Below are 113385 nucleotides of genomic sequence, written 5' to 3'. Positions count from 1 at the left end.
CCTTCAGTCGGTCGACATGGCGAACGGGGCTGGCCCCGGTCTTGCTGCCGTCGTCTCCACCGCCATCCGTGTCGATCGCGGCAATCAGTGTCTTTGCCCAATATTCATGCTGTCGGACGAACAGGCCCTCATCCTCGCTGCGATCGCCGCTGAGGATCGGTTCGAGGCCCATCGCGCGCGCATTGTCGTCTGGACCCATGACCCAGTGGGTCGCACCGCGGCTGAGGTCGTTCCACAGGTCGCCGGCACCTTCATAGGCGGTCTGGCAGGCACGAAACTCCTCGAGATCGTCGGGTGTACCCATACCGCTGACGTTGAAGAAATCCTCATATTGTCGGATGCGCAGTGCCCGCTCGGCATCGGCCTCGCCCTTGGGTGCGAAGCAGTAGATCGTGACTTCGGTGCGATCGACGCTGATCGGGCGGATGACCCGGATCTGGGTCGAGAACTGGTCCATCAGATACACGTTGGGGTAGACGCACAGATTACGCGTTTGATCGACAATGAGCTTGGCGCGGTCTTCGCCAAGACGCTCAGCGAGTTCTTCGCGGTGCGCATAGACGGGGCGCACCTCGGGGTTCAGCAGACGGGTCCACAACAGGATGTGGCCGTTGTCAAAACCGTAGACGCCGCCGACGCTCTTCGACCATCCGTTGGGATCGACCGCTTTGGTAGCCTCTTCCTTACGCCGGCCGGTGGTCGCCGAATAATTCCAGTGGACTGCGCTGACGTGATACCCGTCGGCGCCGTTCTCCATCTGCAGCTTCCAGTTGCCGTCGTAGATGTAAGAGGAATTGCCGCGCAGTACCTCGAGCCCTTCGGGTGCCTGATCGACCATCTGGTCGATGATGACACGCGTCGTGCCGAGGTGTTCCTCGAGCGAGACGACGTCGGGATTGATGCTGCCAAACAGGAAACCGCGATAGTTTTCGAAGCGTGCGACCTTGGCGAGGTCGTGCGAACCCTCGGTGTTGAACGTAGCCGGATAGTCGCCAGTTTTGCCGTCCTTGACCTTCAGCAGCTTGCCCGCATTGCTGAACGTCCAGCCGTGGAACTGGCAGGTAAAGCTGCTCTTGTTGCCATGCTTGCGGCGGCACAACATTGCACCGCGGTGGGCGCACGCATTGATCACTGCGTTCAACTCGCCGGCCTTGTCGCGGGTGATGATGATCGGCTGGCGACCGATGAAGGTGGTGAAGTAATCGTTGTTGTCGGGGATCTGGCTCTCGTGTGCCAGATACACCCAATTCCCCTCGAAGATGTGCGTCATCTCCAAGTCGAACATGTCCGGGTCGGTGAATACGTCGCGGCGGCAGCGGAAGATCCCGGCATCGACATCATCGACAACGGATGTCTCGAGGCGCTCGCGTAGCGTGGCGGTGGACTGGGTCATCACAGGTCTCCCTTGAAGAATTCAGGCGATTGCCAGGCGGGTCCGGTGGGAAAAGGCTTCGTCATCCCTTTCGTTGGCGCGCTGCAGCTGGAAATCGAAGGCGATATGGGCCGTGTCGCCCTGACGGTTCGGTACCGGGAGCAGACCCTCTCGCGTACCGAACGCGAAATCGTCGGCGGCGAACGGATCATCGCCGAAGTTGATCTGCGTCGTCAGCTGGCGGTAGCCCGGCGCCTCGATGAAGAAGTGGACGTGCGCAGGTCGATTGCCGTGCCGTCCGAGCACCGTCATCAGCTGATCGGACGCGCCGCCTGGGGGTACGCTGTAGCCGCTCGGCATCTTCGACTGAAACGCATAGCGTCCGTCCGAGCCGAGCCGAATGCGACGGCGATTGTTGAACGGGGTCTGCTCGCCGGTCGGATCGAAGTGCGAGTAGAAGCCTTTTGAGTTGGCGTGCCATACATGCAGGATCACGTTCTCGACGGGCTCGCCATCAGGTCCGGTAACTCTGCCCGCCATGTAGAGTGTTTCGGTATCGTCGGGATCGGACGTCAAGTTTGCGTCATTGTCGACTAGTGGCGCGCCCTCGACATAGAGCGGTCCCTCGATCGTGCGCGGCGTACCACCGGCTTTTCCAGCTTCCGAGTCCTTGGCGTCCAGGTACAAGTCCATGAAATGCTCGAGACCCGAGCCGGGCATCAGCAGCCCGAATTCGCCCGCGCTATTCTGCAAGAAATTGACCGCGCCCCAAGCCTCGTTCTCGGTGATATCGTGACGCACAATCAGCGTCATCAGCGATTCGATCAGGTCGCGGACGATCGCTTTGATCCGCGGATTGCCGGCCGAAGACTCGATGCCCGCAACGCGGTCGAGCAGCGACTGGATCTGCGGGGTCTTAACAAAGCTAACGTCCATCTTACTCTCCTTTGTCTACAATACGCCGCCTTTGGGCGGTCATTGTTGGATCGCCGCTCAGCGATCGTCGTCATGCAAAGACGAGGGGTGGCGGCACAGTGCCGTGATCCGCATCGTCATGAAGGGGTAGAGCGGCAAGCTCATCAGGATGTCGTGCAACTCGGCATTCGACTCCACGTCGAAGATGCTGAGATTGGCGTACTGGCCGACAACCCGCCAGATGTGGCGCCACGTGCCGGCGGCCTGCAATTCCTGAAACCGCGCCTTCTCGGCAGACTTGAGACGCATCGCCTCGTCGGCGTCGAACCCCAGTGGAATCTGTACGTCCATCTCGACTTGAAACAACATGGCGGTCAGGCCCTTTCAACAACGGCGTGGATACGCGGCGCAACGCGGTCTCGGCGATGAAAGGCGACGCGGTCTTCGTCGAGCAGTATGCCGAGGCCGGGCCCTGAAGGCACTTCAAGCTCGAAGTCGGAGTAGCATAGCGGTTCGGCGAGGATATCCTCGGTCAGCAGCAATGGTCCGAACAGCTCGGTACCCCATGCCAGCGACGGCAGCGTTGCGCACAGGTGTGCAGAGGCGGCCGTGCCGACACCGGCTTCAAGCATCGTACCGCCGTACAGGCCAACGCCGCCCGCCTGCGCGATCGTCGCGACCGCATGCGCCGGGAGCAAGCCACCCGACTGAGCGATCTTTACGGCAAATACGCGTGCACCGGCGCAAGCCGCGATAACGAAGGCGTCGTTCGGACCACGCAACGCTTCGTCCGCCATCAGCGGAATGACATGCTTGGCGGACAACCGGGCCATCGCGGCACGATCATGGCGCGCAACAGGCTGTTCAACTAGGTCAACGTCGGCGTCGTGAAGCAGGCGCATGCCGAGATCGGCCTGCGCCTCGTCCCAATTCTGGTTAACGTCAACGCGTACGCTACCCCGGTCGCCGATCGCCCGCTTGATCGCAGCGACATGCGCGACGTCGTCCCGAACCGCGCGCTTGCCGATCTTGAGCTTGAAGATGTTGTGGCGCCGAAGACCAAGAACACGCTCAGCTTCCTCAATGTCGCGTGCAGTGTCGCCGCTCGCCAAGGTCCACGCGACCGGCAGGCGATCACGAACACGACCGCCACCGATCAGTTCGGAAACTGGCACGCCGAGACGCTTGCCCGCCATGTCAAGTAACGCCGTTTCGACCGCGCACTTGGCGATGTGATTGCCACAGATACTCTTGGCGATTGTCGCCATTGTCGCGCCTACGCGGGCGGCGTCACACGTTTTTAAAAGCGGGGTCAGGTAGGTGTCTATGGCGAGCTTGATTCCTTCCGGGCTTTCTTCGCCGTAGCTCAAACCACCAATGGTCGTGCCTTCACCAATACCTTCAATGCCGTCTTCGTCGCGCATCCGTACGACCACGATCGACTGGTGATGCATCGTTGCCATCGCCAGGACGTGCGGACGGATCGTCGGGATATCGACGATAAAGGTATCGATCTCTTTGATCCCAACCATGGCCTGCACAAATCCCCAAACTTTTCGTTTCTGAAGATAAGGTATGCTTTTTCGCCTAGACCGGCAAAGATCAATGTGGTCTTTAGCAGATACTCTAAAGGTATCTAGTCATGGATCTGCGTCAGCTTCGTTATTTCGTCACGGTGGCGAATGAGCGCAATTTCAACAAGGCGGCGGAACAGCTGCACATGGCTCAACCGCCGCTAAGCCGGTCGATCCAGCAGCTCGAGGCGGAACTCGGCGTGTCCCTCATCGACCGCGCCGCACGACCGCTGAGTCTCACGCCAATAGGTCAGCTCTTTTATAACCAGGCCGTGCAGGTACTTCGCCGGATGGAAGATATGCGGGCCATGATGAGCTCGGCGATCGCCACCGACCGAAGGCGATTTGCCATCGGCTTTGTGGCATCCACCATATACGCTCGGCTGCCGGAACTCATCCGGGAGTTCCGGGCGACGATGCCGGACGTCGATGTCACCTTGGTCGAGAGTACGACACTGGATCAGATCGCAGCGCTCAAAGAAGGGCGGATCGATATCGGCTTCGGGCGCATCAGGTTTGATGATCCGGCCGTTCGGCGGACGGTCCTTCGTCTTGAGTCACTAGTGGTGGTCGTTCCGCAGGGCAGTTCGTTAGGAGAGAATGGGACGGTGATATCGCTTGCAGCCCTGGCGGGCGAGAAGATCATTCTTTACCCGAGCGCCCCTCGCCCGAGTTACGCCGATCAGGTTCTGTCTCTTTTTCATGACAACGGCCTTGAGCCCGAATTCATCCATGAGGTTCGCGAATTGCAGATCGCGATTGGCCTCGTCGCTGCGGAGGAAGGCGTTGCCATCATACCTGAGTCGGTTCGGCGATCTAGAACCGACGATGTGCGGTACCTCGAACTGGTCGAACCAGCATATTCGCCCATTATCATGAGCCACCGCGTTGGTGATTTTTCGCCTGAGATCGTCACGTTCATGAGGATCATCGCCAAAAAATATGCAGATTGGGGCTATGCCGTTCCGGACGCGCTTCAGACGATCTGATCGCCATCTGAGGCCAGTTTACGTTGACGGCCAAATCCGCTTGCGCGGCCGCAATAGTGAAGAAACGCAGTACGGGAGAGCACTACACCACTCGTTTAATCTGCAGCGCTCAAGTTAGAATTCTCTCTGAAGCTACATTCTATGCATCGGGTGCAGATCGCTGATCACTCTCGCCGATCACACGCAGGCTGTGTGCATCAGGGTATCGATGCAATACCCCGATAGTCTTGGACCACCCCATCTCAGTTTGGCAGGTCGGCTTCCAGAACCGTCATCACTGTCTCTGCACGGCGATACCGCACCATTCTCCCGCCAACGGAACATGAGCGGCGGTCTTTATTCGGCATATCGCCCCAGGATGGGGGAGGGTGCTGATCATCGGGAGAGGAAGATCGTGGTTGCTGAAACCGATCGTTGGCGTGCCAACGCAGTGTCCCCTACATCAGGCCGAGATTTCAACGCGTCTGCTCCGAAGAATATCGAACTTGCTACACTGCTAGATACCGGCCGGTGGTCGGGGCAGCAGCGCTTGATGGTCCTACTAGCAGCGCTTGCGATCATCATGGATGGCTTTGACGGACAGCTGATTGGCTACGCGGCCCCCATTCTACTGAAGGAATGGGGCCTTGAGCGCAGCGCGTTTGCGCCGATCATTGCCTGCGGCCTTGTTGGCATGGCGATAGGATCGAGCGTTGCGGGCGCAATCGGCGACAGGTTTGGCCGCAAGGCAGCGACGGTCGGATCGCTTCTGCTGATCGGTTGCGCGACAATCGCCAACGGTTTTGCCATCGGGCCGCTTAGCTTGATGCTTCTGCGCTTCCTGACTGGCTTGGGTGTTGGCGGTTGCCTTCCCAGCGCGACGACCTTGGCCGCCGAGTTCGCGCCTGTCCGGCTGCGCACCTATGCGATCACCGCGACGATTATATGCGTTCCCGTCGGCGGCATGCTCGCGGGGCTGTTCTCGTCGGTCGTGCTGTCCACGTTGAACTGGCACGCATTGTTCTGGATCGGCGGACTGCTGCCAACCATCCTCGCGGTGATCCTAGCCTTCGCGATGGCGGAGTCACCTTATTGGCTGGCCTCTAGGCCGACGCATAGCGACCGGCTTCGTCGGGTTATGGCTCGTCTGGGGCGCCCGATCCCGGAGGATGCAGTGATCGTCGAGCCCGGGCACAAGGATGCGCCAAAGGAAAATGTCCGCTTCTTGGCAATTTTTCAGCAGGGCAGGCTTGTGAGTACGCTCTGCTTGTGGGCGGCAGTCTTCATGACCTTGTTGTCGGTTTACACCGCGTTCTCGTGGTTGCCCACGATGCTGACGGTCCAAGGCCTATCGCCAGCGGTCGCCGGAGCGGGGCTCACTGCATATAATATGGGCGGCGTGATCGGCGGTATGTTCTGTGCCTGGGCGGTTGCGTCATACGGCTCGCGCTACCCGCTCATTCTGTTCTGCATAGGCGGTGCGCTCAGCGCATTCTTGTTGCGGGACGCCACTTCGGGAACCGATACCAACTGGCTCATTGGCGGACTGGCAGTGCACGGTCTGTTCGTTACCTCCGTCCAGTGCCTGCTCTATTCGCTGACAGCGCATGTGTACCCGACCGCCATTCGCGCACGCGGTACGGCGACTGCGCTCGCGGTCGGACGGCTTGGCGCGATCTTGAGTGCCTTCCTAGGCGCGGCGATCATCTCCAAGGGTGGATCGTCGGCCTATTTCATGACGCTGACCGTCGCGATGACTGGCGCAATGACCGCGCTCGCTATCCTTCCGCGACATATACCTCCGGCTCGCGGTAAGGTTTTGCCCGCCGCCTGAACAGCCGAGTGACTGTCGAAATACAGAGCGGATGCTCGTGTCCGTTTAGGAGAGCTGCGTCATGAAGACTCTGATCGAAGCCGTATTGCTTGGCGCGGCGCTACAAGCTGTCCCAGTTGCGACGGCGCAGACCTTGGAAGTTCGTGATGGAAAAATACCGGCAAAGCCTGATCCTGCGCGGCGCCCTCTCAATGTACCCAACAGTGTTCTGCCGTCGAGCTTTGCGTTTCAGCCGCTGCCCTATGATGAGGACTATACACGGATGGCTGATCCAACGCTGCGAAACAACACTTGGGCGCGGCTGAAGAATATTCCGGTTATCGATGACGTGTACTTAACCGTCGGCGGAGAGTTGCGCGGGCGAATCGAGGCGCGACACAATCTCAACTTCGGGCGTGGTCCAGAGGACGAAGGGCTCTATCCGCAATACCGCGCGCGGGTCTGGACGGATGTTCATCTGTCCGACAGCGTGCGCGTCTTCAGCGAAATTCAGAGCTCCGGTACCACTGGCCGCCTTCATCAATATGGCGCGATCGATGACAACGGCACCGATCTGCATCAGGCGTTTGTCGAGTTTAAGCGTCCGCTTGGCGGCGGCTCGCTGACGGTGCGCGGTGGCCGGCAGGAAATATCGTTCGGCAAAGCGCGGATCTTTGATACGCGAAACGGTCCGAACACGCGTCGTGCTTACGACGCGGGACGGTTGATTTGGGCACAGGGAGCGTGGCGAGCAGGCGCCTTTGGCGGTGCCGTCGTCCAGGAGGTCCTCGGGTCGTGGAAGGACCGAACGAATGATGGCTTCACCTTCTTCGGCGGCAACGTTGCCCGCAAGCTGGATGGCTGGTTTGCAGGATCGGAGCTGGAGGCGCTGTTTGTCCATACCGACCGTGAGGCTGGCGCGCCGACCTATGTGGGCAAGCGCGACACGCTGTCGCTGCGTTTGGCTGGACGCAAGGGTAAGCTTGATTACGACGCGGAATTCGTCGGACAGCGCGGGCGGTCGCAGATTGGGCAGGTGAAGGCTTGGTACACCGGCCTCGACGCAGCTTACCAGCTGCCGGGGCGGCTCTCACCGCGCGTGGGTGTCCGCGCCGACGTCGGCTCGGGGGACTCTCATCCCGGCAACGGGACCGATGGCACCTACGACTATCTAGGGTCGCGCGGAATGACGCTAACGGCCGAGCTTGGATTTTCGAATTTGGTCGCTGTCGGCCCGACGTTTGGCCTAAAGCCGAGCCGGACTGTCACCGCGGAACTGACCTTCTCTGAACTGCGCCGGATGACACGAGCCGACGGGCTGTACAGCATGACCTCCGCGCTCATCCGTCGCGCCGACGAGGGAAGTTCGAAGCAGGTTGGAGTACGCGCCACTGGGCGGATTGATCATCAGTGGAACCGCTTTCTCCTATCCGGCCTCTATTTTGCCTATATCGACGCCGACCGCTTTTTGAAGGAGACTGGAGACGGCAAGGACCTAGCCTATGCTGCACTGTACACCGTGGTTCGGCTGTGACGGTCGGCGCTCGCGCCGCCCCGCAAGCCCGAGCCAGGGCGTCTGATCGTTTCAAGCGCGCGTCCAACTCATCGAGACGGCGTAGCGCTTACAAGGTTTTGCGCAGAGTGGCCCGCCCACGCTCGAGAACAGCGTCTCCCAGCGACCGTTGGGCTTCGGGCTGACATCAATCGCCCTTGAAGAAGTACAACCAAGAGGCTCACCCTTTATCAGACCTGCGAGTCAACACCGTGCTGGCGGTGGGCCGTTTGATCGGTCATCAATAGATTCCACCCTCTCGTTGCAGAAAATCGCTGTCGCGCGGCCCGTCCGCCCTCTTCGAGGCGGCGCTTGCAGCGGCCACCGGGGTGGGGCTGCTGCGTCGTGCTGCACGGCGTGGTTCGCTCTCGGGCTTAAACGCTTCCCAGATCACGCTGGCCTTGGGATCGCTGGTGTCGGGCCAGGCGCCATAGACCGGGCGGCCGCTGCCACGATCGATCCGGACCATGCGGATCCCGGCCGGCGCCTGGAACGGCAGCTTCTCCAGCCCATCATACGCCTTGACCGCGAACTGCTTGAAGATCGGTGCGGCGAGCGTGCCGCCCTGTGCGGCGCCACCTAGGTTCCGCGGCGTGTCATAGCCGATATACAGGCCACCGACGAACTGCGGGGTGCCACCGACGAACCACACGTCGGTCGGTCCGCTGTTAGTGCCGGTCTTGCCGAACATCGGCCGATCGAGATCGCGGAGCCTCACTGCGCTGCCGCGCTGAATCACGCCCTCGGTGATGTGGACCATCTGGTACGCGGTCATCGCGTCGAGCACTTGGCGTTGGCGAGGGACGGGACGCGGCATCGGCTTGCCGTCCCAGTCGGGCGCGTTGCAGCGATCGCAGGCGCGCCAGTTCTCGGGCCAGATCACCTTGCCGTGACGATCCTGGACGAAATCGATCAGCGACGGCGGCCCGCCTTTGCCGTTGTTGGCGAGGATCGAATAGGCGTTGACCATCCGCCCGACGGTCGTCTCGCCCGCACCCAGCGCGAACGAGAGGTAGGGGGAATAGTCGCCGACGCCCATTTTCTTGATGGTGGCCACAACCTTCGGCATGCCTATTTGCGCGGCGGTCCGCACCGTCATCAGGTTGCGCGACTGCTCAATGCCCCAGCGCATAGTACGTGGCCCGGCACCGCGAGAGTTACCAAAGTTGCGGAAACATTTCTGCCCCAGCCGCGCGCCCTGATACACGCAGAACGGTCCGTCGACGATGATCGAGGCGGGCGTCATGCCGTTGTCGAGCGCGGCGGAATAGACGATCGGCTTGATCGTCGAGCCTGGCTGACGCATCGCCCGGGTCGCGCGGTTGAACGCTTGCAACCGGTCGTCGAAGCCGCCCTGCATCGCCAGAACGCGGCCGCTTGCCGCCTCCTCGACGACGAACGCGCCCGACACCTTGGGGACGGCCCTGAGCGAAAACTCGCCACCTTCGGGCGCGACCGCGATGATGTCGCCCGTCTTGATAGCGCCGAACGCGCTGCCACCCTGGCCGCGGACCGGCATCTGCGCGGCATAGCGCGGCAGCGTGCCGGTCTTGCCGGTGTGGAAGCCAAGGCTCCAGGCATTGCCGTCCTTGCCCGTCACGATCGCCGCGACCCAATTATCGTAGTCGAGCGCGATATTGCTGTTGAGCAGCGGCTGAAGCCAGTTATCGCCCTCGATCTCGACATGGCGGATCGGCCCATTCCAGCCACGCCTGCGATCGAACCGGACCAAGCCATCGCGTAACGCCTGCTGCGCCAGTTCCTGCAACCGGTTGTCGAACGAGGTCCGCACCCAAAGACCGCCCGAATAGACGCTGTACGGCCCATCCTTCGCGTTCTCGCCGAACTTCGCCATCAGCTGACGGCGGACTTCCTCGACGAAATAGCCGCCGACGCTCTCGAACGTTGGCGTGCGGCGCAGCACCGCACCCAGCGGCTCCGCGTTCGCCTCATCACGTTGCGCGCGGGTAATGAAGCCGTTGTCGAGCATCCGGTTCAGCACGTAGTTGCGGCGAATCATCGCGCGCTCAGTGTTGCGCAACGGATCGTAGTTCGACGGACCCTTGGGCAGGATCGCGAGATACGCCATCTGCGCGAGATCGAGCTGGCCGAGTTCCTTGTCGAAATAGGCGTGAGACGCCGCCTCGACGCCGAACGCGTTACGCCCCAGCGCGATCTGGTTAAGGTACAGTTCCAGGATCTGCGGCTTGGTCAGCGTATCCTCGATCTTATACGCCAGCACCGCCTCGCGCAGTTTCCGCGACGGCGAATACGCGTTGCCGATCAACAGGTTCTTCGCCACCTGCTGCGTGATCGTCGAGCCGCCCTTGGCGCGCTTGCCGCTGCCGATCTTGGTTGCGTAGTCGAACACCGCGCCAGCGAGGCCGGGGTAATCCACACCGTGATGCTCGAAGAACGACTTGTCCTCGGCGGCGAGAAACGCCTTCACCAGCAGCGGCGGATATTCGGCGTAGCTCAGCTCCACCCGACGTTCGCGGGCATAGGAGTGGATCGGCACGCCATCGATCCCGCGCACGTTGGTCGGCAACGAGGGCTCATAGTTTTGTAGCGCGTCCACGGACGGCAGGTCGCGCAGCACCGTAAACCAGAAGGCGAAGGTGGCCGCTATCCCGAGCACCACCACCGCAAGTGTCACTTTGGTCCAGTCGATCGTCCACACCCGCGTCACCCCACCGCGCAGCCGGTGTTGCGGGACGGAGATGCTCTTCGAATGACGATACAGCCCCCGGGGGATAAGGTGCTTCAATCGGTCCTGAAGGCGTAGCCGCGAGCTCAGTGTTTCGTCGCGGTCGGCTGCGCGGCGTCGATTTCGGCGCCCCATGGATCCTTTTGTAAAACGGCGTGGCCTGTGCGGGAAAAGTCGATGATCTGATCTTTCGACGGATCGTACTGAGACCATTGGGGTAGGCCATCGCCGTTGGGGTTCCCCGAGCGTGCGAAGTTCATGACATAGGCGCTGATCGTCTGGCCCATCACGTTGTCGGTCTGGGTCGTGTGAGCACCGTATTTCGCAGCTTGCGTATCTAGAAAGAACGGAACGTCGGTAGCGTGACCGGCACCTGCTTTATCGAGAGACTCTGCGACGTAAGAGAACCGGTATGCGTATACGGGTACGCCTTGCGCGGCGATCCGAGCGGCCTCCCGTCTGGCTCCTGCGATCATGTACCCGGTTTTGCCCGCCATATCAGCGCTCGTTGCACCGATCATCACAGGCACTTTTCCGAAATTCCCGGACTGATAGGCCGCGTTGGTGTCGACCGCGATGACGCCGTCAACGAAGGGGCTTGAGAACGTGCGTGGTCCGTTGGCGAAGAGTGCGGCCATGTTAAGCTTTCCCGTGACCGCCTGCGCCGACAGAGCCCGCAACTCTTCCAAGCCGCGCGGGTCGTTCGCCTCGATGCCCTGCGACCGCGCAAATTCGGTCCCAACGACCTCCGCCTCTTTCAGTCCGCCCGAGCCGAGCAGGTTACCATCGCCACCTGACATAATGACTGCCTTGGCAAACAGACCCTTCGCTTGCGGTGACGTCAGCAGGGTATGCACCGACATGCCGCCGGCGCTCTCACCGATGAGAGTGACATTGGCCGGATCGCCGCCGAACTGGGCCGCATTGCGTTGCACCCAATGTAAGGCGGCGATCTGATCCATGAACCCGTAATTACCAAGAGCGCCGTGATCAGCGTCGACCTTGCTGAGCAGCGGGTGGGCAAAGGTGCCAAAGCGACCCACGCGATAATTGAAGCTGATGAAGACAGCTCCCTGCTTCGCGAGTTGCGCGCCGGAATAGGTGGAAGAGGAAGCGCCACCGTTTACGAAACCCCCGCCATAGATCCACAGGATCACCGGCAGTTTGGTGGTCGCGGTCGAAGGTTTCCAGACGTTGGCATACAGACAGTCCTCGCCGGGCGGGGTGCCAAGCGGGGCAGCGTCGCTGGGGAACGGGAATTGCATGCAGTCATGGGCATACGCAGTAGCTGACCGCGTACCACGCCATTTCGCGGCCGGTTGCGGTTTACGCCAGCGCAATTTGCCAATCGGCGCTGCTACGAACGGAATGCCTTTCCAACTGTCAACGCCTGCTTCGCTGTCGCCTACTAATTTCCCGGTTTCGATCGTGACGACCGGCTCAGACTTTGCCGAGGCCGGGCTATTGGTGGCCGAGGCAGCCATGACGGAAGCAACAATCAGGCGCGGCAGTGACATAGTCTTGAGTCCTATCGAACGGTGAATTGGTAAGAGCGGCGGCAAGAAGGCCGTTTCGACCCGAGAGGCCAGTACTGATCAAATCTTCGCGGTATACTTCGACACGTCATTTGTTTTGCCGCCGGGACATTGTGCGGATGCAGCGTCAGAACGGGCATCGCTCTAGACGTCGATGTGCCCGCCATGGTGGAGAAGCCGTCGCTTTGCTTGTCGTGATGACCGCGGCACCAAAAGACCTACTGACACTTCCGGGCGAGTGCCCGTTGAGCAGGATTCACGCGGTACCTTGGGCCGAACTGCTGTCGAATAGACGTGCGCGGTTAGCGATTAGAGGCTGCCCTGCACCAGGGTCAGCGATCTTAGACACTGTATTTAGCGATCGCATCCTCGCGCCATACGATGCCTGCACCCGGCTGTTCGGCGAGATGCGCGAAGCCGTCCTTGAAGGTGAGCAGGGGTTCGAGGATCGGACCGGCTATATCCAGGCGTTCGAGCCAGTGAGCGGTCGGCGTCGCAGCGAGCAGATGCGCGCTGAACTCCTGGAACAAATGGCTCGAGAGCGGCAGGCCCTTAAGCAGCGCGAGCGACGCCGCGCGTTGCCAGCCGGTGACGCCACCGATCTTCATAATGTCGAGCATCCCGAACGCACAGGCCTGCGCGTCAATCGCCCAGTTCATCTCGGTGACGCCGAGCCAGTTCTCGCCCATTTGGATCGGGGTGCGGATCGCGTGGCCAATCCGCGCATGACCAGCATAGTCACGCTCGATCGTCGGCTCCTCGAGCCAGATCAGGTTCTCGTCGTCGAGCACGCGGCCGCGGCGGATCGCCTCGGGCACGTCGAGGCTCTGATTGTAATCGGCCATGATTCCCATCGTATCGCCTGCTTCGGCACGGATCGCGCGGATTACCGCCACGTCCTCCTCGACATTGGCATAGCCGATCTTCGTCTTCAGCCCGGTAAAGCCGCGCTCGGCCGCCTGGGCCGCGCGCTTGGTGGCGAGCGCGATGCCGTCCATGCTATGGCTGTCATAGGTGCGGATAGGCCGCGCTTGGGCGCCGAGGAGAGCATAGAGTGGCTGCTTCTGCTGCTTGGCGAGGGCATCCCAGATTGCCATGTCGATGCCGGCCGACGCCATGCGAAACAAACCGGTGTGGCCCACCAGGCGCAGGCGCTGCTCGATCAGACGATCGATTTCAATCGGCGCCAGCGGCTGGCCGATGACAATCGGCGCTAGGGCGTCGACTGTCTCGGCCAGCGGCTTGAGGGCGGGCTTGATATAGGCGAACAAATAGGCAGAACCGATGACGCCGTCGGTTGTCTCGACGTCGATCAGAACGAGTGGCGACGAGGCGACCAGACCGACTGCTGTCTTGACCGGATATTCGAGCGGAACATCGACGGCGCGCGCGCGGATCGAACGGATCTTGATGGTCATCTCAAGGCCTCTTGGTGGTTCGTGTACAGGAAATCGGACGAGAGCTGGTTCACGCTCGGACACCCGATTAACGCTAGTGTCCGGTCGATCTCGGCGCGGATGATCGCTAGCACCTCGTCGACCCCGGCGGGGCCGCGTGCCGCCAGCCCGTAAAGGGTCGCGCGACCTAGCAGGACCATGTTCGCGCCCGAGCACAGCGCTTTGACGACGTGCTCGCCGCTGCGGTAGCCGCTGTCGATCAGCAGCGGGAGCGACGTTGTCGCGCGAGTCTGTGCGAGCGTCTCGATCGGCGCTGCGGCACCATCTAGCTGCCGACCGCCGTGATTGGACAGCACCACGCCATCGACGCCAAGTGCCGCACAACGTTGTACGTCGTCGGGACGGGCGAGCCCCTTCACGACCAACGTGCCTGGCCAGAGGTCGCGCAGTTCGGCAAGCGCATCCCAGTCGAACGTGGCATCCATCTTGCGGCTCAGCAATGCGGCCTGTGCGTCGACGCTGGTCGCCTTCGCCGACACAAAATTGGCCAGCTCGGGAACGCCGTTGCGCACCAATTGCAGCGACCAGCGCGGATGCAGGATACCGTCGAGCAGGGTACGCGGCGTATACCGAACCGGCACCCCGAAGGTGTTGCGCAAATCACGTTTGCGATTGCCATTGACCACGACATCGGTCGTCAGGACGAGCGTGGAATATCCATTATGCTTGGCCCGCTCGGTCAGGTCACGCGCAAGGTCGCGCTGGACGACGTAAAGCTGGAACCAGCGATCGCCATCGGATTTGCGGGCAACCTCTTCGATCGAGCAGTTCGACGCGGTCGAAAGCAGGAACGGGATTCCTGCCTTCGCCGCGGCCTGTGCCAGAACGATGTCGCCGCCAGGCCAGATGATGCCGTTCAAGCCCGTCGGCGCGATCGCCACAGGCATGCTGCTCGTGCGGCCGAACAGCGTCGTCGTCAGATCGCGCTGACCGACGTCGACGAGCCGGCGCGGCGCCATGCGGATACGGTCGATCGCCGCGCGATTATGGACCAGGCCGGTCTCATCGTCGGCGCCGCCTTCAAGATAGTCGAACACCATCTTGGGCAGGCGGCGACGCGCGAGTTGTCGATAGTCCTCGACGTCGTAGGCCCCTGTCATGCCGTTACCGGGGGACAGGTCGTGACTTCGATCAGCGCAGGCTTTCCGGCGGCGATCGCGGCAGTCAATGCAGCGCTGAACGCGCCATCGTCGGTCGCTCGGTAGGTCGTGAGCCCATAGCCCTGTGCGAGCGCTACGAAGTCGATGCCCGGCACGTCGAGCCCCGGCACGTCTTCGGCACCCAGCACGCCCGCGAACCAACGCAGCGCGCCATAGGTGCCGTTCTTCATGATCACGTAGATGACCGGGATATCGTATTGCGCGGCCGTCCACAGCGCGGTGATGCTGTAATTGGCCGAGCCGTCGCCGATCACCGCAATGACCTGCCGCTCCGGTTCGGCGAGCTGCACGCCAACTGCGGCCGGCATCGCGAAGCCGAGACCGCCGGCGGCTGCGAAATAATAGCTGCCCGGATTTTCTATGCGAAGCCGTTCCCACATCATCGCCGTGGTCGACGTCGATTCGTTCAGATAGATCGCATCGCGCGGTGCGATCTGGTCGATGAGATCGAACACGCGTTCCGGCATGAGCGCGCCGTCGCGGACCTTGCCTAGAGCAGGGGACAGGCGAGGCGCAGGCGCATCGCGATCCGACACGGCAACCTGGTCGGCGAGCGCTTTCAGGATCAATCCGACGTCGCCGACGATCGCATCGCCCATCGGCGCACGCACCGCCTCGTCAGGGTCGCAAGTGAATGCGATCAGTTCAGCGCCCTCCGGGAGAAACTGGCCTGGATCATACTGGTGATAGCGGAAAACGGGTGCGCCGAACACGAGGATCAGATCGTGGCCGGTTAACAATCGGGAGATCGCAGCGATACCCGCCGGTAGCAGCCCACGGAAGTTCGCGTGCGTGGTAGGGAAGGGGCAGCGCGGCGCGGACGGCGCGACCCATACCGGCGCCGCAAGCCGCTCCGCAAGTCGTACCGCGTCCGCGTTGCCCTTGGCCGCATCGACGTCGGGGCCGAGCACGATGACTGGGTTCTTCGCAGCCCCGATAGTCGCGAGCAATGCCTGCATAGCGTCCGGACCAGGCATGCCAGCCGAGGTCACTCTACGTTTGGTCAGCAGTTCGGATTGCTCATCGGCGGGTTTCCCCCAGTCGTCATAGGGGATCGAAACGTAGACTGGCCCCGGTGCAGGCAGGCTGGCGAGATGGATTGCGCGGCTCATTGCATGCGGCACTTCGGCTGCCGACGCCGGTTCATGCGACCATTTGACCAAAGGCTTAGGCAGGGTGGTCGCGTCGATATTGGTAAGTAACGGCTCGACGCCCATCATCGGCCGCGTCTGCTGTCCAGCCGTCACGATCAAGGGAGAATGCGAATTCCAGGCATTGGCAAGCCCACCCATCGCATTGCCGGTGCCAGCCGCTGAATGAAGGTTGACGAGCGCCGGCCGTCCGGTTGCCTGCGCGAAACCGTCCGCCATGCCTATGACTGCGCCTTCCTGCAGCCCGAGAATGTAGCGGAAATCTTTCGGGAACTGATCGAGGAACGGCAGTTCGTTCGATCCGGGGTTGCCGAACAGGGTGGTTATGCCTTGGGCACGCAGAATAGCGTAAATCATTTCGCGAACAGTGGTCACGCAAACGTCTCCATATGATGGCAGCAAGATGCGATCAGCATAGACATAAGCCAAATGTCGATTTTTGTGATCAACATATAAAACCTGTCTATATTCCGCGCATGGCCGATATCGATTTTAATCTAATTCGCGCGTTCGTGGCGGTGTATGAAACCGGCAGCGTCAGTGCAGCGGCGCTGCGTATGCATGTGACACAGCCGTCGGTCAGCCACTCGTTGGCGCGACTTCGTGACCTGCTCAAGCAACCCCTGTTCACCAGGACGCGGCAGGGTATGGCGCCCACTGCGCTGGCCGCGGAGATATATCCTGGGCTCCAGAGCGCGCTGACACTGGTCGAGTCCGCCTTTGCCAACGTCCTCGCATTCGATCCTCTTCGATCGCGCCGCGTGTTCAAGGTCGCGATGACCGAATTCGGCGAGCTCGTCTTCCTCCCGGCGATCATGCGCGCCCTCGCGACTCTGGCGCCGTCGGTCGCGCTGGACGTCGTGACTGTGCAGATCAACGCGGTTTCGGAATGGCTGCTCAGGGGGCAGGTTGACGTGGCATTCTGCCCCGCCTTGCCGCAAAGCAGCGCGATCCGCTCGGATCGGATCTTCGAAGAAAGCTATCAGTGCATCTACCGCGCTGCGCATCCGCGTCTGGATGGCCCCTTCTCGCTCGATGCGTACCTTGCTGAAACCCATATCGCAGTCGCGGAATCGGCCGGGCATCATGTGGTCGAGGCCTCGTGGCAGGCTTGCGGGATCGCACCGAAGGTGGCGCTGCGCCTTCCTAGTCTCGGCGTTCTCGAAGGAATTGTCGCAACGACGGACTCGCTCGCCGTTGTGCCGTCGCGGATCGCGGCGGTCTTTGCAAAGCAAGGTCGCGTTCGTGCTGCCGACCTGCCTTATCCGGTAGCGCCGTTCGATGTGCGGCTTCATTGGTGGGAACATGGCCAGGAAACGCAGGAGATGAGGTGGTTTCGCGGCGTATTGCGCGAGGCGCTGTCAACCTGAAGAAGACGAGGAGAAACTGCCGATATCATGGCTTCACCACTGCGCCGGATAGGCGCACGCGGGCCGCAACTGGCAGGTCTTCGGCGGATGCGCCCAGCCCGATCGCATACTCGCCGGCCGCCAAACGCCAAAGGTTCGCCGTCACATCAAAGTGCGCGAGCAGGCGGCGATCGGGTCGCAAAGTCACGATGCGGCTCTCGCCGGGCGCCAGGGTCAGCTTCTCCCAGCCCAGTAGGCGGCGGGCCGGGCCACCGGGCAGGGAGGTCAAATATAATTGTGGAACGGCCGCACCCGTTACGTCGCCCGTGTTCGCAACGCGGAAGGTGATGCTGGGTCGTGCGCCTCCTTTGACCCGAAGATTGTCGTAGGTAAATTGCGTATAACTTAACCCAAATCCGAAGGGGAAGAGCGGCTTCTCTCCTGACAGCGCGTAGCCGCGATATCCGACATCAGCCCCTTCTTTGTACGGGAGAGGAAAGGATGATCCAGCCTCGGTCGGGTACAACGCGGGATTGAGCGGGCCCTCGAGCTTGGGACGCGCCAATTGGCTTTCGTCGCGCGGGAAGGACACGGGCAGATGGCCCGAGGGGTTGACCTTGCCCATCAACACATCGACGATCGCTTCACCGCCGCGGCCGCCGGGATACCACGCCTCGAGCACGGCGCCGACCTTGTCGATCCATGGCATGCGTACGGGGCCACCGGTTTCGAGAACGACGATAGTGCGAGGGTTTGCCGCCGCTGCGGCTGCAATCGCGGCGTCCTGGCCATTGGGGAGGCTGAGGTCGGGCACGTCCTGTCCCTCGGTCATCCACTGCGTCGCGAACACGATCGCGACGTCTGCGGAGCGCGCGGCATCGGCTGCTTGGCTCGGATAGCCTGCCGGGACGATGATAAATTCCGCGTGGGGGAACTGGTTCTTTAGTGCCTTCAGAGGGGGCGACGGGTGATAGCCTTGCGTGCGAGGAGTTCCGCCGAGTGCGGTGCCCATTGCGGGAATCTGGACGCCCACACCATCGATCGAAGTGGTGTAGGAGGAGCCGCCTCCCGACAAAACGCCGAATTCAGCCATCCCGCCGACGATAGCGATGCGCTTGGCGTCCTTGAGCGGAAGCAGATTGCCTTCGTTCTTGAGCAGCACCATGCCCTGAGCAGCGACCGCGCGGATCGCAACAGCATGCGCGGCATAGTCGATCGTTCCAGGTTCAGGTGGACGGTCCATGGCGCCGACCGCGAAAAGCGAACGCAGGATGCGGTGGACGGCATCGTCGACCCGCGTACGGTAACGCGGGTCGCGTTCCGCGGCCTGGGTCAGCGGATCGCCGAAATAAACCTTGGCATCGATCTGTTCGCCGGACTCCTGGTCCAGACCGTGCAACAGGCTCTCGGTCGAATGTACCGCCCCCCAGTCGGACATCACCCAGCCGGGATAGCCCCAGTCACGCTTCAGGACATCATTGAGCAGCCATGCATTCTCGCAGACGTGGCGCCCGTGGACGAGGTTATAGGCGCACATGACAGAAGCCGGCTTGCCCTTCTCGATCCCGATTTGAAACGCCAGCAGATCGCTTTCCCGCGCAGCTGCCGGATCGATCAAAACATCTGCCTGGAAACGGCCGGTTTCCTGGTTGTTCAGCGCATAGTGTTTGATCGTCGATGCTACACCCGCGCTCTGGATGCCCCGGATCTGTCCGGCAACGATCTCACCCGTCAGCAACGGGTCTTCGCTCAGATATTCGAAATTGCGTCCGTTGCGCGGATCGCGGACCAGATTGGCGCCGCCGGCAAGGACAATGTTGAAGCCCTTGAGGAACGCCTCGTTGCCAAGGATCGCGCCGGTCCTTTCGGCGGCAGCGATGTCCCATGTCGACGCTAGCGTCATGCCCGATGGCAGTGCCGTCGCCGCGTCGCCTGGCCGCACGCCGCGAGGGTTGGTGATCCCGACGCCAGCATCGGTGAGTTGCAAAGCGGGAATGCCGAGACGGGAATTCGCCGGGATGAAGCCTGCCGACCCCAGCGCGCCTTCGGGTGCCGGGAAACCGAAGCGCGCCATCCCCATAGGTCCGTGGAGCAGTCGCAACTTCTCGCTGAGCGTCATCTCCTTTTCAAGCAGCCATGCGCGTTGGTCCGGCGACAATTTCCGGTCGGTCCAGGTGCGCGTCGGCGGTGGAGCAGTGGTCGGGACAGCGGCTGGAGCAGCAGTTGGCGCGGCAGCTGGTGCCGGGATGTCGCCTTGCGCGATTGCAGACGTCGCCGTGCCGTAAAAGGCGGCCAGAACGACGGCCGTTCCGAGCAGATAGTGATGCCGTATCATAGTCGATCTCCTGTTCGCGCCGCCGCTGCAGCTGAGGTCATGCGCCGAGGTGCGTCAGCGGGCGGCACTGCCGGGCCAAGGCCCTGGCAGTGCCGCGCGATCAGAACCTAAAGCCGACACGGCCGCCAAAGGTTCGTGGATCTGCCAGCGTGATCGACGGGAAAGTTCCGACCACAGCGTTGGTGAGAACCACGGCGTTCTCGAGGTTCTTGACGAAGCCCTGTACGTACCAGCTCGATCCCGCTGCCGAGTACGTGATTGACGCATCGGTGCGCGTGTAGCTCGGCTGGCGGATAAGCGTGAGGTTCGAAATGCCGCTGATGACATACCGGTCGCTTAGTTGGGTGCGAACATTGGCCTTCACTTCGGCGCCGTTCGTGAGTGGCAGGGTGTAGGTATAACCCATCGAAGTCGTCCAGCGCGGCGAGCGGTCGAGGGAGAACCCCGACCAGTCGACGCCGGGGCGTGGCGCGAAGCGGCTATACCGGGCGTCAAGATAGGTTGCTGAGAGATCGACCCGGTTTCGCGGGCTGAGCACAAGCACGCCTTCTGCCTCCACGCCGTCGATCTTCGCTTTGGCAGCATTGGTCGTGACGGTGCAGGGACCGCCGCAGATCGTCGAGGTCTGCGACAGTTGCAGGTTATTATAGTCGTAATGGAAGGCCGAAAGGTTCAGGCGCACGGCGTTGTCGAGAAACCGGGTCTTGAGGCCTATTTCGTACGAGGTCAGCGTTTCCGGTTCATAATAAAGAGCGGCTTCGGGAATTGGGGTTGCACAGCCAGCGGAGGCAGCCGTACAGCCGTCGTTGAATCCGCCTGCCTTGTAGCCGGTCGCGACCGACGCATAGAGCAAGCTGCGTGCGTTGAGATCCCAGTCCACGCCGCCACGCCAAGTGACCTTGCTGAAGCTGCGGCTGGCGTCGTTCAACGCGCGGACGTCGGTTGGAGCGTCGCAGGCAAGAGTGCCGCAGCGAACCTGCGCGCCGCTGCGTGCCTTGTGGTCATTGGAGTAACGGACACCGCCTGTGACGCGCAACGTATCTGTTACGCTCAGCGTACCCTGCGTGAACGCACCGAGCGTCCGCGAGGTGACCGGATCCTGGGGGAAACCATAGACGTAGCCGGGAGTCCCAGGGGTGGGTGAAAGGAACCCGTTCACATACGCGGCAAGGCGCGTCCATTCGCGAAAGAAATATCCGCCGCCCTGAAGCTTCAAGGGTCCGAGATTATCGTCCGAGACCCGGATTTCATGCGACGTCTGATTGTAGCGGCCATGAGACAGCTCCTGATACGTGCGTAGGTTCGCGGCGAACCTGGCGCCACCTTGATCGAGGTTCAGTTTGCGATAAGAACCGAGATACGTGACGTTCACGTCGCCGAAATGCTGGTTGATCTCTGCATCGACGCCGAACGTCTCGGTGTCGCGCCCCAGATCTTGGGTAAGGGCTGCGTTGATCCTGCGAGCCCGGTCGGAACTGTTGTTCAGATAAATTGGATTAACACCGGTGATGTTGATGCCACTATAGTTGTTAGACATTGGCACATAATCTAGAAACTGACCGCCGATGTGGGTATAGTCCCCGCGAATTAGGAAGTCGCCGCTGTTCCACTTATATAGAGCCTGCAGCCTGCCCGAAATGTTTTCCTTGTAAGGGTCGAGCTTGCTGGTCACTCCGGTCCCTGCCTTATAGTAGCTGTCGCGACGATCGAAGTTGACCCCGCCGCGCAGCGCCAGATTTTCGCTGACCGGCACATTCAGGACAGCGGTCGCCTGATAGGTTCCATAATTGCCGACGCCTGCATCGACCGAGCCCTCGAAGCGACTGGTCGGGCGATTGGTAAGAACGTTGATGAGACCGGCGGTCGTGTTGCGGCCGTACAGAGTGCCTTGCGGACCGCGCAGTACCTCGACCCGGGCAATGTCGAAGAAGCTGACCTCCTGTGCTTGCGGGCGGGCGATGTAAATGCCGTTGAGAAGGAAGGCCGCGGACGGATCGCCCTTTTCCGTCTGGTCGTTGCTGGTGACACCGCGAATGGTGAACTGCAAGCCGCCAGCGGCCCGGTTAACCGTTAGGTTGGGAACCTCCTGACCCAGATTTGTTGGATTGGATATCCCGGCGGTCAGGAGGTCTGAGCCGCTGATCGCGGTCAGCGCAACGGGTGTCTTGGAGGCCAGGCTCTGCGTTCGGTTGGCTGTGACGATGATGTCGCCAGTATCTGGCTCGGGGGTAGCGGTGGCTTGCGGCTGAGTGATCGCGGCTGCGTCATCGGAGCTAGGCGCCGTCTGTGCGACCGTCGGAGACGCATAAAGAGCAATGGAGAGTCCAGACGACAGGAGTAGTGCCTTCAGCTTCATGATATCCGTCCCCAACTGAATTTTTGTTTTTATTTTTTGGCTTAGTTTCGCTCGGTGTTTCGGGGATCGCCAAGTGAACCCACGCTACACGGGTGCTAGCTGCCAGAAACTTCGCCATACATGGCAAACCGGCACTGTTCCCGTTCTTAAGATTGCCGAAGGTCAGAAAATTTGGGAAATTGATATTTCGGAGAAGTTTATCTAAAATTTCGATAGTGTTGGCAACAGGCATGCGTGGGGTGCTGGTGCAACGGAAGGCATTATCGAGATGGCTGCACCCCTTGATCTGAATCTGATCCGTGCTTTCGTGGCGATATACGAAACCGGGAATGTGACGGCTGCGGGCGAGCGGCTGAATTTGTCACAGCCATCTGTGAGCTACGCGCTTTCCAAGCTGCGCCTATCGCTGCAGGATCCGCTGTTCTCGCGCAATCGCCAGGGGATGGCACCGACACCCCGTGCGCAGCGGCTGTATGACGAGTTTTTGACGGCGTTGAGGCGCATCGATCATGTTGTCGACGAGGTCCGGGCATTTGATCCCGCGCGGTCGAACCGCCGCTTCGTCATCGGCTTGTCGGATATCGGAGAGATGGTGTTCCTTCCGCCGATACTCGAGCGGCTGCGGGCAGTCGCGCCCGACATAGAGTTACAGGTGCGGCAAACGTCCACCGATGAGTTGCGGCGCGGCCTAACCACCGGAGTAATCGCTGCCGCAGTCGGCAATTTGCCCATGCTCACCGACATGCAAAGCGTATCTCTTTTTGAAGAAAATTACGTCTGCCTCCTTTCGCACGATGCGGCGATGGAGGTTCCACTGACGCTCGACGTTTTTCGTCAAGCGCGGCACGTGCACGTGGCTTCGGTTGCGACCGGACATCTGCAAATAGGCGGTTGGTTAAAAAAGGCGGGCATCGAGCGTCACATCATGCTCGAGATCCCCCACTTTGCGATCCTACCCAGCGTCATCGCGTCCAGCGATCTCGTTGCGCTCGTCCCCTCGCGAGTGGGATCGCTTTTCGAGCGCTATGCGGCTGTAAAAACGACCCCCGTTCCCGCCGCCATCCCGTCGTTCGAAGTCCGACTATATTGGCATGAGAACGACGAAACAAACGTTGCTCAAAATTGGCTGCGAAAACTGATGATCAATGCATTGTTGAAATCATAATATTTTGTCAAAATTTAGAAGTATTTGCTCAGCCCGACCTTAGGCGTTGCCCGAATTGTTCAGCATGTTTTACTAAGTGTCACGAGTGATATTCACTTCTATGAAACTGCCTCCATGAACCGCAGCAGTGTTGCGTTCGCGTTGCCTTTGCGTCAAATCGCTACGATTGGCAGTTCGGGAAACGGCTGTGGCTCGCCCTTGATCGCCGACAGCAGCGCCTGGAAATTCGTCTTTCCGCCGACGTCCACAACGACCACTTCGCCGTCAATGATGGCTGCGTTGGCAGGGAGACTGGCGGCGTCATGCACGACCGGAGTAAACTTGTCCGTCCAGTCGAGGCCCGACCTGGTGAACGCGTGCGCAGTCCCGCTGCCGATGCTGATCAGGCAGCGATAGCCATCGAACTTCAGTTCGTGGAGCCAGCGGGCTCCTTCGGCCACGTGATCGACAAGCGTGGCGAGTTGCGCTGGCTGAAAGGGAGGGGCTGCGGTTGTCTCACCTGTTGCAGCATCTTGCCTTCACTTAGTGACGATGCGGTTTTGCGCGCCACGTGTATTAAATCCCCCTTTTTCATAGTTGGGAGACTCTTGTGGAGCGGTACTCGATCCCTTGGAGGTGATTGGACGGGGCCTTTTGGAGCACCTTATTCTCTTTAAGGCGCAACATCGCAGACTCGCCAGATCCTCTGTTACGTGGTGATTGGACCTACACCGGCGCGCATGAGCTGCGATGGGTAGGGTGCAACGAGCTCCTTCAGATTGTCCCAGGGCGCTGAAAGCCAGCGATCATAATCGTCATCGTGGAGGATGACCGGCATAGCTTTGGGATGGATCGGCGCAACTAGCGCGTTCGGCTCGGTCGTCAAAAAGCCGTAAGCATTGCCGCGCTCGGTCGGACGCCAGATGCCCGCGAAAGCAAAGACTGGGCGACTGGGCACGTCAAACCAGTGCAGCGGCTTCCTGCCATCTTCGCCAGGCGCTAGGCCGTATTCCGAAAAAGCGGTGACTGGAACGAGACAGCGCCGCGCCGGTGTCATCAGCATCGATCGCCAGAAGCTGGAGTTCAGGTTGCGCACGTTCGTCACGTACTTTGTGAGCTTAATCGAGTGGTCGCGCGCGCTGGGCACCTGCGTCGGCACGCCCCATTCCATCCGCTCGAGCTTTCGCTCGGTGCCATCCTGCACGATTACCTTGCCGTAGAACGGGGTCTTTTTGCCGGTCGGGAAGATGTCACCGACGGGGTATTCCTCGTCCTTTTCATAAGGAGGCCGGATACCGAAGGTGACCGCGAGGTCGACCTCTTTTGCTGTCATACGATACCGGTTGCACACGAAGCCTGTCCCTCGGGTTGGCGCCGACGAGATGATCCCGTCGGCGCACGCGTCTTACAGCTTGTCTTTCAGACCCTTGGCGGCCGTGAACGCAACCTTCTTGGACGCCGCAATCGTGATCGCTTCGCCGGTGCCGGGGTTACGACCTTCGCGCTCCGGGCGGTCCTTGACGGTAAACTTGCCAAACCCTGGGATCGAGACTTCCTCGCCCTTCACGGCTGCGGCCGCGATCTGATCGAATACGGCCGTGATCGCCTTCTTCGCATCAGCTTCGTTCGAACCGGTCGCCTCAGCGACGCCCTTGGCCAGTTCACTTACGTTCATGCTATTCGTACTCCATTGGAAACACCGGCGGGACCTTAGCCATGGCGAACGACGAGACAAAGACCGTACTGGACGAGCCGATCGTTGCGGTGGTCCGCCTCATGCTGGGCAAGCTCGCGGATCATGACGTCGCCGAAGTCTACGAGGCGACCGTAGGGCGGGGGCCGATCGCCGGCCTGGCGGCCGAGGCGATGCGCGCTCGAAACATCGATCTCTAACGGCCAGCGATGCGCTCGCGCGTGACGCGAGGATCCTCGTAGAGATCGCGGATCGCGCGGAGCCGGAAGACATTCCACCAGCGCTGCCAGCGATGCTCGGCCGCATCGTGGATCATGTGGCAGCGCTGACATAACGCCTTTAGGTTTGAAGACGCGCTGTTGCCCGGATCATGATCGAGGTGCGCGCAGGCGAGGACGACATAGGTCACCCGGACCGACGCCAACACGAACCCGGCTTTCATCGAAATGCGCTTGCCCCGGTCTGACCGCCAGCACCGGACATCGGCATCCCACCAGCGTCCGTCGCCGAGATGGACCACACGGCGCAGATGTGGCCGGCCGCATCCCTCGCACTTGGCCCCGGCTCGATCGAACCGGACCGTCTGCGACAGCTGCCGCCAATCGATCGGGTAGAGCCAGCGGTTCTCGGGACGTATCGGCATGACGATTCTATGAGTCACCCACCGGGCAAACGAAAGCGAATAATTCGCCATTTGTTGCCGCTTCGTATTTTTTTCGTTCCCTCCGTGCGCTGAGGGGAAGAGCAGGTCATCAGCCCGGATCGGGACGATCAAAGCGCTTGCAATGTAGGACTTGGTAACGGAACATAAAGAGAACGAGTAGAGTCTTAGACCATGATGTCCCCCGCCCCCGAGTCCCTTGCAACCAGCCTTGCCCACCTGCGGACGATCGCCACGCCGGTCACCGACTACCGCGTGCTGCCGTTCGGCTTGGCTACGATCGACAGCAGACTTGGGGCTGGAGGCTTGCGTGCCGGCGCGCTTCACGAGGCGACGGCGCATAGCGGATCACTGGCGGATGACGCCGCAACCACGTTGTTCCTTGCCGGTATTGCGGCGCGCGAGGCCGCCAATGCCAGCGGCCCTGTTTTGTGGGCCACGTGCCGCACCGACCTCTACGCACCGGCTTTGGCTCAGGCAGGTCTCTCCTCGTCCGATGTAATCTATGCTCAACCCTATGATGACGCGGCATTGCTCGCCGTAATCGAGGACGCAGTTCGCGACGGGACGCCATCGGCGATCATCGCGGAAGCGAGCAAGGTGTCGATGGTTGCAACCCGTCGCTTGCAGCTGGTCGCGGCGGAGGCCGACATGCCGGTGCTGTTGTTGCGTCGTCGACGCGCCCGTGACCAGGATCCTTTCTCGGAACCATCCGCCGCGTGGACACGCTGGCGAATTGGCTCCGCGCCTTCGGCGCGGCTGGAGGTCGCGGGTGTAGGACGCGCGAGATGGATGGTCGAACTGGCGCGGCAACGCGGCGGGGAGGGTTTTTCCCTTATACTGGAGGGCAGCGATGAGACGGGTCGTCTCGCTGTTCCTGCCGAACTTGGCCATCGAGCGGCTGAGACGGTTGGAACGGCCCGCTACGCGGCCGCCTGAGCGGCCCGCCTTGCAACTGCCGATTGACGACGACCCGGGTGCCTGTTCGGTGCCGCGGGGCGGCGGTTGGCGGCCTGGTGCCAGGTGGGCGCGGACCAGCGCGCAGTCGCGCGAAGAGGCCGAAGCGCAGATCGCGTTGCTTCCTGTCCATGCGCAGCCGCCAATGCGAGAGCTCGGTAGGCGATCGGAAGCGGCGAGCCACCCGTACAAGGCGCACGCGCCTGCATTGCGGCTCGCCACGCCAGTTATGCCCCCGGTCCAGCACGCGCCGCTCGCTCTCGTTGGCAAGGTCGGCCGGCGCGAAGAGGTGGTCGCTGCCTGCACCGGTGCGCAGGCGCTCGGCATCCATCCCGGGATGGCCGCCACCCACGCCCGCGCGCTGGTGTCCGATCTCGACTTCCGTCCGGTCGAGCCGGAAGCCGATGCTGCGCTCCTTGATCGCCTTGCGCTGCTGGCGGTAAGGCGCTGGTCGCCGATCGCGGCTGTCACACCGGCTGATGGTCTCTGGATCGATCTAGCTGGCTGCGACCACCTCCACGGCGGGGAAGAGCGGTTCTGCCGTCGTCTGCTCGCCTTTTGCCGTCGTGCAGGCTTTACCGCGCGCGTGGCGGTCGCCGACACGCCGGGGGCCGCCCACGCGCTGGCCCGTTTTGGCAAAGCAGATCTTACTCGCGTCGAGCCGCACGGTACGGTCGAGGCGCTCAGCCCATTGCCGATCGCCGCGTTGCGCCTGACGCCCACGGCGTTGACCGCTGCACGCAAATTTGGCTTCGAGCGGATCGCGGATCTCCTCCCGGTCGCGCGCGGACCCCTCGCGCGCCGTCTCGGACTGCCGACCATCACACGCCTGGATCAAGCCCTGGGCGGTGTCGCAGAGCCAATCACCCCGCGAGAGGACATCGAGGTCCCGGCGGTCGAATGCCGGCTACTGGAGCCGATCAGCACTGCTGAGGCGATCGAACAGGTCATGGGTCACCTCTTGGGCGATCTTGTCGTGCTGCTGCGGGCGAAAGGCGTTGGAGCACGCTCGATCCGCCTGACGGGAATGCGCGTCGATGGCACGGAGCAAATCGTGGCTGTCGGCACATCCCGGCCGACACGGGAAGTCTCTCACCTCTTGCGGCTGCTGAAACTGCGGATCGAGCGGATCGATCCCGGCATGGGCCTCGAGCAGTTTCAAATGGTGGCGCCACACACGGAGCCGCTCGACGCGGTTGATCTGGGCGCCGTCCTCGCAGGCGAGACGCTGGTGCGCGACCCGGCGCGCCTGGTCGACCTGATCGCAGGCAGAATCGGGATGCACTCCGTCTTCCGCATCGCTCCCGTCGAAAGCCATGTCCCGGAGCGGGCCGTGGTCAAATCCGATCCCAACGAGCTGCCGGGAACATGGCCAGAGTGGAAGCGGCCGATCCGTCTCTTCGCGCATCCAGAGCCACTGCATCGCGTGATCGCCCTGATGCCCGACCAACCTCCGCGGCGCTTTGAGTGGCGCGGCACGACGTACAAGGTGGTTGGCGGCGACGGTCCCGAACGCGTTCATGGCGAATGGTGGCGGCGTGATGCGGAGGTGTGGGCGGTCCGCGACTATTACCGCGTCGAGGACGAGACTGGCGGTCGCTACTGGGTATTCCGTCGTGGCGACGGTTTTGAGGACGACACCGGCGACCTGTCCTGGTGGATGCACGGGGTCTTTGGATGACCCACTATGTCGAGCTTCAGGTGCTGACGCACTTCTCGCTCCTGCGCGGGGCGTCCAGTCCGGACGAGCTATTCGCGGCCGCTGCCGTGCTTGGCTACCCGGCGATCGGGGTCAGCGACATCGGCACGGTCGCCGGCGTTGTGCGCGCATGGGAGGCGCAGAAAGCCACTGGCGTCCGCTCGATTGCGGGCACGCGCATCGATTTTTCGTGTGGCCGTCGCCTGCTGCTTTACCCAACGGATCGTCCGGCCTGGTCGCGGATCACCCGATTGCTGACCGTCGGAAAGAAGCGGGCGGGCAAGGGCGGTTGCCTGCTGCACTGGCACGATCTGGAACCATGGTCTGAAGGCGTCATCGCAATTCTGCTTCCGCATGAGGCGGACGAAGAGAACCTTACTGCGCTGAAGGATCTGAAGGCCATCTACGGGCGTCGGGGCTACATGGCGCTGTTCCAACGGCGCCGGCCAGGGGACGCGGTCCGTATCGATGCGCTGGCGCGACAGGCTGGCGGAGCGGCAGTGCGCGCGGTCGTGACTGGCGACGTGCTCTACCATGCTCCTGAAGCGCGGCTGCTGCAGGACGTGGTGACCGCGGTGCGCGAGAAATGCACCGTCGACGAGCTTGGCTATCGCCGCGAGGTGAACGCCGATCGCGCGTTGAAATCGCCCGATGAGATGGTCAGGCGCTTCCGCGCTTATCCCGACGCACTGCAGGCGAGTGTCGACATTGCGCGGATCTGCACCTTCAATCTTGGCGAGCTTCAGTATCAATACCCGCATGAGAAGCTGATCGATGGTTTGACGGCCCAGGAAGCGCTCCAGAGGCTGGCCACAGAAGCGGTCGAGCGCATGTTCGATGACGACGTGCCGCAGGCCTATACCGACCAGATAACGCACGAAATGCGGCTGATTGGCGAGCTCGGCTACGCGCCATACTTTCTGACCGTCTACGCGATCGTGCGGGAAGCACGCCGGCGCGGGATCCTGTGTCAGGGGCGCGGATCTGCTGCCAACTCGTGCGTCTGTTTCGTGCTTGGCGTGACCTCGATCGATCCGATCAAGCATGAGCTGCTGTTCGAAAGGTTTGTGTCAGGGGAGCGCCGCGAGCCTCCCGACATCGACGTCGATTTCGAGCATGAGCGCCGCGAAGAGATCATCCAGTGGATCTATGAGACCTATGGTCGCAACCATTCCGCGCTGACTGCTGTCGTTACACGCTACCGGGCGCGTGGAGCGGTCCGCGACGTCGGTAAGGTGCTCGGTCTGCCGGAAGACCTCACCTCGTCACTCGCGGGTCTGGTCTGGGGCTGGTCGGCCGATGGCGTCGGCGAGAAGCAGGTCGAGGAGCTCAACCTCGATATTGGCGATCGCCGGCTCCGCCTTACGCTTGAGCTTGCCCGAAAACTGATCGGTGTGCCGCGGCACATGTCTCAGCACCCGGGCGGGTTTGTTCTCACTCATGATCGTCTTGATGACCTGGTGCCGATCGAGCCAGCCGCGATGGAAGACCGGCAGATCATCGAATGGGACAAGGACGACATCGATGCGCTTAAATTCATGAAGGTCGACGTTCTCGGCCTGGGCATGCTCGGCTGCATGAACCGAGCCTTCAACATGCTCGAGGCGGACAAGGGGCTACGCGTCGGGCTGGCGGACCTGCAGGACGACGACCCGGACGTCTACGCCATGATCTCGAAGGCGGACACGCTTGGGACCTTCCAAATCGAAAGCCGCGCGCAGATGTCGATGCTGCCACGGATGAAGCCACGGCGCTTCTACGACCTCGTGATCCAGGTGGCGATCGTCCGGCCAGGACCGATCCAAGGCGACATGGTCCATCCGTACCTTCGCCGGCGCGAGGGACTCGAGAAGCCGGAATATCCCCGGCCAGAGCTGCGCGCGGTGCTCGAGAAGACGCTTGGTGTTCCTCTTTTCCAGGAACAAGCGATGAAGGTCGCGATCGTCGGTGCGGGCTTTACCGCGGCCGAGGCGGACCAGCTGCGCCGCGCCATGGCGACGTTCAAGTTCACCGGAGGTGTCTCGCACTTCAGCGAGAAGCTCATCGGGGGCATGGTCGAACGCGGCTACCCGCGGGAGTTCGCCGAGCGGACGTTCCGCCAGCTCGAGGGCTTCGGCAGCTACGGCTTCCCCGAAAGCCACGCGGCTTCATTCGCCAAGATCTCCTACGCGTCATCGTGGATGAAGCATCATCACCCCGACGTGTTCTGCGCCGCGCTGATGAACGCGCAGCCGATGGGCTTTTACGCGCCGGCGCAAATCGTGCGCGATGCGCGCGACCACGGCGTCGAGGTGCGGCCGCCATGCGTCAACGCCAGCCGCTGGGACTGCACGCTGGAGAAGACAGGCGGGCGCTACCTTGCCGTGCGGCTCGGCCTTCGCCAAATCCGCGGCCTGTCGAACGCTGATGGCGCGAAGGTCGTTGGCGCGCGTACGATCACACCCTTCGAGAGCGTCGAGGACGTCTGGCGACGGTCTGGCGTGCAGCGCGCCGCGATCGAAAAGCTGGCTGACGGCGATGCCTTCCACGGCTTCAGCGTCGATCGTCGGCAAGGACTTTGGAAGGTAAGGGGGCTCGGCGAGGCTCCGCTACCGCTTTTCGCGGCAGCTGATCGATCGGCCGAAACCTTCAGCGCGGAAGGCCTCGAGCCAGACGTCGCATTGCGGCCGTTGACCGAGGGCCGAGAGGTGATCGAAGATTACCGGGCGCTGCAGCTCTCGCTTCGCGCGCATCCGCTGACGTTCGTGCGCGACGAGTTGACTAGGCGCGGCGTCACCAAATGCGCCGATCTCGCCAACATTCGGGATGGCCGATACGTCGAGGTCGCCGGCATTGTCCTGGTCCGTCAGAAGCCCGGCTCCGCCAAGGGCGTGCTGTTCATCACGATCGAGGACGAAACGGGCATCGCCAACGGCATCCTCTGGCCCGACCGTTTCGAGGCACAACGCCGGACGATTATGTCGGCGTCGATGGTCGGCATGAAGGGGCAGGTTCAAAAGGAAGGCGAGATCATCCATGTGATCTGCAGCCGGATCGTCGACCATGGCGACCTCCTCCACCGCGTTGGCGACATGTCGTTTCCGCACCGGACCGGGCGTGGCGATGCCGCGCAACATCCGGGCTCGCCAGACCGCGGCGATAAGGGCTGGAAACCTGAGGCCCGCAACCAATACTGGCCGCCACACGCGGACGGCATGGATCCGGAGGAAGTCGTTCGATTCAAGTCGCACGACTTCCATTGATCCTGTGGCCAAGCTGCCGAGGCATCAGCGTGTCGTGATCGCGCTGTCCGTGCATATTTTGCGCACCGGCGTCACCCGCTGCTCTGACGTCCGAGTTGATGTGCCAGAGATCCGCCTCGCTCTTCGTTGTCTGCTCCCGCATTGCCCCGAGAAATGGCCGCTTACCTTGTTCTGGGACGCGGCCTCACAGGACAACGAGATTGGTCGTGCCCAAGGCGTCACAGCCGCGTTTAACGGGATAGTTCGCCAGCTCCGTCGGGCTGGCTGCTATGAGGAAGTCACACCGTCATGAGCGACATCGAGGGCTAATGCCGACGCAGAACCAGTCCAAGTTCACGACGCTCGGAGAATGGGCGGCATCTCGGGAGGACATGCGTATCGCATGCGCCTGCGGTCGAACAATCAATCTTCCAGCCGTGAAAATCCTCGAACGCTTCACGACCGACGGTTCGATCTCACAGGCATTGACCAAACTGCGCTGCCAGACCTGCAAACGGCGAGGACACGCGACGATCACGCCTGTTCCGATCCTGAAACTATAGCGTAGACTGAAGCATGATGGCTCAGGATAAACCGACCACAACCGACGAAATGCAGGACCTTCTTGCACATCTGTTAGAGGGCGCTGTTGGGAAAACAGCCGCTCATTGGAAGAAGCTGATCGGCCCAGTCAGTGCCCTTCCTATCGTTCTCCATCCCAAATCAAATTGGCGGATCACTCCCAAAGGTAAACCTGTGGAGATCGAGGCGATCGAGAAAGCTGCTACAGTGGTCCGCGAAGCTCACCCATATGTCCCATCGCCGCGAACGAACGACGCTTTACGAGGCGCAATCACCCCTTGAGTATAGCAACGTTGAGGGTGAGGCGGCGCCCTTACGCCGATAGATTCATGCCGTGAGTAGTGTCCGAATAGCGCACTGACCCACGATGTTGAGGAGGCAGAACGGAATCAACCGCCTACTGCTAAGATTAGGACGGCGGTGAGCGACATGACGAATAAGGAAAGCCAGATCGCAATCTGTCCATAAATGTGCAGGACGACACCGACCCACGAGTACCGCCGGCGCAACAGGATGGCACTGCAGACAGCAACGAAAAACGCAATAACGGTAGGCATGGTGATCGATGGGGATCGGTGCAACGATCCCTCGGCAATCGGCACCAATCCGAGTGCCATCACCAATATCCACGAGAACCCGAGGATCAGATTTCCGCCGACTGTCGGATCAACCGATGGAGATGGACTTGAGGTCGTGATTGCCAAGATGGCCTCCGTGAGATACCCTCAATTAAGAGGGTAATGCCATGCACAAGATCGATTTACCGCTGTATTATGCCACTTCAGACAGCCCAGGCGGGCCGCTGGTAATCCTCAAGCCAGACGTTGAAGAATACGCGGACCATATTGCTCGTGATGAGAATGGGGCTCCAACGGTGGGAGGGCGAATTGGCCAGTTCATCGGTTCCATGATTTTACTCGCAATGTTTTTATATTTTTGGTTCGCCGTTTAGGATCTCATTTTCGCAACGAAGGATCGGTGAAGAATTGCCGATTTAGATCCTTATTTACGCCTGACTGCACTTGTGAGCCCGCCTGAACGGCTCCGGCGCGCATTACGCCTTGAGCACCTTGTTCAGCCGTAAGTGTATCCTTACCCGAGGAAACCCTTTCGCTAGCGGCCGAGCCGTCAGGCATCGCTGGAGCGCTTGGCAGAGCCGAAAGACCATGTGGATGGTAGCGAGCGGTAACGTCGGCGTCCGTAGCCACAGGTGGTGCGGCAACATGGACGAGATCGGGTTGGTGTAGACTGGGCGCAACTTCATCATAAATTGCTTGCCGGCGTTGAGAGAGGAACTGCGAGATCATTGCATCGCGTGTTCGGCGCTCTTGATCGGTAAAGGTAGTTTGATGGAGTCCCGGAGCGTTCAGCCCAGGCTTCGTCGCGGCTTCTCCAGCGTACCACTGTGCCAGCTCTTGGCTAAGGTTTTCGCTCATTTGCAAGCTATGCGACTCTGCAAAGTTTGCATCACGGGTCAGCGATTGCGACAGCTCATGGAGCTTCTGAGCACGTTGCTCATGGGAATACGCCTGCGAAAGGGCGTCCTCCTGGCCAACGCTCGACGTTGAATCGCTAGATGCGCGCGTGAACGTGCCGCTGCGATTGTAGGTGCTGCTCGAAGTGCCTGCACTGTCACCATTGGAATGTTCATCGCGAGAACCGGCGGTCTGACTGCTATTGAAATCGTCGGTTTTTGACCTTTCAGACGAATGGCTAAGCCCATCGCGTTGAATGCCACTTTTGGTTACACCACCGCTGATTTTAGGTATTGGCAACGCGTTTAGAATGCGGCCAGCAGCTCCGGAAGAACCACCACCTTCCTGACGGCCAGCTCCTCGACCTCCCAGAGGCATACCGGCGTCGATGCTACCGGAGACTTGGTTGACGGTTTCGGCGCCTCGATTGTGCCCGTCGGAAGACCGCAGGGATTGCCCAGTCGATGAGCGTTCTTCGGTTCCGGTGGAGGTCGAGCCAGACTTTCGGTCAAAGCTCTCCAACGACGTTCCGGACTGTCCGCCGCTGCCGGACTCAAACCCTGAAGATACGTTTGTCGACCTACCGACGCTGCTCCGATCCGTGTGGGTTGCGGTTCGGATCGCCGCTGCCGCTTCAAGCTCACTTTGAGATGCGCGTTCGGCTTGGCTTGCCTGCTGACGCATTTCCGAAACGTAGCTGCTGTTCATCGCTGGCTGAACGCCCAACCGGCTCATACCTGGTGTCACGTCTATAACCGAGTGGCCATTGCCAAACGCTGCTGTCGTCGCGCCGTTATCGTGACGGAAGCTGGAAGCAAATGCACCGGTCGAGAATGCCGGTGCGTCCGACCACTGGTTGCTCTGACGCATGTTCGACGTCGAGTTCGCGAAGCTGGCATTGCCGTAGGAGTAATTGCCTGTGGTCTGCTCAGCCGCTGCAGCTTCCGCAGCGTTCTGCGCCGGCGATAGAACCGATGTCGCCTGGCCGGAGATGCTCATAGCGCCCTTGGCTAAGCCCGCTGCAAGGAACGGCACGGACATAAGCATGAAGCCCGCGATCGTCGCGGTTTCAGCGTTTACCGCACCGATACCCGCATAGGACCCCAACGACATGCCGCCATCCGCTACACCCTGAGCCGCGGCTGTCGCACGCGTCATGCAGATCATGTGGAGGATGACATAAAGCGGCCCCCACGCGGCAAGATAGAAGAACCCGGTCAGGTAGCCCTTGAGCGCGCCGACCCCGGTCTGCGGCATCAGGAACAGCGGGAAGATGACGGGGAACATCGCATAGAACACGACAGTCAGGACGATGTTCAGGATCGGGACCCAGCTCATCGCCTGCTGCGCGATCGAGTTGTACGTGTTGCGCGCCTGGATATCAGCCCGCGTCGTCGCGAACGTATCGATCGAGGCTGCGCCCGGACCACCAGCCATGCCGTCACGCGCCTGCATGAAGGCGTTGATGGCAGTGTTTTGCCGGACGATGTTCTCGTAGCCGGCGCTGGACGCCGTGAATGCCTGGTTGACGATCGGAACATCGGCCCGAAGCTTCGCCGAGGCGACGGCGGTCGAGAGCTTTGGATAGGTCTCCTTGGCCCAGAGCGAGGTCTGAGCGTCGATCATGCTGTGCCAAAGGCCGTCGAGCATACCGTAGGCCTGCCGGCAGCTGACGATGCTGCTGGACGTTGTAGCGCCAGACCGTTCCACCCAAGGTTGAGATCGCGCGGCAGAGCCAGGTCCCATCGTTGCCCAAAGGTCTTTCGCGGAGGCAAGGTCGGTCATCGACTTCTGGCCGAGCATGACGTCGCCGAATACGCAGTTTTTGAAATGCGAAGACAGATTGGTCGCGAACTCGGCGTCCCGGATCTGAAAATTGCGCGTCGCATCGAGCAGACGGGCACCATAAACCATGCCGTTGGACGAATAGCTAAGCTGGCTCGGCATCGTAAAAACAGTTTCGGCCGTCCGCGTCAGCCAGTCACCGACCTGACTGGTGAAGCTGGCAATCACCCCCAAGCCGAGGGGTACGTTATCGACAACGGCGGGAGCCAGTGACGGGTTGATCCGGTCCGTCACCTTAACCGTGACGGTCGGGACCATGAGGCACATGTAGATGAGCGACGAGCCGAGGAACCAGTTGAGCCAGACGCGCACGTTCATGGTGAAAGCGACGGCAAGAAGCGAGTAGATCAGGCCAAGAACCATCACCACCTGAAGGAGGGAGCGGTAACCGCCCCCGCCCGTCCAGGCCGCTACCGCGTTGAACGTGTTGACGATGTATTCGCCACCGCCAATCGTGAAGACCTCAACCATGCTCCGTCACCCGTCCTAATTGAGGCCCTGGGCACTCAGGCCCCGCGAGAAATTGAGCGATGCAGACATCGCCGGTGACATGCTGTTCTGAAGGGTCGACTCCAGCATGACCGACTTGTTGATGAGCGCGATCGTCTGATTGAGCGTGTCCTTCAGCTTGATATCGCGCTGCGCGTAGCGGGTACGCGCCTCGGCCAGCTGGTCCCGCCACATTTTGCCCATTTCGGCATCGGCCGGCTGCACCTGCACGGTCGACTGGCTGATCCGGTCGAGCATGTTCTCGATCATCGACGATAGCAGGTTGACCGCGACGATCTCGGCCAGCGCGCTGGTCTCGCCGTCGGCAAAGTTCTGGTGCGCCATCGCCTGGACCGCGAGCATTTTGTAGAGCGGCAGCGTCGTCATGTTGAGAAGCTGCTGCTCAGACGCATCGAGAGCTGCATCGGTGCGGATCTTCGAGTTGATCGAGTCGATCATCCCCTTGATCTTCGAGCGCAGTCCGGGGCCCGCCTGCAGAGTCTGCTCGGTCATGTTGAGGCATGCTTCTGACTCGTCGCAATGCAGGATCTTGACCGGCGTGCCCGTCGTAGTGCCGTCGAGGAGAGCGGTGACGACTGCATCCTCGGCCGGGCCCACGAAACCGACGATCGCTCCCGCCGGGGCCTTCGGATTGATGACGATCGTACCGACAAGCGTCATGAGATATTCCGAAAATTGCTGATCGGTGCTCCCGAACTTGTTCGACTTCTTGATCGCATCCCAGGTGTAATTCCGCGGGCTACCGGGGATCTTGTCGGCCATCGCCGGATCGGTGTTGCCCTCGAGGGTGGCGTCCTGTTCACCACCGGCGCCGCAGCCCTGCCGCGATCGCGCCCAGTCGGAAAACTTACCCTGGCTGTTGCCGACCGCCGCGCAGATCGTCGAACGCGCCCCCGCCATTTTCGGCCATACCGAGCCGACCAGACCCTGTGCTGCTTCGCACGAGGAAATGTTCATCTGGTTCATCTGCTGCGCCTTGTTGGCCATGGTATCCATGACCTTGCCGATCTCGGGCGAGACGCTGTCGATCGCGAGCTGGAAGGCGAAGCCGAGCGCATTGTTGGCAGTCGCCTTCAGCATCGCGACCATCTCAGCGCCGTTGATGAACGAGAAGGAGCCGGTGAACAGGTCGATGCCGCCGCAGCCCGCGGACACCTTGGGCATCTGGAGGTTGAAGGGCTGCACGCTCTTTTGCGGGAAGCGGGTCCAGACGTTGCCCATCGAATAATAACCGGCCGTCTGTCCCTGATAGGCGCTCGGCCCCGTGACATTGGCGGCACCGCCAGCATCCTGGAAGAAACTGTTCATCTGGCCCGCGACATCGGCGCGCGCCATCCCGACCGGGATCATGCTGGCAGCACCCAGGCTCATGGCAACCGCGGCGGTTCGGCGAAGAAGGGCGCGGAAGGGTGAAGGGCGAGGAGAGGGGGTGTTCGCCATCAGAAGTCGCTCCCGACCTTGGCGTTGGTAAGCATGAAGATCCGCTCCATGACCTCGTCGGCCGACATGACCCCAAACCCGATCGGCACGGTCTTGCGGGTCACGGTGTCGAACAGGACCAGGGCAGGCGTGGCGAGCGGCACGCCCATGCGCTGACGCTGTCCGCTATCGACGACGTAGTTGGGAAATTGCCGGCTTGGTCCACCATCGGTCGAGACCGCCATGACGGTGATACGGTGGCTGTCGGCGACCGAGCGCAGGATCGGCGAAAAGACCTCGCACGCCGCACAGGACTGCGCGAAGAAATAGAACATGCCGTAGCGCTGGCCGAGCTGCGACAGGACCTGGTCGCGGGTCGCTGAGCGGTTCTCGGTCCATGCCCGCTTGGCGACGGTCGAGACCGGCCGCTGCAGCGTGTAGTCGATGTCCGGGTTCTGCCAGAGCGCACGCTGCCAGGTATCGGAGAAGGTCGACGCGCGATCGAGCTGTTCGCGTTGATAACGGACGTAGGCGATGACGTTCGCTTCCGTCGGCTCGAGGATGGCGCGTGCCTTCAGTTCGTCGAGCTGCTTGGTGATCGCCTTCAGCTGCGCCGTCGACGACTGCTGCGGCTGCGCGGACGCCTGTGGGGCGGACGGCTTCGCCTTGGGCCGCTCGCAGTAGAACCACTGACCGAGTTTCCGCTCGCCACAATAGAAGTCGCCGGCCTGCTGCTGTTCCGCGGCGTCAGACGTACGGTCAAATTCGGGCTCGACCACGGCGCTGGTCGCCTGCGCATCTTCGTCACCGATCGCGTCAGCCATCGCAGCGCTCTGCAGGTCGACGGATTGCGCGAGCGCCGGCGTCGCCGCGGGCGCGGTTGCTGCAAGCAGCATCAGAATGGCAGCGGTCAGCCGGCCGGCAGGTTTAGTCTTGATCGTCGTCATCATCATGCTCCCCGTCGAGCTCAATCATTGCGAGTTTGAGAACTGACATCATCGCGGCGACATCGAGCATCCGGGTGCCCTGATCGAGCATCCGGACGATGCCGCGAAGATGGCTCCGGCCGTGCTTTCGCCCCATGATCGTTGCGCGCATCCCGGTCTCGCGGCGGACAAGCCAGCCCTTGTCCGCCATGCGCGGAAAGGCCTGCTCGACCTCGAGCGGATCGATCGCGCACTGAAACCAGTGCGAGATGGTCTGCGCGACCTCGCCTGCCGAGGTGCCGCGGCCAGACCGATGAATGCGAAGGAAAATGGCAAGATCGAGCACCGACATGTCGATCGAACATGGCCCCCCCGGACCGCTTGCATCATTTGCTCCCGTGAAGGTCATAATACCCCTGAATTTTGGTTTGAATGTCGGCCATCACGGAGGCCTCGCTGGGCAGCTTTGCTGCGTCCATGAACTCCGCATAAACCTCGGAAAAATCCATCTGGCTCAGGTCGAGGCGCTGAAACTCCTCGATCGTGAAGCCCTTGCAGGTCTCGTCCTTGGGCTTGCCCCAAGCTTTGCCGATCTGCTGACGGCCCTGCTCCTGGAGGATGCGCGAGAGCTTGCTGCCAAAGCAGCAATAGGCGTCCTTGGACGTGACGCAGACGCCGAGGACCTTATCCGAACAATAGGACCCGACCTTGTGGCAAAGACCCTTGTCGTCTTTCTCGTCGAGCCGCTTTTCGGCCGAACTGCACAGCCACGGCGTGAGCAGCGGGACGCCGCTACCCGAACAGCAATTCGACGCGCCGAAAATCTTCTTGTTGCAGGTGCCGCGCTCACCGGAAAAGACGGTGAGGTTGTCCGGATCAAATTGCTTGCCGGCGTCGCCGATCGAGTGAAGCGCGACCAGCGCGTCCTTGAACTCGGTCGATGCTTCGCGTTCGATCGTCTCGCAGCTACCGTTGAGGCAATACACATCCCCGCCGCAGACATACTGCTTATCGGCTGGCGCCTTATCGTCGGGAAGCGGGCAACTATAAACCCGCTGTGACACCTTGCAGGCGCCGCTTTGCGGATCGTCGAGACACTCGTCGCGGAGGAATTTGCACGAGCGGTTGTCGTCGAGCGCGCTGCAGTCGCTGGCCGGCGTGAGACGCTGACAGGTGAAGGAACGCGACCAGGCCCAGCATGCTTGCGTGACCGGCACACCCTCGATGATGCGGGTCTCAGGGCCTTCGGTGCAGACCTCGGTCGCTTGCGGGACACACGTCGTGTCTGCAGCCAGCGCCGGGCAGGTGCCCTCGTTGCGGGCGACGGTAACGCTGAGCGTCCCTTCCTTTTTCAGGTAGAGAGTACCGGTCGCATAGTTCTGATGAGTGCCGATCTCTGCGGCCGACAATTCGGGATTGCAGGAATACAGCTGCGCCGTGCCGCTGACATTCTTCTTGCAGTATTTGCGGTAGCCTTCGACGTCGTTAGCGCCACCGCCAAGATCGATCTGCGCGTCGCAGATGTGCTTGGAAACCGGCTCTGCACGACAAACGCCGGCAGTGACCTTCGCCTGCATGACGCTGTTTTTGGCGAACCCGTAGCCCTCGTTTTTGTCGAGAACGCCGTAGTAGAACCAGCGCGCGGTGTTCACGACGGTAGGCACGAGGTTTCCGCGGCAGGCCTCGACCGTGTCCGTAACTTTCGACCCCTTGTTGCAGGTAGCCTCGTAATAGCCCTTTGAGCCGACCGATGGCGGCAGCGGCGTGCAGGTGCCTTCGGCACCGCCGAGGCTTTGACCGCCCAGATAGGTGTCAGGGTCCTTCTCGATCGCGGTGCCGCGCGAAGTCGCCGCCAGGATCTCGGCATTGCTGATGGTCGCCCGCGTGCGTGCGCGATCGGTAACCGTGCCGAACGCCTCGTCGGTGCCAGCCTTCGAACCACCGTCGACTACCAGGCGGTCGGGATCGTCGAAATAGACCTTTTCTGCCAGATCGGTGCCGCCATAGCCCGGCAGCTGCGCGAGCTTGGCATCGTTCGGGCCAAGGCTTTCGTCAGCACGCATCGACTTTCCGAGATCCGCGCCCCGCTTGCGTGCTTCCTCGATCGTCGTCTGCGCGACGACGCCGCTAGTGGCGCCCGCCAGGACGCTCAGTAGCAAAGAGAAAGCGACGCGCTTCACTCAGACGCCCTTGCTGAGGTTACGCAATGCGACGGATGCCACGCCGGCACCGGGGCCGTGCGCCGCGACGAAGGTGTCGAGCACATAGCGAACCGAGACGTTGCCGGTGATCTTGTCGTGCGTCGGCACCGAGGTGGTGCAATTCAGGCCCGAGCAGAGATCGAAGTCGGTCGAGACGGCGACATAGGTCGGAACCGCCTCGACGTTGAATGCACGAAAGAGCCGCGGGTCGATGCCGACATTGGACAGCTGGTCATTGTCGGTGACGACCTTGCCCAGCATGGCACTGAAGGCCTTCATCGAATTGTTCGGGAAGCCCCGGAAGACGACGACGCCGCCCGCCTTGGCCGTGTCGGCAATGAGCTGACGCAAGGCTGCTGGCGGCATCGACAGGCTCGCAAAGGCAATGAACTGCGGCGCGTCACCCTTGGTGCCGGCGACATTCTGGCTCGCGCCCTTGATGATTTCGTCGAAGTCGAACGCGCCGTCACCGTTCACCGGTAGATCCGCTTTCGCGAGCGATATGAGATTTGCGCCGCTTTTTGCCCGGATGGCGACGGCCTCTTCGCGAAAGGCATCGCCGCGGTTACGGACGTGTTCGGCAAAGATGTCGGCGTCACCCTGCATGGCGGCCGAGCGGCGCTTGATGGCCTCGAGGTCGAGCCCGTCGACGGTCTGTGCGATCGCCTGGATGCCGGCGAGACCGGCAAGTGCAGCAATGACGATGGTGATGCGGCGCATGATTGTCTCTCCTCAGAGCACGCAGCAGTTGCGCTTGCGCCAGACGAGGTAGCCCATGTCCTCGCCCTTCACGGGGAAGGACCGGCCTGCCTGCGGTGGCATGGTCGAGGCCCCAAGCGGCGAACAGGCCATCTTGCCGCTGACCATCGGGATCGGATTGACCATCTGGACGCGGTATTGCTGCTTGCGCAGCACCGGCATCGGGTACTTGTTGCACAGGCCCTTGGAGCCCATCGTGCCCCAGGCGAGGCCCTCGCGGTGGATCTTGAAGGCGAAGCGAGCCAACGCAAGGCGCGACGCCTGCACATGACCGATCGAGGCGGCGATGTTGCCGTTGACCGGATACATCGGACCCTGACAGCCGGCGCACCAGAAGGTCGCGTCTAGCGGCAGCTTGGCGGTTGCAGCGATGCAATCGCCGGCGCACGCGGCTTGCGCGATCGGCGACGAGAACAGCACGGCTTCCGGGTTGATGAGGGCGGTAAGCGAGTCATCCTGCCAGAGCGGATCGACCTCGGTCATGTACGCGATGTCGAACGAGGCCTGCTCAAAGCACAGGAAGTCGGTCAGGATCTCCATCCAGTAGAGGAGCGGATAGACGTACCAGTGGACGTGCCACTTGGAGGTGTTCTGACCGTTCCCGCCGGTCTGCGACGGGCCGGATAGTTGGCCCTGGCCGATGTCGAACCCGGGAGCGATCCTCGTGCCGCCCAGATTGACAAAGCACCACGGTTTGGTGGTGACGTCGGCAAGACGAACGGGTTCCCAGAAGCCGGCCGAAATGCCGATGCGCGGCACCGGACTGCCACACGCGCAGACGGGGAGGGACGGGTTTTCCGTGTCGGCGCGATTGCTCGGCCAGATCTTCAGGCCACCCACCGAAAGAGGGAACAGGCACGACCAGCAGACGTCGGTGATCGGATTCACGAATTTGCCCGAGCACTTCGATTGCGCCTCCGCGCGAGGGCTGAGAACGCTCGAAAGCACGAACGCACCCAGCATCAGCGTCAGGAAGCGCAAGAGCTTCACGCGTGCTCCTCCGACGACCGTGCGGCGTCGAGGAAGGCGTTGTCGGCGCGGTTCTTCCGGAAGACGTAGAGCGCGGTATGTAACGCCGTCGTGGCCAGGATCGCCGCCACGACGAACGAGGCGGGGCGCCCGAACAGGGCAACGAGCGGCGAGATTGCGATCACACCGATACCCGACAGGACGCAGAGTACCTGGAAGGTCCGGCGCATGGTGCGCAGGTCGTCGGTTTCAGGGGCCGCCATCGGCGTGCGCAGGAGGTCGAGCCACAACGGCATCAGCTTATTCCCTTCAGCTTGATTTCGGAGAGCTTCAGGACGCGGCCATTCTGAACGGCAACGGCCGGGGTGTGCCGAATGCCGAGTTTGCCGGTGAGCCGACCTTCCTGATCGAAGTAGAAGCGCCGCTTGCGGTTGGTCATCTCCTCGATCGGCGAGCCGTTCACGAGGATGATCTTGGCTTTCAGGTCGCTGTACTGCGACGTCGCCCATTCCATCTGTGCGGCGTCATCGCCGTCGACGAACACAAGCGCCTGATGGACCGCCACGAAATCGAGCGGGTTCACGGTCTGGCCGGCACGAGCGATGTAATTGCCCTTCTGGTCCTGCACGTCCCGCTCGATGACGATCGTGGGATCATAGGCCCAGCTGCGTGGCTCCGTTGCCGCGGTGATACCGGCGACGGGCTTCGGCCGACGCACGCGCGCCTCGGACCGCTTGGCGAACTCCGCGTTCATGCGGTCGATCCCGCCGGTGGCTTGGAGACGCTGCAGGCGGGCCTCGATCGTCGTCAGCAAATCTGGCTCGATGATCGGAAAGGCCTGGCCGACGACGCCGTGGTCACTGGCGATCGCAACGGAGGAGGTCAGAAGTGCGCTGACCGCGAACATCACACAGAGATCGAGGGCGGTCCTCACAGGATTGGGTCCCCGACGCCAACGATCTTGTTCGAGCAGGCGTAGCCGATCGCGGCATAGCGGCTGTCGAAACCGTCCTTGTGCGGGCTGCCGACATAGTAGCAGCCCTGCGGGATCACGCCCGTCGGGCCGGCCACCAGCGGCTCACCCAGTTTGGTGAAAGGCTTCATGTGGCTGACGAGCTTGCCGGCGACGAACACATCCGCGCCGCGGTGCACGACGGTATCACCCGGCATGCCGTAGACGATCTTGCCGAACATCTGCTTCTTCGCACCGAAATGCTTGATGACGAGCGGCACGGCAGGCGGCACGAAAAAGACGTATTCGCCACGCTTCGGCACTGCCGTCTTGTGGATGACGAATGCCCAGTTCGGCAGCGATTCCGACGCGTTGATCAGGAGCCCGTGCGTGTCCCGCCACTCGGCGATCGCGTTCAACGATATCCCACCGGCGACGAACAGGCCAAGCGCTGCCCAGAGGCGTTTGCGGGGACGGAAGCCCTCAGCCACTGCTGGCGCCGCAATTGCCTTACTGGCCACCGGGACCACCAAAGCTCGAGACCATGGCACCGGCAACCGACGGGTCAACCGGTGCGACGTCCTGCGCAGTCGCGGGGGCAGGCACTGCGGCAAAGGGGTTCGGCGCGGCGGGAACGGGTGCGGCCTGCGCCATTTCCACAGGCGCGATCGCTGGCGCGGCAGGCACCTGACCCTGCATCATCGAACCCATCTGCGCGGGCGTCGCGGGCATCGGTGTCTTTACGCCAGACGCGTAAACGGCTCTCGCGACGTCGGCGGTGATGTCGGGCACGCTCTTGGACAGCACAGCCTCGCCGACGAGAATGACCTGGCCAGCCGCACCGCGACGCTGCAACTCGGTGTCGAGCGATGCCATGAATGTGCGCATTTGCGCCTGGACCTGGTCGGGCGGGGTCGCGCTGCGGGCTTGCGCCTGTACATACTCGCCAACGATCCGGGACAGGTCTGCCTTGACGATGTGCTGCGGCTTCTCAGCGGTCACAACCTTGGTGACCCACATCGCCCAGACCAGCGCCAGGACGAGGGCGGCAGCAATCAACAGCTGCGCGGCGGTGTAGCCGGCGAACACCGTCTTGCGCCGAACCGTCACAGCGACAGGCGAGGCCATGGGTTCGGCCGTGGGTGTGGTGATCGTCTCAGTCATGCGCGGTGCTCCCGGCGAGCAGCGTCACGCGGCAAAATGGCGTGACGGCGAAAGAAGATGATCGCGCCGGTGATGACCATATGGACGATGCCGACGATCATCTTGAACTGGTCGATCCGGCCAGCGTCCGCTGCGAGGTAGCGGCTGGTCATGTTCTGCAGATGGTTCATCATGCCATCGAGCGAGAAGCTACCGATGAGCAGGAAGAACAGGACGAAGAAGCCCCACGTCATCAGCAGCGTCGTGGCCAGAAAGCCCGCGAAGTGCAGTCCGAAATAAAGAAAATAGCCGTAGTCGACCTTGCGCTCGACGTGGAGGGGCTGAAGAACGGTTGCCATGGTGGTCACTCCGCTGCGATCGCCAGCGCGTCATCGGCGCCCGGATCGGTCCATTTCTCGGGGTTGTCGGGGTAAGCGACCCGCTCGATCGCCTCTTCCATCGTCAGACCCTGCGCGAGCAGGTCATGGATCGCCGCAAACGTGCGTGGCGACGACGAGTAGACCGTCGCTGAATAAGGATCGAGGACGAGCCGGCCGACTGCCAGCGTCTCCGGGCCCTTGATCATCACGTCGGAATATTCGGAGCCGTTGCGCTTCAACGAGCGGAGCAGCGCGTCGGTGTAGTCGTCCATCTCGAAGCGATCGTGCTTCTTGAAGTCCGCGATCGTCTCCGCCTTCTGCTGCAGGATGACGAACCAGTCGCTGTTCTCCAGCGCAGCCTTGGATCCGTCCGACTTGTAATAGTCGTTGAGGCTCTGCGTGGCGGTCACCAGCGACGCGCCGTATTTGCGGCAGGTACGGGCATAGGCTTCGATGAAGTCGGCCATCGAGCCGCCCTTGAGCATCTGCCACGCCTCATCGAGCAGCAGCGCCTTGGGGACCGAGCGGTCCTCGCGTCGCATCGCCTGTGATGCCATGAACATGATCGCCGTCAGGGCGACCGAACGAAGCTCCTCGCGCGATGACAGATCCGACAGTTCGAACACCGTCAGGTTGTTCTTGAGCTGGAAGGACACCTCGCCCTCGAAGAAGCGGCCATAGGTGCCGTTGGTCGAGAAGGGGCGCATCGCGATCGCGAGATTGATGGCGAGCGGGTTTGTGGTTTCGTCGAGCGCTGCGATGACGTCGTTGACCGAGCCCTGCCGGCCTTTCTCGGCCCAGACCTTGTTGATCGCGCCATCGATCAGGCCGCGCTCGGTATCGTCGAGCTTGTCGATGTGCCGCGCCATCTGGTTCACGATCGATTTCAGCATGGCGAAGCAGTCCATGAGGTAATCCTCATCGGTCTCCGCCAACACCGGATCGATCATCGAGAACGGGTTGATGCAGAAGCCCGACGACATCGTGAACTCGACGAACGCACCGCCTTGCAGCTTGCAGGAATGCTCGAATGACCGGCCGTCATCGATCACGACGACCTTGGCACCGGCGCCGACCATCGAGGAACAAAGCTCTTGCAATGCGACCGACTTGCCCGAGCCCGACTTGCCGAAAACCGCAACGTTATGGTTGCCCGCCGTGTTCTCGAATGGCGACCAGAAGAAGGGCTGGCCGCGCCGACCAATCAGCATCAGGTGCGGGTTGTTGCCGCCCAGATATTCGCCTTGGAGCGGCATGAGGCTAGCCGCCGTCGTGGTGAGGACGGTGCGCAGCCGCTTCATGTTCTTGAGGTCGAACGACAAGCCGTTGGCCATCGTCATCGGCATCGCGGCGAGCAGGCCCTGGATCTGCAGATAGCGATCATCGAGCAGGTCCCAGCCCGCGGCACGATACACCGACTTCAGGATACGCTCATTCGCGTCGCCCTTGCCCTTCGGGCTGAACGAGGTGACCGAGTAGAACGCCTGCACCAGCTTGCGGCCTTGGCGCAGCTCGTCCTTCACGAAACGCCACTCTTCGGACTGGTCCTTCAGCTGTGGCAGCATGCGAGCGGACTTGCTGTCGGCGAGACTGGTGGTGCGCATGAACTTGCGGCCGGCGCGCTGCCCGGAGGCTTCGGCGTCAGGGAAGTCGAGGCACAGGTTGGTCGACACGGGGCAGGGCATGCGCAATTTGTCGGCGAACATGTCGCCGATCAGCTTGGCCATGTCCCACGGCGCCCAGCGCTGCGGCAGGTTGCGCACTGAGAAGGAGCGCACGTCGAACGTGTCCGGGTAGATCTCACCAATCTCGGGCGCGTGCTCGACGGTCTTGCCGGTAGGCCGGAACCGCTCGGTGCGCAGCAGAATACGGTCCGGCTCGATCTTCATCTCCAGATCGTGGCGCACTGCCTGGTCGGCGATCGGGTCGAACGGATTGTAGGTGATCGTGTCGTCACCGGGCGCCGTCGTCGGCGAGGTGATGTCATCGATCCACGAGATGAGGCCCCTTGGGTCGACGGCCCGCGCATGGACGCCGAGCGACTCCAGCGCCGAGATCAGCCCCTCCATGACCGAGGTAATTTCCTCGTTCGAGACGCGGCTCGACTCTGGGGTCGAGTAGGACAGGCCGAGGCGGTGATTGCGCAGGCAAAAGGGAGCCGATGCCGACAACGAGTTCCAGACGCCGCCCATCAAATACTCGGTACGGTGCCGCGCCATGCGCTCGTAGATGCCCGACGCGGAATAGCGCGGCATGTACCACTGTGAGAGCTTCTCGCTGATGCGCGGACTCATCCAGCCATGCACTTGCAGAGCACCCGGCGTGGGAATGCCCTCAGACAGCAGCTGGGCCAGCATCTCGTGGCTTTGCTCGGTTGCGCCGATCATCGGCGTCGCCTCGAGGAAGAACCCGCGCGAGGCGCTGTTGTAGTAGATCTGTGTCTTCGGATCATAGCTACGGTAGGGCAGCCAATGCACAAACCGCGGGACAGCAGAGTCCGGACGGCCGTTCTCGGGCTTGGCGGAGTCGCCGAGGAGCGTGGCAAGCAGACCTTTGAAGATGCTCACTGGACAACTCCGGGGAACGAGGACGCGCGCAGCACCGGCAGCGGGTTCGCACTCTTTGCCGCCTCCCGCGCTTCAGGCTCGGCGCGAGCAAGACCTGCACGGATGGCAGGGTTGGCGCCGACTGCGGCGATCGCGGTGCGACCAGCCGGGGTTGCATACTTCGGCACCGTGAGTGCCGAGGTGGACGTGACGGCCGGGCGGACAGGCGCGGGTGACGGGAGAGGCTTGGCGTTGGTGGTCATGCCGACCGCGACCGGCGTGTTTGTCGTGGGGGCCGCTTGCTTCGAGCCATAGGTCAAAGCGGTAGGAGTGCGGAGAGCGGAGGGTGACACTGAAAGGCGGCGCGGCGTCTTCGAGAGGCGACGCGCGACCTGGTCCTTGATGTCACCGACCGGATCGGCCTGGACCCGTGCTGCAGCAACAGCTGCCGCGCTCGGCATGTCCGGATCAGCAACGGAGGAATCCTCCATCATGACGGGAGGATCGGCACGGTCGACAGCTGCAAGCAGCGTGTCGCCGCCCGTTGCCGCCTGAACCTGTGCTGGCGTCGTCGCGACAGCGTTGCTCGCGAGCGCGCGCTGCCATTCGCCGCGCTCGACGACGGCATGGACCGCAGTCTGTTCGTGCAGGCGACCGGCACCGTCGATCTGCGCCGGGAAGACGATGCGAAGCACGCGTTCCTGGCTACGCGCAGGCGCAGCGGCAGCGGCAGCGGTATCGAAACCGCGGCCGGCGCTTTGCGGCGCGCTGTACGGGCTAGCTGGCGTAATCATGCGATCGCCTTCCTCGCCCGCAATCATCGCCAGTGCGCGATCATCGATCGTGGAGCTGGGCGCACAGATTCCGTCGGGTGCCATGCAAGAGAAGTTACCCTTGATGTTCCCGCCCATCGTCGTGCAGCCGGTCATCATGGTGACAGACGCTAGGACGACAGCGAGACAAACGTGGACCTTGTTCACGACCGGCCTCCAGCGATGAAGGAAGCGAGTGCTTCCTTGGGACGATAGCCCTCGATCATCGCGCCATCGGCGCGGACGATGACGGGCGTTCCGTTCAGGCTATGCGACCGGGCAAAGCGCTCATTGGCATCGAGGCCCGAGGTGTCGCAGGTGGCGGCGTTGCGCAGTGGCTCGCCAGCATAGGCCTGATGAAGCGCGGTCTCGCGGTTCTTGGCGCAATAGACCTGGTTGGCGAGGTCGCGGCTGCCCAGTACCGAGATCGGACGTTCGACCACCCTGACGTTCATCGAGCGCAGCGTGTTCGATAGCGCGCGGCAGTAACCACAGCGAAAGTCACTGAAGACCGTAACCGTCTTGCCCGACTGGTTGCCCCACACGATCGCGCCATCCTTGGGGAGACCGTCGAGCGAAATTCGTGAAGGGGTTGTCGGCGCCGTGGGCTGCGTGCCGGCACCGACCGCCTTGGCGATCGGCGGTTCACCGCTGTCGGCTGCATTATTGGCTTTGGCAGCACCGCCGATCAGCGTGTCGGGATTGATCTCGAGAAGACGGGTCGCGGTCAGATCCTGACGGGTCTCCATGTCGTAGACCCGGCCGATGACGAGGTAGCGTCCCGAGCGATCGACGTAGAACAGGTTGCTGCCAGCCGTCACTTCGCAGAGGCCATCGACGATCGCGCAATCGACCTTGCTGACCTGCGTCTTGGGCAGGCGGGCCTTCAGGAGGGCGATCACCGATGCGTCTGCCGGACGAAGCGCGGCATAGGCGGCCTTCGCGCCGATCGCGGCAGCAACGAACGCTGCGACGACCAAAAGAAGGACCAGCACCCGACCAACGGTCAGACCTCTGTCGGCGGTGCTATTAGTTCCGAACATAAACACCCTCCAGGAAGACGATTTCGACGTCGACGCCGGTCGGCATTTCGATAACCGGCTGGTACTGCTCGGCACGCTCGATCAGGTACTTCGAGACGTCCTTGCCTGTCTCTGACGCACCGCCGCCAAGGGCACGAAGCCCGACGTTGCCGAGATTAGGCGTCTGGTTGATACTGCCGTTTCCGGCAGCGGTGTTGATGACCGGCATGCTAAAGGCCGAGTTGAGCGCTGAGCCCGCCCCGCCGACCAGGCCGGCGAAGAAGGCTTGCATCGCCAGTGAGCCCTCTCGGCTGACGACGCGGCCACGAACGCCAGTCTTGCCGCCGAACGCGATGAAACCCTTTACCTCAGATACGGCATAGCGACCGCCCGGTTGCGGGCAGGTCATCTTCTGCAGCTTTACGTAGACCTTCTCACTCGAAAGTTCTGCGCGCGCCGCACCGTTGATGAGGCAGCCCTGGATTTTCGTCGTGAGCAGCTTGCCGTTCTGCAGCACCGACCGCGCGGGGCCGGTGACTCGAAGGACGACGGGCAAAGGATCAGTTTGGCTGTTGGTGCCGGCTGCGGCATCGACACCGACGATGACCTTGGCGCTAGCAAAGCTGTTGGGTGGAAGGTAGTTCGGACTGTCGGTGTAGACCGTGCTGCCCTTCGAAACCTTCGAGGCATTACCGGCGTCGGCGGAGCCAAACGAGACCATCTTCACTTCACTTATGCGCGTAGGTGGAAGGTCCGGACCGGGAGTAGCGCCTGCCGCGCCGGAGCGACCGTAGAGGGCGGCGCTACCAAGGCCGTACATTGCCTGCGGCCCGGGCATCGGGGCAGGCGCTGCGGCACGCTCGTTGACCTGGCGACGCAACTGATCGTTTTCGGCCTGATAGGCGGATACGACGCGCTGGCCATCGCTCGACATCGACTGGTTCTGCGCGCGCATCGCGTCGAGCTGCTCGGCTAGCTGCGCGACGCGAGCGTTGGTGCCCTCGACACCTTTCAGCTGGTTTTCGTTCGACTGGAAACGGTTCTCCGACTGCGCCATCCACTCCTGCTCGGACTTGGTCTTGTTGGTCATGTCGCTGACCGAAACCGTCTTCTTGTCCGCGCTGTCGGGATCGATTTTCTTGACCGCGTCGTCACCGCCAAAGATCCAGAACGACGAGGCCACGAGGACCACGCCGCAGCCGGCCGCGAGCTTCATCTGCTGCTTCTTGCGGGTCTCGACGTTGCCATCCAGTTCCGAGGCGATCGGGGATACACCGTCGCCGTCAACGACTTCAGGAGCGTCGAGCGGCTTACGCTCGCGAGAGAAGATATCTTTGATGCCCATGGCTTAGTTTCCGTTCCGCGAGACGAGGTAAGCGGTCGTGACCCGACCCGGCGCGAGCTTGGGTTCGGCGATCGACACCGCGAGAGCGCTCGATGGCGCCACGCTGGCTTCGGTCAGCACGGTCTCCTTGGTGCCCTTGTTTTCGATGCGCAGGACGCGGCCGGTGAGGGCGTCGCCGCGATATTCAGCGATCATCTGAACCTTGAGGTCGCCGACATAGACGGGCTTGAGCGAGCGCTGACGCATCTCAAAGCCGTCGACCGTCTTGTTGGCGTACATCGCCTGCACCAGCGTTACAGCGGCCTCTTGCGGCGAAGAGGTTTGTGCAATTTTGGTGGTCGTACCGGCTTCCGCAGCGTCGGCTTTGGCGATCGCGGGGTTCGAGACGAACACCTGCACCGCCTGGTCGCCGCTGATCCGGCACTGGAACTTGTAGACGTAGCCGCGCTTGCTGGTGCCGAAGAACGACAGGAGTTGGCGACCGAAGCCCTCCGGGACCGACAGGTAGATGTCGCCCCGGACCGGCTCGTTGACGACGGAGAAGTCGTCCGAGGGGTTGCCGGTATTGATCTTGGACACACCAGCGAACTCGTCACCGACAAGGCTGATCCGGGTGAGATCCTTGGCGGACGCGTTGCAGGATACCTGCGCACCGTCGTCGGCCATTAGCGTTTGGTCGCCAGCCGCGAAGGCGGGGGCCGCAAAGACGAAGATCGCCACGGCAATTAGAGCGGCACCGGCGATGCGGCTCAGCCAGCAAAAGTTGCGGCTGGAGAGGGCAGTGCCGAGCGCGGCGCTGCCGATGGCATAGATTGGGGTCACATCATGGCTCCCGGACGGGTCTTGGGCTGGACCATGCTGAAGCCGACAAGCTTCAGGGTCATGCCGGCATATTCCCAGTCGTAGACAAAGGTACGCTGCTCGGAGGAAACGATCTTCTGACCGATGACCGTGTTAAGCGTGCCCGTGACGGTCGACTGGAGCGCCTTGGGGTCGATCTCCATGCCGTCGAGCGTGAAATACTGCGACATGCTGGAGCCACGCTGCTCATCAACGATCTTGAGAAGGTCGGCTTTGATCTTGCCCTGCGACTTGGGCGAGACGATCGCGAGAACCGACTTCATCCAATAGTCGAGGCTGCTCGGCGTGCGGTTAAGCGTCAGCACGGCCGTGTCGCGGGTCACAAGCTCCAGATACTCGCGCGGGACACCCGACGTGGACAGCGTGACCGGCGAGCCAAGAACAGGCTGCAGCACGATTTCGCGGCTACGTGTCGCCGACATGAGGAGCAGGAGTGCAACAAAACCGGCAAGAACGAGTGCGGCTATACCGAGGACATTACGCTGGCGAAGGACGCGCTGGCTTTGCGCGTGCTGGTAGGAAAAATCCATGTCAGCCCACCATTAGTCGGAGGTAGGAAGGTGGCGTGGCGCGCAGCGACGGGAAGCCGCCTGGCAGATGCCAATACGCCAGATGAATCAGCCACGACGTTGCCCGTCCCGCCTTTGCCCTCCTAAGGGCCCACCAGCCTAGGACGGCTAAGCCGATCCCGATGACGATGTGTTGGGACAGGATCCCCCAAGTGAAGGGGATAACCATCGCGAGGAACTCGTCGAGCGTCCAGAATCCGATCAGCTCAGGATCGTCGAGGTGCGATGGGATCACGTACTTATCGGCTGACATCACGCCACCTTCAAAGACGGTGCCGGCGAAGCTGCTATCAACGCCGGCACCGGGTCGGTTCAGATGGTGGCGGTGACGGTCGAGGTGACGATCGGAATGCCGGTACCGGCGCCGACGCCCACACCGACCGGGATCGCGACCTGGGCGAGCGAGAAGCGGCCCGAGGCCAGGCCGACGACGCCGCCAGCGAGCGACAGGACGGTGATGATCTTGCCGCCCGAACCCTCGAGGAAGCCGGTGAAGGCATTGAGTGCCGTGTTGAACGTAGCGTCTGCACCGGCGAATGCCGGCGAAGCGAGAACAGCGGCTGCTGCTGCCGCACCAATGACCGCCAGGGCGGTCGTCTCGGCGCGACGGCCGATCTTGAACGTGGTCTTCATGATAAGGAGTCTCCTTCGATCGAGCGCTGTTCAGCGCGCCCAAGAGGAGATTGGCCGGCAGCAATCTTCAGTCGCAAACGGAAATCGTCGGAACATTGCTAACGCTTATGCATTTCTCAACATTCTGGGTCGATCTTGCCTTTTGCGAATCACGTTGCCCGACTGGGCCGGGCGCCCGCCCGGAATTTCAGGGCACCTGCCCGAAAAACGCGGGCGGCCTGTTTTGGGATACCCGGTCATCTAGTTTGGCATCCAGATCGTAACTGGTTTAGCTGTTACGCTGCATAATGCGGTTTTCGCCTTTTATGAGTATGCAAGGGTCCGGAGTCGACCCGGGATTGAAGGTTGACCAAAGTGACGGCTGAAAAGGCGTTTTATATTTCCGTCTCGGATCACTATTTCCGGCTGACCACCGAAGGTGTCAGACTTCTGTCGAACAAGCATCGTTCGTATTATTCTTTGCCTATGGTCATAGACGAACGCGCCGAGCGTGCTTCCCACTTGGTGGATAGCTATGACGCTGAGGACATGCGAAACCATCTTCGCATAATATCGAGCGAGGGGGAGGTCGAGATTGACTTCTCTATCCTAGAGACGAGCGCCAGCACGATTGAGGCAGCTGCACTCTCGCTTGGTGAGGCACTCGGGCAAAAAGTTCTCTTAGCTGACGCTGTATCGCTGATACTTTTTGATCTCATTGTTGAACGGAATGCTACGGAGGTTCTCACAAAGCTTGGGCTTTCCGCTTCTGAGGCCGAAAATTATCGCGTTTCCCTGAAGAAGAAAGATGCGAACGTCATCCCGTTGCGACCTAAACGGCCATAACCACTTGTTTCGACCCAGCTTTAGGGTTGCCTTTTACGATTTGGTGAGTCTACCCATAAGCCATCAGCCGGGAGAATGGCGATGGGCGAAGCGACGCGAAGTTGGGCGGAAAACCCAGCGGGGGCAATTCCGAGTTTCGAATTAGAGGATTACATCCTAGCCAGGATGGACCTTTCACGGGTAAGCGTCAGGGAACTGGCGACATTGACAAAAATCGGTCGGAGCCGTCTCCATGACGGGCTTCACCGTAAGGTCGAAAAGCGTGTCGCTCTCAAGATGCCTGAGATAGCAGCTATCCTCGAGGCATTGGGCATCAGCAAAATCGAAGCAATGTATGCTCAGGATCTGCTCCAAAAAAACGAGGCGGGAGTCGAACTTAGAGACCTCCTGAAGGTCATATCAATGGTACTCGGCGTCGTGACCGGTCTTCCTGAGCAGATCATTACCGTTGTAAGGCATGTTGACGGTCTCGGTTTTGACGATGTTCGACCTGAGCACGGCGAAGCTGCTCAAGAGCTGATAGTACGAGCCATAGAGGTGGAATACCAAAAAATCGGTAGGCGCCGGTCCAAACGGCTCGACGAGTTTGGGGAGGAATAACGGGTCCCGAATGGCTCGTTTGGTTATGCCGGGATGGCACCGTTTCCCCCCTCTCGCGGACTCAGTGAGATAGGGTAACTGAAAGCACGAGCGATACTCTAAGCTGCTACTCTCGGCAAGGGAGGGGCGCGTCGTGTGACGACGTGCCTCTCGTGCTTTCAGTTACTCTATCTTATGACGCCCTTTTTTTGGTGCGTCCGACATACGGAAACTGAAAGCACGAGAATTTCCTCGTCAAAGAAACCGAAAGCACGAGCCAACGCGAGCGACTTCCCATGCCGCTGCCGTTTAGGCTGTCGCTATCGCCGAGTCCGGAATCACGGGAGGCGATCTCGAGGTCGCTTGGCCTCGCGAAACCTAATTGAGGGAATGCCGTGCAAAGAAGAAAAGCCCGGCAATAGGTCGGAGCTTTCGGAATTTCGAAAGTGCCGCGTAACAACAGCGGCATAGCCAAATTACGATGATGCAGCGGGAATGCGTGCCTAGCGCGCCACGGACTTCTGCGTCCGCACGGAAATCCAAAGGGGGTTCTCCGAATGAATTCTATTACCTTCGCTCCAGGGGCTGGCCATCGGCGAGTAGACGAACGCACAGCATCGACTGGACGGATCGCTGAAGGCTTTTCCGGGCTTCCCGAACGCGTAAGTCATCGGCATGTTCTAACAGCTTTTAAACGTGCGGCTCCCTATATTGGTGTACCATCTCGCCTTGTGCATGCGGTTGACACACTGATGAGTTGGTCGCGGGAGGTAGACTGGAGTGAGGGACAGCGCCCGATTGTCTTTCCCTCTAACGAAACGCTCAGTCAAAAGCTTGGAATTGGTATTCGGCAGCTTCAAAAGCTGCTGAACAGTGCAACGCGGTGGGGTCTGGTTGCACACCGCGACAGCGCCAATGGCAAGCGTATCGGAGCAAGAGGAAAAGACGGCCGGCTGATCTATGCTTACGGGATAGATCTTAGCCCGCTTGGCGTGCGCTACGATGAATTCGTCCGCATAGCTGACGAGGGGACAGAGGCGGACTTGCGCATAAATGTTCTTCGAAAGCGTCTTACCGCAGCCCGCCGCCGCATCAGCAGCCTGGTGCAGCTTATCATCGACGAGGAGATCGGAGGTGTCGATGCAACCGGCATCATCGAAAGCACTCAGTTGGCTACTCACCAGATGCGGAAGGTTCGGGATGAACGTCTGCTCCAGGCGTGTGTTTCAAAGCTGGAAGGTCATGCGGCAGCGCTCGATGAGCGCATTAGGACGGTTTCGGGGAGGGATAACGAGGAACGGGAACCGGTAAAAGATTCACCCTCGGGCGTCTTAAACGACACCCACTATACAACTACAAAACAACCACCCATTGCTAAAGCAACATACTGTAGAGGCTTGGCGAGAAACAGTAGTGAGCGAGGCTACGACGTCCGTAACAACGAGCCGCAAAGTGAAGTTGAGGCGGACCTAGCCCACCACGGCGTTGATCCGAGCTTTATTGCCGCCGTGGCTCCCGAGTTCATTTCGTGTCCTCCCGAACAAATGACATGGGGTATTATCATCGGTGACGCCGAGAGGCTCATTGCCCAGGCTGCAATCCCAGCCAATGTTTGGCGTGAGGCTTGTCGACTAATGGGTCAGAAGGGCGCGGCAGCCTCGGTTATCGCGACGGCCCATAAACACGTTCGAGGCGATGTCGATCGCCCCGGAGCGTATCTTCGCGGCATGAATAAGAACGCCGCCTCGGGAAAACTGAACTTGGGGCGGACTTTTCATGGCCTGAAGGACCACGCCAAAAGGCAACCAGTCCGATCGCTATCGAGCAGCTCAGACCTTCGATCCGTAGGCCAGCTTTTGGCGACGGCGCTGAGGTCTGGAAGTCGGGTCGGGCCGGCATTGCTGTGAGTGAGGATAGGGTAACCGAAAGCACGAGGCCTAGCGTCTCCATTCGTTGTACCCTGACGAGATCCGGCGATCGCGACCGATTGAACCGCCAAAGCTCGTGCTTTCAGTTACCCTATGTCCGACTAGGGGTGATTCTAGAGGATAGAATGATAAGAAGGGGGTGTATTGCAAAGGGGATCGATGATGGCGAAATCACCAGCGATAGCGCGGCAGATTTCACTGTTCGACATGGACAGCCCGCTTCACGGAAAAGTCCGTGGCGAGCGGAGCATCATGGACTACCCGTTCTTCGTGCTTTCGAAGAACGCGCACCTTGAGCCTATCGAGTACAAGCATGACCAGGTGACCATTCAAATCCGGCCAAGCGCAACCGGTGTTGCGACAATGTGGGACAAGGAAATCCTTCTGTATGTTGCCTCCCTCGTTGCGCAGGCGATAGCTGACGGCCAGACCTCAGATGAGGACGTGACTTTTTCAGCTCATGACTTTTTTCGCATCACTGGAGTCGAGCGACCGTCGGTACGCGATTACCGGCGGTTTGGTGAAGCGCTGGAACGCCTTCAAGGCACTCAGATAAAGACGAATATCGAGACCGGATCAAAAATCGACCGGGGCTGGTTCTCGTGGCTGTCCGAGGCGCAGGTCGAGTACGAGAAAATGGCGAACGGGGACGAAGTCCTTCGCTATGTGCGCGTCCGCCCATGCAATTGGCTATACCGCGCAATCAAACGTGATCAGCGGATCTACCATTATCACCATGACTATTTTCGTTTGGGTGCAATCGAACGTCGTCTTTACGAAATTGCCCATTGTTACTGCGAAGCTGGTCCAATCGACATCAATCTTGAGGAGCTTCATCACAAAATTGGTTCTATGGGTCCCATGAAACGGCTAAAGCAGCTTCTCAAGAGCATTGAAGCAGAAAACCGGCTACCAGAGTATGACGTCAGCTTGATCGAGGTCGTATCCGGCGAACGAACAGACTCGCTTGGTCGTCGCCGTAAATCTGTCACTACATCGGTTCGCATGAAGCCTAGGCAGAGGTCAATTTCTGCTTAGAAGCGCTGCATCGCGGCGACCTTGGTATAGCCCGCTGACCGATTATAGATCGGGGAAGGCGAGCGAGTTGGCGATGTCAGCCGCGACCAGTTCGCGATAATGGCTGAGACGTAAGCCTGTGTTTCGGTGATGCGCGGGACCATGCCGCCGTGCACGCGACCTGGACCTGCGTTATAGGCGGCCAGCGCCAGGTGAACTTGGCCGAAACGATCAAGCTGCTGCCGAAGATAACGGGCACCACCACGCATGTTCTGCAGCGGATCATACCGATCGACGCCGAGACCAACCGCCGTCCCCGGCATTAGCTGCGCGAGGCCGTAGGCGTTCGCCGTCGATGTGGCGATCGGATTGTACCCGCTCTCGCGGATAATCATCGCATCGAACAAACCGGTCGGGATACCATGCTCGCAGGCCACCGCGCTCATCATCCCATAGTAGGCGGCGCGACGCGTCTCCGCACTCCGTGCAAGAAACCCTGACGGACGATAGGACAGCGGAGCGCAACCGGGCTTGAAATAGACGGGCTGGGCGGCGATCCCCCCGCGGAGCCAGCCCGGAACCTGGATCGATGAAAACGCGGCAACACCCGTGGGCTCGCCACTCATAATAGGAGAACCCACCGGGGTTACCGCCACTGCAGCGATCTCCTGCTGCATGCGGAACTGCACGTAGCGGCGACTAAGATCATGGACCTGAAAGGCGTCCGGCAGCGGTGACGGCTCGACTATTACCGCTGATGGTGGGATCCCGGGCAAAGAACTCGTGGCTTCGGTCGGCAGGCTCCCCGTCATCGAGATCAGCTGAACCTTCCGGAATGCTGACCCCTTTGGAGCGGCACCGGCTTGCGAACTGACGATCAAGGCGGCGCAAAGGCCAGCAGCAGTGAGTGGATAACGCACGGAAAACCCCCAATGATCTTGATATCCTAGAGTTGAGATCAAGCGGTTTGTGCTTGTCAAGACCTTCAGACCTGCCGAAACTGGTCCCAATCAGCGCCTGAAGGTCACTCGAACATGTGGTTGATCCACCGCGATACCGATGGAAACAGCGGGGATCGGATCCCGCTGCCGGCACCCCTGCATGAGGCGCTGGTACGCTGGTATGTCGGCGACGGCTCGTTCCACGACGAACAAGCTGGCGTGACGCTCGTCCAGAATGCCCGGATCGGACACCGCTGGATCGCCTGCGACTGTCTGGGACCGGGTAAGGCCCCGCCCATCCTGACGCCGGCTTACCTCTCCGAGGCCGAAACCTACTATTTGCGCCGGTTGACCAGCACCAAGCGGCCGGAGCACCGCTCCGATTGCCCCTTCTTCCGCGACCAAGCCACCAATCGCATCACGGAAGTTAGGTCCCACAACACCCCGACCGATCCACCTTCAGGCTTTTTCGAGGTCTTGCGACCAGCGCCGGAGAAGCTCGCACAGCGGCCTGAGGACGACAGTCTCGACGATCGGACCCGCAACGCCTCGACCCCGCGGCTCGCGCGCCTCCTATGGCGCTTGCTCGACAGCGCCGGCTGCAATACGATTGCCCCGTTGGGTATGGGCTACGAATGGTCCATCAGGGAAGAGTTTGCATCGCTCGGCCGTGCGGCCGCCAAGATCGAGATCGCGCCGGGCGTCGAGCTGGCCAGGGCATTCTGGACACACGCGCGCCCCCTCGAGACGAACACGGTCTATGGCACACTACGCGCACTGGCGCCGAAGTGGCCCAAGACGCATGCTCCGCAAGGCTTCGTGGCGCTCTACGCAAAGGCGATCAAAGGCAATGAAATCCATGTGCCTGACGGTGAACCGGTCAACATCGCGACGCGCGTCCAATCGCCCTCGATCCGGGGTAACCACATCAGCGGACCGTACATCGTCCTTGTCGTCGCTGGCGAATATCCCGAGGCGCGCGGTTATGCGCCCCTGCGCGCCTATGCGCAGCCGATCTACAACGGACGTATGTTCGTGCCTGTCGAGTCCGACTTCGAGCGCAAGGCGCTACGCGCGATCCTCGATACCCAGCGCGTGTTGCATGCCCGGGGTGTAGACATGGCAATCAACAAGCCGCTCTTCGATTCAATGACACCAAATGGCCCCTGCCGGCCGGACTTCGTCCTGGAGGCGAGGTCGCGAATGACGGGGGAATTGCGGACGGTGGTTGTGGAGGCCATGGGATTTGACAGCGACGAGTACGAAGCTGCCAAGGCGGTGACGCACCCTCGCATGGCGGTCCTGGGTGATCTCGTGACGCTAGATAGGTCCGAAATGGATCAGGATTCTGCGTCGACCAAACTGCTTCGGGTCCTGGATATTTGAGCGATCAGCTCCAAGTCATCGTCGCAGCGAAATAACTAACGATTCCAAGCGTTACCGGTGTCGACAATAGATACAGCTTTTGCCAGCGCCACCACGCCCTCGGCAGGAAAAGTACGGCTCCACGAACACTACGAACATCTTCCCATGCCTTGTCACGGTACAAACCGTGGACCGTCACGGAGACTGACATAGCCATGGCGATTGCGCAGCACATAGCCGCTGCCAAATAAATTGCGATCCAGTTGGCAATCTCGACCTGCGAAAACTGGTTCATCGACACCTCGAATGAAAACGAGCGCGGTCGACAAACCTACGCAGAATGATTCTAGTTCCAAGAGCAGCTTAGCAGCGAGATTTTAGCAGCTGGTAAATGAGACGGTGCGCCACTTGGTCCGTCAAAAAAATGGAGTGGAGAGGGAGGCTAAGAAAAGGGTCGCGGAAAGCGGCCTTAACCTTCCACCCCAGGGCGGCCGGAAAGGCAGCCTTCAGCACGAGGCCTGTAGCCATGACCAAGTACGTCCTTTTCATAAGGGACCACGGCGCCAAGGACGTCCTGGATTTCCATCCGAGCGAGATGTCCGCCAAAAAGGCTCTGGCCGCCTATGTGACGAAGAAAACCGGATGCGACCTGCCATCTGACCCGGAAGCGGCTGTCGAGGAGATCGCCAGCTACTTCGATCGTGAAAAGACCTTCTACGCGATCGCCGGCGTCCCTGCCGGTGCGCGCTAAGGGGTATGGGATATGGCTATCATCGCCAATCGACCATCCCAGCACCTCGTCGATCTGGTCGGCGCGCTTGGCGGCACTTGGCACGGGAACAGTGCAATGTGTCGGTGCCCTGCGCATGCCGACGGCACGCCCAGCCTCTCGATCAGGCAGGGTGACCGCGGTCTGCTGGTGACCTGCTTTGCGGGGTGCGACGCCGGCGATATCCTGCGTGAACTGGACCGGATACCGATCGGGCGGCGGTATGAACCGCCTGTTCCGGCCCAGGCAAAGGGTACGGCCAATATCGACCGGCTGTGGAACGAGGCGGTAAGTGTCTCTGGTAACCTGGCGGAGCGCTACCTCGCCTCGCGGGGGCTGTTGCCGGTGCCGACCGACGTCCGCTTCCACCCCCGGTGCCCCCTGGGTCCCAGACCGATGACGGTGTTCGAGCCGGCACTGCTGGTCGGGGTCCGTGAAGCACAACGCCTGGTCGCCTTTCAGCGCATCTTCCTGAAGCCCGATGGAGGCTATTCTCAGAAGGCGACACTCGGCACGCTTGGTACCGGGGCATGGCGGGGCGGCGGACTTAGTGCGACCATTGGCCTGGCCGAAGGATTCGAGACGGCGCGGGCCTGGTCCCGGATCCGCGGACTACCTTGCTGGGCAACGCTCGGATCGCGCCGGCTCGATCTCGTGACGATCCCTGACAGCGTCACAAAGCTGATCCTCGCGGGCGATAATGATCTCCCCGGACGCCGTGCGGTCGCGCGAAGCATTACCCGCTTCGCATCCGACAGTCGTGTCATCCAGGTCGATTACCCGGTGGGCTACAAGGACTGGGCCGGGGCGCTCGAAGCGGCAGAGAGGGGAGAGGGAGGAAGGCGGTGAGCTGTCGGATTGGCAGCGTAACCTGAGGGAACCTGCCATGTTCGATTTGCTCGATCTTCCGCCCGTCACCGATCACAGTGCAGCGGCACGCATTGCCGGGTTGCTGGCATCGGGCACGCCGATCGCCCGCCGCGATCTGAACGAGGCAATGACTGCGACATTCGGCGGCTCGGACGCCGACGGTCATTGGACGCAGCGCGACAGCTTCGAGATGCTCGAACACGGCATTGCGCTCCATCTCGCGTCGAGGCCGTACCAGCTCAACGGCATGGCTGACGTGGCACAGGCGTCGGCGGTTATGGCGATGCTGCCGACCCAGACGGTCCGCAGCGAAGAGCAGATCGACCTTCAGCAATTCTCGACGCCGGTCGATATCGCGGCGATCACCGTTCTGATGGCCGCGATCGGTCCAAACGACATCGTGCTCGAACCCAGCGCCGGCAACGGCTTGCTGATCGTCCAGGCACCGGCGTGCGCCAGCCTGCAACTGAACGAAATCGACACCAAACGCCGCGACCGTCTTGCCGGCATTTTCCCGGACGCGATCGTCACCGGTCACGACGGAGCGGCGCTGGTCAGTCTGCACGCACGACTGCCGAAGCCGACCGTAGTGGTGATGAATCCGCCCTTCTCACGCAGCGTCGGTCGCGGCGCCGACGATCTTGCTGCACTTCGCCATCTCCAGGCAGCGATCCGCAGGGTCGCAAAGGGCGGCCGAGTGGTAGCGATCATGCCCGACTGGTTCGCGCCCAGCGCACGGCTGAAAGCGGCCTATGAGGCGGTGCTGACCGGCTGCACGGTTCGCACCTCGCTGCGGCTTGAGCATTGCTACCGCAAGCACGGCACCGATATTGCGGTACGACTTTACGTCATCGACAAGGTGGCAGGCGGCACCTCACACACTGTCATCCAGCGCAGTTCGGTCGCGGGTTTCCTCGACGCCGTGACCATCCCGCCGCGGGCGTCGCTGGTGGCTGATACCCCGATAGCGGCGCTGCCGGTGGTCAAACCCAGCCTGTTCGGCGCGGCCCGCAAGGCTCAGGCTACTGTTGCACGCACCTATCATGCACCGGTGCGCAACAACGTACTGCCGGTCAGCTACAGAACCCTGGCGACGGCCGCACCGCTGGCCGACCAGGTCGGTTGCTATCTGCCCTACCGGCCAAGCCGGATCGTGTTCGACATCGCCGGCGACCACCCGACCGCGCTTGTGGAATCAGTGGCGATGGGTTCGATACCCGCACCCATTCCGACGCACATTGCCCACCTTCCGGAGCGCACGGTGACGGAGCGGATGCTGTCGTCATCGCAGCTCGAGACCGTGGTCTATGCGGGCCATGCCTGGGGTCAGCTGCTCCCCGGGTCGTTCAAGCCTGCCAAGGAGGGCGTCGGGCTCACCATCGATCCCGAGGGCAGCCGTTACCGGAAGGGCTTCTTTTTGGGCGATGGCACTGGGGCGGGCAAGGGCCGACAGGTCGCAGCGTGCATCCTCGATAATTGGCTACAGGGTCGTCGCCGGCATATATGGGTGTCAAAGAACGAACCGCTGCTCGAAGATGCGCGTCGCGACTGGACAGCGCTCGGTGGCATGTCGGGCGACGTACAGCCTGTCTCCAACTGGAGGATCGACCAGCCGATCAAACTGGACGAGGGCGTGCTCTTCGTCACCTACCCGACGCTGCGCTCGATGCGTTCCGACCATAGCCGCCTGCAGCAGATCCTCGATTGGGCAGGCTCCGACTTCGACGGAGTGATCGCATTCGACGAGGCGCACGAGATGGGCGGCGTTGCCGGTGGCGAGGGTGCCATGGGCAAAAAAGAAGGATCCCAGCAGGGCATCTGCGGCGTGCTGCTGCAGAACAACTTGCCCGGCGCCCGGGTCCTCTACGCCTCGGCAACCGGCGCATCCGATGTGAACAACCTCGCCTACGCAGTGCGGCTTGGCCTGTGGGGACCCGACACCGCGTTCGCAGACCGCGAGGCGTTCATTGCCGAAATTCGCAAGGGCGGGATCGCAGCGATGGAACTGGTGGCGCGCGACCTGAAGGCGCTCGGTCTCTATACCTCGCGCGCGCTGAGCTTCGCCGGCGTCGAGTACGACGTGCTGCGGCACGCACTGACGCCGGCGCAGATCGAGATCTACGACACCTATGCCAAGGCCTGGAGCGTCATTCACCAGAACATGGAAGAGGCGCTGGAACTGACCGGCGTCGTCGACGGGTTCGAAAAGACGACGCTCAACAGCGGTGCCAAGGCCTCGGCACGCTCACGGCTGGAATCGACCAAGCAGCGCTTCTTCGGTCAGGTCCTGCTCTCGATGAAGCTGCCGACGGTCATCGCCGCGGTCGAACAGCATCTAAAGGCTGACCAGTCGGTGGTGCTGCAGCTGGTCACGACTGCCGAGGCGATCCTCGATCGACGCCTGGCTCAGATGTCGGCCGACGAGCGTGCGGATCCTACGATAGATTTGTCACCGACCGAGTATATTGCCGATTATCTGATGCGGGCGTTCCCGACGCGGCAGATGCAGACCTATACCGACGACACCGGTACCGCGCGCTCGGCGCCGATGAGCGATGAGTTTGGCAACCCGGTCCATAACCCCGACGCGCTCGCTGCCCGCGACCAGATGCTCGAGCACATCTGTGCACTGCCTCCAATCAAATCCGCACTCGACGCGCTGATCGAGCATTTCGGCACCGACATGGTGGCCGAGGTGACGGGGCGCTCGCGGCGTCTCGTACCGACGTCGGACGGTCGCCAGAAGATCGAGACCCGCTCGGGGCGGTCCTCGCAGGTTGAGGCCGCGGCGTTCATGGCGGGCACGAAGCGGGTGCTGGTGTTCTCTGACGCTGGCGGCACCGGGCGCTCGTACCATGCCAGCCTCGATGCCAAGAACCAGCAGCAGCGCGCCCACTTCCTGCTCGAACCTGGCTGGCGTGCCGATCGCGCGATCCAGGGGCTTGGTCGCACGCACCGTACCCATCAGGCGACGACACCGCTGTTCCGGCCGGTGACCACCGACTGCAAGGGCGAGCTGCGCTTCACATCGACGATCGCGCGGCGCCTCGACAGCCTTGGCGCCCTCACGCGCGGCCAGCGGCAGACCGGCGGGCAAAACCTGTTTGATCCAGCCGACAATCTCGAAAGCGAGTATGCCAAGGATGCACTCCTGACATGGTTTGCGCTCCTCGATGGCGGCAAGCTGACCAGCACGACGATGGACGACTTCTGCTCGCGCACCGGCCTCGAGCTGCACGACAATGACGGCGTCCTGAAGGGAGAGCTGCCGCCCATCCAGCGCTGGCTGAACCGTCTGCTTGCGCTGCCGATCGGGCTCCAGAACCTGATCTTCGACGAATTCCTGGCACTCGTCGAAACCCGCGTCGCAGCAGCTCGCGAAGCCGGCACGCTCGATGTCGGCGTCGAGACGATCACGGCGGATACCGCGACGGTCCTCGACGACACGCTGTTGCGCACCGATCCTCTGTCGGGCGCAACCTCGCACCTTCTCACGATCGGGATCGCCCGCCGCAAGAATCCCATCTCGCTCGAACGTATCCTCGACCTCGCCAAATGGCAGGACGACGTCGCGTTCGTGGTCAACGCCCGGTCGGGGCGCGTCGCGCTCCGGACCCGGGCACGGTCGTGGATGGACGACGATGGTCAGCCGATCGCGCGCATCGAACTGCAGCGTCCCTGCCGACGTGAGTATCTGCGCGAGGCCGATCTGCTGGAGACGGCATGGGACGTTGTCGACCGGGAGACCTTCGAGGCCAGATGGAGCGCTGAGGTCATCGAGGCGGCAGGTCAGGTCGATACCGAGACGATCAGACTGGCAACCGGCCTGCTGCTACCAATCTGGTCGGCGCTGCCGTCGGACCATCTCGCGGTGAACCGGATTGCGGACGCCCATGGCAATTCGTGGCTAGGCCGTCTCGTGTTCGACCAGCACGTCGTCCAGCTCTATACCAAGCTCGGCATCGCCAAGACCGACGATCTACCGGTCGAGGCGATCACACGATCGGTCCTTTCAGGCCGCAGTGTCGACGTCGTGCGGCCGTTCCCGATGACGCTCCGGCGCTCGATCGTGAACGGCAAGCCGAGGGTGGAGATCGTTGACGCACCCGCCTCGCAGCTGCCCTGGCTGAAATCGCTTGGATGCTTCTCCGAGATCATCGCCTACCGAACGCGCGTCTTCGTGCCCGCAAGCGACGCCGAGACCGTGCTGGGCCGGATCCTCAAAACGGCCTGACAATAGCGACCAAGCGATGGCAGCAGTCACACCGCTTGCGGAGGGGGCGTGCGGGTATGTGATTGAAATCACTGAACGTTCTGCGCAGGCACCCATATCCGACTTACTGTTCAACAACTGGAAGGGGGTGGTCGAATGTCTCATTGTTACACGCCGCTAGCGGCAAACCGGATGAGTGCGACCCCTGCTGGCGGGGCTGTCCAACTTTAAGGTTCAAGCCATTAGTGGCTGACTTTTATTTTATGGTCTGAACGTAGAGTACATATGGCAGGGCATCGGCGCGAGGCATCCGACCACGCGCCGATCCGGAAGACTGATTACTCAGCGTCAGTAGTTGCTGCGGCCTTGGCGTTGCGACGCGGCTTGGCAGGTGCAGTGTCTTCGGCCTTCTGAACAGTCTGGCCAGGTTTACGGCCAAGGCCGATCTTTTTGGCCATGGCACGACGGCTCTCGCTGTAAGCCTCCGCCACCATCGGGTAATCCGCCTTCAGGTTGTACCGTTCGCGGTACTCCGCCGGGGTCATGCCGTTGGTGGCGAGGTGACGACGCAGCGTCTTATATGGCTTACCATCGATCATGCTGATGATGTGCTCCTTGCTGGCAAGCGACTTTCGTGCCGTCACAGCAGGCGTGTACTCCTGAGCCGGCGCTTCCTGAGCATCAACGCTCTGCTCACCGCCGAGCTTCGAGACAGCTGCATGCATCGACTGCAGAAATGCAGGGACATCGTCAGCAGTTGTCCGCGTATTTGGATTAGCCAGCCAGGCAATGGTCAACTCGGTTGCGAGTTCGATCGAATTGGTATAATCAATCATCATATTTTCCGCATATAGGTAGAAAGCTGTTTGGGGATCGTCGCTAGATAGTACGATCGGTATCCCTGACAATACTTAATCGAACAATATCATTGAACTGTGCCAAGACATCCAAAGCGACAGAGAGAGGGAAGGGGGAAGGGAAATGGTGTCCGAAAGTATCGGATACTGAAAAAAACGAAGGGTGATTTCCCATGATCCAGTCCGTGAAACTCTCGAAGCTCCGCCTCTCCGCCAGCAACGTCCGCACCGCCCCTGATGAATCGCTGCAGATCGAGCCGTTCGCAGCCGACCTCGAAGCCCGCGGCGTCCTCCAGAACCTGCTCGTCACGCCGGTCTCGCGGCCACGCGGGACGTTCGAGGTGTTCGATGGCGGCCGGCGCTGGCGTGCGCTGAACATGCTGGTCGCTCGTGGCGTCATCAATCCCGACGAGTATGACGTGCCGGTACGTGTCCTGAAGGGTGACGATGCCGAACTGACCGAAACCTCGCTCGCGGTAAGCTTCCATCACATGAAGCTCAGCCCGGCCGAGGAATGCCGCGCCTTCCAGCATTTCTTGAACGGCAGCACCGACATCGACGCTGTGGCCAAGCGGTTTGGCGTTACCCGGCGCTTCATCGACGGTCGCCTCCGCCTCGCCGATCTTGCCGAGCCGATCTTCTCTGCTCTCGCGAACGGCGAACTGACCCTCGACATGGCCAAGGCTTACGCCTCGACCGGCAGTCATGAGCGTCAGTTGCGCGTCTGGCAGACCTATAGCTCGATGGTTCACTACAACGCCGACGCCATCCGCCGCGTCATCGCCAACGACACGATGCGGGCCAACGATCCGATCGCACTCCTGGTCGGCGTCGAATCCTACGAGGCCGCAGGCGGCGTCGTCGACCGTGACCTGTTCAGCAACGCCGGCGAGCGCTGGACCAACCCCGAGATCGCACAGACCCTCGCGGCCGCGATGATGGAAGCGGAAGCCAAGCGTATCGGCGAGGAACGCGGTCTTGCCTGGATCCGGCCTGTCGCCAGCCACAGCACCTGGGATGCGGCCCGCGGCCTCCATCGCATCGCCCTGCCGGTCCAGCCGATGTCGCCGGCCGAGGCACAGCGCGTAGACGAGATCGAGCAGCGCATGGGCGAACTGCAGCAGGAGATGGAGAACGACGAACTTACCGAAGAGGCGTTCACCGCTTGCGACGCAGAGCATGATGCTCTTGGCGAGGAACTCGAAGCGCTGCAACGTCGCCCCTCGGTACTCCCCGCTGAACTCGTGTCGCGGGTCGGCGCGTTTCTGACGCTGTCGCAGACCGGTACGATGGTCCTGGATGAGACCTATTACAGCGAAACGCCGATCCGCGTGACGGTGGTCGAGCCGGAACCGGTCGAAGGCGATAACGGGGAGACCGACGAGACGGACGACGGGGTTGCCGACGGCGAGGGCGAAGGCTCGGAACGGGTCCGGGCGGAGCCGACCTTCCGCATCGAGGAAGGCGCGGCGACGCCGGTGACGGCAGGCAGTCCCAAGGAGGTCGACCCCGATAACGCAGCGCCGGGCGGCAAGGCACTCAGCCAGGTCCTGAGCGACCAACTCGCGATGCAGCGTCGCGATGTCCTGGCGGCGTCGTTGATCGCCAGTCCCGGCCTGGCGCTGGACTATATGCTGTTCGCTATGGTGGATGCACGGCGCGGCACCTCGTCGAACGACGGCACGACGATCAGCGCCCATGCCCCGCAGGATCCGATCCTGTCGACCAACATGCCGGGATCGCGCGCGCGCGACTACCTCGCCGAGGTACGGGACGGGCTCGATGAATCGTGGGGCGGATCCGACAACAAGGTTATGCGGTTCGAGGCATTCCGCGCGCTCGGCGACGAGGTGAAGAGCGCATGGCTGGCCTACATCGTCGCGACGTCACTGGAGGCCAAGGAGTCCTACGGCTCCAATCGCCAGAACCCGCTCCACGGCCGCATGGCCAGCATCCTCGAGGTCGATGTCGCCAGCTGGTGGCGCCCGACGTCGGAGAACTTCTTCGACCGGGTTTCCAAGGGGTCGTTGATCTCGCTGCTTCACGAGGTCGGGGGCCCCGCGCTGTCGAGCCGCCACGCCAGCGAGAAGAAGACCGAGATCTCGGCATCCTGCCAGAAACTCTTCGCTGGCGAAGCGATCGTCGAGACCGACGTCAAGGAAGCTGCCCTGAAATGGGTGCCGACCGCGATGCGCTTCAGCGACACCGTCGTCGCGGGTGAGAGCGAAGACGAAGGCGGGCAGGGCGATCTCGCGGACCTGATTGAGGCGGACAGCGATGACACCGGCGAGGACGATCTTGCCGCTTTGGTCGGTGACGGCCCGGACGATGTCGAGACGAACGGCAGCGCCCAGACCGATCTCGCTCACCAGAATGATGACCATGTGAACGAGATCGTCGCGGCCGAATAGCGGCACGACGGCTCAATTCTGAGCAGCCTCACTGCCGGCCCGCGACCTCGCGGCTGCCGGCAGTGCCTTTTCCTCACCGCTAACGAGGACAGCGTCATGACCGCTACAACCCGTGACATTGCGGCCGACATCACCGCCGCCATCATCGCACGGCTCGAAGCCGGGACCCTGCCGTGGCAACGCTCCTGGTCGGTTACCGGCGAGGGCGGCAGGCCACTGCGCCATGAGGGCGTTCCATACACGGGAATAAATGCTCTGTGGCTATGGGCGACCGCCGACACCTACGGCTATCGCAGCCGCTACTGGATGACCGCCCGTCAGGCCCGCGAACTGGGCGGCGAGATCAACCGTGATGCGAGACCATCGTTCTCGGTCTATGCATCGACCTTCCGCAAGGCCGGAATGCCCAATCTCCTCGGTGCGACCGCTGACCAGATGATCCGCTTTCTGCGTTCCTATGTCGTCTTCAACGCCGACGAAATCGTTGGCCTGCCGGAATATTACTACCCGCGCGAGGTCGCACCGAACCCTTTGCTGATCTCAGAGCGGCAGGATCGTATCGACGCCTTCTTTGGCGGTATCCCGGCCAAGGTCCGTCACGGTGGTGACCGCGCCTTCTTCCACCCAACCTTCGACTATATCCAGATGCCGCACACCGGCAGCTTCAAGTCAGGCGACGCATACGCATCGGTTCGGGCGCACGAGACCGTCCATTGGGCGGGCCATGCCTCCCGGCTCGATCGCACCTTCGGGAAGCGCTTCGGCGACAACGCATATTGCGTCGAAGAATTGGTCGCTGAGCTTGGCTCGGCCATGATCTGCGGCGATCTTGGCCTCCCGACCGAGCTGCACGACAGCCATGCCTCCTACCTCGCCAACTGGTTGGGGGTGTTGCGCGCCGACAAGACCGCGATCTTCCTGGCCGCAACCAAGGCCGAACAGGCCTTCTCCTACCTTCGCGCCTTCTCGACCGAGGCTGCAGCAGAAACGCGGCTCGCCGCATGAACCGGAGAACACGACATGGGTTGGCTCTCGATGACCAGCGCCGGCATGGCCGGCCACCCGAACCCCGAGGCCTATCTCGACGACCAGTTCACCTACAGCCGTGCGCTGGATGGTGGCGGCACGCGCGGCATGCGCGTTATCGACAGCGCGTTCGTCGGAAACCGCGTCTGGTACGCAGCAGCTGAGATCATTTCAGACGACGAGCCGCTCTACGTCATCGCACTGGTGTGTCTGGTCCGCTGGAACCCCAAGGCCAGAGACGGATACGTATTTGCGTACAAGGACCAGGAGGAATCGATGGGACCCTGCGAGGCCGGATGCCCGGCCCGGATCCTGCGTCTCCTGTCGCCAACCAGCAAAGAAAGCGCGCTGGATTGGCGGCGCCGTTGCCTCGTTCGGCTAGGCTGCACGCCCGCAAAATCGATAACGGGATGCGGATCAGACTTTCCCGCCCGGTTTCGTTCAGCGACGGCCATACCGGCACCGAGTTCATCGTCGTGAAACGCGGCGAAAAGATCGCCTTCCGGAGCGACAAGGGGCACGGCCACTACCGCATCTCGCATTTCCGCGACTTGGCCTGGTCTGTCGTTCCGGAAACCAAAGTTCACCGCACCGTCTTCGCGGCCCCTACCGCGTATGCGACACCTGCATGATGGATAGCCCCATGTCTGCCGACACTCCCCTCTCGCCGCTGCGCCGTGTGCTGTGCAGCAGGTCCAACGCCGTCAGGGTCGCCGCATGGATGCGCCTTGACGGAATCCACACCGACATCGTCGCTACGGGCGAGCCATTGCAGCCGTGGCTGATCGTCGAGACGACCGCCGGACTGATCGAGGACACCCGCGCATGCGCATGACCCTTGTTCTCGCTCTTGCCCTTGCCGCCTGCGGAGGAGCCGCCTCCCAGGCCGAAGACCCAGGGCTGATCCGCGCCGACGGACGCGCGATCGACGGTGACACCGTATCGTTCGACGTCCGGATTTTTGGGGCCGATGCCTTCGAGAAGCGGCAATTGTGTCGAAATACGAATGGCTGCTGGCCGTGCGGCAAGGCGGCACAGGACTATGCCTCGAAGCTCCTTAAATCAGGAAGCAGTACGATCCGCCTGACGGGCAAGCAAAGCTACGGTCGTCCGATCGGAACGGTCGAGATTGGGGGCCAGGACCTTGGTGAGAGCATGATCGCAGCCGGGCTTGCCGTGCCGGCGACCAGCTACCTGAAGAGCGACCCCGAGCGTGCCCGGCGTTATCTCGCCGCTTATGAAAACGCCGAGGCCAGACATGCCGGCGTGCATGCCGGCTACTTCATCGATCCGGCAAAATGGCGTCGCGGCGAACGCCTCTCGTGCGAAGCCCGGGGCAAAAGTAGCCGAGAGCGCTGAATCGCGTGGGAGAGAAGGGGGAGGGGAAGGGCATCGATCAAGGAGACGATCATGCCCGCTTTCACTTCGACCTCCGCGCCCGTGCATACGCTCTGGGACACTCCCGATACCGCGATCCAGCGCCTGCCAGGCATCTGGTTCGTTACCACCCCCTCGCATGGTGGCTTCGTCCTGTCGGATGAGCGTCAGGCTGCGATGCCGGAAGCCCTGCGCCTCGACAGCATCTACTACGAGGAAGACGTCAACTGGTCGCTCGTAGTCATCGGGTTCGAGACCGAGTTCGCAGCGCTGAAAGACCCGCTGTTCGACATCGAGCGCAACCTTGCCCATCAAACGGCACGTCACTGGCGGCCGATGCAATACGGTGCCTTCACCGGCGAGGTTATCAGCCCAAGCGATAGCTACGTCCTGAAGAAGGTAGCGCTCTACGAGGCCGCGATTGGAGAGATCGGGGTACGCTCAGCGTCCGGAGATTGGGCCGACTGGGTGCCCAAGGGCCAGGTCGGCGTCACCGGGCAGCGCATCACCGGCTGCGATCACCTAGGCTTCGCACAGTATGAAGGACCGGACTTCAAAGGCCTGTGTGATGCAGCGCGCTACGACAGCTCCCGCCCGGTCAATACCTTCGCCGCACTTGCGGTCGAACTGATGCCGTGACGATCGGGAACGTCGTCGCCCTACCCCTTCTGAGCAAACGGAGGGCAGGGGGCCGACTCGAGGCCGGAAAGATGTTGCCAAAATCAGGCAACATCTTTCCCGAGCCGCGCCCAAGCGCCCAGCCCTGAGGGGCTGACGATACGAGCGCGAACCGGGTGTCGCGGGAGAAGAGAGGGGGTGAAGAGTGTGCGCCGAAAGAGCGCACGGTCCTCATTCGGAGCATGCGTCGATGATTTACGATGTACCTTTCCGCCACCAACAAGCGCTGGACCCGAGCGCCCTCACCACCGTCGTCGCGACACTGCACGCGATGGGAAAAGCGGTCGACGACTGCCGCAATGCCGGCGTCGATCCCAACAGCGACCCCGCCGTCGTGCTGCTGGCGCGTCACATGGCAACCGTGTCGACCAATCGGGCGGCCCGCGACGTACTTCGCCACGCCTGCACGCGCCGCCTCGCAGACCTGAAGCGGTTCCCGACACTGCTGGCGCTCGCAATCCGCGGCGTGGAATATGATGCCGGCGCCAAGGAGCGTTTTCATATCGAAGCGACCGAGGCGATGAACGCCCTCGCCGTCTGCATCGGCCTGGCGCCGGGGACATTCGAGATAGTGTCGCTTCAGAGCGAACGCGATCAGTCCGGCCATGTCCTGCTGGCGGCCGGCGAGTTTGCCGTCACTGTCAGGATCGGCGCACGCCACGAGGGTCGGGAGGTAGCGTACCGGGCTGTCTGCGATAGCACGAGCCCGCCCAACCACTACGCGCCGATGGCCGATCTGCTGAAGCCGGACCGCTTTGCTGATCGCCTGCGCCGCGATCTGTCGATCGCCGTCCGACCGGTCGCGGCTGCCGCCCCGGTCCTGATCGCCGCCTGAAGGAGTGATGCCCATGCACATCCAAAACGCGCTCGCGGTTGCACGAGCTGACGCCACGCGCATTGCGCACTTCATGGAGCGACGGGAGCGTTTCCTAGATGCCCTCGACTGGTCGATGCTCACCGAGGATCACGCACGGCAGTCGGCGATGCTCGACGATCTGCTCGAGGGGGATATGGCCGATGCCATCCTTTATATCGACTGGCTGGTCGAGCGGCTGGCTGGTGATGCCGAACAGGTCCCCGGCGTACTCCGCTTTACGCCGCATCCGCGACCGTGGCAGCTTGCGTGGATCACGCTCGCTTCCTGACCAATCGGGGGATCAATTGATGAGCCGTCATACTTTTACCGGCAACGCCGGTACCACTGTAGCGGTCGGTTATGACCGTCCGCTTGGCACCTTTTTCGTTCAGGTCCTGCGTCCTCACCCGACCCTGAAAGGCGAAGATGACATGGTCGAATGGCAGGGTACGGAGCCCGACGAGCTACCGACCGCAGCAGCGGCGATCGAGATCGCCGCCCGCTATGCCGACCTTCCGGAAACGCTTGGCGCCACGCTTGAAACCGACCGCCTGAAGACGCTGGGATCTGTCGACGGACCGGCGCAACGCGCGGTGCGCCCGTACCTTTATCGATCCTGAGCAACACGCTTCGCGGCGGTTAGAGGGAAGGGGGATGGGGTTTAGGTCGATCCAGGTGGATCGATGGAGATACCCCATGTCCTACATTATCGATATTGGTGGCGCACCGGCCAACGAGGACTGCGCCCAACTCGGCCAGACATCGGACTTCGAGGCGGTGAACACGTTCGAGGTCCTCGCCTACAAGCTGGCGATCATCGCGCGGCACGGTATGCCGCCTGCCGGCTGCAAGCTTGGCCCGCATACGAACCGGCATGACTTTGGCGTCTATCGGACGCTTGCCCTTCACATCGAGGACGAGGAAGACGAAGCCGTTCAGGCGTATGCCGAGGCGGTAGAGGAAGGTCTGGGGTCATGGCTCGAGGCCGGATTTACGCCCCCCGTCATCTACGCTGGTTCGGTCGCCACGATAGAACGCCCTGACCACGTCGAGCTGGTGATAGGTGCGCTGCTGACGACGCGGCCAAACGCTGACGGGACGTTCCCGATCGCCGACTTCGGTATCCTTTACGGCAACCTCGCAGCGGCCTTTCCGCAACAGGCGGAGGCCGCACGCCAACGTCTGACCGCAGCGTAATCCTGCCCAGCCCCTGAAGGATTGAGCCAATGCCGATGCTGCAATCGCAGCCCACCGGGATCGTCCCGGCGGGAGCGTTCCCCCTTGTCCGGTCACCGCGTGATGCCGAGGCCGTGGAGCCGGACTATTTTGATTCCGCCGATATGCGTTGCTGGCTGACGCGTGGACGGTCGGTCGAACAGGCAACTGAGCTGGCCCTGATCTGGCGATCCTACCCGGACTTGCCACCCACGGCGACACTGGAGGAACGGATGGCACGGGGACGCGAACGTATCGCGGCGATGAAGCCATTGAACGACGCTATCGCTGCCAGGACGGAGGCCGACCGGCAGACACGGAACTTCGCCTTCATTGAATCGCGCGCGCGGGAAGGGACGATTGTAGATAGCGAGATTGCGATCCTGCGTGGTCGGGATCGCTACGGCTATGACTGGGATCTTGCCGTTGCCTACGCGAGCGGGTGGACCGCGGCCGACGCCGGTTGGGAGCATCGCTTTTGCGCCGATGGATCGCGCCGGCAGGACGCAAAGTGCGAGACCTATGACCGTGGTTTTGCCGATGGCGGCGGTGACCAGGCCGACTTGTTTGACGCCGCGCGCCGCAGCAACCTCGCCGCCATTCGCCGGGATAATCAACGCCCGGTAGCGCCGCTACCGCCGAGGGCACGACCGGCGCCGAGCAGCTGGCCCAAGCCGAACGATCATGCCCGCCCAACGCGGTGGTCGAGGCGTCTGCTGATTGTTTCTGACGCAACGATCGAAGAGGTGACGCCGGGGTTGATGCGTGTCTCGAGTCTGCGCCTCGCCGATGAGATCCGCGCCCGACCCGGCACCGAGGCCATGACGATCGTCACGATCGACCGCCATGACGGCTTCGTCGTGAATGGCTGCCCGGTTGAGACGAAAGTGCCGATCAAGGCTTCCCGCGCCGACGAAATGATCGCGCATCCTAGCCACGGCGATGCCCTCCGGGCCATCCTCAGTGGACACGAGATCGATGACGTCCTGATCGCGGTACAGGGCGACTACCTTCGCATCGTCGACGCCTTTGCAAGCGCACTACCGCTATGTGCGAACATGGAGCGATCGCAAAACTCGCTCCTACAACAGCGTGCGCACCTGCGATGCTGGCTCGACCGAGGCTATGACGGCACCGACAATCTTGGCGCCGGCCACATCCGTTGGGGCAAGGCGATCAAGGGCCTGACCGGCAAGCTCGGTGAATTTACTGCCCGCCATGTCGGCCCAGCGCCGCGGCGTGGCCACCTGATCCGGATCGAGGCCGAAGGCGGCACGCTCGCCGAAGGCTACGCCACCTCCACCGGAGAACGTCTCGCGACCGAGATCACCGTCTCTAACAAGACGAACATCCGCCGCGAAATGGCAGCCGCCCTGCGCGCCTTTGGCGGCGCTACCCGCCTGATGGACGCCTGCGGCTGACGCCGCGGGACCCGCTTTTCCACCTTCACTTGAGGAGACGACCATGTCTGACATCCGCGACCTGCCCGTGATGACGAAGGCTGATGCCGAGGCCATCGGCTTTGCCGGCTTCAACGACGTGCCGCACAAGGTCATTGACCTGCCGGACGGCGACTTCACGCTCAGCGCCAAGACCAGCGACGGTCGCCGCGTCACCTTCAGTTTCCAGCCTCACAGCCCTGACGGGACGGCTAGATTCGTCGATATTCAGTTTCACGATCGCGGGACGACGATCCTGAGCGCGGATGGCGGCAATATGCCGACCTTCAACGCCTTCGCGATCACTAAGGGCGGCCGGCATATCGTCGATACGCGCGCTCTCACTGAAGGCATCAAACCGTCGATATTGGTGCTGCTGATGGACACCGAAGAGGAAGAACGCGCACGCGCCGCGATGCGGAAGAGCGAGACGCCCCGCTAACCAGCCAGGGCGGCACGGGAGAGGAGAGGGGTGAGGGGAGGGAGACCGGAATAGGCCGGACAGGATCCTTCCCTCATGCGCACTCGCCACATCGCAACATTCGCCGACACGATCCGGACCGACCCGGTGACACTTGCCCGGGAATATCTTTCCGCCCGCGATGCAACCGAACACGAGTTCCAGACCGAGGAGGCACGCTCTTCCTATGTCGACGTCCTGTCGGCGCTCGGCCGCTTTCAGCACCGCACCGCGTTTGCCCGCGCACTGGCCCATTTAGACGTCCGCCCCGAGGCCATGGACGCCACTCGACAGGACAATCGTCTGCGTCCGATCGCGTGGTCGTTCGGGGAGGGAGCCACGTTCCCCGGCTTCACCGATGACACGACCTGGAACGGCTTCCTAAACGTCAGGGTGCCGGTCTCGGCATGGCCCTACGTGCTAGCTGAGTTGATCGAAGGCGCCGATGGTGATGCCGAGACGATCGAGGGATACCGACGGCTAGGCATTACCGAAGGTCTGGTTTGCCTGTCCCACGGGTTCACCACCCACGAGGTAATCCCGACGTGGCCGTCGTTCTTTCCCGACTATGCGATCGACACGATGGTGCCGATCCCGCCGGAATGGTCCGAGATGAGCTGGCGGCACGAAACGGCACCGAGCTTCGGACCTTGCGTCGGTCCGATGGGCGAGGCCGCACAGATCTGGATCGACTACGAACAGCCGGCGATGCGCGAATTCCCGGAGAGCGCGAGGTTCACCTTTAGCCGGCGTGACGCAGTCGGCGAACTGACGGTCGCCTATGCGGATGACGACTATGCCGAAGCCCTTGAGCATATTGCGATCGAGACACTCGCCTGCGCATTCGCGCACGGTCTCGCAGAACAGCTCGATCCGGATGAGTGGCGCCAGATGCGCCTACGGAACCAGACGATCGCAGCTGGTGTCTGTGCGTCGCACAACTTCCTCGACGCCAACATGGTCATGCTGGCGGCGTGGCAAGCTACACGCACGCCCGCGATCGTCGGGAATGGCGATGCCGATGCTCTCGGCAACGACCTCACTCACGTCAACGCCTCCTGGGAAGTCGCCACCCGCTATTACCTGACGGCCTCGGACGAGGCAGCCCGGTTCGACACCTGGCGTGTAACGGGGCGCGATGTGCCAAGCCTGGCCGCAGCGGGTCACGATCTGGCGACAATCCCACCATCGGATGGCGCAGGCCGCGTCTACTCGGTTGGCTTCGTCCAGGCGCATGGGACCGACTGGATCGTCGACGTCGGCAACACCAGCCGGAGCTTCGACCACCTGATCGATGCGGAGGCTCACCTCTGGTCAGTCTTCGCATCCGACGAGTGTCGCTACGCCTAAGCGCTGAACGTCCGCGGAACGGACAGAGGTGCCGTGATCGCAGTTTACCCAAGCCGACCAAGTAGGCTCGAGACTCAAAGAGGGAGGGGGAAGTGACAGGCAGATGCGGGGAATGGCCCCGCCGAGCCTGAGGACACTGCCATGCTCCCTGCCACGATCGCCACCAGCGTTGCGCCCGAGACCATTGCCAAGGTCGGCCGCCTTTTCAATGGATCGGCACACGACGTCCTGAGCAAGCTGCTCCAGAATGCACGTCGCGCCGGTGCCAGCAGGGTCACGATCACCACCGCCGGCAGTCACGGCGACCGGCTGATCCACATCGTCGACGATGGCAGCGGTATCGCTGATCCGGCTGCGGTCGTGACGCTCGGCCGGTCGGGATGGTCAGAGGAAACCAAGAAAAGCGAGGATCCCGCCGGTATGGGCGTGTTCAGTCTCGCGGGCCGCGACGTCATTATTCGGTCCTGGTCACAGCCCGAACGGCAGGGTTGGATGACGCACATTCCTGCGGGCGCATGGGAAAGCAGCCGGCCAATCGTCGTCTCCAATGACCCCATAGCGCGCGGCACCGCGATCACGGTGCGGATACCACCTGAATGGTTCGACGGCCTGGACGACGCCGTCCGGCAGGTCGCACGTCACTACCCGCTGCCGGTAACCTTCAATGGCGAGCGGATTGAACAGGAAAGTTGGCTCACTGGTGCGATCCTGGTCGAGGAGTGGAACGGATGCAGGATCGGCGTCTTCCGCGAGGACTCGGCGCGCACCCGGCGTGGCGATCCACGCCTAAATTTCCACGGCGTCACCATTCCGCTTCCGATGATTGGTATCGGCGAGGTCGGCCGCGGGCAAACCTGGAATGCGCGCGTTGATATAGTCGACTGCCCTGCGATCCAACTGGTCCTGCCGGCACGCAAGGAAGCCGTGCAGAATGCCGCGCTCGACGAGTTACAGACCGCGGTCACAGCAGCCATCTTCCGCACGATCGCCGCACAGCCCACGCACCGGCTGGCTTTTGACGAATGGTCGAAAGCACGCTCGATCGGCATCGAAATCGCCGAAGCCGAGCCGTATCTTCTCGGTTGGGTCGCGCCTCATGCCGACAGCGGCGAAAATTACCTAAGCGGCACGCGTGTCTCGGACATGTCGATGGTCATCATGCCGGAGATCGACGCTTTGATTGCCCAGCCGGCCGCGCTGGCGATAGCACGCCATTCCCCGTTTGGCGGCGCGCTAGTCGGCGAAGAGCCGGCGTTTGCCGGTTATCGCTGGTACGACACACTGGCCCGCGTCGACATGATCGGCTTCGAGGTGATCCAGGACGGCCGCTGTTTTGCGATCGACGCTGAAACCGGTGCTCCGGCCGACGTCGATAACGGCTATGTCGACATGCTGGATCTGATTGCGACGGTGTCCCATGCCGGCGCCTACGTCGATGTCCGATGCGCGGCTGATATCGCGTTTGCCGCGGACCATGATCTCTCGAGCCATATCGACGATCTCGCGATATTTATCCGGCGCGGGACTGAGCTGGCTACCAATGACGTCGTCGATATCGCTAAACAATCGGCGTTCGATCCGGCTGGCGACGGCGACGCTGACAGTTACGATACGCAGCGAGACCGCTTCATCCGGGACGCAACCGAGCGCGTTGTCGGTATCCTCGAAGGCAGCGACGCCGCGATCGAGGTCCGTGTTCGGTCGCTGCTGTCTTCCTATCCGTGGCTGGTCCCATCCGACCGGACGGTAACGATCACGATGACACGCGACGGCCTGGCGGTCATCGTCGCGGAACGCACGCCCGAGGCCACGTAAAATGGATAGCCCGCCTCCTCCGCCCGTCGTCCTCGCCTACGGTGTCGGCGTCGACAGCACCGCCCTTTTGATTGAGAAGATCGCCCGCGGCGAAAAGATCGGTCTGGTCCTGACCGCAGATACCGGCGTCGAGAAACCGGCGACCTATGCCTATCTCGACGTCATCCGTCCGTGGATGGACGCACGCGGGATCCACCACGAGATCGTGTCGTATCTGCCGAAACGCTTCAAGCATTGGCCGCCTTATTACGGTCTCTTGGAGATGTGTCTGACGAACGCGACGATGCCGAGCAAATCATTCGGCGGGTCCAGCTGCAGCCTCAAATACAAAAAGGCGCCGCAGGACGCCTTCCTTGCCACCTGGAAGCCGGCGATCGACGCTTGGGACAGAGGGCAACGGGTCAAACGGCTGATCGGCTACGATGCCGGCCCGCGTGACACGGCACGCGCGAACCATGCCCTGTCGATCGACGATCCACTCTACGACTGCGAGTACCCCTTGCGGGAATGGGGATGGGATCGTGAGAGGTGCACCGCGAGGATCGTCGCGGAAGGCCTGCCGGTGCCGCCCAAATCAAGCTGCTGGCTTTGCATCGCGAACAAGCCACAAGAAATCCGGGACCTGCCGCGATGGTGTCTGCGCCTGATCGTCCTGGTCGAGGCCCGTGCAGCGCCGCGGCTGACGAAGGTGGAGGGGCTCTGGCGCAAGGGCACGAAAGCACGGCCGGGCCGGATGACCGACTTCATCCGGAACGAGGGACTGCTGCCCGCGCACGAAGTCGACCGCATCTGGAACACCGCGCCGACCGACCTGATCCGGTTTCAGGACGTCGCCGCCTCGATTCCGTTGGAGGAACGCCCAACGATGCGGAACTGGATCGACCGCTTCAACGCCGGCGTCACTGCGATTGAGCGCCCGCTGATCGCCGCCTGATCTAACCAAGGGATACTGATATGATCGCACAGCCTTCGCTGGCGAGCGCCGAGACGCGTCTCGCAGCTATCGCCCGTCTCAACGACCGTTGCCGACAGGGAATAGACCGTACCGCCCGGATCATGGTGACCAGGACCTGTCTCGGCACCTTCGCTTCGGGGGACAGGGCCATAGAGATTGTGGTGCAGGCAAGGCTGTTTGCCGCGGTGCGTCGCCATGTCTTCACCGAAACAGATGCGGGCGAGCGCGACCGTGGCAACTTCGAGTTCGAGGGCACGACGGTCTACTTCAAAATCGATTATTACGACGCCGCACTCGAATATGGGTCGGAAGATCCCAGTGACGCCAGCAAGACCCGACGGGTGCTCACGATCATGATCCGCTAGGACCTCTGACATGGCCGCCAAGACCGTGAAGGAACGTCGTCTGGACCTTATGGTGCTGCTTTCACCGCAGCCGGTGGACGATTTGTGGGAAGCCCAGAAAGCGGGATGGCGCTGCTTCGTCATGGGTAACGATAGCCCCAGCGGCCGGCGCGGCAGTCGTCTACGCGCTGCGTGGCAACGCGGCTACAACGCGGCCTCCCAGAGCCGTGATCCGGTAGGGTTGATGCTGTGAAAAGCCGGGCGGTGCCGCACAAGATGCCGCGAGTTCGCCGCTTCGCGCCCTTAGGCGTTTGATCCTGAGCCGTCCCATCCGGATGTAACAACGACGCCGCGGAGCAAGCATACTGGTCACTGATGGAAGCGAGAGAAAGAGGATCACCATGATCAACCTGTCATATCGACCCCGCTTGGCGGACCTTCAGCAGCTGTGGCGTTCGAACTCTGGCTTGCTGCCGTTCGAACCGGAGGGGGTCAGGACGTCCGAACCAGGCACGTTCCGTGGGCGGGCGGGTTACCTCGAAGACTTTCTTACCGAATTTAGGGTGTCGCTTCCTGACGCGACGGCCATCGCCGAGGACGTTCTGTCAGTTCCCGAGAGCGATGGTAGTCGCTTGGACTACGAGCATTTCTCGGTCGTCATGTCGAAAAGCCGTCGTCTAGCCCTGTTCACCGCCGTCAATATCGATGGAAGCGCCAGCGTCTCGGTACCGCGTGGCGGAGATCCGTGGGCGTTCGACGGACGCATTCCCGAAGAGGCCCAGGCGGGGGATGAGCTTTATGCCCATAACGACTTCGATCGCGGTCATCTCGTGCGCCGCGAGGATCCCAACTGGGGGCCGACCGCAAGCGTCGCCAACCGCGACACCTTCCATTTCACCAACTGTGCGCCGCAGCTCTCCATTTTCAATCAGCGATCATGGCTAAGCCTCGAGGATTACATCCTCGGTAACACGCGACGGGTCGGCGAGCGTGCGACCGTCTTTACGGGGCCCGTCTTCAGACAGAACGATCCTGTCTATCGCGGCGTCGCCATCCCGCTAGCCTATTGGAAGGTCGTAGCCTTCGTCCATGACGATGGTCGTCCATCGGCCTCCGCGTATCTGATCGATCACGATGTCGACCTGGATGCGCAGTCGCTCCTGTTCGGAGCATTCAAGACCTATCAGCGATCAGTCCTCGCGATAGAAGGCCTGACGAACCTCGTCTTTGGGTCGTTGCGGGAATTTGACGGATTTTCGAACGAGGAGAAGGCGACCGGCGACGTCGTCCGGGTGCTGATTACCGAGGCCGAAGATATTAGGCTGTAACGGCCGCTAATAGCGCTGTCCCACAAAGAACATATATGGAACATCAACGGTCGGATCAACAAGGAGAGTCGGACAATGACCGACATGATCGACGGCCCGATGCTTATGGGTATCGCAGCGCTCATCACCAGTGTCGTTAATATCATCACAGCTGTTCGTACGCGCGATCGGCCAGCGGACCGTTCGCGTGCGCGGACGATCCCGCGGCGCAGAAAAGGAAGAGAGAATCGTAGTTTACGGGCATGATGCCCGAAAGACCGAAGGAGACCGCTATGCGCTACCGCGCCTTTTCCCTTCTGCCCCTACTGACAGGCCCGCTGCTGCTGACGGGATGTGCGACGAACGCGATCCAACTGGAAACCGCCGGGACCGTCCAAGCCCGAAGCCGTGAGGCGGTCTCGGCCACGACGATCTACTTCGACGCTATCGAGCGACGCCGTCGTGAGGCTGCTGCGGCGCTGGTAGCGAGCGATCCCAGCTGTCTCCCAGCGACACCGCTTCGCATCCAGGTACCGATCACGCCCACGGCTCCGCCTGCACCTCTATGCCTCGCGGGTGGAACGCCGGCCGTTGGCTACACGACGTTCGAGATCGACATCGGCAGCAGCCCGCGAGCGGTGCTGGAGCCGCGCATCGCACTTCTCGCTGCGATTGGCGGTTATGCCGATGCACTGGCGGCTATCCTCGACGCCCTCAAGACCGACGTGTCGGCCGAAATCACCGCGTTTGCCGATCAGGCCGACCGGCTAGCCCGCTTCACGAACTTCGTCGCCGGCACCGACCTGCCGAACGTCAATGCGACCATCGCCAGCGAACAAGGGCAGAGTGTCATTGCACTGATCGCCTTCGCTAACGACTTGGCGCGCGAAGCGCGGCAAGCCCGCGATGTACGTGCGTTGGTTGTCGACCGCGGCGCCGTAGTCGATCGCGCACTTGCATCGCTGTCCGTACAGGTCACGACTTGGGGCAGGGGGGCGGCGCGCAACGCCGACGATCTTTACGGTAACGCGCTGTTCCGAACCTACCTTCGCAATCGCACCAGTTTGACGGCCGAACAGCGCGAGCAGCTTGCGATCCGTGTTTTTGCCGCCCGCGAGGCCGCGAAGCAGGGACCCGTACGGGCGGCTGAGGTGACAGACGCGATTGATCTCACCGCAAAAGCGCAAGCCGGGCTGCGGGATGCGTTGGCAGGCCGCTTGTCGCCGCAGCAGCGCCGCGCCGCGGCTCGAATGAATATCGATCGCATCACCCGAGCGCTCGGACTGATCGCATCGATCGCCACCCCCGTCTGAGGAGGATCCGATGACCACCTTCACCGAGGCCATGGAGGTGGCTGACGCGCTGATCGATCAGCTTCAAGCATTGACCGAGAACCCCCGCTATCTCCCGCGCTTCTTCGATACGATATTCGGCTTACGCACGGCGCTCGGTAACGAACGCGATCGCTTCGCTTCGGTGCACAGCCCCGAGGCCGTGGACCGACCGGCATTCGCGATGATCCTGGACCGCTGCGAACAGGCGACGATGATCGGCGCGGCACTTACACCCAGCGATGCCGAGGTGTCGCGGTACGCGGCAGCCGTACAGCGCGCGATTGCGGCGTTTACCAATGATGGGGTGGCGCCCTCGCGATCAGCCCTGCGCGGCGCGCTGCGGCTTCGACGATCATCAACGCCGTTGGTAAGACCCGGGCGCCGGCCTGATCCAACCCCCGAGACATATTACACTAGTCTTGTGAAGCTATTCCCGGTTGAAGCGGTAACGCTTTACCCCCTCGCCATAGGCATTGCTGGCACCGACATCGTCATTCGCTTGATCCTGATCGCCATCATCACGCTGTTCGTCATCGCGCTTCGCTGGTTCGGAACGCAGGAGGAGAGTGGGGGAGATGCCGATGTGCTGGCAATCGGCGTGTCGGTCATTTCGTTCGAGCTCTACGCCGCCTCGCTAGGCGGGTTTGGCTACCTCTCGGGCGGCCCGGCGCAGACCAGCCAGTTTCTCGCTTTCATCACCATCATGTGGGTCGCGCTCGTACCCTTCGCGCTTCGCCACTCCCGCCGCTAATCGATAAGGAGACACGATCATGTGCATGTCCACGCATCGGCATTCGCTTCACTGCATCCTGCCGCCCTACATCCTCTCCAAGATCGCCGAGAACGGCTCACCTGCGCTGCGGGCCATGGCAATGCACAGCCTGATGATCGACCCGACCATCCGGATCGTCCGGGCCAGCACCGCGGGGCCCGTCACCGGAGATATTGCCCGACGGCGGTCGGCTGCGGGCAACATCACTGTGCCCAGTCCACTCCGCACGATCCGAGACGCCGGAGGCGAACCTGAAGCGCCGGGATCTGTGGTCGTGCGGCGCGAAGGGGAGGGACCAACGGGCGATATCGCGGTCGACGAGGCGTATGACGGTCTCGGTGCAACGTTCGAGCTGTTCTGGGAGGCCTATCAGCGCAACTCGATCGATGATGTCGGGCTGCCGCTCGATGCCACGGTCCATTACGATCAGGACTACGACAACGCCTTCTGGGACGGCACCCAGATGGTGTTCGGCGATGGCGATGGCGAGCTGTTCAACCGCTTCACGATCGCGCTCGATGTTATTGGTCACGAGCTCACGCACGGCGTCACCGAGAAGGAAGCTGGGCTCGCCTACTTCAATCAGTCGGGCGCGCTTAACGAGAGCATCTCCGACGTGTTCGGCAGCCTGGTGAAGCAGAAGCTGCTGGGCCAGACGGCCGATCAAGCGGACTGGCTCATTGGTGCCGGACTGCTGACTTCTGCGGTCAAAGGCGTCGCGTTGCGGTCGATGAAGGAGCCCGGCACGGCCTATGACGATCCTGTTCTCGGCAAGGACCCGCAGCCCGGCCACATGGACGATTTCGTCCGCACCAATCAGGATAATGGCGGGGTGCACATCAACTCCGGTATCCCCAACCGGGCGTTCTATCTGGCCGCGACGGCGATCGGCGGAAACGCATGGGACCGCGCTGGGCGGATATGGTACAGCGCACTCTTGGACCCCAATACGAGGGCCAACACGGATTTCGCCGGCTTTGCCCGCGTCACCATTGACGTTGCGGTGCGTTTGCACGGCACGGACAGCGCCGAGACGACAGCCGTCGCCGAGGCATGGACAACGGTTGGAGTGATCTGATGCAGATGGGCAAGGCTTGCGACGAGACCGTGACGGGCGAAGCCCGGGTACGGATCGAGGGCGGTCTTGCCCATTTCCCGGGGCTGGCAAAGGAACAAACGATCTCGTTCGGCGACCTTGCGACGCCAGAGCGCCAGGAACTCGCCAGCCTGGCCGACCAGGCTGACTTTTTCGGCTGCGAGCCTTCGACTGATGTCGCGAGGCCGGATGCTCGCACGTATACAGTCGGTTTGACGATTGATGGCCGGAGCCGTGAGATGCGCCTCGCAGAGCCGATCCGTGACCCGGCAATGGCCAAGCTTGTTTCCGTCGTTCGCCGCCTGAGCAAACAGCACGCACTAACACGGTGACGGTCTGTCCAAACCCTGGGGCTTACTGATCCTTTTCGGCGCGTTTGCGATCAGCCTTTCGCGCCCGGCTAACGGCCGCGGCGTGTTCGCGAGCGCGCTTCTCCGACGGTTTCTCGAAATGGCGACGCAGCTTCATCTCGCGGTACACGCCTTCGCGTTGCAGCTTCTTTTTTAGAACGCGAAGAGCCTGGTCGACGTTGTTGTCGCGGACGATGACTTGCATGAACCTGACTTTCGAGATTGCGTCGATGATTAAGAGAGCCATGCCTATAAGGCCTGGTGGTCATGTGCCAAGTGCATGATTAACTTGCCCGACTTAATCGCAGTTATGTTACGCGAAGGCGATTAATCCTGCCTCGTGCTGAAACGGTTTCTACGCCGCAGCCCCTGGGCATTGACACCAATCCACTAGGTTGGAGAAGGCCTCATGACCAATTCCGACATACCTGCCTATCGTGTTCAGCTACTACCTGCGCCGATGGTAATCGACGCTGATGGCCTCCCGGTCGCAAACTCCCATGTGGTTGAGATCATATTTCCAGGGGACACGATCGATACGACGCTGGGGAAGGTGAACACGATCGTCGGGCCGGGCACTGCCAAGATCATCGTGGGCGATGCGACGTACCGCGGGATCAGCCTTTGCTGAGTTTGCGCGCTCAGTAGCCTTCGGGCAGGGGAGCCTGCCAACCAAGGAAGCAGTGATACATGGCGAACCGTCTCACGATTGATCAGGACAGCCTGATCGACAACGACAGCGAAAAGCAGGTCGAGTTTACTGCCGAAATCGATAGCGACGACCGCGATTTTGCCGTGAAGTACGCCGTTTTGCGTGAAGTGAGTGGCGACGAACCAGACAATGACGCGCTGGAACTGTTCGAGCGGTTCAGCGACGAAATTCTCGATATCTGCGCCGATCTTGCCGAGCTTCGGCCAACGGCCAATCTGATAACAGTGAAAGCAAGTGACCTCGAGTAGCGGTAGCTCCGGAGCGTCCTTCTAAGCGTGCCGCTTAAGGCGGCAGTCAGGTCCGGGTTGGCATCTTCAATGCTCATTGAGGATTCCAACTTCGGCATGTTTTTCAGTTCCCTACTGCGTTTGCAGATCGGTCTTATCGCTGCCGGCTTGGCATTTGGCCTGCCTGTGCAGGCTGCAGATGCCCAATCACGTGTATCTGAGATCGTCGTTGATGCCTCAACCGGTACCGTTCTGTTTTCACAGGCACCCGATGCAGCGAGACGACCGGCGTCACTGACAAACTTGATGACGCTCTATCTCGCATTTGAAGCACTGGCCGATGGCCGCTTACGACCAAGTGACGCTTTGCCGATTTCCCGCCGGGCGGCGCGCCAGCCGGCGACGCATTTAGGTATAGCCGCGGGTGGAAGGATCACAGTCAGCAAGGCGCTGGATGCTGTTGCAGCGATTTCGTCGAACGATCTGGCCGTTGCCGTCGCCGAACGCATTGCCGGTAGTGAGCCGAAATTTGCCAGACTGATGACGGCAAAGGCACGCCAGCTTGGGATGCGGAACACCCGGTTTGCAAACGCATCCGGGCTGACCAGCACCGGGAACGTGACGACGGCGAGCGACATGGCGAAGCTTTCGCGCGCCATCGTCAGGCGCTTTCCGCGGCAATATGCCCGGTTCAGCAAGCGTACGATCCAGTGGCGATCGCGTCGCACTGCCAATCATAACCATCTGCTCGGCCGGCTTGCAGGCGTCGACGGCATCAAGACCGGGTACACGTCCGACGCCGGCTACAATCTCGCAGCGTCGGCGATGCGTCGAGGACGGCGTATCGTGGTCGTCGTGCTGGGCGAGACCAGCGTTTCGGCGCGTGATGCGCGCATTGCCAACCTGATCGAGTTGGGCTTCACCGGGTCGAGATCGAAGGCGCGTCGCTTACGACAGCGGTAGCTCTACGAACGGCCTTGGCATGGCTCAGGGCCATGAGGACCGCTCGGATCGATAATATATCTTATGTTAAATTAGTAAGTTAGCGGATATTCGGTATTGATTTTGCAAGGCTTGGTTCCGGCTTTCGCCGTCTCAAGCAGCAACCCAGGCCAGGACCGCATAAAGCTACGCGCTTCCCACGCCGAGGCCACCTGAGATGGACGACACGGACGTAACTACGACGCCATCGCTCATCGCGATTGATAACGTCAGCCCAACAAGGTATATACATGGCATATACAAAGGAGGCGTCGTGACCCAGACATCTGCTAATTTCGACGTGCGCGAAGCCAGGCTGTTTCGCAACAATCGCAGTCAGGCAGTGCGAATTCCCGCCGAGTTCGAATTTTCGGGAAGCCGCGTGCTTATCCATAAGGAAGGCGACAAGCTTATCATCGAACCCGAACCCAAGGCCCGTCTTCTCGACATCCTGAAAGGGCTAACCCCCCTCGCCTCTGAGGATCAGTTTCCAGAGGACCTCGATGCTACGCTGCTCCCGCTTAGGGCCGTCGATCTGTGACCGGTTCACGCTACATGCTTGATACCAACATCGTCTCCGATCTTGTTCGAAATCCGCAAGGCGCGGTGTTCGACAAGATCGTCGAGATCGGGAGCGACAATCTGTGTGTCAGCATCATCACCGCGGCCGAACTGCGCTATGGTTGCGCCCGTAAGGGGTCCCCTCGCCTGCTCCAGCAAGTCGAAGCCATTCTGAACGGGCTCGAGATCCTTCCGCTCGATGTCCCGGCCGACGCCGAATATGGTGGGATCCGCGCCGAGCTTGAAGCCGCTGGCAAACCAATCGGCCCCAACGACCTCCTGATCGCAGCTCACGCCTATGCGCTGGGTGCCACGCTGGTCACCGCTAATGTCGGCGAGTTCACCCGTATACGGGGTCTTCGTGTGGAGAATTGGCTCGGCTGACGCCGACGGTTTCCGCTTACGAAGACGGGGCCGGAACCGATAGCAGCGGTCCCGACCCCGTCGATCGAAGGATCCTCCGTCGAAACGGTGGATAGACTGGCTTAACGCATCTGCGTCGAATCCGGTCCACCACCCTCGATATACGGATCGTCGTCAATTTTCCATGAACGTGCCTTTCGGCCGTTCCACCCGCCATACGGCACTTCACCCGAAGGACTTCACCCCGAAGGGACATCTCCATGACCGTCATTGCACTTTCAGCCCGACGCGGTTCACTGAGTTCACTCGAGAACGCCTACGCCGTGGCTATTCAGCTTCGTGAGAGCACCGGCGTCGACCAGTTTGTGGTCCGCACCGACAATCCCATTCAGCCTTTCCGTGTCTCCCGGTGCCGGCCACATCACCCGAAGAGTCTTCTCGCCCTGGTCGCCTGACCTGGCGACTATTGTCAGCCCTCGGCCGTCACGTTGGTCATGATCTGCGCGGCCGTCAGGCTCTCGCACAGCTGGGCGTTCGTGGCGTAAATCACCGGGAGCTTCTGCTCGCGCATCACCATGCACATCCGACCACGACGGTACGTCAGGCTCTGCAACCAAGCGAGTTCTGTAATCGCCTGCTCGATAGGCGTGTCGTACAGCAGGTACCAAAGCCGCATCTGGAACGGGCTCTTGTCGCGCAGGATCTCTTCGAGATCCTTGTGCCCCTCGCCACGGCGCATGCCGTTGCTCGTTTCACTCGCCAGTGCGGTGAACGCTTCCTGCATCTCTGTGATCGCGAAATAGGCGACGTCGAGGCCGATCCCGATCGTGGCGCCTGCCAGCACCCGCCGATCGGTCGATATTTCGGGGTCGCCGTTCTCGTTGGTGCTGCTGTTGTTCAGCACGTCATATAGCGGGAGGTCATAGTCGTACCCCCTCATCATATCCTGTACTTTCATCATATCCTCCTTCGGGTGAGGCCTCGGATTTGGCGGGATCGTCATGCGATCGAGCAAGACCCGATCGCGTGACGAACATTGACAATTCCGCTGCCTGCGGCAATGTCTGTACGTCACGACAAAGAAGGTCAAGCCGCCATGCAAACTTTTTCCAGTCGCGACTTCAATCGCGAACCAGGTCGCATCAAGCGGGCCGCGGTTGATGGCGCGGTCATCATCACCGAACGCGGCCGACCAATCATGGCGGTCATGCCCTTTGCCGAATACGAGCGGCTGAAAGCGCCTCCCGGCAACATCCTCGACGCCCTCGACATGGACGAGGTTGGAGACATCGAGGTCGACTTCAGCAGGGCAGCATCGTTCCCGCGTCCAGCGGTATTCGACTGATGTACTTGCTCGACACCAACGCCCTGTCAGAGCTGCGCAAGCGGCGCAGCGGAAAGATCAGTGCAGCCGTCGAAGCATGGGCCGGTAGCGTAGATCAGGCGGACATGTTCCTTTCGGTTATCACGATCATGGAGATCGAGCTTGGCATCGCCTTGCTCGAACGGCGCGATACGCGGCAAGCCGGCGTGTTGCGGCTCTGGCTACACGACAAGGTCATGCCCGCCTTTGCCGGGCGCATACTCCCCGTCGACACAACGATCGCGCTGCGCTGCGCGCGGCTGCACGTTCCGGACACCAAAAGCGAACGCGACGCCTGGATCGCAGCGACGGGCCTCGTACACGACCTGACGATCGTCACCCGAAATGTCGTCGACTTCGCAGGCACCGAGGTTACGCTTTTGGATCCGTGGGCCTATCCTCAGTGACAGCCGGAGACGATCATCCTCTCCTAAAACCTATCAGGGTCGGCCCCACGCCGGCCCTTTTTTTGTCTGCCGAACGCCACCCAGTGCGCCTGACGGTACCTTCGGCACCGCCTTGGTCTGAAAGAATCAAACCCGGCTTGATGTCGCTATCGATGCTTTAGCCGGGCGGCCAACACCCTCGTCTCACGCGCGATCTGCTCTTCCATCATCGGCCAAATATCCCGCGCCGCGGCGCAATAACCTGACCAGTCCGCCTCGATCGACGTCGTCGTCCACTCGGCAATATGCGCGCGCGAAAACATCCGCTTGGTCGCGGTCGCAAACAGTAACTCGGACAGCTCCGTCCTCAAGCCATCGTCGGCATCTTTTAGTAAAGTTGGAACGATCACCTCGCTGACATACCTGGATCGCGACAGGCTGGACGCCGTCAACTGTTCACGGGCGAACGCAAGCTCACGACTGTTCGGGTTTTCTGCGCCGCAATGCCGTCTGATCTCGCGAAGGCCAGCCATGATGTCGCGATGATGCCCTTCCAATGTGCCGAGCATCGCTTCCGGATTCATTTTTGTACCCCTCCCCTGCCGGACGATCATACATCGCGAGGCATCTGCTTTCGTGTTTTCGGCCAGCGTCGCTGTGACGTTCGCCCTCTTCGATAGGCCACTCTAAAGACTTGATTGATGGGCTCAAGCCAAGCTTTTCCCCTACGGAAATGTGATGCTTTCTTGTCGATGGGGCCGTCTCGGATATGGCTTATGGGCGGGGTACAGCCGACTGAAATCTTCGAAGAGTTGAAGGAAAAATAGGAAGGGTTGGGACATCCCGCCCAAGAGGGCGGGACCGCTCAATAGTCGGCAAGAGCCTCCCGGAGCCCCGCGAAGAGCGGGTCTCCGCCCTTCGGGTACAATCACTTGTCGGGCTCCCGGGGCACGCTGACAGGGCTCGTGCGCCAGGTTCGCGGATGGCGTGGGGCGGGCGTGTCGATCCCCACTGACGTCATATCTAGGACCATGACCACCGCAGGCAGCCTTCGGCTGTGGAATCATGCGCTGGGCGCATGATGTGTGCTTTGTGGGCCTGTGTTCTCATCACACCCTTCGCCGTCTCTCAGTGTCTCGGCGTGGCAGACCCGTCCGACGGGGTCGGCGTCAAAGGAGAATTGTCCGCTGGAGCGGACAATGCTTTTGTTTGATTTGAAGACGCCTCAACAAGAATACCGGGCCTAAAGGCCCTACGGTTTCCACCGCTAAAGCGGCGGAGCCTCCGTCATTCGTGTTGACCCCGCCAGCCGTGCCTGCCTCTTGAGCCCCTGCGAGGACGGCTCCGGGTGCGATGATAACAAAGGCCGGGCCTTGCCCATCAGCACGGTAGAAACAGAATTGCTCGCTACAGCGATCAATGCGTCTTTGATTTGTTATTTACGCCCCCAAGTCGGGGGCTTTTTTATGCTCGGACTCACCGTGTACGATGATCGGGCGTCAAGTAATCAATCAGGTTGGTCAAATAGAGTGGAGGGGGTAAAAAGAAGATGCCGGAGGGGAAAGGCCCCAAGCACCGGCAAACAGGGGGATAGGCCCCCACAACGTGGAGTAAATACTATGAACATCGGTTCTTTCAAGTCGGTCGGCGGTCAGCTTCTCGGTTCGGTCGCAACGGCAACCATCGACCTCGCGCGCCTTGGCCTCCGTCCCGTCGAGAGCACGAACGACAAGGCCCCCGCTTTCGAAATCATGGTTTTGAACGTTGCGAAGCGTTGGGTGCAGATCGGCGCGCTTTGGGAAATGACCAGCAACAGCAGCGGCGAAGTTTTCTATCAGGGCAAGCTGGACGACCCCAGCATCAGCGAACCCCTCCAGATCATGCTTTTCGGCAATAACGAAGAGGGTTTCCGCGTCGTCTGGAACCGCCCGACCACGCGCCGCGAAAATCTGGACGGCACGCGCCAGAACCGCCGCAAGGCATCGGATGACGGTTTCGGCACCGGCAACGCCACCGACAACGGCCAGCTTTCCGAGCCGCTAAACGACGAAATCCCCGCGTTCTAAGACCACCCAAACGGGCGGGGAGAGGGGTGCAACCCTCCCCCGACCCTAAACCGCAATCCCTGCCAAAGGCTACGAACCATGACCAAGAAAACGACCTCCCCGCGCCTTACCAGCTTTGCCGACTTGGGCGAAGCCATGAACGGCACCAACGCCAAGCCCGCGACCGGCAGCGCGTCCGACGACGTGACCGACCCCCGCACGGCGGAGATTGCCGAGAGCATCGCCGACGCAGCGGCAACGACCAATTTTCAGGAAGCGTTCGGCGACGTTGGCGCGCTTTCCATTGTCGAGCTTGGCGCAGACCGCGCCGAACTCGACATGCCCGAGCCGATCGAGGCGCAGCACGATTGCGCGGCGATCATGGCAACGCTTTTCGACCTGTTCCGCGATACCCGCCTAGAGGCGAGCGCACAGGCGATTGCATGGGGGTTCGTCAATTCGTTTCACTACGAAGCGCAGAAGCTGGAACGCGAGGAAGACACGCTTTGCCGCGACCTTGGCGAGATGACGCGCCGTTATGATCCGTCCGAGATTTACGCGGTCGAAATGGAGGAATTGCAACTCCGCGCGCAGACCAAGACCGAACAGCGCGCCGCTATCGAATGCATGCGCGACTATGCCGCCGACTGCTACCGGGCGCAGTCCGGCCACCCTTGGTCCCCCGCGCGCGGATCGAAGGTTTCCAGCGGAGGCACCGCAAGCCAGATTGCCGCCCTCGATTTCTTGAAGGCCCGCGCGCAGGACCACCGCGAAAAGCGCAACCCCACCGGCCCGCTTGTAGTCTTTTCGGGCGGTCAGGAGTGGCACGACTTCAAACAGCTTTGGGACCGCCTCGACCAGATCAAAGCCCGTATCCCGCACATGACGCTTTGCACCACCGCGCAGCGCAAAGGCTGCGATATGATCGCCGCATCATGGGCCGCAAGCCGTGGCGTCACCGTGGTTGCCTTCACCCCGCAGACGGGCCGCTATGGCAACCGCGCCGGGTTCGTTCGCAACGAGCAGCTTGTAAAACTCGCCCCCGTCGAAGCGATCGTTTGCCAAGGTTCCGGCCTGCAATCGAACCTGTTGCAGACCTTGAAAGACGCCCGCGTTCCGACCCACGCCTTCCGCATCGACGGACAGGCACCGGCACCGACCGCAACTAAGCGGCAGGCAATCGGCTAACCCTATCCGGGCGGCGCAGCCGAGAGCGCGCCGCCCCCCCTCTTTCCTTGGCAGGAATAACTAGGCCAGCGGCGGGCGAAATCCCGGCGCTGGCCCTTTTTGTCAGCGTTGCTGTGGGGGGAACCCTACGGTTCCCCCCATGCCAGGCGACCGGCCGCGCGACATCCTTGGCACGGCCCCGTCGGGCCGCACCTGGACGCCGCGCAGCCGGTCGCCTTCCCCCCTCCGGTAATGCGCTGCCGCAGCTTTAGAAGCATCGCGAACGAGCTGCCCGATAGTACGGTTTGAGGCTGGCGCGGCACCCGGCTCGCTCGCATCGGTCGGGGAAGCGCCAGTGCGGGCATCGAGCCCGCCCTGGCGCTGCTGCCGCGGGGAAAAATCTATCTCAAGTCGTCCTATCATCCCGGGCGGCGCGACAAGCCTCAAGGGACGGCAGGGTCCCACCATTTTTCTGCGAAAAATCGTTGCCCCTACCGCCGCTAAAGCGGTCGCAAGAGCGATCCCTTGACCCTCGCCGCGCCGCCCTAATCCGGAATGCGTCTTGAAGAAGAAGGAGGACGAAATGCAAGTCGCGTTGTTCAGAGCACTAAAATCGGCTAATATCGACGATGAGGCAGCTGCAAAGGCAGTCGTCGTCGTCGAGGAGCAGATCGACATGGCCGTAAGTCGTGCAATGCAGCCGATGGGACACAAAATCGACGCGCTCGAAGGCAAGATCGGGGCGCTGGAAGGCAAGATAACAGCCATGCAGACCGGGATCGAGGCGCGCTTAGACGCCGGACTGAAGGGCATGCAGACGTCGATCGACGGTCTCAAATGGTACGTCATCATCACGGGGTCGGTAATGACGTTCGCGATCGCACTCGGAGGCGGTCTGACCGCTTGGGCACAGTTCATCAAATAACGTCCGGGAGGGGCTCCGGCCCTTCCTTCATTCTCCAAATGATAAGGGCTATCCGGGCAATCGGTTGGCCCTTTTCCGTTGCTGATTTCGACGGGCGCGCGGCACCGGCTCGCTCGCTTCGGTACGGCCCCGTCGGGCCTCCCCTGGCTACGCATCGGCCGGGGAAGCGCCGGTGCGGGCATCGAGCCCGCCCCAGCGCTGCTGACGCGGTTTTCCAACGTCTGACAGTCATACCCTGCACGCCTCGCTCGCCTGCGCGCAGCGGCCTTTCGGCCGTGCGCTGACTACGCGTCGCGGCGTCGACCGTGATGCTCGATCACAGGCGTCGCGAAACCTCTCCAGAGAGGAGGGATGGAGGGATTTGCGGTTTCAACGATGGAGGTCGCTATGACCATTACGTTCCGCGTCGAAGACGGTCGCGCAATCCTCGCGCCAATGGCGGCAATCATCACTCCCGACCAGCTCGCATCGCTACGCGATCTGCTTGCCGAACAATCGCTCCGGTTGGGTTTTGCCATGTTGGTCCCGGTCTACGGCGTCACCGGCGATCCGTGGTTTGAGTTCGACGCCCGCGTCTGCCATCTGTCGCTCGCGGTCGTCTCAAAATGCTTCGATCACGACCCCTCCGTCATCGCGATTTTGGACGAGGCTCAGTTCCTCGGTCGACGCGTCCGGGTGGCGCAGACTGAACCCACTAGTGATATCACGATGCGCCTGTCTCTGAACCCGGATGCGGCCCCGGAAATAGCTCTCGCAAACCCCCAAGCGCTGGCGCTGTTAGACGGCCTTGGGATCGACCGCATGGTCGCCGGCATGGTGCCGATGACGGAGCTTCGCCGGAGGCTGACGGATCCCCGCATCAGGCGTCGGCTCGATTCCGATCCGGACATGGCCGAGAGCATTGAAACGCTGGCGGCGATGGCGGCACTCAAACCGATCGAAGGGGAGTACCTGCTGGCGTGGATATAATCGGTCCGCATCTATCTAAAACCGAGCGCAAGGGACGCCCAGCCTACCGGCTGGCGCGTCCCTTTTTTTGCCTGATGCTACTAAGCAGGCTGCGCCTCTCCTCTGTCGAAAAAGAATGGCCGCACGAGGTAGCAAACCCGTGCGGCCATTAGCGTGGGCCTCGGTCTCGAACCGTCTCAGGCTTTCGCCGTGAGCCGCTTCTCGACCTCGTCCACGCCCAGCGTCTTCACCGCCTCCATCAACCGCTCCAGTCGATCCAGCGGGAGCTTGAGCAACCCTACCTTCTCGACCGTCCCAATAGCCGTATCCCGAAGCTTCCTCAGATGCGCCTTTCGGCGATCTGCCAGCTTGCGTTCCTCGGCCTCGATCGCGGCCATTTCAGCGTCCAGTGACTTCGCCATAATACTTGCCTTTTGGTCAGGCTGATCGGGCTCTGAACGGGACCGGTATAGCCATCGATTAAGCGAGGGAAAAGCGCCAACCAGCGACCAACTTCTAACACCAAGGGAAACCCGATGACGATCATCGCAGAACGATCCCAAGACACCATGCCAGAGCAACCAGTTCGACCGTCATTCCGCCGCGAAGGCGGGCCTTTGCCCCGCGGAAAACCGAGATGCCATCATATCGATACGAAGGACCGGGGTGATCAAATCGACACGGGAATCGGGACTACAGTAGAGCACACCCTTGCAAGCTGCGCTTGCCTTTCCCGTTGAATATCAGACCCTTAGGGAGGCCATGATAGTGTATACAACGTCTTACAGTTTGTCTTACAACGTAATACGCCTCAAAAAGCGCAGATTTCTGCCGTTTCCCGCGTAAGGCACCGTAATACGGCTTATGCTCAAACCACGATATCGAGCTTGTTGTAGCCGCGTTGCAGAGTTATAAGGAACGTCCTCCTAAGGACCCATCAGCCTCTCTGCTAGGAGGCTAGTTACTTGAGTACCTCACGCCCTTATACCCTTCGGGTAGCCGGTGATCTGCGTGCCCGTATAGAGGCAGAAGCCGCCAAACTGGAGTGCTCGCCGTCGGACCTAATTCGTCGGGCGATCGAACAACATCTCGATGGTCGAAAGCTGCTTGAAGGCAGCGAGCGACGCCACTTGCGCGTGACCGAATATATGCAGGTCGCGCTCGATGCGATCATCCGGGAAAACCACCCGGAATTGCGCGAGACGCTCGTCCTCGAAGCCGACCGTCGCATGAAGCTTCATCATGGCGCGTGATGACCCCAAAGCGCCCCGCCAGGACATCCGTAACGACCGGCGTCCGATCCCCCAGAAGCACCATAGCGCGCGCGGTGAAGCACCGCGCAATTCGGGCAACTTCACCCGTGGCAGCCAGCTTCTCAATACCCAGGTCCTGATGTGGCTACAGGGTGCCAAAATGCCGCTCTACATGTGGCTTGGCATCTTCGTCATCGCCTACTCCACGATCCTGTCGCTTACCCTCGACGATAACAACATCCAGCTCATCTCGATGCGTATCCTGTCCGGGCTGTGGGACTGGATCTCGTTCGACGAAATGAAGCGCATCAACCTGCGTCTGCCCGACAACAGCGTGCGCCACACCTACATGGGCTACGTGCCTTACGTGCCAGAGGTCATCCTTGCATGGCACAAGGCCGTGAAGGGGTTCATGGGCTCGGTCGCGATTGCCTCGTGCATCACCATCCCGCTGTCGATCTGGTACGTCGATTTCTCGGCCCGTCGCGGCAAGGCGATGATCCAGGAACGCCATGAGCGCGGCGCCATGCTGGTCGAGCGCGATCTGCTCTATTCCGAGATCGCCCAACACAACAGAATCGAGTTCGTGAAGGAGGCCGCAAAACTCTTCCCGGACAAGACGCCGGAACAGGTCCTGAAGCTGAAGTTCAAGGCCCGCAAGATGGGCGGGATCCACCACCCCTACACCGTTGCGGGCATCCCGTTTCCACACCGTCTCGAACAGTCACATTTCATGACGCTCGGCACCACCGGTTCGGGTAAAACGACCGTGTTCCGTAAGCTCCTTCGTGAGATGCGCGAACGCGAAGATACCGCCGTCGTGTTCGACCTGACCGGGGCCTATGTCGAAGCGTTCTACGACCCGACACGTGACACCATTCTCAACCCGGCCGACGCACGGTGCCCGGCCTGGACGATCTTCAATGACTGCCGAACCTATAGCGAGTTTACCGCAGCCGCTGGAGCCCTGATCCCCTCCGATGGCGGGGCGGCCGATCCGTTCTGGGCACTCGCTGCACGTACCCTTTTCATCGAGATGTGCATGAAGCTCATCGAGAAGGGACTGACGTCCAACCAGGCGCTCGCCGAGAACCTGATGACCGCTGACCTCAAGCTAGTTCACAAGCATCTTGCCAACACCATCGCCGACCCCATCACGGCGCCTGAGGCCGCCAAGATGGCTGAGTCGATCCGGGCGGTATTCAACACCAACGCGCAGGTCCTGCGCTTCCTGCCCGACGAAGGTCCGCAATACTCGATCAAGGACTGGATGACGGCCGAGAAAAAGCCCGGCTCGATCCTCTTCATCACCTCCAACTACACAGACTTGGAGATGAACCGGGCACTGCTGACGCTCTGGTCGAACCTCGCCATCCACGCGCTGATGACGATGAAGAAAACCCGCAACCTGCGCACCTGGTTCGTGTTCGACGAACTGGGCGCACTCCACCGCCTTCCGGCTATCGAAGACGGCCTCCAGACCGCCCGTAACTTCGGTGGTGCGATGGTGCTCGGGTTGCACTCGTTCGACAAACTCACGCAGGTCTACGGCGAGGAAAATGCCCGCAACCTGTCGTCGCTCGCACGCACCAAATTGATCCTCGCCGCAGCCGACCTCGACACCGCTGAACAGGGTGCCCGCTACATTGGCAACCGCGAGATCCGGCAGATGGACGAGGGGTATAGCTATGGGTACAACAACACCCGCGACGCCTCGACCCTGACCCCCCGTAAACAGATCGAACCGCTGGTCATCCCCGACGACATCATGAACCTTCCGAGCCTGCACGGCTTTGTGAAATTTCCCGATGGCTTCCCTGCTGCACGCATCCGCCTGGAATGGGAACATTACCCGACCGTCGCCGAGGGCTTCATCGAGCGGAAACCGGCTAAGCCGGACGAGCCTGGAAAGGTTGTTCGCGGAGGTGGTGGCAAGCCGCAGAGTGGCGACGACGATGTTGGACGTGGCGATGTGCCCGGTTTGACAGAAGAAGAGGTTGAGCCGGCAAACGTGGCCAACACCTTCGCCACCAACATTCTGTCACAGCCGACCGAGAACGAGATCGACAATTCGCGCGACGCCACAACCGTCGAAGCCACCGCCAGAACCGAACCGCCGGTGCTCCTCCAAGACATGCGTGAGCGTTCCGGTGATGACGATCGCAAGGACCGGGAACGGTCTCTGGAGGGTAAGTCCGTCCAGGCGCACAGTGAAGACCAGCAGCGCCAGAAAGACGATCCTACGCTGACCGCAGAACGGCCGGAGGACCTGTCGATCCGGGAGGCGCGCGATGCCTTCCCTGATGACGGATACGGGATGTAACGATGCACTCGATCGCATCCGTCAAATCGGCATCCGGCGCCGCAAAATATTTCACCAAGGACGACTTCGTCAGCGGCGAATATTACACCGACGAGAAGGCCGGTGACGTCAGCATGTGGGGTGGTGAAGGGGCTGCCGCAGCTGGCCTTACCGGCACCGTTTCGCAGGAGGCATTTGCAAAGGCGCTGAGCGGAGAGCTGCCATCTGGTGAGAAGGTCGAGGTCAGGGACGGTCGGCGTCCCGGTTTCGACCTGACCTTTTCCGCACCGAAGTCCGTGTCGGTCATGGCCTATATCGCTGGGGATAAGCGGATCCTCGGCCCCGATGGCGCCCAGACCAAAGCGGTTCAGCAGACCATGGCCTGGGTTGAGAAGAATATCGCGGCCGGTCGGATCACCAAGGACGGCAAGACCGAAACGGTAAAGACCGGGAACCTGGTCTATGCCTTGTTTCAGCACGACACGAGCCGGGCGCTCGATCCTCAAGCGCATATCCACGCGATCGTTGCCAACATGACGCAGATGCCTGACGGCAAATGGCAGGCCTTGGACGCCCAAAAGCTATGGGCCAGCAACACCGTCATCGGCTCGATCTATCATAGCTTCCTCCGCAACGAGCTGGAGAAGCTTGGCTATCAGACCCGGATGGACGGTAAGCATGGCACGTTCGAGATTGTCGGCGTCCCAAAAGCGGTTCTGGAAGTCTTCAGCCAGCGACGCGAACAGATCATGGAAAAGGCGGCCGAGCTAGGCATCGTCTCGCCAAAGGGTCGTGATGGCGTAACCGTCAACACGCGCGATCCAAAGCTGAATGTCGAAGACCGCGACGGGCTCGTTCTCGACTGGATGGCGAAAGCAGCGGAGCAAGGCTTTGACGGCAAGAAACTGCTCGAGGGAGCGTTAGAGAACGCCGCCAAGGCGGAGCAACGAGAGAACGCTGGCCCGATCGGACGCGGCTACACTGTGATTGCAGACGCAGTGAAAGTCGCAATGGAGACCGTATCGGGATTGCTACGGTCACCGGACCCACTGGTCGACCGCGGTTTCGTTCGCCTCGCGCAGTCCACCGGCCAGGCTAATGCGCAGCTTGCTGTCGCCTCCGCGATCCGCAGTCTCAGTCAACGCGAAGCGGCGTTCGATAAAGACAAGGTCGCCAAGAAGGCCCTCGACTTCGGTCTCAAAGGGGTCACCATCGACCATGTCGAGGCGAGGGTCGAGCAGCTCACCGAGAGGGGCAAACTCCTATCCGGAGAGATTACCCACCAAGGTCAGAAGATCGATGCAGTCACGACACCAGAAGCGCTTCGGACTGAAGAGAGCATCCTTGCGCGGGTGCAGGGGGGTAAAGACGCAGGCGCCCCGATCGTGGCACCCTCGGAAGCGCCAGACCGGCTGCAGGCCGCCTCCCCTCACCCCCTGAACGAAGGACAGCTCGCAGCCGCTACGCTGATCGTCTCGACCTCGGATCGCATCGTAGCGGTCCAGGGCATCGCCGGCGCCGGTAAGTCGACCATGCTGCAGGCGGTTGCCCGCGTCGTTGAGTCCGAGGGCAAATCGGTGATGGGCCTGGCATTCCAGAACAAGATGGTCGCGGACATGAAGGAAGGCATGGCGCGGCCGGACGCTATTCCCACTCGCGAGATGTCCGTCGATCAGATGCAGGATTCTGGGGTCAAAGCCGAGACGATCGCTCACTTTATCTGGTATAACGAAAAGCACGTCGCCAACCCGAACACGCCGGAGGCTCAGGCGCGTCGTGACGAGCTGAAGAATACAGTCATCGTCGTCGACGAGACGTCGATGGTGTCGAACCGTGACATGCTCAAGATGCTGACGATCGCAGAATCGCTCGGCATCGAGAAAGTCGCACTGATCGGCGATCGCCAGCAGCTCCTCCCGATCGATGCGGGCAAGGCCTTTGTCATGATGCAAGCCGACAAAATCGGCATGGCTCGCATGGATGACAACCTTCGCCAGCAGACTGACCAGCTGCGCACGGTCGCGGCGCTGGCCAACACCGGCAAGGCGGGGCAGGCCATGAAGGTGCTTGGCGACAAAGTCGTCGAGCATGAGGATCCATCGGCGCACGCCTCCGACCTGTGGCTGGCCCTGTCACCGGATGAACGTGCCAACACGGCCATTTTCGCGTCGGGCCGCGAGACCCGTGCAGCGATCAATCAGGCGGTGCAGAAAGGCCTGAAGGACGAGGGCACGCTCAAAGGTGACGGGCTATCCATTGCGGTCATCCAGAACGTGAACATCGAGCGTGAGGACTTGCGCTACGCCAAGACCTACGAGAAAGGGCAGCGGTTGGAGATCAAGGGCTCGGTGCCGGAGCTTAAACTCGAACGCGGTGTAGCCGAGGTGCGGCGAACCTTTGCCAACGGCAAGGTCGAGATCGTCAAAAACGGTAAGTCGATCAAGTTCAGCCCTCAGAAGATCGATCCGATGATCGACAAGGATCGTATGTCGCTCGCGACGATCGAGACGATCCAGATCCACGAGGGCGACCGGATTCGGTGGACTGATAACGACAAGGAGCGCGGCATCTACAATGCCTCGCTGGCCACGATCGCCGGCATTGAGAACGGCAAGGTCACGGTCGAACTGGCGAACAAGGACCAGGTCACGCTCGAGAAGAACGACCCGATGATGCAACGGATGGACCTCGCCTACGCGCTCAACATGCACATGGCGCAGGGTATCACCGTCAACAAAGCCATCACGGTGATGCAGAGCTTCGAACGCAATCTGTCGAACCAGCGGCTCTTCAACGTAGGCGTCACCCGCATTCGCCTCGACCTGACCATGGTCGTCGACAACCAGCAGAAGCTCGAGATGCAGCTGGATAAAAACCCTGGCGACAAAACCTCATCGCTGGAAAGCCTCGGCCGCCTCAATATCGATGGTGCTGCCGTACAGACCAAAGCGGCCGACGATGCACTCACCAAAGCGATGGAGAGCCTCGACGGGGCGAGCAGCGAGAAAATCCTGATCGATCCCGCCAGCCTCGACATAACCGACCTGCCTCCAATGTGCGCGTCGACCACTGACTATTCCGACATCAAAAACCTCGATGGGGAGATGTCGTCGATCAAGGACGGCCAGGACGCCGATCGGCGCGATGTTCAGGCAGATCGCACGGACGACGAGCTCGGCATGCCTCCACTCGACATTGACGACCTGAGCGCCCTGCCCGCGATGCTCAAGTCTGGCGAACAGATCCGCGGCCTTCCTGAAAAAAACCTCAGCCTGGATATGTGATGATGAATAACTCGCCCACGACGGTGATCCTGTGCGGCACAAACGAGACCATTCCATCCGACATCCTCGACCTCCTTTTGACGCAAGCGCGGAGGGGTTGCGGACGTTTGATGGTCGTCGACGAAGGTAGCCAACTTGCACGTCTTCACGCCGCCCAGGATACGGATTTCCTGCTCGACCCGGCCGTCGGCAACTGGGACTTCTTTGCCGATCACCTAACACAGCATGAAATCGCGTGCGCAGGCGAGGCGATCCTCCGATCAGACGCAGTAGCGCCGGGAATCTACAACGCTGTCAGTTGCGTGCTTGCCGAGATGCTTTCGGAAGTAGCGGCGAAACCCGGTGCCAGGCTGCGGGACGTTTCGGAGAGAGTTCGTGCTTTCGGGTATGAATCTATGGCCAACGCGATGCGCCTGGATATCGACATCGCAACCGACACGCGGGCAGGCTGGATGGCATTGGCACGCCTGCAGGAAGATGCCGGACGGTTTGCGGCTGGGACGTCGTCTACGACAACGTCCATTCGCCGCTGGCTGACCACAAGCCCTCGATCGGTGCTGTTTCTAACGGCGGGAGCCGGGGTCAACGATGGTGCCTGTCGCTCCGTCCAGGCTGCCATCGACTGCGTCGCACGCCTGGAGGTGAACGCCGGGCGGGAGGTTCAAATCGTGGAAATCCATTCCGCGAGAGCCTCCGGCACGTCGTTGCGAGACGTGTCACCGCCGTCGGTGCCTTGGCAGGCCCGGACCGAAGGCCGTTGCTGAAGATCAAAGTTCTAGAGGGGGAATTAGTACATGATCGTAAAACCGTCGACCAAAGCCGACGAATGCGCGGCGATTGCCGCATTTATGGCAAACCCAGACTTCGACCGCCTTCCAGAGCGGGCACGCAAGCAGACGATAAACCGCCAGCGCGGGCTCAACGGTGAGCGATCGACCGCGCATATCCTCGATCGTCACTTCCAATACGCGCTCAACCACGCGCTCTTGCACGATCTACGGCTTCCCGACGGTATCGGCGGGTTCGCCCAGTTCGATCATGTCATTCTGTCACGTCAGTCGCGCAGCGCGGCCGTTGTCGAAGTGAAGAACTATCGTGGTCGGATCTCCAAGAACGAGCATAATGAATGGCACGTCTGGTATGAGGGACGGCGACGGCCGATCGACATTCCCAATCCACTCGAACAGGCGCGACGCCAAAGGGAGGTTTTAAGGGCCTGGCTGAAAGCGCGTCGGCATGACGTTGCGTTCGAGACGATCGGCGCGTTCGTCATCATCCCTCCGGACTGCTCGATCGACCGCTCGAAGGTCGGCGCCGACGTGCCGATCTACAAGGCAGACAACTTCATTGCAGCATGGACGGAATTCGGCGGAATAACCCCTATCGGCCGGCTGTTCTCAACAGGCGTGTCAGCCAAGACGCTGTTGGCGATCAGCGGGCAGCTCGCAGGCGAACACCAACCTGATTTCCGCAGCCTAGACGACATGATCGGCTCACGATCGTCAAAGGCCAAGCCTGCTGTGGATGTCGACGAAGCGGAAGACGCGGCCGGCGACAAGCCAGAGCCTGCCGTCGCCTTCCCGGCCGCCAGCGAGGCCATGGCTAGTGCAACGGAGGCATCGCCGGTCGTCGCCTCGACCGAGCATGAAGCAACCGCGGTAACGAACGATACTGCGCCGATCACTATGGTGCCTGGGGGCAAAGCGTCGGACAAGATCGAGATCGTGCCCGGTATTTACGAGCGCGTACTGCCTGACGGCCGCGTCGCGTTCCTCTCGGGGAAGGATGAAGCAGAAGGCGTTCGTTTGAAGCTGGCTTGCGAGGGCCTGGCCCGGTGGAACCCGCGCTACCGTAACTGGCTGAGCGATGCGGCTCAAGCTCCCTTCATCCGTGAAGCCGTTCTCTCGACATTTCAGGAACAGACGGGGGACGCTCCAAGAGAGCCACTCACGGCACCAAACCACGCAAGACAAAGCGCATAACCATGGAGCACGTTAAGCAAGAAACGCTTTCGACCGAGGCGATTTTACCGGGCGAGACGTCAGACACGGACTTGGCGGATAATTTCCGAACCCAGTCATTCTACCTGATGGAAGCGCATCCGATCGCCGCTGCGCACCTTGTCCTCGCAGCCGCCTCGATCGCGCCGACATGCGATGCCGAGCAGGACGTCGCGGACCAATTCTCCTACGTGATCGTCGATTTTGCGCAGCAGCTCGGAGTGCTCCATCGCCGCGCCGTCGGCCGGCTAACGCAGGAAGCAAAGGAGGGGGGTAGTGGGTATTGATGACCGCAATTACATGCGGCGCGTAATACCACTAAGTCTACTGGTGCTGACCTGGAACGATATGGCGGAAAAAGACGCCCCTACCCTCCTTAACCTTCGAGTAGTGCGAGGTCTGAGGATATTTATACGTTCGCCTTGTCCATTAAACTCTCGATTACTTGCCAGTAAGGCGCGCCCTCTCGGTCACACAGATCTATGAATCTGCTCATGACGCTTGCGGGCCCTTTTATACTGACTTGATGCATCGGCTCGCCAGCGTGAGGGTTCTTTCTACGTCCTAATTTCGGTGGCGGCTGTGATGGCTTCGTAAACCCATGATCGCGGCCCACCGCATCAACCACTGCTCGTTCTCCACGAGCTTCAACTCTTGGCTTAGCAGGCATCGGTGAAGCGGGTACAATATCGCTCAAGTCACCTAGTCCGAGATCGATCTTGGTCATACTACCCCCCCCTGCCCTGCCGTTCGAAGATCTCTGATAGTCTGGGTTACCTCACGCACAAACTCGGTCGCGTTTGCTTTTGCCTTTGTAAGACCATTTACCGAGTCGTCCTCTAAGTCCCAAAGGGACCGGTAGTGGGTGAACATTGCACGGAAGGCTGCACGCTCATTCAATGCCGTCTTAAGTGCCGGAATATTCGCTTCGATAAACTGGCTTCGAATCTCTTTCTCGTCACGTGTAGCTATCGCCGGGTTCACGCGAGTGAAAAGCATTCGGAACGGGATTTCTCTGCGCAACTCTTTGGCTTGAGCCATAACCATTTTTATCGCACGACTGGCCTGCCTCGCATCCACTGGTGACGCTTGGAGAGGTATCACGACAAGATCTGTTCGGGAAATAGCACGAGCCATCGCCAAATTGGCGGTGCCTTCCAGATCAACAATGACAAACTGGGTTGCCTCGGATGCGGCCTCGATTGCGTCAATGATGTCGTCGTCCGACGGCAAACGCGCCCATCGAAAACCCGGTTCGGCAGCGCTCGTCGCCCAGCCTTCAACCGTACGGTTTGGGTCGCCATCGATAACGGTGACTGAAGCTCCTGCGGCTGTCAGCCCCGTGGCAAGCAAAAGAGCCGAGGTGCTTTTGCCGACCCCTCCTTTCGGACTCGCGAAGCTAATTACTGGCATTTCATACCCCAAAAATCAGGTGACAGATTTTTTTACGAAGTCCGAAGGCCTTCGCATGATCGCGATGTCGTAAATGATCCGTGCCAAACTCATGCGTTGAGCACCAATTACTGGCCCTGCCCTGCCCTGCCCTGCCATACCCTGCCCTGTGTTGCCAACTCATTATACCGCTCCGCACTCAACCGCAACCATAGTCATTGCGCGAAAGCTCTACCAATCGCTTCCGTGCTGTATAGTCGTCATGCAAGGGCATGACCTTCAATTAGGAGGGTGGCCAAGCCATCGAATGACATTGCTAGGCAGGGCCTGCCGTTGGTACGCAACCCGGTGGTACCATCGGGTACCACGGCCGCTGATGTGTTTTTACTGGAAAAACTGTAAGCGCGTGATGCGTTAACCCATTGCGAACGCAAGACTTACGACTGTCATTGTAACGGAGCTGTCTGTTAGGGTGGGCAACGTTACGAGTAGGTCTACCCGAGAGGGTACCGGGCGCTACTGCATGGTACCAAGCGCAGGCCCTGGTGGAAATGTTTAATCTGGGCTCACTTAACTAGCCCTTAGATCGCGACAGGAGTTGATCGATCTCCGCCATAGCAAGGTCGAGATTTGCCGCTGCTGCACGGAGCGGCCCAACGTCGAGGGGAGCCTTTGGCAACGAAGGCAAGCCAGGGAGGGCAGGGATTACCAAGCCTCCCGGCACGAGCTCAACAAGTCCCGTAGTAGCAAGCGCACGTGCTTGGATATCAGCCCCGGCGCGCGAGAGGCCAACTGCGCGCGCTATCTGCGTCCGCCTGATCGGACCGAACGCTACGACAAGCGCCCACGCTTCCGCGGCCCGTGCGTTGCGAGATAGGTCAGCGAGAGCACCACGACCGCGCTCGAGCATGGTCTCGATGCGTTCCAATTCTTTGAACGACGCAAGTGCCGTATGATTGCTATGGTCAATCAGCGTCGCGGCTCGCTCGGCGTCGTCGAGATCGAGACGGAATGCCGTTCGCGGGACAATCCCCGTAAAGAACGAAGCAGCGCCGCGAGCAACAAGCGCAAGGTTTAGCGCCCAACACCCCGCCGGATCCGCCGCGACGTAATGCCGCATCGATCGGGAGGGCAGGGGGAGAAGCGCCTCATGGCCAGCGCCTTCGGCGAAATCGGGCGCGTGGATCAAAAGGTCGACCGCAGCCGCAGCGCGCGCCAGCCCGTGGAGCGGATGATCCGGACCAACGTACGCCACTCCGCAGGCGCCGGTGAGGGGGCCACCGGCAGCCGCCTGCGCCACCGCGTCCTGGGCGGCGTTGAGCAATGCCAGAGCATCCGTCTCGAAACCGCGCGTCGCGTTGACCATGCGAACGACCACCGTCGCAGCGTCGGCAATTGCTGGTTCCCCGTGTGCAGCAAGCCAGAGCACGACGGCGTCGCGGCGGGGGTCGCCGGTCAGGAGGACCGACAGGGCGTCTGTAGAGGGCTGATGGGCGGGGCCGACGTCGCCAATGCCGGCATCACGTCGATACGCGCGCCACGCGTCGGCCACGGTCGCGAGGCTCGCAACCTTGCGCATTTCTGGGGAGGCAAAGCGGATAGCACCCGCCAATCGACCGAGCGCGTAGCCGAGCGAAGTTTGATCAGCGGACGTCATCGCGCCAAGCATATGCTAGTAATCACGCAATAACTAGGCCGCGCTATCTGCCAACTATATGCACTTACCATAATCGGACATTATGGTAACTACAGCAATGTGCTACGAGGCCGGAATGCAGGGAAAATCGGACCAGCGGGCGCGGCCCTCATGACCGAAATCGTCGTCCATCGCACCGACGGGGAGGGGCTTCCGATCCGAGCGCGACATGGCCTCGTCGAACCGATCGATGTCCGCGTCACCCGGTTGCTGGGTCTTGCGCTGCCGGCTGAAGGTGTCCCTGTCAGCGAGGTCGGCTTCGCCGCGCAGCTTGGCGCTATGGCAGCAGCGAGCAAGGCGGCACTGGCGTCGGACCTGGCCTGCTATCTGCGCTGGTGTGAGGACATCCGTGTCGCCCCGCTGCCGGCCGAGCCCGAAAACCTTGTCCGCTACATCGCCATGCTCGAAGCGCGGGGCGCCAAGCCCGCCACGGTCGCGCGGCGGGTTGCCAGTCTTGCCACCGCACACGGCCTGTCAGGGATGCAGGAGAGGGGGCATGCGCCGACGAGCCACGTCATGGTCCGGGCGGCACTCAAGGGTCTGCGCCGGCGTCGTGGCGCTGCTCAGCGCCAGGCGGCCCCGTTGCGCTTCGGGGCATCGTTAGATCCCCATACCAAGGGGTTCACGCTGACGGCGCTGCTAGGCGCCTGTGGCGGCGACCTGCAGGGGCTGCGCGATGGCGCGCTGCTATCGCTTGGCTATGACGCTGGATTGCGCGTCAGCGAGCTCGTCGCGGTCACCGTCGCGCACATCGATCCGCACAGCGATGGTTCGGCGCTCCTGTTCATTCCGTCGTCCAAGACCGATCAGGAAGGGCAGGGGGCCTGGGGCTGGCTGTCCGCCGACACGATGCGCCGGGTCGGCGCCTGGCTGGTAGCGAGTGCGATTACCGAGGGGCCGGTCTTCCGCCGTGTCGGGGTCGATCGGCGCCGTCTGCGCGCCGCGGTTCTGCCGATGGCGTACGAAGCGATCCCCGGGCACACGCGACACTGGCAGGAGAAGCTCAAGGGCAAGAAGGCCGAACCGGCACGCACTGTCTACACCGTGGGGACCACGTCGCTGAGCCGGCAGGGCGTCAACGGGATCTATCGGCGCGTGGCGCTCAGCGCGTTCGATCAGGGGCTGGTAGAGATGCCGATCGCGCAGGTTGAGGAGGCTGCAAGGGCGCTATCAAGCCACTCGCTGCGGGTAGGGCTGACGCAGGACCTGTTTGCGGTCGGCGAGGATGGCGTTGGCATCGCCCAAGCCCTGCGCTGGTCTTCACCGTCGACCGCGCTGCGCTACGGGCGCAAGCTTGCCGCCCGGAGCAATGTCGCTGCACGAGTCCTTTCCCGGCTCAGAAGCTAGACGGCAGCTTTCGCACGTTTCAGTTCGGTGTTGGCCGCCGGGATTTTCCCGGCGGCGTTTGAAAGATTACTACGCGGCCTCTTCCCAATCTCTGGTCTCGTCAGCGGGCATGCGGATCAGGTAATCGAACGCCGTCAGCCCGGCTTTCGAGCCTTCGCCCATTGCAATGACGATCTGCTTGAACGGGATCGTGGTGGCATCGCCAGCTGCGAAGATGCCGGGCTGAGAGGTATGGCCGCGGTGATCGATCTCGATCTCGCCGCGCGGGGTAAGGGCAATCGCGTCACGCAGCCACTCGGTGTTCGGGACCAGACCGATCTGCACGAAGATTCCCTCCAGTTCGACCCGGTGAATCGTTTCGTGATTGCGATCGCGATACGACAGGCCGGTCACGCGATCCCCGTCGCCGTGCACCTCGGTGGTCAGTGCCGAAGTAATGATGCGGACGTTCGACAGGCTCGCCAGCTTGCGCTGCAGCACTGCGTCCGCGCGCAGATCAGTATCATACTCGACCAGCGTGACGTGCGCGACGATCCCGGCAAGGTCGATCGTCGCCTCCACGCCAGAGTTGCCACCACCGATGACTGCAACGCGCTTGCCCTTGAACAGAGGACCATCGCAATGCGGACAATAGGCCACGCCCTTGTTCTTGTACGCGTCCTCGCCCGGCACGTTCATCTGGCGCCAGCGCGCGCCGGTCGAAAGGATGACGGTGCGGGCCTTCAGCGATGCGCCGCTTTCGAACACGACCTCGTGCAGGCCGCCTTCGCTCGCGGCCGGTATCAGCGTCTCGGCGCGCTGAAGGTTCATGATGTCGACGTCGTAGTCGCGAACGTGGCGCTCCAGTTCGGCTGCAAGTTTCGGCCCCTCGGTGTGCGGCACCGAGATGAAGTTCTCGATCGCCATCGTGTCGAGAACTTGGCCGCCAAAACGCTCGGCAGCGATGCCGGTGCGGATGCCCTTGCGCGCAGTGTAGATCGCCGCCGCACCGCCAGCGGGGCCGCCACCGATGACGAGCACGTCGAACGCCTCCTTCTGCGAAATCTTCTCGGCGATGCGAGTGGTGGCGCCGGTGTCGAGCTTGGCGACGATCTGCTCCAGCTCCATCCGGCCCTGGCCGAACGGCTCGCCGTTGAGAAAGATCGTCGGCACGGCCATGACCTTGCGCTCGGTGACTTCGTCCTGGAACAGCGCACCGTCGATCGCGGTGTGCGTCACGCCAGGATTGACCACGGCCATCAGGTTGAGCGCCTGGACGACGTCGGGGCAGTTCTGGCACGACAGCGAGAAATAGGTCTCGAAATGGAATTTGCCGTCGAGCGCCTGGACCTGCGCGATCAGATCCTGCGCGGCCTTCGAAGGATGGCCACCGACCTGGAGCAGCGCCAGCACGAGGCTGGTAAACTCGTGGCCCATCGGCATGCCGGCGAAGCGCACGCCGATATCGGTGCCCACGCGGCGGATCATGAAGCTCGGCTTGCGCTTGTCGTCGGCCGTGATCACCGTGATCTGATCCGACAGGACGGCGATCTCGTCGATCAGCTCGCCCATCTGGCGGGACTTGGTGTCGTCTCCCAGGCTGGCGACCAGTTCGATGGGCTGGCGGATGTTGACCAGATAGGCCCTCAGCTGCTGCGTCAGAGTGGCGTCGAGCATGGGATAAACTCCTATAATTCCGTGTCTTGAACGCGAACGGCCCGGGGGGATGCGCTCCGCCCCGGGCCGCCGCTACTCATTCCCTCTAAAGGGATATCAGCGTCGTTAGATTTTGCCGACGAGATCTAGGCTCGGGGCGAGCGTCTCTTCACCCTCTTCCCACTTCGCAGGGCACACTTCGCCCGGATGCGCGGCAATGTACTGTGCAGCCTTGATCTTGCGCAGCAGTTCGGTCGCGTTGCGCCCGACGCCTTCCGAGGTCACTTCGATCAGCTGGATCACGCCGTCCGGATCGACCACGAACGTGCCGCGATCCGCAAGGCCCTGGCCCTCACGCAGGATGTCGAAGTTCAGGCTGATGCTGTGGTTCTGGTCGCCCAGCATGTAGTAGTTGATCTTGCCGATCGCCGGCGACGTGTCGTGCCATGCCTTGTGGCTGAAATGCGTGTCGGTCGAGACGCTGAACACTTCGACGCCCATCTTCTGCAGGGTCGAATATACGTCGGCGAGGTCTTCGAGCTCGGTCGGGCACACGAAAGTAAAGTCCGCCGGGTAGAAGAAAAACACAGCCCACTTTCCGAGTACGTCAGCCTCGCTGACGGATACGAACTTGCCTTCCTTGTACGCCTGGGTCGTGAACGGCTTAATCTTGCTGCCGATAAGGGCCATGCGTCGTCTCCGATGAATTAGTTCACTCCGGATATAGGGAGTTATGCTGCACTGCAAAATGGAACTGATTTGGCGGTGTGATCGAATGAGTCGATCACATACTCGTTAAGCATGAGATTCCCTTGCCGTCTTGCGCGAAAAAGTAGGTGTCGATCTGCCTGCGCAAGTGGCTCTCAGGTAGAGCTGGTGTTCGCGCCTTTCCGGCATGGTGGTGCCGCTCGACCGGCGTGGGAGAGATCGCGGTCGAGGTCCTAATCGCCTTTCCGGTCACTCGGATCGCGAGATTATACCTCGGCGCGATCATCATGGCCGCAGCGACACTAACAATTCTGCGTCAGCGCGAGTTTCCCATCTGGTGCCGATCGGCGTCTTCTGCACCTTACTCGCAGTCGCCGTTCTGACGGCCTGAGGGACGGGGGTTCGTTCGCGCTGATAGGCAACTTCCATCTTCCCAGAAAGGAACGGCCAGCAAGACGGTCGCGGCTTTCCCAATGGGATGAGTTGGCAGGTCAGGCGAAACGCGCGCGGGCACGTGCCGAGGCACGGTAGGGATGAGTCGCCTATTCCTCCTCGATAGCACGAACCTCTGCCTGAAAAACCGTGCTGCGATGCACAAAACGCTTGCATGGGGCAGATTATCGGCAGAGCATGGCCGTGCCTTTCAGGCATCCTCTCCTAAAACTCAGGCCGGCCTTGTGCCGGCCTTTTTCGTTTCCGGAATGTCGGCGGGAGCACGATCAACAGTGGATTGAACCATAAAGGCGGCACATGGGTTGATGTCTGGTCGTCCGTTGGACGGTTTGGAAATGAAAAGGCGCAGTCATGAAAATCCGGAACGTCGCAGCTATCGCTGCCACTCTTACCCTGCTGTGCGGCGCACCCGTCGTCGCCCAGACGACGCATGAAACCAAGGTCGGTCACGATACCAGCGTGAAGAACGGCGTAGCCACGACCAAGACCAAGGTGACCGAGACCACCAAGCGCAAGACGCGCCGTCCCAAGAAGGTGCTGGGTGTGAAGGTCGGTCACAAGACGGTTAAGCATCAAACGGTCCGCGAGACCGCAGTCAGCTCGAATGGTGATCGGAAGACTACGGTCAAGACCAACTGACCGAACGACGCCGGCAGCATAGAGGCGGTCGGCTGACCATTGTCCCCTCCAGGCCGTCGCCTGGCGGGGATAATTGCTTCCTATCACAAATATTCATCGGATAAACCGGGACGACTTGAGTACTGCCTTACGGTTATGCGGTCATCATGCTTGGAAAGCCGTCAGCGTTGGGGAACGCGAACGGGGGAATACGTGAAGACGGTATTGATTTTTGCGCGCTTCCTGCCCGGCAGCGCTGCACGGGCGGAAGAGATTCCGGCCCACCTCGGCGTCCCCCAGCCCGGTTTCGCCAAGGTGCGCCAGACCGGGGAAGCGACCCTCAAATCGACGTTGTTCGATCCGTCATCGGCGCGGATCGACTAGGGTTACGAGTGTAGATCGGCGCCCAAAGCGGGACCCCGGTAGATTATTGTCAAGCTATTGATCGTGCGTCAAATCCTTACCGAGGCAGGGGTTCCGATCGGCCCCGATCGGGACCCCTTCATCGCCTATTTCTCAAAGGTTTATAGACGGTGGCCTCGCTCAGAGCGGGGTCTCGATTTGGGCGCCGATCCACAAGGTTTGCGCATGTTGGAGCCACGACAAGATAGTGTTGAGTACCGTCTCACGGTCGCAGTCATTCAGAAGTTCGTGACGGCCGCCCTCAACCGATACGAAGATCTTGGCTTGAGGCTGAATCAGAGCATTGAACAAGGCGCTTCCTTTGGGGTCGGTATACGTATCATCTGTGCCGTGAAGGGTCAGTGTCGGTACAGTCCAATCTCGATAGCGCGGCCAGCTATTCGCCGCGACCGCCAAGGCGCTGGCGCCTAGTCGAGCAGGCATCTTACCACGATAGGTCTGCGGGTCGCATTCAAAGAGACGGACTTCAGCAGTATCACGAGAAATACCGATCGCCGCTTGCGGTTTAATGATTCCCAACGTCGGCGCCACCCGTGCCAATCCCTTTAGGGTCAGGACCCATTGATATGAGAGGCGCGATCTGATTCAGGCTCCGTGAGGAGAGCGTGGATGAGCGACCTGTACTGGCTGACGGATGAGCAGATGGCGCGTCTGCAACCGTTCTTTCCCAAGAGCCATGGCAAGCCTCGGGTCGATGATCGGCGGGTGCTCAGCGGCATCGTTTTCGTCAATCGCAACGGGCTACGCTGGTGTGATGCGCCGAAGGACTATGGGCCGCACAAGACGCTCTACAATCGCTGGAAGCGGTGGGGCGAGAGGGGTGTCTTCCTGCGCATGATGGAGGGGCTCGCGGCAGCGGAAGCCGTACCGAAAACGGTCATGATCGACGCGACCTACCTGAAGGCACACCGCACGGCATCAAGTCTGCGAGTAAAAAAGGGGATCTCGGCCGCCTGATCGGCCGCACGAAAGGCGGCATGAACACCAAACTGCACGCCGTCAGCGATGCGGATGGGCGGCCCTTGAGCTTCTTCATGACCGCCGGGCAGGTGAGCGACTACACCGGCGCGGCAGCCTTGCTCGACGATCTGCCGAAAGCACAGTGGCTGCTTGGCGACCGTGGTTATGACGCCGATTGGTTCAGGGACGCCCTGGAAGCCAAGGGCATCCAGCCCTGCATCCCGGGCCGCAGATCGCGCAACGAGCCGGTCAGATACGACAAGCGCCGCTACCGGCGCCGCAGCCGCATCGAGATCATGTTCGGCCGTCTGAAGGATTGGCGCCGCGTCGCCACTCGTTACGACCGCTGCCCAACTGTCTTCTTCTCTGCCGTCGCGCTCGCGGCCACCGTCATCTTCTGGCTATGACCAATGAGTCCTGACCCTAAGATAGCATCTATCGCATGGGGATCGTCGGCAATAAGCGATCTGCTTATGTATATTATTCGGCGCATCGCAAACTTACGATTCTCGCGTTTCGGGCAGCGCTGGATCAACGCTACGCTGATCGCGGGCCTCTGTTGCAGACTTATAAAAACGCTTTCCAGTTTCTTCGGCGGCGTCTGCAGAAAGGTTTACAGCGAGCCCTCCAGGTCCAGACACAACTACGCATCCGTCTAGCGCTGTAACGTCGGAGGGTGTTTCATGGATTGGGGGACTCAAACGCTTCCTCCTGTCTGTTTAAAACAGAACATGTGGACCTGACGCAGTATCCCTACGAACTGGATATTCAAAGACAAATCGACGTTCTCAGAGACCGGGAACCGGCAATGGAAAATGCTGCTTGAAATCGCAGCGCCAAGGGATGTGAGAAGCGGTATACGCCACCTTATTAACATGACCCAAAGGTCGATCATCACCACGAGGCTCACCGCCCTACA

At 61.5% G+C, this 113385-nt stretch carries 113 protein-coding genes (1 of these 113 only partly in view); 65 read left to right on the top strand and 48 right to left on the bottom strand.

Going from position 1 to position 113385, the window contains the following annotated elements; translation table 11 throughout:
* The 4 genes in view from J4O76_RS21550 to J4O76_RS21535 are tightly spaced (at most 57 nt apart) and all read right to left on the bottom strand, a layout consistent with a single transcriptional unit that may run on beyond the window.
* Positions 1 to 1393: the 5' portion of a Rieske 2Fe-2S domain-containing protein gene (locus J4O76_RS21550; RefSeq protein ID WP_426284121.1), read on the bottom strand. The gene continues 11 nt to the left of window position 1, outside the view; only the first 1393 of its 1404 coding nucleotides appear in the window; its start codon is at positions 1391 to 1393; its stop codon lies off the left edge, out of view.
* A 21-nt stretch (positions 1394 to 1414) separates the two neighbouring features.
* Positions 1415 to 2308 carry a dioxygenase gene (locus J4O76_RS21545; RefSeq protein ID WP_426284120.1) on the bottom strand — a complete coding sequence of 298 codons (894 nt, stop codon included), beginning with the start codon at positions 2306 to 2308 and terminating at the stop codon, positions 1415 to 1417.
* 57 nt (positions 2309 to 2365) lie between these two features.
* Positions 2366 to 2656 (bottom strand): muconolactone Delta-isomerase, encoded by a 291-nt coding sequence (gene catC, locus J4O76_RS21540; RefSeq protein ID WP_426284119.1) that lies wholly within the window; start codon positions 2654 to 2656, stop codon positions 2366 to 2368.
* Positions 2657 to 2661: 5 nt separating this feature from the next.
* A complete protein-coding gene (locus J4O76_RS21535; protein WP_426284118.1) occupies positions 2662 to 3819 on the bottom strand; it encodes a muconate/chloromuconate family cycloisomerase in 1158 nt (385 codons plus the stop codon).
* 110 nt (positions 3820 to 3929) lie between these two features.
* Between J4O76_RS21535 and J4O76_RS21530 the strand changes: the two genes are divergently transcribed.
* The 3 genes from J4O76_RS21530 to J4O76_RS21520 all read left to right on the top strand — a co-directional run bounded on the left by J4O76_RS21530 (position 3930) and on the right by J4O76_RS21520 (position 8176).
* Positions 3930 to 4850, top strand: coding sequence for a LysR family transcriptional regulator (locus tag J4O76_RS21530; RefSeq protein WP_426284116.1), 921 nt, complete (start codon positions 3930 to 3932; stop codon positions 4848 to 4850).
* A gap of 208 nt (positions 4851 to 5058) precedes the next feature.
* Positions 5059 to 6663, top strand: coding sequence for an MFS transporter (locus J4O76_RS21525; RefSeq protein WP_426284115.1), 1605 nt, complete (start codon positions 5059 to 5061; stop codon positions 6661 to 6663).
* A 61-nt stretch (positions 6664 to 6724) separates the two neighbouring features.
* Positions 6725 to 8176, top strand: a complete 1452-nt coding sequence (locus J4O76_RS21520; RefSeq protein ID WP_426284113.1) for an alginate export family protein — start codon at positions 6725 to 6727, stop codon at positions 8174 to 8176.
* Between the two features lie 259 nt (positions 8177 to 8435).
* Here the strand turns inward: J4O76_RS21520 and J4O76_RS21515 are convergent, their stop codons facing one another.
* The 5 genes from J4O76_RS21515 to mdlC form a co-directional block, all read right to left on the bottom strand.
* Entirely contained in the window at positions 8436 to 10838 is a 2403-nt protein-coding gene (locus tag J4O76_RS21515) for a penicillin-binding protein 1A (protein ID WP_426284195.1), read from the bottom strand.
* A gap of 149 nt (positions 10839 to 10987) precedes the next feature.
* Complete coding sequence (locus J4O76_RS21510; protein ID WP_426284111.1) at positions 10988 to 12418, bottom strand: carboxylesterase/lipase family protein; 1431 nt, start codon at positions 12416 to 12418, stop codon at positions 10988 to 10990.
* A gap of 359 nt (positions 12419 to 12777) precedes the next feature.
* Entirely contained in the window at positions 12778 to 13854 is a 1077-nt protein-coding gene (locus tag J4O76_RS21505; RefSeq protein WP_426284110.1) for an enolase C-terminal domain-like protein, read from the bottom strand.
* Positions 13851 to 14993, bottom strand: a complete 1143-nt coding sequence (locus tag J4O76_RS21500) for an alpha-hydroxy-acid oxidizing protein (protein ID WP_426284108.1) — start codon at positions 14991 to 14993, stop codon at positions 13851 to 13853. Before J4O76_RS21500 ends, J4O76_RS21505 begins: the two co-directional genes overlap by 4 nt.
* Positions 14990 to 16579, bottom strand: a complete 1590-nt coding sequence (gene mdlC / locus J4O76_RS21495) for a benzoylformate decarboxylase (RefSeq protein WP_426284107.1) — start codon at positions 16577 to 16579, stop codon at positions 14990 to 14992. The genes J4O76_RS21500 and mdlC overlap by 4 nt, the downstream gene beginning before the upstream one ends.
* A 101-nt stretch (positions 16580 to 16680) precedes the next feature.
* Between mdlC and J4O76_RS21490 the strand changes: the two genes are divergently transcribed.
* A complete protein-coding gene (locus tag J4O76_RS21490) occupies positions 16681 to 17574 on the top strand; it encodes a LysR family transcriptional regulator (protein WP_426284106.1) in 894 nt (297 codons plus the stop codon).
* A 25-nt stretch (positions 17575 to 17599) separates the two neighbouring features.
* Here the strand turns inward: J4O76_RS21490 and J4O76_RS21485 are convergent, their stop codons facing one another.
* Both J4O76_RS21485 and J4O76_RS21480 read right to left on the bottom strand, forming a co-directional pair.
* Entirely contained in the window at positions 17600 to 19888 is a 2289-nt protein-coding gene (locus J4O76_RS21485) for a beta-glucosidase (RefSeq protein WP_426284105.1), read from the bottom strand.
* Positions 19889 to 19988: 100 nt separating this feature from the next.
* Entirely contained in the window at positions 19989 to 22244 is a 2256-nt protein-coding gene (locus tag J4O76_RS21480) for a TonB-dependent receptor (RefSeq protein ID WP_426284104.1), read from the bottom strand.
* A gap of 268 nt (positions 22245 to 22512) precedes the next feature.
* Here J4O76_RS21480 and J4O76_RS21475 point away from each other — a divergent pair, with 268 nt between their 5' ends.
* Positions 22513 to 23409, top strand: coding sequence for a LysR family transcriptional regulator (locus J4O76_RS21475; RefSeq protein ID WP_426284102.1), 897 nt, complete (start codon positions 22513 to 22515; stop codon positions 23407 to 23409).
* Positions 23410 to 23561: 152 nt separating this feature from the next.
* Here the strand turns inward: J4O76_RS21475 and J4O76_RS21470 are convergent, their stop codons facing one another.
* The 3 genes from J4O76_RS21470 to J4O76_RS21460 all read right to left on the bottom strand — a co-directional run bounded on the left by J4O76_RS21470 (position 23562) and on the right by J4O76_RS21460 (position 25063).
* Entirely contained in the window at positions 23562 to 23849 is a 288-nt protein-coding gene (locus tag J4O76_RS21470; protein WP_426284100.1) for a hypothetical protein, read from the bottom strand.
* Between the two features lie 248 nt (positions 23850 to 24097).
* Positions 24098 to 24739 carry an SOS response-associated peptidase gene (locus J4O76_RS21465; RefSeq protein WP_426284098.1) on the bottom strand — a complete coding sequence of 214 codons (642 nt, stop codon included), beginning with the start codon at positions 24737 to 24739 and terminating at the stop codon, positions 24098 to 24100.
* Between the two features lie 54 nt (positions 24740 to 24793).
* Positions 24794 to 25063, bottom strand: a complete 270-nt coding sequence (locus tag J4O76_RS21460; protein WP_426284097.1) for an HU family DNA-binding protein — start codon at positions 25061 to 25063, stop codon at positions 24794 to 24796.
* A gap of 41 nt (positions 25064 to 25104) precedes the next feature.
* Here J4O76_RS21460 and J4O76_RS21455 point away from each other — a divergent pair, with 41 nt between their 5' ends.
* Positions 25105 to 25281 carry a hypothetical protein gene (locus tag J4O76_RS21455; RefSeq protein ID WP_426284096.1) on the top strand — a complete coding sequence of 59 codons (177 nt, stop codon included), beginning with the start codon at positions 25105 to 25107 and terminating at the stop codon, positions 25279 to 25281.
* Here the strand turns inward: J4O76_RS21455 and J4O76_RS21450 are convergent.
* Positions 25278 to 25724, bottom strand: a complete 447-nt coding sequence (locus J4O76_RS21450; protein WP_426284095.1) for a hypothetical protein — start codon at positions 25722 to 25724, stop codon at positions 25278 to 25280. The two genes, J4O76_RS21455 and J4O76_RS21450, sit on opposite strands and share 4 nt — an antisense overlap.
* A 195-nt stretch (positions 25725 to 25919) precedes the next feature.
* On the opposite strand from J4O76_RS21450, the gene J4O76_RS21445 reads away from it, so the two are divergent.
* The 5 genes from J4O76_RS21445 (at position 25920) to J4O76_RS21425 (ending at position 32483) form a co-directional block, all read left to right on the top strand.
* Positions 25920 to 26681, top strand: a complete 762-nt coding sequence (locus J4O76_RS21445) for an ImuA family protein (protein ID WP_426284194.1) — start codon at positions 25920 to 25922, stop codon at positions 26679 to 26681.
* Positions 26596 to 28380 (top strand): DNA polymerase Y family protein, encoded by a 1785-nt coding sequence (locus J4O76_RS21440; protein ID WP_426284094.1) that lies wholly within the window; start codon positions 26596 to 26598, stop codon positions 28378 to 28380. Before J4O76_RS21445 ends, J4O76_RS21440 begins: the two co-directional genes overlap by 86 nt.
* Positions 28377 to 31640 carry an error-prone DNA polymerase gene (locus J4O76_RS21435; protein WP_426284093.1) on the top strand — a complete coding sequence of 1088 codons (3264 nt, stop codon included), beginning with the start codon at positions 28377 to 28379 and terminating at the stop codon, positions 31638 to 31640. The genes J4O76_RS21440 and J4O76_RS21435 overlap by 4 nt, the downstream gene beginning before the upstream one ends.
* A 308-nt stretch (positions 31641 to 31948) precedes the next feature.
* Entirely contained in the window at positions 31949 to 32182 is a 234-nt protein-coding gene (locus J4O76_RS21430) for a hypothetical protein (RefSeq protein ID WP_426284092.1), read from the top strand.
* Between the two features lie 13 nt (positions 32183 to 32195).
* Positions 32196 to 32483, top strand: coding sequence for a hypothetical protein (locus J4O76_RS21425; protein WP_426284091.1), 288 nt, complete (start codon positions 32196 to 32198; stop codon positions 32481 to 32483).
* 107 nt (positions 32484 to 32590) lie between these two features.
* Here J4O76_RS21425 and J4O76_RS21420 read toward each other — a convergent pair whose 3' ends face one another.
* The gene (locus J4O76_RS21420; protein ID WP_426284090.1) at positions 32591 to 32905 is read right to left on the bottom strand and encodes a hypothetical protein; all 315 of its coding nucleotides are present in this window, start codon (positions 32903 to 32905) and stop codon (positions 32591 to 32593) included.
* 41 nt (positions 32906 to 32946) lie between these two features.
* Here J4O76_RS21420 and J4O76_RS21415 point away from each other — a divergent pair, with 41 nt between their 5' ends.
* Entirely contained in the window at positions 32947 to 33153 is a 207-nt protein-coding gene (locus tag J4O76_RS21415) for a hypothetical protein (protein WP_426284089.1), read from the top strand.
* Positions 33154 to 33157: 4 nt separating this feature from the next.
* Here J4O76_RS21415 and J4O76_RS21410 read toward each other — a convergent pair whose 3' ends face one another.
* The 20 genes from J4O76_RS21410 to J4O76_RS21315 form a co-directional block, all read right to left on the bottom strand.
* The gene (locus J4O76_RS21410; protein ID WP_426284088.1) at positions 33158 to 35992 is read right to left on the bottom strand and encodes a conjugal transfer protein TraG N-terminal domain-containing protein; all 2835 of its coding nucleotides are present in this window, start codon (positions 35990 to 35992) and stop codon (positions 33158 to 33160) included.
* Between the two features lie 15 nt (positions 35993 to 36007).
* Entirely contained in the window at positions 36008 to 37402 is a 1395-nt protein-coding gene (locus J4O76_RS21405) for a conjugal transfer protein TraH (protein WP_426284087.1), read from the bottom strand.
* A 68-nt stretch (positions 37403 to 37470) separates the two neighbouring features.
* Positions 37471 to 38397, bottom strand: coding sequence for a conjugal transfer protein TraF (locus tag J4O76_RS21400; RefSeq protein WP_426284192.1), 927 nt, complete (start codon positions 38395 to 38397; stop codon positions 37471 to 37473).
* The gene (locus J4O76_RS21395; RefSeq protein WP_426284086.1) at positions 38378 to 38728 is read right to left on the bottom strand and encodes a hypothetical protein; all 351 of its coding nucleotides are present in this window, start codon (positions 38726 to 38728) and stop codon (positions 38378 to 38380) included. The genes J4O76_RS21400 and J4O76_RS21395 overlap by 20 nt, the downstream gene beginning before the upstream one ends.
* 34 nt (positions 38729 to 38762) lie before the next feature.
* Entirely contained in the window at positions 38763 to 40556 is a 1794-nt protein-coding gene (locus J4O76_RS21390; RefSeq protein WP_426284085.1) for a conjugal transfer protein TraN, read from the bottom strand.
* Complete coding sequence (trbC, locus tag J4O76_RS21385) at positions 40557 to 41297, bottom strand: type-F conjugative transfer system pilin assembly protein TrbC (RefSeq protein ID WP_426284084.1); 741 nt, start codon at positions 41295 to 41297, stop codon at positions 40557 to 40559. It abuts the gene before it with no gap.
* A gap of 12 nt (positions 41298 to 41309) precedes the next feature.
* Positions 41310 to 42299, bottom strand: coding sequence for a conjugal transfer pilus assembly protein TraU (traU, locus tag J4O76_RS21380; protein WP_426284191.1), 990 nt, complete (start codon positions 42297 to 42299; stop codon positions 41310 to 41312).
* A 23-nt stretch (positions 42300 to 42322) separates the two neighbouring features.
* Entirely contained in the window at positions 42323 to 42601 is a 279-nt protein-coding gene (locus J4O76_RS21375) for a hypothetical protein (protein WP_426284083.1), read from the bottom strand.
* The gene (gene traW, locus J4O76_RS21370) at positions 42601 to 43212 is read right to left on the bottom strand and encodes a type-F conjugative transfer system protein TraW (RefSeq protein ID WP_426284082.1); all 612 of its coding nucleotides are present in this window, start codon (positions 43210 to 43212) and stop codon (positions 42601 to 42603) included. Before traW ends, J4O76_RS21375 begins: the two co-directional genes overlap by 1 nt.
* A gap of 23 nt (positions 43213 to 43235) precedes the next feature.
* Positions 43236 to 43778: a S26 family signal peptidase gene (locus J4O76_RS21365; protein WP_426284081.1), complete on the bottom strand. Its 543-nt coding sequence runs from the start codon at positions 43776 to 43778 to the stop codon at positions 43236 to 43238.
* Entirely contained in the window at positions 43768 to 44421 is a 654-nt protein-coding gene (locus tag J4O76_RS21360; protein WP_426284080.1) for a TrbI F-type domain-containing protein, read from the bottom strand. Before J4O76_RS21360 ends, J4O76_RS21365 begins: the two co-directional genes overlap by 11 nt.
* A complete protein-coding gene (locus J4O76_RS21355; RefSeq protein ID WP_426284079.1) occupies positions 44418 to 44759 on the bottom strand; it encodes a hypothetical protein in 342 nt (113 codons plus the stop codon). Before J4O76_RS21355 ends, J4O76_RS21360 begins: the two co-directional genes overlap by 4 nt.
* Before the next feature lie 5 nt (positions 44760 to 44764).
* Positions 44765 to 47347 carry a type IV secretion system protein TraC gene (traC, locus tag J4O76_RS21350; RefSeq protein WP_426284078.1) on the bottom strand — a complete coding sequence of 861 codons (2583 nt, stop codon included), beginning with the start codon at positions 47345 to 47347 and terminating at the stop codon, positions 44765 to 44767.
* Positions 47344 to 48258, bottom strand: coding sequence for a TraV family lipoprotein (locus tag J4O76_RS21345; RefSeq protein WP_426284077.1), 915 nt, complete (start codon positions 48256 to 48258; stop codon positions 47344 to 47346). Before J4O76_RS21345 ends, traC begins: the two co-directional genes overlap by 4 nt.
* Before the next feature lie 44 nt (positions 48259 to 48302).
* Complete coding sequence (locus tag J4O76_RS21340; RefSeq protein ID WP_426284076.1) at positions 48303 to 49181, bottom strand: DsbC family protein; 879 nt, start codon at positions 49179 to 49181, stop codon at positions 48303 to 48305.
* Positions 49168 to 50505: a TraB/VirB10 family protein gene (locus J4O76_RS21335; protein WP_426284075.1), complete on the bottom strand. Its 1338-nt coding sequence runs from the start codon at positions 50503 to 50505 to the stop codon at positions 49168 to 49170. The genes J4O76_RS21340 and J4O76_RS21335 overlap by 14 nt, the downstream gene beginning before the upstream one ends.
* Before the next feature lie 3 nt (positions 50506 to 50508).
* On the bottom strand, positions 50509 to 51327 hold the full coding sequence (locus J4O76_RS21330) for a type-F conjugative transfer system secretin TraK (protein ID WP_426284074.1): 819 nt from the start codon (positions 51325 to 51327) through the stop codon (positions 50509 to 50511).
* Positions 51324 to 51896, bottom strand: a complete 573-nt coding sequence (locus tag J4O76_RS21325) for a type IV conjugative transfer system protein TraE (RefSeq protein WP_426284073.1) — start codon at positions 51894 to 51896, stop codon at positions 51324 to 51326. Before J4O76_RS21325 ends, J4O76_RS21330 begins: the two co-directional genes overlap by 4 nt.
* Position 51897: 1 nt before the next feature.
* Complete coding sequence (gene traL / locus J4O76_RS21320) at positions 51898 to 52188, bottom strand: type IV conjugative transfer system protein TraL (protein WP_031439148.1); 291 nt, start codon at positions 52186 to 52188, stop codon at positions 51898 to 51900.
* A 59-nt stretch (positions 52189 to 52247) separates the two neighbouring features.
* A complete protein-coding gene (locus J4O76_RS21315) occupies positions 52248 to 52568 on the bottom strand; it encodes a TrbC/VirB2 family protein (RefSeq protein ID WP_426284072.1) in 321 nt (106 codons plus the stop codon).
* A gap of 345 nt (positions 52569 to 52913) precedes the next feature.
* On the opposite strand from J4O76_RS21315, the gene J4O76_RS21310 reads away from it, so the two are divergent.
* From J4O76_RS21310 to J4O76_RS21295, 4 genes are all read left to right on the top strand, one after another.
* On the top strand, positions 52914 to 53393 hold the full coding sequence (locus J4O76_RS21310; RefSeq protein WP_426284071.1) for a hypothetical protein: 480 nt from the start codon (positions 52914 to 52916) through the stop codon (positions 53391 to 53393).
* Between the two features lie 81 nt (positions 53394 to 53474).
* A complete protein-coding gene (locus tag J4O76_RS21305; RefSeq protein WP_426284070.1) occupies positions 53475 to 53993 on the top strand; it encodes a hypothetical protein in 519 nt (172 codons plus the stop codon).
* Positions 53994 to 54529: 536 nt separating this feature from the next.
* Positions 54530 to 55879 (top strand): plasmid replication protein RepC, encoded by a 1350-nt coding sequence (gene repC / locus J4O76_RS21300; RefSeq protein WP_426284069.1) that lies wholly within the window; start codon positions 54530 to 54532, stop codon positions 55877 to 55879.
* A 180-nt stretch (positions 55880 to 56059) separates the two neighbouring features.
* Positions 56060 to 56938, top strand: coding sequence for a replication initiator protein A (locus tag J4O76_RS21295; RefSeq protein WP_426284068.1), 879 nt, complete (start codon positions 56060 to 56062; stop codon positions 56936 to 56938).
* Here the strand turns inward: J4O76_RS21295 and J4O76_RS21290 are convergent.
* Positions 56935 to 57594: a lytic transglycosylase domain-containing protein gene (locus J4O76_RS21290; RefSeq protein WP_426284067.1), complete on the bottom strand. Its 660-nt coding sequence runs from the start codon at positions 57592 to 57594 to the stop codon at positions 56935 to 56937. The two genes, J4O76_RS21295 and J4O76_RS21290, sit on opposite strands and share 4 nt — an antisense overlap.
* A 357-nt stretch (positions 57595 to 57951) precedes the next feature.
* Here J4O76_RS21290 and J4O76_RS21285 point away from each other — a divergent pair, with 357 nt between their 5' ends.
* Entirely contained in the window at positions 57952 to 59244 is a 1293-nt protein-coding gene (locus J4O76_RS21285; protein ID WP_426284066.1) for a hypothetical protein, read from the top strand.
* Positions 59245 to 59248: 4 nt separating this feature from the next.
* Here the strand turns inward: J4O76_RS21285 and J4O76_RS21280 are convergent, their stop codons facing one another.
* The gene (locus J4O76_RS21280) at positions 59249 to 59518 is read right to left on the bottom strand and encodes a hypothetical protein (RefSeq protein WP_426284065.1); all 270 of its coding nucleotides are present in this window, start codon (positions 59516 to 59518) and stop codon (positions 59249 to 59251) included.
* Positions 59519 to 59749: 231 nt separating this feature from the next.
* Between J4O76_RS21280 and J4O76_RS21275 the strand changes: the two genes are divergently transcribed.
* Genes J4O76_RS21275 through J4O76_RS21265 form a run of 3 tightly spaced genes read left to right on the top strand, consistent with a single transcriptional unit; the run spans position 59750 to position 65096 of the window.
* Complete coding sequence (locus tag J4O76_RS21275; protein ID WP_426284064.1) at positions 59750 to 59974, top strand: hypothetical protein; 225 nt, start codon at positions 59750 to 59752, stop codon at positions 59972 to 59974.
* A gap of 12 nt (positions 59975 to 59986) precedes the next feature.
* Entirely contained in the window at positions 59987 to 60841 is an 855-nt protein-coding gene (locus J4O76_RS21270; RefSeq protein ID WP_426284063.1) for a DUF7146 domain-containing protein, read from the top strand.
* 37 nt (positions 60842 to 60878) lie between these two features.
* Entirely contained in the window at positions 60879 to 65096 is a 4218-nt protein-coding gene (locus J4O76_RS21265) for a strawberry notch-like NTP hydrolase domain-containing protein (protein ID WP_426284062.1), read from the top strand.
* 317 nt (positions 65097 to 65413) lie between these two features.
* Here the strand turns inward: J4O76_RS21265 and J4O76_RS21260 are convergent, their stop codons facing one another.
* Entirely contained in the window at positions 65414 to 65914 is a 501-nt protein-coding gene (locus tag J4O76_RS21260; RefSeq protein ID WP_426284061.1) for a MucR family transcriptional regulator, read from the bottom strand.
* Positions 65915 to 66105: 191 nt separating this feature from the next.
* Here J4O76_RS21260 and J4O76_RS21255 point away from each other — a divergent pair, with 191 nt between their 5' ends.
* The 24 genes from J4O76_RS21255 to J4O76_RS21140 all read left to right on the top strand — a co-directional run bounded on the left by J4O76_RS21255 (position 66106) and on the right by J4O76_RS21140 (position 84699).
* On the top strand, positions 66106 to 68343 hold the full coding sequence (locus J4O76_RS21255; protein ID WP_426284060.1) for a ParB/RepB/Spo0J family partition protein: 2238 nt from the start codon (positions 66106 to 66108) through the stop codon (positions 68341 to 68343).
* A gap of 96 nt (positions 68344 to 68439) precedes the next feature.
* Positions 68440 to 69348, top strand: coding sequence for an ArdC family protein (locus J4O76_RS21250; protein WP_426284059.1), 909 nt, complete (start codon positions 68440 to 68442; stop codon positions 69346 to 69348).
* 30 nt (positions 69349 to 69378) lie between these two features.
* A complete protein-coding gene (locus J4O76_RS21245) occupies positions 69379 to 69849 on the top strand; it encodes a DUF6927 domain-containing protein (protein WP_426284201.1) in 471 nt (156 codons plus the stop codon).
* Positions 69780 to 70001 (top strand): DUF6927 domain-containing protein, encoded by a 222-nt coding sequence (locus J4O76_RS21240; RefSeq protein ID WP_426284190.1) that lies wholly within the window; start codon positions 69780 to 69782, stop codon positions 69999 to 70001. Before J4O76_RS21245 ends, J4O76_RS21240 begins: the two co-directional genes overlap by 70 nt.
* Positions 70002 to 70012: 11 nt before the next feature.
* Positions 70013 to 70204, top strand: a complete 192-nt coding sequence (locus tag J4O76_RS21235; protein WP_426284057.1) for a hypothetical protein — start codon at positions 70013 to 70015, stop codon at positions 70202 to 70204.
* Positions 70195 to 70728, top strand: a complete 534-nt coding sequence (locus J4O76_RS21230; protein WP_426284056.1) for a thermonuclease family protein — start codon at positions 70195 to 70197, stop codon at positions 70726 to 70728. Before J4O76_RS21235 ends, J4O76_RS21230 begins: the two co-directional genes overlap by 10 nt.
* 51 nt (positions 70729 to 70779) lie before the next feature.
* A complete protein-coding gene (locus tag J4O76_RS21225) occupies positions 70780 to 71385 on the top strand; it encodes a DUF7007 domain-containing protein (protein WP_426284055.1) in 606 nt (201 codons plus the stop codon).
* Positions 71386 to 71614: 229 nt separating this feature from the next.
* On the top strand, positions 71615 to 72259 hold the full coding sequence (locus J4O76_RS21220) for a hypothetical protein (protein ID WP_426284054.1): 645 nt from the start codon (positions 71615 to 71617) through the stop codon (positions 72257 to 72259).
* A 13-nt stretch (positions 72260 to 72272) separates the two neighbouring features.
* Positions 72273 to 72569, top strand: a complete 297-nt coding sequence (locus tag J4O76_RS21215) for a hypothetical protein (RefSeq protein WP_426284053.1) — start codon at positions 72273 to 72275, stop codon at positions 72567 to 72569.
* A 19-nt stretch (positions 72570 to 72588) separates the two neighbouring features.
* A complete protein-coding gene (locus J4O76_RS21210; RefSeq protein WP_426284052.1) occupies positions 72589 to 72900 on the top strand; it encodes a hypothetical protein in 312 nt (103 codons plus the stop codon).
* A 76-nt stretch (positions 72901 to 72976) separates the two neighbouring features.
* Positions 72977 to 73477, top strand: coding sequence for a hypothetical protein (locus J4O76_RS21205; RefSeq protein WP_426284051.1), 501 nt, complete (start codon positions 72977 to 72979; stop codon positions 73475 to 73477).
* A gap of 29 nt (positions 73478 to 73506) precedes the next feature.
* Positions 73507 to 74916 carry a hypothetical protein gene (locus J4O76_RS21200; RefSeq protein ID WP_426284049.1) on the top strand — a complete coding sequence of 470 codons (1410 nt, stop codon included), beginning with the start codon at positions 73507 to 73509 and terminating at the stop codon, positions 74914 to 74916.
* Between the two features lie 43 nt (positions 74917 to 74959).
* On the top strand, positions 74960 to 75376 hold the full coding sequence (locus J4O76_RS21195; RefSeq protein WP_426284047.1) for a hypothetical protein: 417 nt from the start codon (positions 74960 to 74962) through the stop codon (positions 75374 to 75376).
* 75 nt (positions 75377 to 75451) lie between these two features.
* The gene (locus tag J4O76_RS21190) at positions 75452 to 76744 is read left to right on the top strand and encodes a hypothetical protein (protein ID WP_426284046.1); all 1293 of its coding nucleotides are present in this window, start codon (positions 75452 to 75454) and stop codon (positions 76742 to 76744) included.
* A 141-nt stretch (positions 76745 to 76885) separates the two neighbouring features.
* Positions 76886 to 78559: an ATP-binding protein gene (locus J4O76_RS21185; RefSeq protein WP_426284045.1), complete on the top strand. Its 1674-nt coding sequence runs from the start codon at positions 76886 to 76888 to the stop codon at positions 78557 to 78559.
* A gap of 1 nt (position 78560) precedes the next feature.
* Positions 78561 to 79493: a hypothetical protein gene (locus J4O76_RS21180; protein WP_426284044.1), complete on the top strand. Its 933-nt coding sequence runs from the start codon at positions 78561 to 78563 to the stop codon at positions 79491 to 79493.
* A gap of 20 nt (positions 79494 to 79513) precedes the next feature.
* Positions 79514 to 79879, top strand: a complete 366-nt coding sequence (locus tag J4O76_RS21175; RefSeq protein ID WP_426284043.1) for a DUF3768 domain-containing protein — start codon at positions 79514 to 79516, stop codon at positions 79877 to 79879.
* A 10-nt stretch (positions 79880 to 79889) separates the two neighbouring features.
* Positions 79890 to 80111: a hypothetical protein gene (locus tag J4O76_RS21170; RefSeq protein ID WP_426284042.1), complete on the top strand. Its 222-nt coding sequence runs from the start codon at positions 79890 to 79892 to the stop codon at positions 80109 to 80111.
* Between the two features lie 148 nt (positions 80112 to 80259).
* Positions 80260 to 81186 carry a DNA/RNA non-specific endonuclease gene (locus tag J4O76_RS21165; RefSeq protein WP_426284041.1) on the top strand — a complete coding sequence of 309 codons (927 nt, stop codon included), beginning with the start codon at positions 80260 to 80262 and terminating at the stop codon, positions 81184 to 81186.
* A gap of 75 nt (positions 81187 to 81261) precedes the next feature.
* A complete protein-coding gene (locus J4O76_RS21160) occupies positions 81262 to 81432 on the top strand; it encodes a hypothetical protein (RefSeq protein ID WP_426284040.1) in 171 nt (56 codons plus the stop codon).
* A gap of 26 nt (positions 81433 to 81458) precedes the next feature.
* Positions 81459 to 82478 (top strand): hypothetical protein, encoded by a 1020-nt coding sequence (locus J4O76_RS21155; RefSeq protein ID WP_426284039.1) that lies wholly within the window; start codon positions 81459 to 81461, stop codon positions 82476 to 82478.
* Positions 82479 to 82488: 10 nt separating this feature from the next.
* Positions 82489 to 83250: a hypothetical protein gene (locus J4O76_RS21150; RefSeq protein ID WP_426284038.1), complete on the top strand. Its 762-nt coding sequence runs from the start codon at positions 82489 to 82491 to the stop codon at positions 83248 to 83250.
* 19 nt (positions 83251 to 83269) lie between these two features.
* Complete coding sequence (locus J4O76_RS21145) at positions 83270 to 84349, top strand: M4 family metallopeptidase (protein ID WP_426284037.1); 1080 nt, start codon at positions 83270 to 83272, stop codon at positions 84347 to 84349.
* A complete protein-coding gene (locus J4O76_RS21140; protein WP_426284036.1) occupies positions 84349 to 84699 on the top strand; it encodes a protealysin inhibitor emfourin in 351 nt (116 codons plus the stop codon). The genes J4O76_RS21145 and J4O76_RS21140 overlap by 1 nt, the downstream gene beginning before the upstream one ends.
* A gap of 22 nt (positions 84700 to 84721) precedes the next feature.
* Here J4O76_RS21140 and rpsU read toward each other — a convergent pair whose 3' ends face one another.
* Positions 84722 to 84922, bottom strand: a complete 201-nt coding sequence (gene rpsU, locus J4O76_RS21135) for a 30S ribosomal protein S21 (RefSeq protein ID WP_056483632.1) — start codon at positions 84920 to 84922, stop codon at positions 84722 to 84724.
* A gap of 204 nt (positions 84923 to 85126) precedes the next feature.
* On the opposite strand from rpsU, the gene J4O76_RS21130 reads away from it, so the two are divergent.
* The 6 genes from J4O76_RS21130 to J4O76_RS21105 all read left to right on the top strand — a co-directional run bounded on the left by J4O76_RS21130 (position 85127) and on the right by J4O76_RS21105 (position 88016).
* A complete protein-coding gene (locus J4O76_RS21130; RefSeq protein ID WP_426284035.1) occupies positions 85127 to 85348 on the top strand; it encodes a hypothetical protein in 222 nt (73 codons plus the stop codon).
* 59 nt (positions 85349 to 85407) lie between these two features.
* Positions 85408 to 85677 (top strand): hypothetical protein, encoded by a 270-nt coding sequence (locus J4O76_RS21125; protein WP_426284034.1) that lies wholly within the window; start codon positions 85408 to 85410, stop codon positions 85675 to 85677.
* A gap of 69 nt (positions 85678 to 85746) precedes the next feature.
* Complete coding sequence (locus tag J4O76_RS21120; protein WP_426284033.1) at positions 85747 to 86619, top strand: D-alanyl-D-alanine carboxypeptidase family protein; 873 nt, start codon at positions 85747 to 85749, stop codon at positions 86617 to 86619.
* Positions 86620 to 86911: 292 nt separating this feature from the next.
* Complete coding sequence (locus J4O76_RS21115; protein WP_353444341.1) at positions 86912 to 87178, top strand: antitoxin; 267 nt, start codon at positions 86912 to 86914, stop codon at positions 87176 to 87178.
* A 14-nt stretch (positions 87179 to 87192) separates the two neighbouring features.
* Positions 87193 to 87582, top strand: coding sequence for a type II toxin-antitoxin system VapC family toxin (locus J4O76_RS21110; RefSeq protein WP_426284032.1), 390 nt, complete (start codon positions 87193 to 87195; stop codon positions 87580 to 87582).
* Between the two features lie 239 nt (positions 87583 to 87821).
* A complete protein-coding gene (locus tag J4O76_RS21105) occupies positions 87822 to 88016 on the top strand; it encodes a hypothetical protein (RefSeq protein WP_426284031.1) in 195 nt (64 codons plus the stop codon).
* 14 nt (positions 88017 to 88030) lie between these two features.
* Here J4O76_RS21105 and J4O76_RS21100 read toward each other — a convergent pair whose 3' ends face one another.
* Entirely contained in the window at positions 88031 to 88522 is a 492-nt protein-coding gene (locus J4O76_RS21100; protein ID WP_426284030.1) for a hypothetical protein, read from the bottom strand.
* A 75-nt stretch (positions 88523 to 88597) separates the two neighbouring features.
* On the opposite strand from J4O76_RS21100, the gene J4O76_RS21095 reads away from it, so the two are divergent.
* The gene (locus J4O76_RS21095; RefSeq protein ID WP_200874032.1) at positions 88598 to 88906 is read left to right on the top strand and encodes a type II toxin-antitoxin system Phd/YefM family antitoxin; all 309 of its coding nucleotides are present in this window, start codon (positions 88598 to 88600) and stop codon (positions 88904 to 88906) included.
* The gene (locus J4O76_RS21090) at positions 88906 to 89331 is read left to right on the top strand and encodes a type II toxin-antitoxin system VapC family toxin (RefSeq protein ID WP_426284029.1); all 426 of its coding nucleotides are present in this window, start codon (positions 88906 to 88908) and stop codon (positions 89329 to 89331) included. Before J4O76_RS21095 ends, J4O76_RS21090 begins: the two co-directional genes overlap by 1 nt.
* Positions 89332 to 89477: 146 nt before the next feature.
* Here J4O76_RS21090 and J4O76_RS21085 read toward each other — a convergent pair whose 3' ends face one another.
* Positions 89478 to 89894 carry a hypothetical protein gene (locus tag J4O76_RS21085; protein ID WP_426284028.1) on the bottom strand — a complete coding sequence of 139 codons (417 nt, stop codon included), beginning with the start codon at positions 89892 to 89894 and terminating at the stop codon, positions 89478 to 89480.
* A 1035-nt stretch (positions 89895 to 90929) separates the two neighbouring features.
* Here J4O76_RS21085 and J4O76_RS21080 point away from each other — a divergent pair.
* From J4O76_RS21080 to J4O76_RS21065, 4 genes are all read left to right on the top strand, one after another.
* A complete protein-coding gene (locus tag J4O76_RS21080) occupies positions 90930 to 91376 on the top strand; it encodes a DUF736 domain-containing protein (protein ID WP_426284027.1) in 447 nt (148 codons plus the stop codon).
* Between the two features lie 78 nt (positions 91377 to 91454).
* Positions 91455 to 92543, top strand: a complete 1089-nt coding sequence (locus tag J4O76_RS21075; protein ID WP_426284026.1) for a DUF2493 domain-containing protein — start codon at positions 91455 to 91457, stop codon at positions 92541 to 92543.
* Between the two features lie 562 nt (positions 92544 to 93105).
* Positions 93106 to 93447, top strand: coding sequence for a hypothetical protein (locus J4O76_RS21070; RefSeq protein WP_332796265.1), 342 nt, complete (start codon positions 93106 to 93108; stop codon positions 93445 to 93447).
* A gap of 387 nt (positions 93448 to 93834) precedes the next feature.
* Positions 93835 to 94416, top strand: a complete 582-nt coding sequence (locus J4O76_RS21065) for a hypothetical protein (RefSeq protein ID WP_426284025.1) — start codon at positions 93835 to 93837, stop codon at positions 94414 to 94416.
* Between the two features lie 176 nt (positions 94417 to 94592).
* Here J4O76_RS21065 and J4O76_RS21060 read toward each other — a convergent pair whose 3' ends face one another.
* Positions 94593 to 94817, bottom strand: a complete 225-nt coding sequence (locus tag J4O76_RS21060) for a hypothetical protein (protein ID WP_093400787.1) — start codon at positions 94815 to 94817, stop codon at positions 94593 to 94595.
* Positions 94818 to 95637: 820 nt separating this feature from the next.
* On the opposite strand from J4O76_RS21060, the gene J4O76_RS21055 reads away from it, so the two are divergent.
* From J4O76_RS21055 to J4O76_RS21035, 5 genes are read left to right on the top strand one after another with little or no spacing between them, the layout of a single operon-like run.
* Positions 95638 to 97971 carry a type IV secretion system DNA-binding domain-containing protein gene (locus tag J4O76_RS21055; RefSeq protein WP_426284024.1) on the top strand — a complete coding sequence of 778 codons (2334 nt, stop codon included), beginning with the start codon at positions 95638 to 95640 and terminating at the stop codon, positions 97969 to 97971.
* Positions 97972 to 97973: 2 nt separating this feature from the next.
* Entirely contained in the window at positions 97974 to 101234 is a 3261-nt protein-coding gene (gene mobF, locus J4O76_RS21050; RefSeq protein ID WP_426284023.1) for a MobF family relaxase, read from the top strand.
* Positions 101234 to 101998 carry a hypothetical protein gene (locus J4O76_RS21045; protein ID WP_426284022.1) on the top strand — a complete coding sequence of 255 codons (765 nt, stop codon included), beginning with the start codon at positions 101234 to 101236 and terminating at the stop codon, positions 101996 to 101998. The genes mobF and J4O76_RS21045 overlap by 1 nt, the downstream gene beginning before the upstream one ends.
* 30 nt (positions 101999 to 102028) lie before the next feature.
* Positions 102029 to 103216 carry a nuclease-related domain-containing protein gene (locus J4O76_RS21040; protein ID WP_426284021.1) on the top strand — a complete coding sequence of 396 codons (1188 nt, stop codon included), beginning with the start codon at positions 102029 to 102031 and terminating at the stop codon, positions 103214 to 103216.
* A gap of 2 nt (positions 103217 to 103218) precedes the next feature.
* On the top strand, positions 103219 to 103521 hold the full coding sequence (locus tag J4O76_RS21035) for a hypothetical protein (RefSeq protein ID WP_426284020.1): 303 nt from the start codon (positions 103219 to 103221) through the stop codon (positions 103519 to 103521).
* Positions 103522 to 103957: 436 nt separating this feature from the next.
* Here J4O76_RS21035 and J4O76_RS21030 read toward each other — a convergent pair whose 3' ends face one another.
* Both J4O76_RS21030 and J4O76_RS21025 read right to left on the bottom strand, forming a co-directional pair.
* The gene (locus J4O76_RS21030; RefSeq protein WP_426284019.1) at positions 103958 to 104647 is read right to left on the bottom strand and encodes a division plane positioning ATPase MipZ; all 690 of its coding nucleotides are present in this window, start codon (positions 104645 to 104647) and stop codon (positions 103958 to 103960) included.
* A gap of 553 nt (positions 104648 to 105200) precedes the next feature.
* The gene (locus J4O76_RS21025; RefSeq protein ID WP_426284018.1) at positions 105201 to 106283 is read right to left on the bottom strand and encodes a hypothetical protein; all 1083 of its coding nucleotides are present in this window, start codon (positions 106281 to 106283) and stop codon (positions 105201 to 105203) included.
* 150 nt (positions 106284 to 106433) lie between these two features.
* Between J4O76_RS21025 and J4O76_RS21020 the strand changes: the two genes are divergently transcribed.
* Positions 106434 to 107669: an integrase gene (locus J4O76_RS21020; RefSeq protein WP_426284017.1), complete on the top strand. Its 1236-nt coding sequence runs from the start codon at positions 106434 to 106436 to the stop codon at positions 107667 to 107669.
* A gap of 69 nt (positions 107670 to 107738) precedes the next feature.
* Here J4O76_RS21020 and ahpF read toward each other — a convergent pair whose 3' ends face one another.
* Positions 107739 to 109325, bottom strand: a complete 1587-nt coding sequence (gene ahpF / locus J4O76_RS21015; RefSeq protein ID WP_426284016.1) for an alkyl hydroperoxide reductase subunit F — start codon at positions 109323 to 109325, stop codon at positions 107739 to 107741.
* A 105-nt stretch (positions 109326 to 109430) separates the two neighbouring features.
* Complete coding sequence (gene ahpC, locus J4O76_RS21010; protein ID WP_426284015.1) at positions 109431 to 109994, bottom strand: alkyl hydroperoxide reductase subunit C; 564 nt, start codon at positions 109992 to 109994, stop codon at positions 109431 to 109433.
* Positions 109995 to 110816: 822 nt separating this feature from the next.
* Between ahpC and J4O76_RS21005 the strand changes: the two genes are divergently transcribed.
* Complete coding sequence (locus J4O76_RS21005) at positions 110817 to 111104, top strand: hypothetical protein (RefSeq protein ID WP_426284014.1); 288 nt, start codon at positions 110817 to 110819, stop codon at positions 111102 to 111104.
* 192 nt (positions 111105 to 111296) lie between these two features.
* Entirely contained in the window at positions 111297 to 111467 is a 171-nt protein-coding gene (locus J4O76_RS21000; protein WP_426284013.1) for a hypothetical protein, read from the top strand.
* Positions 111468 to 111626: 159 nt separating this feature from the next.
* On the opposite strand, the gene J4O76_RS20995 is transcribed toward J4O76_RS21000, so the two are convergent.
* Complete coding sequence (locus J4O76_RS20995) at positions 111627 to 112061, bottom strand: serine aminopeptidase domain-containing protein (protein ID WP_426284189.1); 435 nt, start codon at positions 112059 to 112061, stop codon at positions 111627 to 111629.
* A 54-nt stretch (positions 112062 to 112115) separates the two neighbouring features.
* On the opposite strand from J4O76_RS20995, the gene J4O76_RS20990 reads away from it, so the two are divergent.
* Positions 112116 to 112873 (top strand): IS5 family transposase gene (locus J4O76_RS20990; RefSeq protein ID WP_107963731.1). Its coding sequence is split into 2 segments (ribosomal slippage): positions 112116 to 112449 and positions 112449 to 112873, totalling 759 coding nucleotides; the frame shifts between segments, so codons are not numbered across the junction.
* The last annotated feature ends 512 nt before the right edge of the window (positions 112874 to 113385 follow it).

This window comes from Sphingomonas sp. NFX23 (assembly GCF_049887795.1).
Taxonomy (GTDB): Bacteria; Pseudomonadota; Alphaproteobacteria; order Sphingomonadales; family Sphingomonadaceae; genus Sphingomonas.
The sequence above is the reverse complement of the archived record's forward strand: the minus strand, read 5'-3'. Positions and strand labels throughout refer to the sequence as shown.

Bases quoted from the DNA above. Each gene is read 5' to 3' on its own strand.
- J4O76_RS21345 (WP_426284077.1), bottom strand. From the start codon at position 48,258: ATGATGACCGGCTGCACGACGATGGGCGGGAACATCAAGGGTAACTTC.
- J4O76_RS21120 (WP_426284033.1), top strand. From the start codon at position 85,747: ATGCTCATTGAGGATTCCAACTTCGGCATGTTTTTCAGTTCCCTACTG.
- J4O76_RS21325 (WP_426284073.1), bottom strand. From the start codon at position 51,896: ATGGATTTTTCCTACCAGCACGCGCAAAGCCAGCGCGTCCTTCGCCAG.
- J4O76_RS21455 (WP_426284096.1), top strand. From the start codon at position 25,105: ATGGCGAACGACGAGACAAAGACCGTACTGGACGAGCCGATCGTTGCG.
- traU (WP_426284191.1), bottom strand. From the start codon at position 42,299: ATGCTGGGTGCGTTCGTGCTTTCGAGCGTTCTCAGCCCTCGCGCGGAG.
- J4O76_RS21035 (WP_426284020.1), top strand. From the start codon at position 103,219: ATGGAGCACGTTAAGCAAGAAACGCTTTCGACCGAGGCGATTTTACCG.
- J4O76_RS21235 (WP_426284057.1), top strand. From the start codon at position 70,013: ATGTCTGCCGACACTCCCCTCTCGCCGCTGCGCCGTGTGCTGTGCAGC.
- J4O76_RS21225 (WP_426284055.1), top strand. From the start codon at position 70,780: ATGCCCGCTTTCACTTCGACCTCCGCGCCCGTGCATACGCTCTGGGAC.
- J4O76_RS21375 (WP_426284083.1), bottom strand. From the start codon at position 42,601: ATGCCGTTGTGGCTCGACCTCCTGCGCACGCCGATGGCGGCCCCTGAA.
- J4O76_RS21105 (WP_426284031.1), top strand. From the start codon at position 87,822: ATGACCGTCATTGCACTTTCAGCCCGACGCGGTTCACTGAGTTCACTC.
- J4O76_RS21505 (WP_426284110.1), bottom strand. From the start codon at position 13,854: ATGACCATCAAGATCCGTTCGATCCGCGCGCGCGCCGTCGATGTTCCG.
- J4O76_RS21530 (WP_426284116.1), top strand. From the start codon at position 3,930: ATGGATCTGCGTCAGCTTCGTTATTTCGTCACGGTGGCGAATGAGCGC.
- J4O76_RS21100 (WP_426284030.1), bottom strand. From the start codon at position 88,522: ATGATGAAAGTACAGGATATGATGAGGGGGTACGACTATGACCTCCCG.
- J4O76_RS21485 (WP_426284105.1), bottom strand. From the start codon at position 19,888: ATGATACGGCATCACTATCTGCTCGGAACGGCCGTCGTTCTGGCCGCC.
- J4O76_RS21265 (WP_426284062.1), top strand. From the start codon at position 60,879: ATGTTCGATTTGCTCGATCTTCCGCCCGTCACCGATCACAGTGCAGCG.
- J4O76_RS21185 (WP_426284045.1), top strand. From the start codon at position 76,886: ATGCTCCCTGCCACGATCGCCACCAGCGTTGCGCCCGAGACCATTGCC.
- J4O76_RS21205 (WP_426284051.1), top strand. From the start codon at position 72,977: ATGTCCTACATTATCGATATTGGTGGCGCACCGGCCAACGAGGACTGC.
- J4O76_RS21255 (WP_426284060.1), top strand. From the start codon at position 66,106: ATGATCCAGTCCGTGAAACTCTCGAAGCTCCGCCTCTCCGCCAGCAAC.
- J4O76_RS21190 (WP_426284046.1), top strand. From the start codon at position 75,452: ATGCGCACTCGCCACATCGCAACATTCGCCGACACGATCCGGACCGAC.
- traW (WP_426284082.1), bottom strand. From the start codon at position 43,212: ATGTTCGCGGTCAGCGCACTTCTGACCTCCTCCGTTGCGATCGCCAGT.
- J4O76_RS21045 (WP_426284022.1), top strand. From the start codon at position 101,234: ATGATGAATAACTCGCCCACGACGGTGATCCTGTGCGGCACAAACGAG.
- J4O76_RS21415 (WP_426284089.1), top strand. From the start codon at position 32,947: ATGCACAAGATCGATTTACCGCTGTATTATGCCACTTCAGACAGCCCA.
- ahpC (WP_426284015.1), bottom strand. From the start codon at position 109,994: ATGGCCCTTATCGGCAGCAAGATTAAGCCGTTCACGACCCAGGCGTAC.
- J4O76_RS21315 (WP_426284072.1), bottom strand. From the start codon at position 52,568: ATGAAGACCACGTTCAAGATCGGCCGTCGCGCCGAGACGACCGCCCTG.
- J4O76_RS21125 (WP_426284034.1), top strand. From the start codon at position 85,408: ATGGCGAACCGTCTCACGATTGATCAGGACAGCCTGATCGACAACGAC.
- J4O76_RS21160 (WP_426284040.1), top strand. From the start codon at position 81,262: ATGACCGACATGATCGACGGCCCGATGCTTATGGGTATCGCAGCGCTC.
- J4O76_RS21055 (WP_426284024.1), top strand. From the start codon at position 95,638: ATGGCGCGTGATGACCCCAAAGCGCCCCGCCAGGACATCCGTAACGAC.
- J4O76_RS21170 (WP_426284042.1), top strand. From the start codon at position 79,890: ATGGCCGCCAAGACCGTGAAGGAACGTCGTCTGGACCTTATGGTGCTG.
- J4O76_RS21080 (WP_426284027.1), top strand. From the start codon at position 90,930: ATGAACATCGGTTCTTTCAAGTCGGTCGGCGGTCAGCTTCTCGGTTCG.
- J4O76_RS21275 (WP_426284064.1), top strand. From the start codon at position 59,750: ATGACCAAGTACGTCCTTTTCATAAGGGACCACGGCGCCAAGGACGTC.
- J4O76_RS21355 (WP_426284079.1), bottom strand. From the start codon at position 44,759: ATGGCAACCGTTCTTCAGCCCCTCCACGTCGAGCGCAAGGTCGACTAC.
- J4O76_RS21480 (WP_426284104.1), bottom strand. From the start codon at position 22,244: ATGAAGCTGAAGGCACTACTCCTGTCGTCTGGACTCTCCATTGCTCTT.
- J4O76_RS21220 (WP_426284054.1), top strand. From the start codon at position 71,615: ATGATTTACGATGTACCTTTCCGCCACCAACAAGCGCTGGACCCGAGC.
- J4O76_RS21295 (WP_426284068.1), top strand. From the start codon at position 56,060: ATGATGGCGAAATCACCAGCGATAGCGCGGCAGATTTCACTGTTCGAC.
- J4O76_RS21065 (WP_426284025.1), top strand. From the start codon at position 93,835: ATGACCATTACGTTCCGCGTCGAAGACGGTCGCGCAATCCTCGCGCCA.
- J4O76_RS21140 (WP_426284036.1), top strand. From the start codon at position 84,349: ATGCAGATGGGCAAGGCTTGCGACGAGACCGTGACGGGCGAAGCCCGG.
- J4O76_RS21405 (WP_426284087.1), bottom strand. From the start codon at position 37,402: ATGAGCCTGGGTGCTGCCAGCATGATCCCGGTCGGGATGGCGCGCGCC.
- J4O76_RS21025 (WP_426284018.1), bottom strand. From the start codon at position 106,283: ATGACGTCCGCTGATCAAACTTCGCTCGGCTACGCGCTCGGTCGATTG.
- J4O76_RS21240 (WP_426284190.1), top strand. From the start codon at position 69,780: ATGCGGATCAGACTTTCCCGCCCGGTTTCGTTCAGCGACGGCCATACC.
- J4O76_RS21060 (WP_093400787.1), bottom strand. From the start codon at position 94,817: ATGGCGAAGTCACTGGACGCTGAAATGGCCGCGATCGAGGCCGAGGAA.
- J4O76_RS21445 (WP_426284194.1), top strand. From the start codon at position 25,920: ATGTCCCCCGCCCCCGAGTCCCTTGCAACCAGCCTTGCCCACCTGCGG.
- J4O76_RS21175 (WP_426284043.1), top strand. From the start codon at position 79,514: ATGATCGCACAGCCTTCGCTGGCGAGCGCCGAGACGCGTCTCGCAGCT.
- J4O76_RS21520 (WP_426284113.1), top strand. From the start codon at position 6,725: ATGAAGACTCTGATCGAAGCCGTATTGCTTGGCGCGGCGCTACAAGCT.
- J4O76_RS21510 (WP_426284111.1), bottom strand. From the start codon at position 12,418: ATGTCACTGCCGCGCCTGATTGTTGCTTCCGTCATGGCTGCCTCGGCC.
- J4O76_RS21335 (WP_426284075.1), bottom strand. From the start codon at position 50,505: ATGGGCATCAAAGATATCTTCTCTCGCGAGCGTAAGCCGCTCGACGCT.
- J4O76_RS21195 (WP_426284047.1), top strand. From the start codon at position 74,960: ATGTCTGACATCCGCGACCTGCCCGTGATGACGAAGGCTGATGCCGAG.
- J4O76_RS21290 (WP_426284067.1), bottom strand. From the start codon at position 57,594: ATGCAGCAGGAGATCGCTGCAGTGGCGGTAACCCCGGTGGGTTCTCCT.
- repC (WP_426284069.1), top strand. From the start codon at position 54,530: ATGAATTCTATTACCTTCGCTCCAGGGGCTGGCCATCGGCGAGTAGAC.
- J4O76_RS21085 (WP_426284028.1), bottom strand. From the start codon at position 89,894: ATGAATCCGGAAGCGATGCTCGGCACATTGGAAGGGCATCATCGCGAC.
- J4O76_RS21500 (WP_426284108.1), bottom strand. From the start codon at position 14,993: ATGACAGGGGCCTACGACGTCGAGGACTATCGACAACTCGCGCGTCGC.
- J4O76_RS21440 (WP_426284094.1), top strand. From the start codon at position 26,596: ATGAGACGGGTCGTCTCGCTGTTCCTGCCGAACTTGGCCATCGAGCGG.
- J4O76_RS21305 (WP_426284070.1), top strand. From the start codon at position 53,475: ATGGGCGAAGCGACGCGAAGTTGGGCGGAAAACCCAGCGGGGGCAATT.
- J4O76_RS21145 (WP_426284037.1), top strand. From the start codon at position 83,270: ATGTGCATGTCCACGCATCGGCATTCGCTTCACTGCATCCTGCCGCCC.
- J4O76_RS21545 (WP_426284120.1), bottom strand. From the start codon at position 2,308: ATGGACGTTAGCTTTGTTAAGACCCCGCAGATCCAGTCGCTGCTCGAC.
- J4O76_RS21410 (WP_426284088.1), bottom strand. From the start codon at position 35,992: ATGGTTGAGGTCTTCACGATTGGCGGTGGCGAATACATCGTCAACACG.
- J4O76_RS21165 (WP_426284041.1), top strand. From the start codon at position 80,260: ATGATCAACCTGTCATATCGACCCCGCTTGGCGGACCTTCAGCAGCTG.
- J4O76_RS21395 (WP_426284086.1), bottom strand. From the start codon at position 38,728: ATGTCGGTGCTCGATCTTGCCATTTTCCTTCGCATTCATCGGTCTGGC.
- catC (WP_426284119.1), bottom strand. From the start codon at position 2,656: ATGTTGTTTCAAGTCGAGATGGACGTACAGATTCCACTGGGGTTCGAC.
- traL (WP_031439148.1), bottom strand. From the start codon at position 52,188: ATGTCAGCCGATAAGTACGTGATCCCATCGCACCTCGACGATCCTGAG.
- J4O76_RS21535 (WP_426284118.1), bottom strand. From the start codon at position 3,819: ATGGTTGGGATCAAAGAGATCGATACCTTTATCGTCGATATCCCGACG.
- J4O76_RS21340 (WP_426284076.1), bottom strand. From the start codon at position 49,181: ATGTTCGGAACTAATAGCACCGCCGACAGAGGTCTGACCGTTGGTCGG.
- J4O76_RS21430 (WP_426284092.1), top strand. From the start codon at position 31,949: ATGCCGACGCAGAACCAGTCCAAGTTCACGACGCTCGGAGAATGGGCG.
- J4O76_RS21270 (WP_426284063.1), top strand. From the start codon at position 59,987: ATGGCTATCATCGCCAATCGACCATCCCAGCACCTCGTCGATCTGGTC.
- J4O76_RS21180 (WP_426284044.1), top strand. From the start codon at position 78,561: ATGGATAGCCCGCCTCCTCCGCCCGTCGTCCTCGCCTACGGTGTCGGC.
- J4O76_RS21250 (WP_426284059.1), top strand. From the start codon at position 68,440: ATGACCGCTACAACCCGTGACATTGCGGCCGACATCACCGCCGCCATC.
- J4O76_RS21110 (WP_426284032.1), top strand. From the start codon at position 87,193: ATGCTTGATACCAACATCGTCTCCGATCTTGTTCGAAATCCGCAAGGC.
- J4O76_RS21280 (WP_426284065.1), bottom strand. From the start codon at position 59,518: ATGAACCAGTTTTCGCAGGTCGAGATTGCCAACTGGATCGCAATTTAT.
- J4O76_RS21475 (WP_426284102.1), top strand. From the start codon at position 22,513: ATGGCTGCACCCCTTGATCTGAATCTGATCCGTGCTTTCGTGGCGATA.
- J4O76_RS21400 (WP_426284192.1), bottom strand. From the start codon at position 38,397: ATGACGACGATCAAGACTAAACCTGCCGGCCGGCTGACCGCTGCCATT.
- trbC (WP_426284084.1), bottom strand. From the start codon at position 41,297: ATGCGCCGCATCACCATCGTCATTGCTGCACTTGCCGGTCTCGCCGGC.
- J4O76_RS21285 (WP_426284066.1), top strand. From the start codon at position 57,952: ATGTGGTTGATCCACCGCGATACCGATGGAAACAGCGGGGATCGGATC.
- J4O76_RS21460 (WP_426284097.1), bottom strand. From the start codon at position 25,063: ATGAACGTAAGTGAACTGGCCAAGGGCGTCGCTGAGGCGACCGGTTCG.
- J4O76_RS21200 (WP_426284049.1), top strand. From the start codon at position 73,507: ATGCCGATGCTGCAATCGCAGCCCACCGGGATCGTCCCGGCGGGAGCG.
- mobF (WP_426284023.1), top strand. From the start codon at position 97,974: ATGCACTCGATCGCATCCGTCAAATCGGCATCCGGCGCCGCAAAATAT.
- rpsU (WP_056483632.1), bottom strand. From the start codon at position 84,922: ATGCAAGTCATCGTCCGCGACAACAACGTCGACCAGGCTCTTCGCGTT.
- J4O76_RS21040 (WP_426284021.1), top strand. From the start codon at position 102,029: ATGATCGTAAAACCGTCGACCAAAGCCGACGAATGCGCGGCGATTGCC.
- J4O76_RS21230 (WP_426284056.1), top strand. From the start codon at position 70,195: ATGCGCATGACCCTTGTTCTCGCTCTTGCCCTTGCCGCCTGCGGAGGA.
- J4O76_RS21490 (WP_426284106.1), top strand. From the start codon at position 16,681: ATGGCCGATATCGATTTTAATCTAATTCGCGCGTTCGTGGCGGTGTAT.
- J4O76_RS21130 (WP_426284035.1), top strand. From the start codon at position 85,127: ATGACCAATTCCGACATACCTGCCTATCGTGTTCAGCTACTACCTGCG.
- J4O76_RS21150 (WP_426284038.1), top strand. From the start codon at position 82,489: ATGACCACCTTCACCGAGGCCATGGAGGTGGCTGACGCGCTGATCGAT.
- J4O76_RS21450 (WP_426284095.1), bottom strand. From the start codon at position 25,724: ATGCCGATACGTCCCGAGAACCGCTGGCTCTACCCGATCGATTGGCGG.
- J4O76_RS21215 (WP_426284053.1), top strand. From the start codon at position 72,273: ATGCACATCCAAAACGCGCTCGCGGTTGCACGAGCTGACGCCACGCGC.
- J4O76_RS21210 (WP_426284052.1), top strand. From the start codon at position 72,589: ATGAGCCGTCATACTTTTACCGGCAACGCCGGTACCACTGTAGCGGTC.
- ahpF (WP_426284016.1), bottom strand. From the start codon at position 109,325: ATGCTCGACGCCACTCTGACGCAGCAGCTGAGGGCCTATCTGGTCAAC.
- J4O76_RS21525 (WP_426284115.1), top strand. From the start codon at position 5,059: ATGCAATACCCCGATAGTCTTGGACCACCCCATCTCAGTTTGGCAGGT.
- J4O76_RS21260 (WP_426284061.1), bottom strand. From the start codon at position 65,914: ATGATGATTGATTATACCAATTCGATCGAACTCGCAACCGAGTTGACC.
- J4O76_RS21005 (WP_426284014.1), top strand. From the start codon at position 110,817: ATGAAAATCCGGAACGTCGCAGCTATCGCTGCCACTCTTACCCTGCTG.
- J4O76_RS21030 (WP_426284019.1), bottom strand. From the start codon at position 104,647: ATGCCAGTAATTAGCTTCGCGAGTCCGAAAGGAGGGGTCGGCAAAAGC.
- J4O76_RS21435 (WP_426284093.1), top strand. From the start codon at position 28,377: ATGACCCACTATGTCGAGCTTCAGGTGCTGACGCACTTCTCGCTCCTG.
- J4O76_RS21155 (WP_426284039.1), top strand. From the start codon at position 81,459: ATGCGCTACCGCGCCTTTTCCCTTCTGCCCCTACTGACAGGCCCGCTG.
- J4O76_RS21245 (WP_426284201.1), top strand. From the start codon at position 69,379: ATGACCAGCGCCGGCATGGCCGGCCACCCGAACCCCGAGGCCTATCTC.
- J4O76_RS21070 (WP_332796265.1), top strand. From the start codon at position 93,106: ATGCAAGTCGCGTTGTTCAGAGCACTAAAATCGGCTAATATCGACGAT.
- J4O76_RS21075 (WP_426284026.1), top strand. From the start codon at position 91,455: ATGACCAAGAAAACGACCTCCCCGCGCCTTACCAGCTTTGCCGACTTG.
- J4O76_RS21360 (WP_426284080.1), bottom strand. From the start codon at position 44,421: ATGACTGAGACGATCACCACACCCACGGCCGAACCCATGGCCTCGCCT.
- J4O76_RS21425 (WP_426284091.1), top strand. From the start codon at position 32,196: ATGATGGCTCAGGATAAACCGACCACAACCGACGAAATGCAGGACCTT.
- J4O76_RS21090 (WP_426284029.1), top strand. From the start codon at position 88,906: ATGTACTTGCTCGACACCAACGCCCTGTCAGAGCTGCGCAAGCGGCGC.
- J4O76_RS21020 (WP_426284017.1), top strand. From the start codon at position 106,434: ATGACCGAAATCGTCGTCCATCGCACCGACGGGGAGGGGCTTCCGATC.